Below are 92,117 nucleotides of genomic sequence, written 5' to 3'. Positions count from 1 at the left end.
TTAAACGGTTTGATCGTTTTAGATTAAAGGTGTTATTACACCATCAATATAAAAATGTAGCAGTTCGAGTCGCATAAATTAGGAGTGAGCGTTCGCTCACCCCAACATTTGACTTAGAACCTTTTTTATTTTAAAAGTCCGGAAAACGAGCGATAAAGTCCGGAAAATTGTTGTTTTTAAGGTTTTTCGACAACATTCGACCAAGGATAACTCATTTAAAGGTCCGGAAAGCACAAAATCTTGTCCGGAAATTAATACTTTGGATCCCCAAACTTGAATTGTACGTCTAATCTTGAATCATACTCGGCCTCAACAACTCCACATATGTTTAGCCCTTTACAATAAAGGAAATATTGTAACAAAAAGGGTTGAAAGGGTGTTAGTATGAAAAGTTATGGTTTATTAATCAATGGTCAATGGAAAACAACTAATGAAATGATGGATGTCATAGATAAAACTAATCAAGATGTATATGCTAAAGTTTCTAAAGCAGATGAAGGTAAAGTGACAATGGCTGTTGATGCAGCTGAAGCAGCATTTCAATCAGAACCAACTACACCTTATGAACGATATGAAATTTTAATGAAAGTAGCTGACTTGCTAAAAGACCGCAAAGAAAAGTTTGCACAAAATATTACACATGAAGCGGGAAAGCCTATTAAACAAGCTCGCTCTGAAGTGGAACGTGCTGTACATACGATACAGTTATCCGCTGAAGAAGCCAAACGTTTAACAGGAGAAGGTGTGCCTGTTGAAGCAGCTCCCGGTAGTGAGAATCGTATGGCGTTTACGATTCGTGTTCCTGTTGGCGTTGTTGCTGCTATCAGTCCATTCAATTTTCCGCTCAACTTAGTTTTACACAAAATTGCACCAGCCATTGCAGCGGGGAACACAGTTGTACTAAAACCCGCAAGTGCGACTCCTACAACGGCAATAAAGTTAGCAGAACTATTTGAAGAGGCTGGCTTACCAAAAGGTGTGTTAAATGTTGTAACAGGCAAAGGCTCTGAAATTGGTAAATGGTTAACTAATGATGAGCGCATTCAATTATTCACGTTTACAGGAAGTGCTGAAGTAGGGTTGAATATAAAACAAAACACAGGTATGAAGAAACTGGTGTTGGAACTAGGAAACAACTCGCCTGTCATCATTGATCACGAAACTGATATCAAAGAAGCTGCTGCAAACATTGCGGCTAAAAGTTATGCCTATGCTGGGCAAGTGTGTATATCTGTTCAACGTGTTTATGTTGATCAAAAGATTAGAGAAGAATTTGAAAAAGAACTTATTTCAGCCATCGCAGACTTAAATGTGGGTGACCCATTCGATGATGAGACGGATGTCGGTCCAATGATTTCGATAGAAGAAGCAAAGAGAGCTGAGGAATGGGTAAATGAAGCCAAAGAAAAGGGTGCTAAAATTGTTCATGGGGGCACACGTAAAGACAACTTATTTGAACCAACTGTGGTGACCAATGTGACTCAAGAAATGAAGGTTGTTTGTGAAGAAGTTTTTGCACCGATTCTATCTCTAATTCCTTATGAAAACTTAGATGAATGCTTAAAAGAAGTGAATCAATCCAAATACGGCTTGCAAGGTGGTATTTTTACGAACAACATCAATAAAGCGATGAAAGCCGCTCGTAAAATGGAAGTTGGAGGAATAATGATTAACGACGCTTCCCAGTACCGTGTTGATCTCATGCCCTATGGAGGTATGAAAGATAGTGGTTGGGGAAAAGAAGGACCAAAATATAGTATTCAAGAAATGACTGAGGAACGCTTAATTGTGATGAACCTTAAATAAAATGAATGAATCAGCTGTGTATGAATCACAGCTGATTTTTTTATTGAGAAATAATAGTTGGTTATTGGTTAAAATTTATTTGAATTTGAGCAAACAAATCTAGTAAATGAGCAATACCTCAATGCCAATTTGTAATTTTTTGAAAATTAATTTAAAATGAATGCGATTGATGATAGAGGGAGGACAAAATGGGTATCTTAAATTTCTAATTCAAAAGTCTTCTTAACATTAGTAATAAGAGGAGGCTTTCTAATGAATTGGGTAAAAGAATTTTATAATAAGCAATACATTTGGTCGAAAGAAAATGTCGAGGGTGATTTTAAAGAACTCAGAGAAGACCTTGTAGACAAATTAGAAACATATGCAACACCCTCGACTAAAAGAATTTTAGAGCTTGGTAGCGGGTTAGGACAATTTGCTGTGGCTGCAGCCAAGCGGGGATATGGCGTGACGACCATTGAATTAACTGAAGAAGGTGTTAAACACGCCAAAATGCTTGCGGAAAAACATGGCGTAGAAGATCAAGTCTCAATTGTTCATGGTGACTTTTACGAAGTAGAGTTTGATAAACAGTTTGATATCATCTGCTACTGGGACGGTTTTGGTATCGGTTCAGATGCTGATCAACAAAAATTGTTGAAACGTGTTTCAAAGTGGATGAAAAGCGATGCTTTGGCATTAATTGATATATACACACCATGGTATTGGGCAAAAGTCGCTGGAGAATCCATGAGTATGGGTGGATTAGCAAGACAGTATGACTTTGATTCAATAGAATGTAAAATGGTTGATACATGGTGGATTAAGGGCCGGGAAGAGGACAAAGTGACGCAATACTTAAGATGTTACTCTCCTGCGGATTTGAAGTTGCTGATTGGAGAACTAAATCTGGCACTTGATCATGTTGAACCGGGTGGCGCGATGAATTATGATGAACAGAAATATCACGCCAAAGTTCCTTTACATCAAGCCATGTCATATATGGCAGTTTTAAAGAAAAAATAATAAATAAGAGCTTGGGGTCACCCAAGCTCTTAAAAATAAAGGAGGGAAAGGATGTTATCAACTTTCTTGTGGGGAATCTTCCTCGTAATTGGCATTGTGTTAATTGTGTTGTGGGATAAGAAAAGACAAAAGAGGAAGCATAGATCTTACGTTTATTCTGAAGAAAACCAAAAAGAACTAGAAGTTAAGAAGGCGATTGAGAGAGAACGTTCAAGAAGATCACCACGATAAACTAAGTTAATCTCTTTCTTTTAGCCACCCAAACTAATCGAACGCTTAATGCAACCGCCCCGAATCCAAGTCCCGTAATCAGTCCAACCCAATATCCAAATGGACCTAGCTCTGTAAAGTTTGCTGTGATATATCCAGTCGGTAAACCTAGTACCCAAAATGAGACTAAGGCAATAACGGAAGTCACATTTACATCTTTATATCCTCGAAGTGCACCTTGAATAGGCGTTCCGATTCCATCAGACAGTTGAAAGAAAATCGCATAAATTAAGAAATGTTTCATCAGTTCAATCACTTCTGGCTGACTACTATATAATAAAGCCACTTCTCCTCTGAAGATAAAAATGACTACACCTGCTATGGCCGATGTTATAATACCTGAGCTGATACCAATTTTGGCATATGAGATAGCAGCGTCCGCTCGTTTACCTCCAATTTCAAAACCTACTGCAATAGTTAGAGCCATCGCAATAGCTAAAGGCACCATATAGAATAAGGTTGCAAAGTTGATAGCGGCTTGGTGTGCAGCAATCGTATTCGTATCATAAACACTGATTAATAAAGTGATAGCAGCGAAAATGCTAGTCTCGAAAAAGATGGTAATCCCAATAGGCACACCAATTTTTAATTGCTCTTTCCAAGCATTTAGATTTATAGCTTCCCATTTATTAAAAATCTTATAACCTACAAAAGGTGACCTTTTCTGTATAATAAATATGGTGATTATAGCCGAAATAAAATAAGTAATGGCAGAGGCTACACCTGCTCCAATTCCACCCAGCTCCGGTGCACCCAACTTTCCAAAAATGAATACATAGTTAAACAACACATTTATAGGTAAAGCCAGTAATATAATGAGCATGGACATTTTTGTCTGACCAAGCGCATCAATAAAAGATCTTAATAAATTAAAAATAAATAATGGAACCATGCCAATTCCGAGGCTAAGTAAATAATACTTCGCTATGTGCTGGACTTCAGGTTCAAGTGATAAAGCATTCAATATTGGATTTAAGCTGAAAATACCAACAACAAAGATTAGAAATCCAATCGAAGCAGCCAAGTAAATTCCTTGGCGTATGACATGAGTGATTCGATCAGTTTGATTTGCTCCGAGTAATTGAGAGACAATAGGTGGAACGGCCATCAAAATTCCAATTACACCAGTTAGTATTGGAATCCAAAGTGATGAACCAATCGCAACTCCTGCTAAGTCTTCAGAACCTGATTGACCAGCCATTACCGTATCAAAAAAGTTCATTAAATATAAGCCAACTTGAGTAACCAGTATAGGAATTAATATTTTTATAAATAAAGAGAATCTTTCTTTTAAAGTTTGAGTTTCGTACATAAATTTCTCGCTCTCCTATCCAAAATGAACGACTTTGCTAATATGTCATTATACTCGATTTTAACTGAAAAGAATAGAAAAGAAGACGACAAAAAGAGCTCGAGAAACTCGAGCCCATTTACAATGATTAATTAGTTTTTGATGGCTTTTTAATGAAACTTATTATAAGTATGATTAATGGAATAACTAGCCCAAAAGTCATTCCAAAAGAGAGCCAAGTTTTTGTTGCAAATTCAATAAAGTAAGCACTGTTTGGGTAAGCGATAAGAGAATAAATGAATAATATAATCGACATGGGGATGACAAGTATTCGATAGTTTTTTATACTGAAGCCCTTAGCGAACATAATTAATGAGGCATGAAAACATAATACTAATTTAAAAAATAACGTAATTCCCCAGACCGCTGCAACAATGATTTCTACACGTTGCAAGAAGTCAGCGATACTAATTTTTTTGGCTAGTACATATGTCGGGAACATTTTTAAACCAGTTAAGTGTACCCCAAGAATAAGGATAGTGAACAGCGTAATTAAGATTAATATAGAGCACCCAATTAATATGCCAATGAAAAAGCTTCGTTTAATATTCTTAGGTTCATTAACTGTTGAAAAAAAAGTAGTAAGTATAAATAGTTCAAATATCGGAACACCTATCATTGCTAAAGATCCGCCAGTAATCGTTTTAATCCCTTCTCCAAATATAGGTTGTATATTTGTCAATTCAATTTGTGGTACAGATAGTACCATAAGTAAAAATAGTAACAATAAAATAAAAGGAAATGTTATTTCAGCAACCCGCGAATAGGTTTCAATCCCCAGCTTAACCGCATAAACGATTGGAATAAGAAACATGATATGAATGGCTTCTAGAGGTGTTTCAACCATTATTTTCGTATTTAAAAAGTCTCCAAAATTTCGAAGGACTAATGCAGCGAGAGTAAATGAGAAGAAAAAATATAATAGTATGATAAGTTTTCCAAGTTTTTTACCCATGACTTGTTCAATAATTAACGGAAGACTTTTTCCGGAATAACGTTTACCAATCGTAGTATAAACCCATACCAATAATAAACCGATTATCATCGCTAAAATCGCTGATATCCAACCATCTTGTCTTGATTCATTGACAAGGGCAGATGGAATAATGATGATGGAGCTACCGACAGTGAACATGATGACTAAAAGCGTAAATTGTCTTGAGTTGATTTTTTCTTCTTTAATCATTCTCAATAACTCCCTTTATTTAAACAGGTTAAAAATTCCTGTACTGATAGGTCTGAAGAGATATGTGATGGCATCCAAAGGATTAGGCAATTTTACATCTAATCCATAGAGGGTGGTCAGTGTGATGCCTAATGCAAGCAAACTAAAATAAGAAAAAGTTTGAGAGATCTCCTTGTTCTTTAATAATGGCCATTCAATTGAAATGGATAAAATCACTATAAAAATTATAATGCTCGCAAGGATCATTTGTTCTCCACCTCTGCTTTTGGAGACAATATTATTGAACCTGCATTATGAATTTCAGTTTCTACTGTAACCTCTATTGGAATATCAGGGTAAATGTCCATCCACTTTGATTGAATTACTTTCCAATCTTTAGGATTATTTCTGTGATAAGCATCGCCGAAGCCGAATAAGTCTGCTTTAAAAGACTTTTGATCAATCTCAACAGCGGATTTAATTTCTTCCTCAATCGTCTTATTTACATTTTGTTGTAGCTTTTCAATGATCTTAGGGTCATCGGTTTTTTGAGGTATTTCACATTCTGAATCCATCATGTTCCCAACAACTTTCACATGAATTTTCCCTTGGATTTGACCATTTTTTTCTGTGCTGACATTTTTGCTTTTGTTCTAATGACTTCTATACCCATGACACCTTCATTATTTACACAAGGAGTATTCAGTAATGTGCTCTTAATATTACCTACAGCAAAGTTATATCCTCTGCTTTGTTCTTCATTCATCCAACCAATTAGCTTATCTTCTTTAAACGCACCTAAAGTTCCATATTTAAGAGTAACTTCAGGTTTGATATCTTCATATTTTGAGGTGTATCTACCTTCCTCAACCTTTCCTGTAATAAGAACGCCAGTAGTTATTGGATTTTTACCTTTACTCATAAGATCAGTGATGAACTTATCTAAAGGGATTTCACTTGTCGTACCGTAGTGCTCACTTGATGAGGTTAACGCTTCAAACATTTTATCACCTGGTATGACATTTAAGGTGGTTAAAACTGATAAAACGTCATTAGCTGTGTGATCTTTAGCGACAACCAATAAGAAATCAGAGCGAAAATCATGGTCTCTTAAAAGTACATCTAGTATCTCTGAAATCCCTTCTCTTGCAGTTTCTTCTCCAATAACTAAAACTCGAACATGGGAAAAATAGAGTTTTGATTTAGATTCGGTTGTTAGTTTTCTCCAGGCTTGAAAGATTGTTTCACCTGTCTCATCTATAGTTGTTATTACTGTACGTTTACCTGCCACGTTTTTCGAAAGTTCACTAGGGTTAATAATTTGAGTAGTAAACATATATTCTCCATTTATTTTATCGACTCCAATAGCATTAGATATGGAAAGATCATCTAATTCTCTGCTGTTCCAACAGCCGCTCAATATAGGAATGATGATTAAAAATAGAACGATAAACTTGGTGAGTTGTTTCATTATTTTAGTTCTCCTTTACAACTCTTATGAATTCTCTCTGCCATATTTTTTGCGATAGTTATTTTGCCTTTTAGTATTCGTTTGATTAATTAGTCTAGGTCTGGTTGATAATAGTTTTCTTGGGAATCTGAAAACAGCATCTTTTTGGTCTGTAAAGTTAACAGGGCCAAATGGTGACATATATGGAATTCCAAATGACCTTAAACTACACAAATGTAATAACATCAAAAATAGTCCAATCGAAATTCCAAACAAGCCGAATGTAGCAGCTAAGGTCATAAAACCAAATCGTAATATTCTTACGGAAATCGCCATATCATAAGCTGGAAAAACAAAGCTTGAAATAGCAGTAATTGAAACAACAATAACCATCGTTGGAGATACTAAACCAGCCTCAACAGCAGCTTGTCCAAGTACAAGCGCTCCTACAATGGATACCGCTTGACCAATAGCTCTGGGCATACGGATTCCGGCTTCTCTTAAAATTTCAAATGTAACCTCCATAATTAATGCTTCTACATACGCTGGAAAGGGAATACCTTCCCGTTGAGCAGCTAAATCAATTAGAAGAGTGGTAGGAATCATTTCTTGATGAAACGTTGTCACAGCTATATAAAGAGAAGGAACGAGTAAAGCAGAGAAGAAGGCTAAGTAGCGTAACACTCTTATGATTCCGTAGAACGAACGTTCATAATAATCTTCAGGTGATTGGAAAAAGTGAATAAATAAAGCTGGAACAATCAACACAAATGGTGTTCCATCGATGATTATTGCAACTCGCCCTTCTAATAATGCAGCTGAAACGACATCAGGACGTTCACTGTTAATGATCGTCGGGAAAGGAGAACTGTTACTATCCTCAATCATTTCCTCGATGTAGGCACTTTCGAGTATGCCATCTATATCAATCTGATCAATTCTTTTGCGTACCTCATCAAGAACTTTTTTATTAGAAATAGAATCAATATAAACAATTGCAATATCTGTATTCGTATGTTTTCCTATTGTTTTAGATTCAATTCTTATATCAGGATCCTTGATTTTTCTACGAATTAGAGACGTATTTGTTCTGAGATTCTCAGTGAATGCTTCTTTCGGGCCTCTGATGACGTTTTGAGTGGTAGGCTCGGACACATCTCTTTTCTCCCACCCTCTTGTCGAGGCAATAATGGCTGAATCATAGCTTTCTATTAAGACAGCTGTATCACCAGATAATATTGCGCCTAAGGTGTCTTTAAAATTTGTCACATCTTTAACTTCACCTATTGAAGTAGCTTGTTCTTTTAAATAATTAATGCTTTTTTTAGAAACGGAGTTATTTTCTATATCTTGATCTGTCCTGTTAGAGTTAGACATAGATACTTTCAAAATAAAATCTTGTAATGATATGCGATCAGCTAAGCCATCAATATAGACGAGTGCTGCTTTAGTATCTTTATTTATATTAAATCGTCTAACCACTACGTCGTTACTATCACCAAGGTTTGTTTTGATAGCAGAAAGGTTTTTATCCAAAGCCATTGATACTTTTTCTACTTTAGTAGTCTGTTCAATTGAAGGATGAGATTTTTCCTTTGTTCTTTTACTTCTCTTTGACCTGGATCGATAGTAACTCATTTATATGTCTACTCTCCTTCATTCAAAGCCTAGGTATGATTTATTCCTTTGAAAATTTGGTAATGTTTGTTTATTTAGTATCTGTGAATTAAATGATTTTATGCGATGAGTAGAGGGAATGAGGTGATAGAACTGCAAAATAATCTTTGCCTTTCCTATCCAAATCGTACGACTTTTGCTAATATGTCAATATGATTGAATATCTTGAGAATAATAGAAAGGGAGACGGTGCATGAGTAAAAAAACAATCGTCTTTACCGGTGGAGGGACTGCAGGACATGTTGTTGTAAACCTTGCTCTTATGCCTCAATTTATAAAAGAAGGCTATGAGGTACACTACATCGGTTCATATAACGGTATAGAAAAAGAATTAGTTAGTGACATAGATGGTGTCACTTATCATGGAATTACAACAGGTAAATTAAGGCGTTACTTATCAAAAGATAACCTTAAAGACCCTTTTAAAGTACTAAAAGGAATCTTTCAAGCTAGACAACTCTTGAAAAAACTTAAACCTTCTATTGTATTTTCAAAAGGTGGATTTGTTTCTGTTCCAGTTGTAATGGCATCTAAAATGGTAGGCATCCCTTCGATCATTCATGAGTCAGATTTTACGCCAGGGCTAGCAAATAAAATTGCGACTAAGTTCAGTCGACATGTCCTGACGACTTTTCAGGAGACAATTCAGCATTTACCTTCAGATAAAGCGAAACATATAGGAGCGATCATTCGTGAAGAATTGTTTAAAGGGGATAAAGAGCGTGCCTATCAATTTACTGGATTGCAGAAAGATAAGCCTATAATCTTAGTGATGGGTGGCAGTGCAGGAGCACAGAAAATCAATGATGCTGTACGAAATTCACTACCTGTTTTATTAAAAGACTACCAAGTGATTCACTTATGTGGGAAAGGAAAATTAGAAGAATCAAAAGTACAGGATGGCTATGTTCAATACGAATATGTTTCTGATGAATTAAAAGATTTATTTGCTATTACAGATGTGGTCGTATCTCGTGCGGGGTCAAACGCTATATTTGAATTTTTAGCTTTAAACATACCGATGCTACTCATTCCTTTATCGAAGCAATCTAGTCGAGGCGATCAGATTTTGAATGCGAATTCATTTAAAAAGCAAGGCTATGCTGAAGTGCTAGAAGAAGAGGAACTAACTCGTGAGCAATTAATTTCTAAAATCAATATATTGTATAAGAATCGAGATGTATTGAAAAATCGTATGAATTCATATCAATCAGAAGAAGTAAAGAGTCAGGTCGTTAAGCTCATTAAACAATCAGAGCGAAAGTAAAAAAAAGCTCAAAAGAGTGTGGAATTCTTTTGAGCTTTTTATAATTTATTCTACGATACCGTAGCTTCTTATTCTTGATTTAACATCAATTTCAACCTGAATATCTTTATACATATCACGCCATTGCTCTTCAGTAATTTTTTTTCCGTGTTTTGTAGCAACATAAGTTTTACCGAAACCAAAAAAATCAGCGTTAAGCTCTTTAGATTTTTGAATTAGAGCTTGTAAATTCTCCACCACCTCATTATTAATTTCTTTTTCAATAGCCTCTAACGCTTTTTTATTAGATAAATCAATACGTTCTGACAACTCCACAATGCGTCCTTCGATATCAAGTTTCACCCGAAACTGTAACCCTTCTGGATTACTCAATTCAACATCTGCTCTATTATTGATTTGATCAAGGACGACATATACCACATCAGTAGTAACTTTCTCGTATTCTTCTAGGTAGTTTTGAAGCACTTTTAAAGGTAACTTCATCTCTACTTGTCCAGAATTGAATTTATCTGAGATAAGTCTGACATAGAATGTTTCTTCAAGACTTATTTCTCCAACATGTTTATCATTTTGAAAAACTGCTAATCCGGAAATTTGTGCTTTATCCTGATAATTATTAATAATTGGGACTAGTGGGTCATGTCCGACCTCGAAGAATTTGCGAGTAAACTCATGAAGAGTGTTACTAATTAAACGTTCATCTCTGACTGCTGTATCAATTAAACGTTGAATATAAGTTCCAATATTAGGGGATTGTTCATAATTTGAAGCGGTTAACACTTCTTCAGTTGGTTGAGTTGACATTGCAACGAAAACCATATCAGATATAGAAGCATCGCGTTCTAACGTATCTAGATATGGAAAAATTCCTTCTTTAGATAATTCAGGTCCAAATAATACCGTTCTTAGCTGACCGGAGACAATTTTATATCCAGATTTTTTGTTAGCGTTATTTCTTAGTTCACGAAACGTATGCCCTTCACTCGTGATAATTTGTGATGCATCTGTAATATCAGGGTTAAATTGAAATAACACGGTAGTAGCTCGTAGCGTGTTTTCTTTTTCAGCTTTATCGAATCCATATATGGTAACGATTCCTAATTCCTCTAAAATGTTAGATTCCAAACAACCTGTTAAGAAAAACAGGCAAGAGATAGAAACTAACATAAGTTGTTTAATTTTTTGCATTTTTTTTCTTCCCTTTCATTCGATGTTTTATGGCAAATGGAAGAAGTATAAAAGGAAACGCCCAGCCTAATACTAGACCAATTTGACCAGTATAATCTGTGAATTTATTAATCAACTCTCGGTCGTCAAATATTGCGATAAATCCTAATGAAAATATGACTAGACCAACTAAGCAATGCTTTTGTTTCCATCCATGAGCACGTTTACACGTAAAAGAAAACATCCATGCAAGCAAAATTAAATTAGGTAGAATTACAATAATCCAAAGAGCGACTGCTAAAATATCAAATCGCTCAAACATAGGGAAAGAAATCACTTTGAACATGGTTAATAGTGGCCATACTTTTTGTTCTAATTGTTTGGGACTAAAATAACCAATGGCAACCATAGTAATAAATAAGTACATTACAACTGTAATTAATATCGAAAATTGACTATATTTAGCGACATTTTTCTTGTCATAAATAAAAGGATAGATAACCCATAAAAGTTCAAACCCAAGAAATGTATAGGAAGAAATCAACACTCCTTTTAATACATCTTTCCAAGGTGTAGAAAAAATAGGAAGATAATTCCTCACTTCAATTAATGAAATGGGTTTACTTAATAAACCAACCATCCAAATACTTGATAAAAAGAAAACAATACTTGCACCTACTGCCACTCTTATCCCACCATATACTGCATACCAAACCAAAATTAATAGTAGAAGCCCTATAAACCAAGAAGCCATTTTTGGAAAGATAAATACTTGTACAAATTCAACGTAGTTGATAATTACACTTAAAAATAAAACTAGAAAATATACTACAAAAATCATACTAAAAAATTTCCCTATGATATTTCCAAATGCAGTACAAAGAATCCCAGCCAGATCTTGGTTTTTATAAGTATTTAATATGAATACCATACAAGCAATAACCAAACTTAGGATCAATCCCGTTATAATAATAGAAATCCAACTGTCCTGTTTGGCATCCATAAAAACTAAACGAGGGTACCCAGCTATACCGACTCCGACTTGTACAGTATGAATGGCAATAATTAAATAAGCTGCTTTTATTTGGTTATCTTTTGGTACAGAAAGACTTTTCATAATTACTTGCCTCTATTCTTCTATGTCTTTCTTTTTAGTATTTGGAGGTTCATTAAATCTTTTAGTCTTTTTAGCCATGTTAGAATATGCTCTATAATTACTTTTTAGAAAAGGTATACGTACAATCGAATTATCTAAATCCTTTGGTCTAAATGGGTAAATTGGTGCGAAATAAGGACGTTTAAGTGACTTTTGTTTTAGAACATGAATGATAAGAAAAGAGAAACTAAAGAAAATTCCTAAAAAGCCCCATAAACCCGCCATAATAATCAACGGAAAGCGTAAGATACGAATTGCTGAGCCCATTAAATAACTTGGAACTGTAAAAGATGCTAAGGCACTTAATGCAACGATGATAATTAGAATATTACTTGTAAAACCGGCTTGAACAATTGCTTGTCCGATTACAATACCACCAACGATACCCATTGTCTGACCAACTTTTGTTGGCAGTCTGGCTCCAGCCTCACGAATAAGCTCGATTAAAAACTCTAGGATAAGAGCTTCGAGTAGAGGTGGAAACGGTACTCGAGATCTTGAATGTCCTAATGACACAAGGAGTGCAGTAGGAACAATCTCATAATGAAAGGTTAATGCAGCTACATATAATGGTGTTAATGTAACTGATAAGAACATGGCTACTAAACGCATTAATCGAATAAAGGATCCCATGTTCCACCTTGTATATAAATCCTCGGTTGACTCAAAAAAACTAAAGAAGTTAATTGGTGCAATAACTGCACTTGGACTTTTATCTACTAAAACACTAAGTTTTCCTTCTTTCAGCTCGTAACATAATCGATCTGGCAGTTCTGTGACATACATTTGAGGAAAAATAGAATAAGAATTATCTTCTATATATTGCGTTAACACCGAACTCTCTAATACATCATCAGTTTCTAGGTTTTTTAACCTTTTCCTCATTTCATTAACATTTTCTTCATTGGCTAAATCTTTTAGATAAACTAAACGAACTTCTGTAGGAATCTCATTACCAATAATAAATTTTTCTGAAGTAAGAGATGAGTTATCCATTCGCCAATGAATGATATTCATGTTGCTTCTTAAGGACTCTGTAAAAGCAATCTTTGGTCCGAAAACTAAAGACTCGGTCTCAGCTTTTGAAGGAGTACGTTCAAGGATATTTGGAAAACCGTATGTAATACAATCTGAATCACCCTCAACGTAAATACACACTGATCCCCTTAAAATATCTTTACCAATTTCCTCACATTCAGTTCTGAATTTTGCGTTATTAATCGGAATTTCATTATCCAGTAGTTTAGTGTCCCATTGAATATTTTCAGACTGAATTTTATCTAGTACAAATTTATAAATTTGATCCTTCTCCACCATGTAGTGAATGAAGAATACACCAATGCGCTGGCCATTTTGTTCAATCGTCTTTTTAGAAAAGTCAGGAGTTGAATTAAAAAAGCCATCTTTTAAATCTTTTTCTAGTTGTTCAAGTGTGCATGGAAAATAGCTGCTTTTGGATGTCTTTTTTGCTTTTCTTTTCATAATAATCTCCTCAAAAATATTTAGTCATAGTATGTGATTGTTAATTGAAAATATGTAAATACTAACGTTTAAACAAATTGTTTTAGTGGGTGAAACACTATGGGTTTACAATTAGTCGAAGTATACGTTCCAAAGAACAATTATCATTTTGTCGTTGAAAAACTACGAAGTTTTTCCCGTGAAGGAACGTGGAAGGAAGAAGAGTCTCAAGATGAGCGGATATTAATTAGGATGATTATATCTTCGGACTATGTTGAAGATGTACTGAATTACTTGGAAACAGTTTCTCGATCATCAGAAGGTTTTGAAACGATACTATTTCCTGTTCATACTTATTTTTCACACCAATCGATAGAAAAAGAAGAAGAGAAAGATGAGAAAAAGGAAGAGGAACAGAAAGAGCAGGATGAAGATAAACAGAAATTTTTACGTGCAAGTCGCCAGGAGCTTAAGCATACAATTGAAGAGAAAAGCAAGTTAACGTTAAATTACACATTGCTTGTCATATTCTCAGCTATTGTTGCAACAGCTGGATTTATGAAGGATGATACAGCGGTTGTCATAGGGGCGATGGCGATTGCCCCTTTAATTGGTCCTGCTATATCTATGGGCTTTGCGACAGTATTAGGCGATTTATCCCATTTGGGCAAAGCGGCTTTTACTCTGTTCCTGGGCGTATTTATTATTGTCGGGATTTCAGCATTTTTTGGTTATTTTGTTTTTAATATAACAGAATCCTCTCAGTACAATTCACGTACAGAAGTGACTTTAGCAGATTTTTTTCTTGCGTTGGCAGCAGGAGCAGCAGGAGCAATGTCTATATTGAACAGGTTATCGAGTAACCTTGTTGGGGTAATGGTGGCTGTTGCCCTACTACCACCAGTCATTACATTTGGAATGTCAATTGGTCAGGGCTTATGGGATGACACATTTGGTTCATCACTATTAGTCATGACAAACATAACATGTATTGTTTTAAGTGCCGTTATAATTTTCTTTATTAGCGGAGTCAGACCAGTTAAGTGGAAAGATGAGTCGATGATTAGCGCTTCAAGGCTTGTATCTATATTTTTCATTTCCCTTATTGCTTTAATTATTTTTGTTATCATTTCATTAGGCTTTTATTGATTTTTTAATTTAATTTAATTAATTTTGAAAATAGTGTTGCTTTTTAAAAAATTAGAGTATATAATCTTTTAAGTAATTAGAAAATATAGGTAAAGGAGGTCACGAAAGATGAAAAACTTAAAATTAGTACGACAAGCAAAGCAACAATTAATCATGAATAATTTAAATCTCGTGGCCGTACCGAAAGTTACCTGTAGAGACTTATATTTATAATGTCTTAGTATCTTTAAATTTATTGTTAAACAGGTATAGTATCGCCACGATTATATTAATGATCGTGGCGTTTTTTATGTTATTAAGCACATTTGGCCCCGGTCAAATGTGCTTTTTATATATAAATTCTATGTTCTGTTGAAGTCCGTTGTTGTTATGGTGAATCGCTTCCGGTGGACGCTTTCCGCGGGCACGGCTCGAGCCAGGCTACTACATTGAAATAGCTTCATTGCTGCCTTGCGCCGAGTAATCGCAGGCGCATCAAAGCGGGGTCTCGAGACTCGTGCTGCTCCCGCAGGAGTCGCCACCTTCGCTCATCACCATACAACAACTCAGTGCTATTTCTAAAAAGCACTTAATGTTCATTAACTTTTCAACAGAGCCAAGACTAAAAAAGGAGTTGGAGTATTATGTTTAAGATTTCATTCGAATATTTCAAAAATGGAATCCGCAAAAAAGTAAACATCGAATTTCATTTATTTGATGAGAGGGATCGGCTAGATGACGGTTAGCTTATTCCACAAAGACAACGAGAAGGGGGAATTTAAATGATTAGCGTTTTTAGAAAATTATCATGGTATTTTAAAGAGCAATGGGTGCGATACACCCTGGCCATCACAGCATTAATTATTGTAAATATTTTAGTAGTTATTCCACCGACCATTTTAGGTAAAGTGATTGACGCCATTCAGGCGAATACTTTAACGGCAGAAAAATTTACAAACTATTTAGCCCTGTTCATTGGACTAATTATTGCAAGTTATCTGATCTCTTTCTTTTGGGATTACACCCTTTTTGGAAGAGCGATTCTTTTAGAAAGAAAAATGCGATCAAAACTGATGGATCATTTTATGAAAATGACCCCGTCATTTTTTGGGCGTTACCGTACAGGTGACTTAATGGCTAGAGCGACAAATGACTTAAAAGCCATCATGATGACGGCAGGATTTGGGATTTTAACGCTAGTTGATTCAACGGTATTCATGACTTTCATTGTTGGCATTATGTTCGTGACAATCGATTGGAAGTTGACACTAGCTGCTTTAATTCCTTTACCAGTTATGGCGTTCATCATGCAGAAATATGGCCGTGCAATCCACGAACGGTTCATGAAGGCTCAGTCATCATTCAGTGAATTGAACAACGATACCCTTGAGTCGATTCAAGGTGTAAGGGTTATCCGTGCATTTGTTCAGGAGAAACAAGATGAAAAGCGTTTCGCTAATAAAACGGAGGAAGTTTTTCAGAAAAATATTGATGTTGCTAAATTGGATGCATTATTTGAACCTACGATTAAAGTACTCGTCGGCTTGGCGTATACGATAGGTTTAGGTTATGGATCATACCTCGTCATTCGAGGAGATATTACAATTGGTAAATTGGTTACTTTTAACGTTTATCTAGGGATGTTAATTTGGCCGATGTTTGCGGTTGGTGAACTAATCAATGTCATGCAGCGTGGGAATGCCTCACTTGATCGTATTGATGAAATTTTGTCTCATCAACCCGATGTAAAGAATCCAAAAACACCGAAACAACTTGAATTACCTTCGAAGGTTCAATTTGACCAATTGTCATTCAAATATCCCGTTGTAGATCTATACGATTTAAAAGAAATTAACCTTGAAGTTACAAGAGGTGAAACAATTGGTGTAGTGGGAATGACCGGTGCAGGAAAGACCACTTTGTTTAGGCAGTTATTACGTGAATACGCACCTGCTGACCAGGGTCAATTGTTGATCGATGGAATCCCAATTCAAGATCTTACATTAGAACAAACGAGAAGCTGGATTGGGCATGTTCCACAGGATCATATCCTATTTTCTAAAACAGTAAGAGAGAATATATTATTTGGAAATATAGATGCTCAAGATGAAGAAATCTATAGAATTCTAGAAACAGCATCGTTAAAGGAAGACATCGATAATTTGCCTAATGGACTCGATACGCTTGTTGGAGAAAGTGGTGTGACCTTATCGGGAGGTCAAAAGCAGCGTGTATCATTGGCAAGAGCTTTAATTAAAAATCCTGAAATATTAATTCTGGATGATTCTTTATCTGCAGTAGATGGAAAGACAGAATCCAAGATTATTGAACACTTGAAGCGAGAACGTTCAAATAAAACAACTTTCATTGCCGCGCATCGTTTATCAGCTGTTAAACATGCTGACCAAATCATTGTATTAGAAGATGGTCAGATTGTGGAACACGGTACACATGAAGAATTAATGAGACGACGTGGCTGGTATTACAGTCAATACATGATCCAACAGATGGAAGGAGGGGAATAATATGAAGAAAAAATCAACAGAAAAGCGGTTATTTCAGTACGCTTGGATATTTAAGAAAACGATATTTATTGGTTTATTATGTTTAATGGTATCAGTGGCTTTAGAGTTATCTGGACCATTTATTGCGAAACAATTAATAGACCAGCATATTGTTGGTGTGGCTAATCATTATGTGGTTACAGATGACTCGGAAGGCATTAATTTTGAAGGTCAGAATTATGAGCGAATAGATCGAACTGATCATCCTTCGAATGAAAAAGTTACTCTTTACCAAAATGGTTTGTCCTTTTATTTAATTGAAAGTGAAGTGCCACTTAATGCTTCTTTAGAAAATGAGTCTGGTAATAATCTGACCTTGCAATATCAAGAAGAAACCTATGAGGTCACTGGTGAGAAATTATCGGTAAGCGAGGTCTATGTTTTCTTTGAAGATGAAGTCAGCTCAATTATGTGGTTATTAGGTTTATATATGGGGCTAATCTTAATCGCTTCATTCTTCCTATATTACAAAACGTATTTATTACAATTTGCTTCAAATCGCATCATTCAACGTATGCGACGAGATGTGTTCGGACACATTCAAAGCTTGCCGATTAAATATTTTGTTGATCAGCCTGCAGGTAAAATCGTTGCCAGAGTGACGAATGATACTGAAGCGATTCGTGAGTTGTATGTTAAGGTTTTAGAGGTATTTGCATCAGGAGCAATCTATTTATTAGGTATATTCATTGCCTTATTTATTCTGGATCCGAAATTAGCAGCCATCTGTTTAGTGTTACTTCCAATTATGTTTATTTGGATGAGAACCTATAAAAGAGTCGGTGGTAAATATAATAAGGTCATTCGAGAAACCAACAGTAATATTAATGCAAATATTAATGAATCAATTCAAGGTATGTCGATTATTCAAGCCTATGATCAGACTGATCGGATGACGAATGAGTTTGAAGAATTAAATGAGAAGCACCGTGATTACCAAACGAGAATGAATACATTTACGGCATGGACTTCATTTAACTTAGTAGATGTATTTAGAAATGTAGGTCTTGTGATTTTTATTTTATACTTTGGTGGAGCTGCTTTAGATGGCACGACATTAGCTTCAGCAGGTTTACTTTACGCACTAGTTGATTTACTTACTCGTTTGTTCCAACCTGTTGATGAGATAGTTAGTCAATTGGCTCAGTTGGAGCAATCGCGAGTGTCTGGTAGTCGTGTGTTCGAACTCATGGATGAACTCGGAGAAGAAGTGAATCATGAAGCAACTAAGCGCTATCATGGTGAAGTTATGTTTGATGATGTCTCGTTTGCTTATGAGAATGACGATTATGTATTAAATCATATTAATTTTAAAGTTAATCCTGGTGAGACTGCTGCTTTCGTTGGTCATACCGGGTCTGGAAAGAGTACAATCATGAATCTATTGTTCCGCTTTTATGACCCTTCACATGGACGCATTTTAATTGACGGAGTGAACACTAAAAGTGCTTCAAAACAGCAGGTCAGACAGCATATCGGTATTGTTCTTCAAGATCCATTTATTTTTACAGGAACAATTATTTCGAATATCACGATGAACGACCCTGCAATAAGTTGTGAACAAGCGATTAAAGCTCTTAAAGCAGTAGGAGCGGATAAGTTTATTGAAAAGCTGCCAAATCAATATGATGAGCCGGTTAAGGAAAAAGGAAATGAGTTCTCAACTGGTCAAAGGCAGTTATTATCCTTTGCTCGTGCATTAGCTTTTGACCCGGCAATTCTAATCTTAGATGAAGCAACAGCTAATATTGATACAGAAACTGAAGGCATGATTCAAGAAGCTTTACAAGTATTAAAACAAGGGCGAACTACTCTTGTCATTGCACACCGTTTATCAACAATTCAACAAGCTGATCAAATTTTCGTCTTAAAACATGGTAAAATGATAGAAAAGGGCACCCACGAAAGTCTCTTGAAAGACCGTGGAGAATATTTTAAGATGTATGAAATGCAGCTTGGTCGTAACAAAGTTAATGTCTCTTGAGTTGAGGGTGAAGAAAATGACGGATGAGAAGCGTCCTGATGTAATTGATGAAGATTTGTACGAAGATATAGATGAAGAAGAAATGTATGAGATTTTGCAGGAAAAGAAACAAGAAATAAGAGAAAAAAAACAAACAAGTGAGTATAAGCCAAAACGCCCGTTTCCTAAATGGGTATTTTGGCTTATTGCCTTGTTTATGCTTATAAACATTTGGGCTGCTCTTCCAAACTTATTTTCATTAGCAGCGATTGATTTTGTTAAAACATCTGCTCAACTTATGCTCAATGATGATGTGAAGGAATATAAAAAGTCAGTTGTATTAGTTGATACTGGTGGAGGTAAAGGTACAGGTTTTTCATTTTCTGAAGAAGGTCACATTTTAACCAATTATCATGTCATTGATGACCGTGAAAGACTATGGATTTATTTTGATGGAGAAGGTCCATATTCTGCTGAGGTTGAACATACATATCCTGATATTGATTTAGCTGTTCTTGATGTTGAGGGAGATGGCTTTCCTCATTTAGAATTAGCTGAGAAAACTAGTTTTGAAGAGAATGAACATTTTTATTTTATAGGAAACCCATTACGCTTTAGCGGCATTGCGAATGAAGGGAAAGTTATTGGCTGGACGTCATCATCCTCTATTGAAGGTGACGTATTAATGCTGAAAGCGCCTGTTTATAGTGGGAATAGTGGAAGTCCTGTTATTAATCATGATGGAAAGATTATTGGAGTTGTCTATGCCACACGTCGAACAGATGAAAACGGAAAAGTTGGCTTAGCTATACCAATTGATGCTTTTTATGAACGGAGTAAATAATTATTATTTTTATATTGCAACACCCATAAACGCCATTTCGGAAACGAAAAATATAGTATGTTGGGGGTGATGAGGGGTGTTAAAACGTCCAAAGATAGAAGACGTATCCCTCGAGGATCACGTATTGGCCGTCCAATCAGGGGATGAAGAAACCCGTCATCATCTGTTGTCAGATTATCAACCTTTTATTGCCACTTGTGTCTCAAAGGTTTGTAAAAGGTACATTGATCCGGAAAGAGATGATGAATATAGTATTGGATTACTAGCATTTAATGAAGCTATTGAGGCTTACTCAAAGGACAAGGGCAGTTCGTTTTTGTCATTTGCGAGATTAGTGATTACACGAAAAGTCATAGATTATATTCGAACAGAGAGTAAAGAGATTTCCTTTGTATCCCTGGACCATACAGAGGAAGATGAAGAAGGTAATCAAACATCTCATTGGCAGCTCACTAACGTTGCAAAAGAAAAACATCGGGAAGACGAATTAGCTTGGTATAGACAAGTTGAGATTGAGGAATACAATCAAAAACTTAAAGAATTTAAATTATCTTTTACTGAATTAGCGAACGTCTCACCTAAACACCAAGATGCTAAGAAGTCGTCACAACAAGTGGCGCACCAGATTTTTAAACATAAAGAGATTAAAGACTACGTTTTAACTAAAAAAAGGTTGCCAATTAAAAAGATTGTTCCATTAGTGGATGTGAGCAAAAAGACCATTGAACGTAATCGAAAATATATTCTTGCTATTTTTATATTATTAAATGAAGATTTTATCTATCTAAAAGACTACATAAAGGAGGTGTAATCGTGAGAAAAGGAATTATAGTTGAACATAAAAAAAGACATACACTCATGATGACCTCAGATGGCTCTTTTTACAAAACGCGTATCTATTGGGGAAGAGACATCTTTTGAACCGTTGACGAGCACTGGCATTTCATTTGACGGATTATTCCAATGGATTAATTCATTCACACAACTTAAACCTATAGCTGCTGCACTTATCGCAATTCTTTTATTTATTCCATATTATTCGTGGCTGGGAGAAGATGACGTTCACGCTTATGTGAACATTGACATAAACCCTAGTGTAGAATTATCCGTAAATGATGAGTATGAAGTTATTGGTGTTGAAGGACTAAATGAAGATGGACGTTCATTAGTTCAACAATTATCTAATTGGGAACACCAATCGATTCAAAAGGTTTCAGCAAAAATATTAAATTTAAGCGATCAATTGGGTTACTTAAATGAAAATCACCAGATTTTATTGGGCATAAGTTTCGTTGATCAATTAAGTCATGGCGATGACAACCTAGTTCTTCAAGAAGTATCTAAGCAAATGGAAACTAACTTTAAATCGGTTAGTGTGGCTTCATTTGAAGTTCCTAAAGATGTTAGAGAAAAAGCCAAGAAAGAAAAGGCTTCAATGAATTTAATGTATGCTTCAGAAATACTTGAAAAGCGTGAAGCACAACAAGATAATGTAGAGTCTCAATCAAATGAGGAACAAACTGATGATGAGCAACAAGTTGAAAAACATGAGAACAGTAAAGATAGTTCACAGCCTTCAACCAATAAAACTGAACATCAATCTGTTTCTAAAGAAGAAGATAAAAATATCGAAGTCATTGAAAGATTCCTTCAAAATACTAATAAAGAACAATTGCCACCAGGTCTCAAGAAGAAGTTAGAGAAATTCCAAGAGAAACAGGATTGGAAGGACTTTGATAAAAAAGAATTTAGAAAAAATAAAGATTCAGATGACGAAGAAGACAATCGCTCTCATAACGAAAAAGGTGAGAAAGATGAAGACGATCATAGAAGTAACAAAGGTAAATCAAAAGACGAGGATCACCCTTCTCATAAAGGAGAGGATCATCCTTCAAATAAGGAAAAAAGCGATAAAAAGAAAGAACAACAAAAGGATAATGACAACAATGATGATGAAGGATGGACACCACCTGGCTTAAAAGACAAAGAAAAACATAATGATCGAGATGATGATAATCGCGACCAAAATGGAGTATGGGATTTTTTTGATCAGGATGACCGAGATGATGAAAAGGAAGAAAGAGGTAAGGGTCACAAAAAAGATCGTGACGATGAAGGGTGGACGCCACCTGGATTAGATAAAAAGGACAAGCGTGACGATCGAAAAAACGATCAAGATGATGATCGAGATGATCGCGATTGGGATGATGATCGAGACGACGACCGACACGACAACGACCGTGATGACGAAGACGATGATGACCGAGATGATGATTAATTATTGATTTTAGCTTATTTAATACACAGTATAAAGGTTACGGGTTGATGAGCCCGTGGCCTTTTTTTATGTTTCATAAGAGACATATTGAATTTCCACGTCTTAACGGACAAGCTATTTAATAGTATAATACCAACAAGACAAAGTGGGTGAGGGACTAAAATGAAAGCTATCTGGAAATACGTAGATAAACACAAGTTATTATTCTTCTTTTTATGTCTATTAGTTATTCTTTTTATTGGTTATCAATTATTTTTCAAACATCCCATCGCTCAATATGCTGATATTGAAGTTCAAACGATAAAACAGATTTCGAATTTGACGAGTGGTTATGAAAACGATGAGAAAAAATTACATAAACGTTTGAAGAATGAAGCAAATAAACAAAAATGGATCGTATCTGGAAATGTTAACTTAGGTGAGTTTAGCAAAAATGCTATGTTGTTAAGAGGGATTTTAGCTAATTCAAGGGTTATCATAAACTCAAAGTCCGATCCTTCATCAAAAGAAACTTCAGCTAAAATTAATGTTCAATTGCAGCGCACGAATTTAATAAAAGTTGATTTTTATCAGAATCAAAATTATTCTGCAATTAATATTCCTATATATCCTGAATCAATAGGAATTAAAAATGACCAGCTAGGGAACTGGCTTGAATCTTCTGGTTACACAACAGCTATAACAGAAGTTCCTAGTACGTTTGACACCCAGAAAAACTTTTCCTTTAGTCTCATGGATTATATGGGTTTTTTAAAACGATTATCTGAGTACGATACAACAGTAAAAGAAAACGTTGATTATAACGGGCAAGCCCTTCAAAGGTTTCAATTAAACATGACTGAGGAACAAGTAGAAGATCTAATTGATCAAATCGTTCGGTCAATGAAAGAAAATGGAGATGACTCTAATTTTATTGGCAAACAAATTAATGAGATAAAGCAACTTAATTTTCCTGAAGGCTTAGTTTATGAAGCTTACTATAATGATGAATATGTTTCTTCTCGTACACTAAGTGGACAAGTTGATATGGAAGGACAAAGTCGAGCGTTTGAACTTGATATCGATACGGAAGTTGAAGGAGATAATTATCAGTTGCGCACTGAATTAACAGTGACTGGTGAACAACCATTCCAAGTTCATTACGCCTCTCAAGGTCAGCCTCAAGGAAATAGTTACCTGGTAAACAATAATTTAGATGTAGATCGCAATAAAGAACCTGATATGAGACTCGATTGGAAAACCACTTATCATAAGGACTCTAAAGATATTAATTTTGATTTGTATGCGCCAAGTTATCTTCCAAGATTAGAAGGTAATTTGACGACTAAAACGAATATAAATACTGACCAGGCAGATCAAACGTTAGATTGGGTTATCAATGTAAATCAGATTAAAGCTAATCTGACATTGAATCGTGACGTACAATTTGAAGAGTCAGTAGACATTAATCGAATTCATGCCCAAGATACAAAATTTCTTCATCAGTTGACCGAAGAACAAAATGACCAAGTCATGCAAGACCTAAAACAGTCTTTTAGAAAATATGCAAAAAATCTAATTAATCAATTTAATCCATTTTAATGAAGGGGGCAGGTGCATGATTTTTCATCTATGGCGATATGAATGGAAGCGAATGTTTAAGCATCCTGGCCTTTTCTTATTTGTGCTAATCTTTCCTATTGCATTAGTAGGTGTCTTAGGTTTGTTTATCTATTCATATGCTCAAGAAGAATTAGATTCAGTTAAAATTGTAGTACTAGATGAAGATCAAACGTTTGAAACTAATGCTTTAATCAAGCAACTACAAAAAGACGATACCATTGATGGTGATGTTGAATTTATAAAAGGGGAACGGACCATTGAGTATTACTTAGAAAACCCAGATTCTTATGCAGCGATTGTGCAAGTTCCAGAAGGGTTTACAAAGCAATTAAGAAGTGGTGTTAACGAGACGATTAATGTCTATTTAAATGAAGATATGCCATTGGCTTCTAATTTAGCTTATATCCTTTTTGAGAGCGGCCAAGATTATATTACTGCTGCACAGACTGGGGTTAACACTGTCAATCATTTTTACATACAAGACATTGAAGAGAAAGACGAACGACGTCGATGGAGTCAACAAATGACTATACATTTCACAATGTATGCCTTAGATCGTAACAAACTATTTACGGAAAAGGGTTCGACAGAGCAAGGGCTGCTTGCTTGGAGTACCAATTTATATTTGGCCACAGTATCTATTTTATTGTTACTTACATACATAATGTTGACATTAACCTTTAACCGCAAAGATCAACCCATCATACAAGATCGTTTAAGGCTCATTTCTGTTACAAAAATTGATCAATACTTAGCTAAAATGTTTTTCCATATAAGTTTTCTCATTCTATATGTTGGGTTTATTTCTTGGGGACTGATTGAACTACTTTTTAATACAGTGAGTTTTAATTGGTTGATTTTAGTCCAATGGTTAATTGTGGTTCTACTTTTATCGTTTATTTACTTGTTCTCACATCTTGTTTTAAAACAGATGGTGTTAGGCTATGTCATGTTTTTATTATTAAGTGTGATGTTTTTGATCATAAGCGGTGTAATTATTCCACCGTCTTATCTAACAGATCAAGTTAGTATGTTTAGTTTGATTTATGTTGCATTTAATAAAATTTGGATAGAGCATACGTTGCCAATTAAGATTTGGCTCCAGCTTATAGTTGGGTTTTTGATCCTAATAGGACTGATCTTGCCCTTTAGAAAGGTGGGGTCAAGAGCATGATTGTTTTAAAAGCATTACTTAAACAACGAATCACATTTATATTGTTATTGCTTATTCCTATCTTATTAGGGTTAATTTGGGTGAACTATTTTCAGGATACGGTGGATGATTTAAAGGTTCCAGTCGTGTTAGTAGATCCTTATAACCAGACTATTACAGATGAGTTGTTAAGTGAAATAGAAGTTGACGACACGTTTAACTTAACTCGAACATCGGAAATCCCATTGAAAGCTTTAGAACGTGGTGAGGTAGAGGCAATTTTTGTGCTCCCTGAAAATTTAAAAGAATTAATCATGTGGAGTGATCTTGAAGGACAAATCAAGTGGTACCGGAATGACCGAAGTTTGTTTGATGGCTTATTTAAAGAACAATTAGCATCATCTATTATGACTAGGGCTGTTCGAGCAGAAGCAGCGAACGTGGTGCAAAATTACGATTCAGAAGAGAATTGGGAAGAGATGTTTGAATTTGGTCTGAGATATTTTGAACCAGAGCCTATTTTCCAAATGAATTTTCAACAAATAAGCAGTGATATGTCAGAGAATGATTCTTCAGACCAGTACTATTTAATGCGCTGGCTGACATGGCTGTACTTAATGATTGTTAGCTCTTTTTTCACAAAAATGATGCTCGAATGGAAAGAACAACATATTTCAGGTCGTTTAAAAGTTATTTCAAAAACTAATTCTTTGCGAACGAGTTGGTTATTACTAACCGGTTTAATTATTGGTACTTTGGGACTTATTTTGGTTATCAGTATACAATGGGTATTTTTATCGCAAGTTTACTTATTAAGTTTATTAGTTGATATAGGTATAATACTTGTATCCGTTTTTGGTTACTTGCTTCTTACTTTTATAATTAACAAAAAAGAAACTTTATGGGCACTGACATTAGGCTACGGTATGACGTCATCTGTTGTATTCTTTTTGCTGTTCTTCCAAATACTTAATCATTCCTGGTGGACAAAGCTATTCCTGCCAAGCTGGATTTTATTATGAGGAGAGATATCGTGATTACATTAGAAGGTATTTCATATAAGAAAAAAAGACAATATCTATTGAATCAGATTGATGGCAGGATCAATAAAGGGGATTGTATCACTTTATTTGGTCCAAACGGCGCAGGAAAATCCACATTAATGAAAATTATGGCGGGTTTAAATAAACCATCCAGGGGTAAACGATCTGTTCAATTTCATAAGAAAAATCCAATTGGCTATGTTCCACAACAAATTGCCTTGTTCGATGGATTAACAGTAAAAGACCAAATAAAATATTATCAGAAATTAACTAAACAAACCTCTACTGACTTTGTTGAAGTAATGATCAAAGAATTAGGGCTTAAAGATATTTTAAATAAGCGTATTAATCAACTTAGCGGAGGGATGAAACGAAAGGTAAATTTAGCTGTGGGTGTTATTCATCAGCCTGAAATCTTATTCTTGGATGAAGCATTTGTCGGCGTTGATTTAGCCACTAAATATGATATGTTAAAATGGTTAAACCATTTAAATGCTCAAGGGACTACGATAGTATTTATAACTCATGATTGGTATGTCATCAATCAATTAAAGCCATCGATGTGGATCTTAGATCAAGGTGAGATGTTGGATCAGGTCAACTGGAATGCAGTTCCTTATGCAAATATTAAAAGTGGCTCAAATGCATTAAAGAAAATGTTCGATGTCGATTTAAGTAGGTGAAATAATGATCTCTGATTACAATCAAACGAAGACGTTAAAGACAATTGCTGAAGTTTTAAATCAATCATATGAGCGGGAATCGATGCTCCAGACTGTGCTTGATTCTTTCCTTGATATAACACATTTTGAAGCGGGGTGGATCTTTCTGGGTGATGGTCCAGATATGACACTAGCGGCTGATTCAGGATTACCTGAAGCTTTGTTAGTGGATGATAAAGCTCCAATGTGTGGAAGTGATTCTTGTTACTGTTTATCAAAGTATCGACAGCAGCGATTAAATGAAGCCATTAATATCATGACTTGTAAACGATTAGAGGAAGCTATTCAGGAATCAAAATTTGATACGGGCGGATTTACACACCATGCAACCGTGCCGATTATCAGTGAAAATAAAAGGTATGGTGTCTTTAATGTTTCCGCTCCTCATCGTGATCAATTCGAAGAGAGTGAATTAGAACTCTTGCAATCAATTGCTTTACAAGTGACACACGCATTAAAAAGAATTGATTTGTTTGAACTAGAGGAAAAAAGAAATAACAACCTTCAGACCTTACATAAGCTTTCTACAGCTATGAGATCAATCGATTATTTACCTGACTTAGAAAACTATATTAATCAAGACCTTGTAGGGAAACTTCATATTTCCGGAATAGAAATTAACAGTCAATCAATTCAGTGTTTATATGGAAATCGAACTGAGCATCTATTTGAATATAAAATTAATCAGTTAAATGGTGAGATTTTTATTTATAGTGATCAATTACTCAGCTCTGTTGAAAAAGAAATATATACCTTACTAGGTCAGAATATTGAGTTAACGCTAAAAGACATCTCCATCAAAAGAAGAGAAAGAGAAATTATTCAGTTACAAGAACGTGAAATGCTAGCTCAAGAACTTCATGATACGGTTAACCAGCTACTATACTCCATGACAGCAACGTCTAGCGCACTCAAAGTCATGAATGATAATAAAGAGCTTAATGAACCAATTGATGACTTGAATCAATTAGCCTCACAGGCTTTAAAAGAAATGCGGGAATTAATTGAAAATAAGAAATCACAAGTGTTAGAACAGGGACTACTACGTGCATTAGATGATTATGCGAAGCAATTAAATATCGAATTAAATACCAATGCAAAAGGTTCATCTAATATCCCACCTTACATTGAAGAGAACTTATATAAAATTGGACGAGAAGCACTTCACAATATTTATAAACACGCAAACACTCAAAAAGCTAATGTAGAATTAATTAGAGAGTATGACGAAATCAAATTTTCCATAACAGATCAGGGTGCAGGATTTAATATGGAGACTAATTCCAACAATTATGGAATATCTGGCATGCAAGATCGTGTTTACAATCTAAACGGACATATCCAAATTGAATCCAGCAAGGGAGACGGTGTATCTATCACCATTTCTATTCCAATAAAAAGAAGGTGATTAAATGGGGATTAAAGTATTATTAGTGGACGATCATGAAGTTGTTCGAAAAGGTCTGATTTATTTTCTTAATACTATCGAACATATTGAAGTCGTTGGAGAAGCATCGAATGGTAAAGAAGCACTTGACTTCTTACAACATCAATCTGTTGATGTTTGTGTATTAGACATCCAAATGCCTGGTATGGATGGCGTCGAAACAACAAAAGAAATAAAATCAAAATATCTTGATACACACGTTTTGATTTTAACCAGCTTTTTAAACGATGAATATGTCGTTGCTGCGATACAAAACGGTGCCAGTGGATATTTGCTTAAAGATTCAAATCCAGAAAAATTAGCAAAAGCCATAGAGAATGTATACAACAATGAAGAAATGATTGATGAAAAAGCAGCTGTTCATTTATTTAAGCATATTAAAAAAGACCAATCATTATCTGAAGAAAAAAAACGGTTAGATGAGTTAACTAAACGTGAACTAGAAGTTTTACAAGAAATTATGAAAGGTCAGTCAAACAAAGAAATTGCTCAAGCATTATATGTGACAGAAAAAACTGTCAAAACTCATATATCCAATATTTTATCCAAATTAGAAGTTCACGACCGCACACAAGCGGCTTTGTTTGGTGTGAAACATCTTAATAATAAGTAGAACTTTTTTCCAACAATAATTAAGCATATTCAGACCCTTCTTTTTTCATACTATGAGTAAATCATGAAGAAAGGAGGAGACGAGTATGCGTTTTTCTTTAATGATTACTTTTGGTGCAATGCTAATGATGGTAACTGCTTGTCAGGGCATGGATGAGGGGTTAGACAATAACGATAATGGCATGAATAACATGGATACTCAGCAAACACGTTACAACGATGGTAATAATCGTGGTAATGAGCTTTTCGAAAATAATGATGGCCGTACGAACCGAATTGATATGATTGATGTCAATGAAGATCGTACACAAGAGGATAACGACCGTAATACCATCCGTAACGGAGAGAACAATTATGAAGTTGCCGATCGTGCTGCTGAAAAAGTGGCAAATGAAATAAATGAGGTCGACGATGCATATGTATTAGCAGGAGACAATAATGCTTATGTCGCTGTTTCATTAAAAGGTGACAATACAGACGGTGAAGTCGATGATCGTATTAAGAAACAAGTTGCAGATGTTGTGAAATCAGCAAACGATGATATCGATAATGTCTATGTTTCAGCTAATCCGAAGTTCTTCGATATGATGGACAATTATGCTGGCGATGTTAGAAATGGAGATCCTGTTGAAGGATTCTTTGAAGAATTTAATGATATGATTCAGCGAATTTTTCCTAACTTAGAACGATAATAACTATTCAGAACTCAGATGAAGTCATTTTCAACTTCATCTGAGTTTTTTTAGGAGGGGAATTAATGCTCGATATGGGGATGAAGATGACAAGTTATGAAATTCATTACCTTACTTCTGAAGAAATGGCAGAAATGCAATCACGGGGCTATCGAAATCGATATTTGACTGGATCAGAATCAACAAAGCCAGTCCACGAGATTTTTGAAATCGACAGCACCTGTAGAATTTATTTAAATAAACAAAACTCAAATACTGAAAACTTATTTAGTCTCGCTCATTGTAAAGGGCATTTAGAATTCGTAAATGCTCATATCAAATTAAAGAAATTGACAAAACCAAGAGTAACATTTGATTATGTCATGTCTTTATATGATCAAGTTGAGAAAGAAGAATTAGATCACTTCATTATCACAATAAGAGAACTAGCAGAAATATGCGATTCATCTAAAAATCCTCGCTACATGAATCCTTTAGATTATCTATATTCCCAACGTCAATGGTTTGAATCATGGCAGTTAGATCTAATAAAAGAAATAACATATGAAGCCGAGTATTTTCGCACGATTCAAAAGACGAAATTAATGAATGAAGGCTGGGCTTCGTATTCTCAAAAGGAAACACTAAAAGAAATGAATTTAACAACAAAAGAAAAACTGGAGATTACTCAGATAGAGGCAAGGCTGCATTATAAACCAGAGGAAGGGTTGAATTATTATTCTTTAGGTAAGGCATTGTGGAGTGAAGTTCCAGTTAAGCATCAAGATAACGTTAAGAAGAGATTTTATGATGAGCAATTCATTGAACAATTTTATACTGAAGCGGTCCACTTAGAAGAAGAGGTATCAGTTTTATTAAATCAAAGGGATATTAATTCTTTTCAAAACGTTAAAGCACACTTAGTGAAATATTTTAAACATCATACTCCTAAGGTTTATGTGGACCAAGAGGCAACCAATGAAACAGGTTACTTAACTTTTCGCTATATGAGCCCTTACCAAGTTGATATAGACCATTTAACTAATTTGAAAAATAGATTAGAAAAAATTTTAAGACAACCCATTTATATAAAACCTTTAAATAATAAATAATTTTAAATGAAAAACCAACTCCTGTAATAGAAGTTGGTTTTCATGGTTACGTCATAGCTAAAACTATGCACTAATTTGCGAAGGTTCCATCTTCACCCAATTATCTTTTTTAAATCGATACCATAGTAAGATAGCACGGAATAGATTATCTAAACCAATAGCAATCCATACCCCAGCAATTCCTAAGCCGAGTGTAATTCCTAAAAGATAAACAAAAACGGTTCTAATTCCCCAAATACCAATAGCAGTAATATACATAGGATATTTGGTATTACTTCCTCCATTAAATACACCTGTTAAGATTAAAACCACAGCTAGGATAGGTTGAATGAAGGCATCAATTTGTAACGCTATTTGAATTTCTTGTATGACATCTGGTTTGTCCGTGAAGAAACTTCCTACCCAGCCTCCGAGGAAGAATAGGAAAAAACCAACCATTGTCATTAATCCTATTCCTAAGAGGGTTGCTATCTTGGCATACTGTTTGGCGTCACTATATTGATTAGCGCCTAAACTCTGGCCGACTAAAATAGTTGCTGCTGTCGCAAATCCATTGGCAATCATATAAGAAAATATTTCAATACTTCCAGCAATTTGGTGGGCAGCAAATGTATTGGTGCCTAATATTACGACAAAACCAAAGTATAACACTTGACCTATTCGCATCACTAATCGTTCAGCAGCTACAGGAGATCCAAGAGTTAACAAGTCCCATTGCTGACTTCGATGAAATTTCCAATTCTTTTTAATAAAATTCAATGTTTTTGAACGTTTTAAATATAGAATTAGAGCAAGGGCTCCGATTAACCTTGAGATTACAGTTGCAATAGCTGCACCTGCAAGTCCTAAAGCCGGAATAAATAGGAATCCAAAAATTAAAATGTAGTCTAATGCAATGTTTAAAAGATTAATCCCAATAGTAACTTTCATTGGAGTTTTTGTATCTCCATCTCCTCTAAGAATGCTACTCAAAACAAACATAATGGAAATGAGTACAGAAGGAATAGCCACAATCCGAAAATATAATGTCCCTTGCTCTAATACACTTTCTTCAACTCCCATCAATTGGAGTAAAGGCGAGGCAAAGAAGAGTGTGATAATACCAAATGCCACACCTACAATAGCGGCTAATATTATTGCCTGTTGAGCAATTCGGCTCGCTTTTGTATACTCCTTTGCCCCAACATAATTGGCAACTCGAATATTGACGGCTACCCCTAGAGACATAAATACAGCGATATATACAGCTAGAATAGCATTTGTGACACCCACAGCAGAAACAGCAGTTAAACTAATTTTGGAGACAAATAAAGTATCCACAAAACCTAAAATGGTTTGAAAGAAATTTTCTATCACAGCTGGCATTGCTAATATTAAAGTAATCTTGACTTTTTCTTTAGTGCTAATTGAGTTAACGGTATTAATGTTTTTTGAATTAAAAAACATCTAATCCCCCTTCTATCTTATAAATTGATCAATTGCTTTATTTAAATCCTCTAAAACCTCTTCTTCGTCACCTTTCTTGACAGCCTCAACGACACATCCTTGTAAATGATCTTTTAAAATTAATTTTGCACAATTATCTAAAGCAGAACGAATGGCAGCCATTTGAATTAATAACTCACCACATTCACGCCCATCTTTGGACATATTTTTAACAGAACGAACATGCCCTTCTATTCTTGCTAATCGATCTTCAATTTTCTTTCGATAAATATGATTATCTGACATGATTTTTCCCCCTTAATCTCATTCAATTATATCCCCTATGGGGGGGATGTTTAAAGCCCAATTCAAGGAACTTTTACATAATCTAAAGAATGAGTAATAATATTTAGAAAATTATGTTAAAATTACTTTAAACTTTGGCTTATGAAAAAGGTGATCGTTATGAAGAGAGTTTTATTACTAATGTTAATTGTTTTTGCAGTAAGCACAAACGGTGAGGTTTCTGCAACTAGTTATGAAACATTGGAACCACAAAAAGTGGTTGATCGTGCTGAAATTATTGTGATTGGGCAATACAATTTTGAAAGTAACCCTGAAGAAAGTGATTTTATATATCGAGGATATAAATTTAATGTGGAGCAAGTAATAGATGGAGATGTACATGATAAGTTTATAGCTGGAATTGATATTTACGACGTGAGTTGGGCAAAGGAGTTCCAAAAGGAAGGTGGTAAATTCCTTTTACTATTGGAACAAGCTGAATTTGCTGATTATACAATTCCAGTAGTCGCGCAGAACGGAATGGTTAAAATTTTAGATGGTAAGGTTGTTGAAAATAACAGTAAAAGGCTATTTTATGAAGAATTTTTAGAAGAAAACTCTTCAGTAACAAGTGTAAAAGAAAACTCAAATCTCACTCTGCTATTACCGATGAGTTTAGCAATATTGTCGCTTATTTTTATAATTTGATTCAAAATAAATATTTTATTTAAAGGGGGAGGAAGTGTGTTAAATAGGCAACAAGTGTTAGGTTTATACCTATTATGGGTACTAATATTGTTTATCGAAATATTATATTTTTTTGGTATAAAGGATGGTGCGTATAACACTGTAGACCTTGTGTTTGCAGTAGTAGTAATTACTGTCACCATAGTAGTTGGAGCAGTTGGAATAAATGTATTTAAGAAATAGTGAGATTACTATCCTCAATTGTGAGCGAATTCAAAATGCGCATTGAAAAATAGGTAGTAAGGCGAGGTTTAATATGGATGGAATTTTACCAAGGAAATTTATTTCAGCATCTATTTCTGGGTCTTTGTTCGCAATAGTACTAGCATTGATTGTTCCAGATCCATTCGGAGAGACAATTAACTCAATATCTGAATATATGTTAGCTTTTATTTCAACTGTACCTATTTATTTAATATACAGCGTCCCTGTAGTATTAACCTATGGATTGTTCACCTCAATTATCAGTGATAAATTAGCTAAATTTATATTAAGGAATATACAGACTAAGAAGATAGAAATGTTCCTATCTTTTATTTTTCATAGTGTGTTTGGTCTTATACTACTTCCTTATAGTTTAGGAGCAGCGATAATGTTTTTTATTACAGATCGGTTAATTCAAAAATATCACAAGGGTGATTTATTAGTTCACGCATTCATCAGTTTAGCGATACCTTTGACTCTTTGGTTGTTTTTTGTAGTAATACACTACTTTATATACTAAAGGTATTTTGCTAACATTAATCAATGTAATTAAGATTAACTGGAAAAATAAGTTACAGTTAAAAAACTTAGGTATATTTTAAACATTTATTATCGAAAGGTGTGATGGCTTATGGTACATACAATAAATAACTTTGATATAGTACGTTTCGTATTTAAGGAAAAGTCTAATCTAAGGAGATGTCACTTTGAAATTGAGAGAGGAAACATTTGAGGTTGCTTCAGAGACAGAAAGATTAATAATAAGGCCTTTAAAGAAATCTGACTATGAAAACTGGCTGAATGAATTTAAAAACCGTTATCCATCTAAGCATCGTCACGATCAAGGTAAAGTTGATATGAGTGTTTGTACACGGGAATGGTTTTATAATCTGGTAGAAAAACATCAGGATTTAGCACTTACCGACACTGCTCATGTGTTTGGTGTATTTAGGAAAAGAGACGGGACGCACCTAGGTATGGTTGATTTTTCAACCATCGAGAGGGATGACTTCCAATGGGGAAGGATAGGCTACTCAATCCATAATCAATATTGGAGACAAGGTTACGCAAAAGAAGCTGTAACTGAAGCTCTCAATATTGCTTTTAATTATCTCAAATTCCATCGTATAGAAGCCCATATCAATTTAGATAACCCTGCCTCAATTAATTTAGCAGAAAGTGTAGGGATGGATTACGAATGTACAAGAAAAAATTTTATCTTTGAATTTGGGGAATGGACAGACAATTTAATTTATTATAAAAACGCTTTTTAGTAAACTATTAAACTGGAAAAATACAAAAAAGTGAAAGAGTAATGATTAAGGTAGGCGGTCAAAAAAATTTGATCGTCTATTTAATTTTAATAATTAAATTATTGGAATATTATGTTAACATTAAACAAAGTTGTGTATAGATAATGTTTTCAAGTTAGTAAAAAATTTAAAGTATATATATTCTGACGAATAAAATTTGGAGGTCTTTATGAAGTTTTATGCTAGTTTGTTTATGGTTATTATCTTTTTGATAACTGGATGTACTTACAATGAGACAGTAACTATCAAAGGGAAAATAAATGATGTTAATAAGAAAGAAAATACATTCGTAGTATATGTAGGAGATAACTTAACAGAAAAACAACGTCAAAGAATGGAATATGATGAAGATGACAAATTTATTGAGGCATTCTCAGTTGAAACAACGAATGACACAGTAATAAAAGGTGAAGTAAATTCATTTAATGAGTTAAGAATGGGTCAAAAAGTATCCATTGAGCTTAAAGGGCACTATGATAAAGATTTGGTTACTATTGATACTCTTTTTGAACAACAGGAAAATCTACCAACCTATCAAGCTGATGGGGTAACAATTGTTCCTTATACAAAGAAGGAACTTGTTGATGAAATGACAGTTGATAAAGGATACTACGGGCTTTACATTTACAATGCTAAAGAAGATAAGTCCTACTCAAACCTGAATGATCAATTGCAATTAAAAAGGATGGTCATATCACGAAGCAATGGTGAAGGTGGCGTGAAGAATATGAAAGAATTGTTAGACTTATATAATGATTCAACAACCTTCATCATTACAGATGATAAAGGAATTGTGTACAAAACAGACAAAGAAAAAGAACTTATTGAATTTATAAATAAATTAAATTCTAAAAAAGCAACTAAATAGGTAATAAACAAACATTTATTGTTCAACTAAGAAAGGTGATTTAGATGAACAAATTAATATATACATCTATAAGAAATGAAATTTTAATAGCCATTAATAGTCAATTTAAAGGGGGATCTTTGCTTGAGAAGATCAGTTCGTGATGAAATGTTAAATCGATTAGAATTTTTTAAAGGTGAATGGGAATTAGAAGTGATTCATCCACATTTCAAAACAAATTCGATTAATGGACAAACTGTATTTGATTGGATGGAGAAAGAGAAGTTTATAGTTCAGCGAACTCTCATAAATCAACCTGAATTCCCTAGTAGTACAATCGTTTATGACTATGATGCTAAAACTGATATTTACTTACAACATTATTTTGATTCACGTGGTGTAACTCGACTTTATAATATGAGTTTTGAAAATGATGTTTGGAAAGTGTGGAGGGATACGCCTGATTTTTCACAATTAGATTTTAGCCAGCGTTTTGTTGGGGTAATCAATGAGTCTGGAGATACCATACAAAGTTCATGGGAAACATCAGAAGACAACAAAAACTGGGAACACGATTTTAAAATTATATATAGAAGAGTAAATTAATAAATTTTAATCGAAAAAGAAGAAATCTTCAACAGTATTTAAGAGATATTTGAAAAAAATAAAAAAGTAAATGATTTAGTAAGTTGAGTACTAAGGGAAGAAGGAATAACATGAAAAAAATTTTTATGGTAATTTTTATATTAGTTTTTTTAGCAGCATGCACAGACAGAGAAAAGAAAAACGAAAGTGAAAGTAATCCAGATGAACATACCCAACAGGAAGAACAAAACAGTTCTGAAACACAAAACAATGACACTTCAAATGACGATACCACAGAAGAAGAAACAGTTTCTCAAAAGAATAAAAACTTTACAAATATCCTAAAAGAATTACAACCTAGTGAAATCGATCAGGAAGCAGTAGAAGCATTTACTGCCCAAACACCTGAAGCTGGGAATTATGCAACTTATGATATTGAATTGAACGTAAACGAAGAGGGATGGATTGATGTTGTTGCAACTATACAAGTAGAGAACCAATCAAAAGATGAATGGGATCAGGTTGCATTTTATTTCATACCTCAAGCATTTTTAGAGGAACATAAACCGAGTTACTCAGAAGACAGTGGACAATTAGAAAATTTTCAAGTCACACATAATAACCAAAAGCTGAATCATAAATTTGAAAAAGGTTATTTTACGGTCGACTTGGAAGAAAAAATGACACCAGAATCAAGCAAAACTTTAACCATTTCTTATAGATATCTACCTGCTTTAAATGGGATACGTCTTAAACGAACAGAATCTAGCATCGTGCTCGCGCAATGGTATCCAATGCTTGCTACATATCAACATGTTGAGTGGAATATTAATGCTTATGAACCAGCCGGTGAATCTTATTTTACGAGTTTTGGCCAATATCATATAACAATCACTGCGCCTGATAATTACTATTTAGCTTCTACTGCAGTAAATGAAAATCATGAAACTACAGAAGTAACACGTCAATTAACTGCAGAACAAGTTCCTGATTTTTTAATTGGCCTATTCGACAAGGACGCGTGGGGAGTATTAACAGACAAAGTAAATGAACAAACCCTTCGCTTGTTTTACGAAAAAGAAAATAAGGATATCGCAACCAAAACTTTAAAGTCGGCTAAACAAACCTTAGGTGATTTTCAATCATTAATTGGCCCCTACCCTTATCAAGAATTAGATATTCTTATGAATGGTGGCGGTATGGAGTATCCAGGTGTTATCGAAGTTTCTACCGCTGACCGTCCATTTGCAGAAGGTGAACACACACTTATACATGAAGTTGCGCACCAATGGTTTTATTTTCAAGTGATTAACGACCCTTTTAACGAAGGTTGGCTGGACGAATCATTGACAGAGTTAGCGACGGAAGCTTATTTGATGAAAAAATATAATGACGAGGAAGCGGCAACAGAGTTTTCAAGAAATATTGGAGGTCCGAAAGGCTCAAAAGAGGTTACGGTAAACCAACCACTTGATGAATTTGAGAAAGGAACGGTCTTTAAGTTGGTTTATGGTGATGCGGTCGTTCGTTTATATGACTTCTTTGAAAAAAACGGAGGACCTGATGCGATATTTAAATTTTTAAATGCTTATTATGAAAAGTTCCAACACAAACAAGTGACCACACAAGAGTTCGTACGCTTTTTTCAGACATATTTTGAGGAAGACTATTCAAGATATTTAGACTGGTTTTTGGAGTATGAAAAATAACTTTTAAAACTTCAAATGGGGTGGGTGCATGAAATATGTGGCTATACTAATTAGCTTTTTAATCATTAGTGGATGCACTTCTAATACAGATAGTTATTATTCTGGTGAAGTAAAAAATTCAAATGAAGTTTCAGCTGCTGAAGAGTATTTGCAAAAACATTCTGGTACGGACCTTTTTCAAAAGGGAGGTATTGTTTATACAAATGCCAGTGATATCAGTTGGATTATGGAATCTGAATTTTCTAAGGGTGTATTTTTAGGCCGGATTGAAAAACAAACGAGCTCAGATTCAGGCTTTGAAAATTTAACCTCAAACTTTCTACCAGTAGGTACAAAATTGTATGATGCAGAAGGATTCAGTGGTGATGTGATTATTGCTGAAACTGAGAAGGGCGACATCCCCTATCTTGGTTTAAGAGAGGGATAAAAAGTCAATTCGATTTAAGAAGTTATTGGAGGTTTTTTTATAATGCAAGAACTATTAGAATGGTCGACGACATACATTTTACCTTGGATAGCCTTATATTGGTTCATCAGGTTAGTTAAGGGAATAGAGAAAACTAATTATTACACAAATGAGGAAGATTTAAATGAAAGTCAGATTAAGTAACTACACATCGGGTTGGAAAAGGATGTACGAGCAAGAAGTGCAGTTGTTGAAAAATATCTTTGATGATGAAATTTTATATTTTGAACATTTTGGCAGCACCTCGGTGCCTGGGATGAAGGCTAAACCTGTCATTGATATGATGGTCATTGTGAAAGATATAAGCGTCATTGATACTTATAATGAAAAAATGACATCACTGAATTATGATGTAGCTGGTGAATGGGGTATTAAGGGGAGAAGGTTATTTCGAAAGGGCGGAGAAAATAGAACGCACCATATCCATTTCTATCAATTTGATAACCCTCAAATAAAACGTCACATAGTTTTACGAGATTACCTGCGATCCCATCCAGAAGAAGTAGAAAGATATAGTGAGTTTAAGGATGAACTCGCATCAAAATATGAACTTACTCGCGACTATAGCCCAGCTAAGAAAGAGTTTGTAGCGGAAATGGAAAGAAGAGCTTTAGATTGGGCTGAGAAACAAAGAACAAATTAAATTAAAGAGGAGAGTAGCTTATGACAATGACCTCTATAGATGGGGTAATTAAACGAAGGTTGCTTATAAACTATCAACTTAATCCAGACATTGCTGAAACAATTCTCCCACACCCATTTCGACCTAAAACAATTAAAGGTAAAGCCATCATAGGCGTTTGCTTAATACGCCTTGAAAATATTCGACCAACTCTTCTGTCTTCAATCCCAGTTGGTATGTCGAGTGAAAATGCTGCTCACCGAATTGCTGTAGAGTGGGATGAAAATGGTGAAACAAAAGAAGGGGTTTATATCTTTAGAAGAGATACAAATTCAAAGTTGAATTCATTAGTAGGTGGAAGAATCTTTCCTGGCACCCACCAATTAGCAGATTTTCAAGTCAATGATACGGGTAATACAGTTGAATTTTCGATGGAATCTAAAGATAAAGAGGTCAATATCTCTATAAAAGGAAAAGAACACGACAAACTGCAACCCAATAGTGTATTTCAAAGCATTGCGGAAATATCTAGTTTCTTTAAAAGTGGAGCAAACGGATACTCTCCAGATAAAAAAGGGGAGTGCCATCAAGGATTATGTTTACATACGAATGATTGGACGATGACTCCTTTTAAAGCAGAGGAAGTTAAAACAACTTACTTAGGTGATGTTTTAAATATCTCAGATCATGATCTTGAATTTGACTCTGTCGTGTTAATGAGAAATATTCAGCATAAGTGGGAAAAACTTTCGGGAATACCTTCTTAAACAGGTTGCAAAAAATATATAAATTTAAGGGGAATTTTGATGATACCAATTATTGATTCAGAAAGAATTTTGTTAAGACCTTTCACATTAAAAGATGCCCCCAGGGTTGTAGAGTTAGCCGGTGATAAACGAGTAGCCGAAACTACGTTGACCATTCCACATCCATATTATGAACACAGTGCAATTGATTGGATTAACACTCACCAAGAACGTGCTGAGCAGAATGAATGTCTCATTTTTGCAATTGAAGAAAAAAACAATCACGAACTTATTGGAGCTGTAACTTTACGACTTGATGACGCTCATCGCCGAGGTGAACTAGCCTACTGGTTAGGCGTTCCCTATTGGGGGAGGGGCTATGTCTCAGAATCAATTAAGGTTGTAATTGAATTTGGCTTTAATGAATTAGAATTAAATCGAATCTATGCAACAGTTATGAAGAAAAATCTAGGTTCAATTAAAGTACTGAGGAAAAATGGATTCCGTTATGAAGGTACTTTTCCTCAACATGATTATAAGTGGGGAACCTATGAAGATGTTGATTGTTATGGTTTGTTAAGAGAAGATTATCAAAAGCTAGTTCAGTTTGAACAAGGTGAGGGTCGTATATGATTAATGCAGCTCCAATCATTAAAGGAAAAAATATTATTTTAAGACAGCCCATTGAACAAGATGTTGAAGATTACTTAAGTGTAGCGATTAGTCCTGAGTTAGTTAGGATGTACGGTGGTGACACAACGAAAATATCTTCGAAAACAGAGGACAAAGCACTTAAATTCATTCAATCTATTAAAGATACCAAACTTGGATGGTGTGTTGAATATAATGAAAGATTGATAGGTCATACCAGGCTTAATGTAAATGATACTGATCAAAGAGCTCGTTACGCTGTGGGTCTCTTTGCTCCTTCTGTTTGGGGAAAAGGGTTAGGAACAGAAATTACTCAATTGGTATTACAATATGCATTTGAGGTATTAAATCTGCATCGGGTTGATTTAAGAGTGCTGCAGTATAATGAGAGAGCCATTAAGTGCTATGAAAAATGTGGTTTTATCCAAGAAGGCTTAGAAAGAGAAGGTGCTCTAATAGAAGGTAAATATGAAACAGATGTCATGATGAGTATCTTAGAGCGTGAATACCAGGAGGTAAAAAATGGTTTTGTGAAATTCAATAATTTATTAAATTTATAGATAGAGAATTAGGTGATACTTATGAGAAAGTATTGGATTGTAACACTAACTGTTGTTCTGCTTTTAGGAACTGCTTTTATATATCAATCAGTACAGCTTCATGAAGAAAAAGAATATACAGAATCTATGGCTTTTTCTTTTTTTGAAGCTACTAATTATTTGATTATGACCCAATCAGAACTTAACACAGCACTATCAGATGGGAAAATCACTCAAGCAGAATTTGATAAATTCATATATTTTTACTCTCGATCCAGAGTACTTAAAACGTATGCTTATGACACAATATACCATTACTATAAAGCCGACTATACATATTATAGACAGACGTTTGAGCAAGGGCATATGTTATATGATATAAGCGATAAGATTACTAATGGTGAAGAAGTAGACCTAACTGAACTTGAAAAATATAATGAGAAATTATTATTTTTGAGAGAAAGTCTTTATAAAAAAATAACTAAAATACCAAATAAAGAACAAATGCGGCAAATCTTTAAAGAATACAACAGAGGCTATGAAGAAAAATTTAAAGAAGACTAAAGCTGGACCACACAATTTAAATATGTGGTGTCTTTTTAGTTTGATTTATTGTTACCTAAATTTCCCTTTGTTCACATTCGGATAAAATCCTTTTTTTGTTAAATACTACTTTCTAGTCAATGTAACAATTAAAGGAGGAATTTCTAAAATGAAATGGAAATGGCTTATTTTCAGTATGTTGACGATTCTCGTTGTAAGTTCTTTTTCATTAGGAGTTTTAGCTGAAGATCATTCAGCAACTGAAAAAGATATTGTGGAAACTGCAGTCGAGGCTGGTGACTTTACAACGTTAGCAGCTGCTTTAGAAAAAGCAGGCTTAGTTGAAACATTGAAGGGTGAGGGACCATTTACGGTCTTTGCCCCAACTGATGATGCTTTTGAAGCATTACTTAAAGAATTAGATATTTCAGCAGAAGAATTGTTGGCTCGAGAAGATTTGAAAGACATTCTTCTATATCATGTCGTAGAAGGTAAAATAATGTCAGATAGTTTAGAAGATGGCATGAAAGTTAAAACATTGAATGGTAAGAAAATAAAAATTTCATTGGATCCAACACAGGTGAATGATGCAAATGTTATTTTAGCTGATGTTGAAGCTTCAAATGGTGTTATTCATGTGATTGACAAAGTGTTATTGCCTAAAAAGTAATGATTATTAAGAAGTGCCAAGCTAAGAGCCTGGCGCTTCTTTTTTATCCTTCTTCACTAACGATACTAAATGGGTTACCGTCCAGGTCGAAGAAATCAAACCCTTTCATCGGGCCAAAATCATGGATTTCTGTTGTTTCTACACCGTGCTTAGTAAAGTGATTGTATGCCTCATCTATGTCAGCCACTTCAAAATTGTAATACACATTCTTGTCTTTTCCTTTTACAGTGAATTCTGTGGGTTGGGGTTTCTCGACTTTTATTAAAGTGAGTGGAGTTGTCCCCTTTTCAAATACGAAATCTGCTCCATAATCCTCTCCATTTTCTTGCCATTCATCAATTTTTGTTAAACCTAATACAGCTGAGTACCAATCCTTCGAACGCTTTAAGTCTGTGACAGGAATAAATATTCCACCTACTTTAAACATTTAAAAACACTCTCCTTAATTTTTATTTCGACTAATGAACGTATATAATGAGTGAAAAGTTACATATAAATAAAAATATTTTAGGGAGTTAAAATGCAAATTGATCAAGTGAAGCTAGAAGAATTAACTGTAAAATTATATAACTATTGCTTATCGTTAACATCTTCAAAGTGGGAAGCAGAAGATCTAGTTCAAGAAACATTAATTAAATACATTAAACTTAAGCAAGATGACCCTGATAAAGAGATGAATGAATCCTTTTTATTTACAATGGCTAGAAATCTATTGATCGATGGAAAACGAAAACAAAAAGAAACGTTCACTGACCAAGCAGAATTAATAGCTACGATAGATCAATCATATGAGTGGGATTCTTTATTGGAAATTTTATGTTCTGTTCTTCCTCTTCATCAAGCTATGTTAGTCACTTTGAAAGATGTATTTCAATATACATCTCAAGAAATTGCTGACATGTTTAGGGTAAGTAATGAATCAATTAAAACAAGCCTCCATCGTTCAAGGCAAAAATTAAATACGAATAAAGACTTTATAATTAAGGGTCATAATCAGCCGGATTTGGTTTTATTCAAGAAGTTTACTGAAGCTGTTAAAATGCAATCACCCTTTAAAATTTTTAAGTATTATCGCTTATTAGATACAAAAAATTATAAAATCTTCAAAGATAGATATCAGCGAGTTATTTTTATATCTGATCCCAACGGTAACATTTTACAAATATTATCATAAAATTAATTATTATTTTCCTCATATTTAGTCAGAAATTCTCAAAATGTTACAAAATTTAAATAATTCGTATTGCGAATTGTTGGAAATAGTGATACTTTTTATCTATAAGTTTTTTTTACATAAAAGGTGGGGGAAATTTTGAAAAAACTCTTTAAGAAAAACAAGAAAGAGAAAGTAAAGATTAAGCCTAAGAGAGAAAAAAAGACAAAAGAGAAATATTCATTATGGCGAAATTTAAGTATTGGTAAAAAATATGGACTCGTATCAGTTATTACTATTATTTTATTTTTAGCTGCTACGGGGGCAGTGTTTTGGAGTTTACAACAAGCGGATGAACAAGTTGATGCACAGGATCGTCGCAGTGAACGTGCCATTTTAATTGACGAAATGAACTCAGTTTTCTTACAAAAAGATTTGATCGTGGTAGATTATATAGAATATAAATCAAATAGTTATCGAGAGGATTTCGCAACTTTAGATGAACGTTTTGTAGAATTAGAAAACATGGTCAGACCTCGTTTAGAAGGTGGTCAATTAGAATTAATGAATCAAATTTCTGCCAATAATGCAGAGTTAAATCAATTCTTTAATGACGAAATAATACCGGCAATATCAGCCAGGGATGATTCAGCAGCAGCTTCGGCTCGATCTCAGCTTGCAGCAGTAAGAGAAGATACTCAAGTTTTATTAAATGAATTAAGGGAATCGGTCGTAGCAGAGTATGACTTAGCTTATAACAATACGAAAGAATCCTTTGCACAGGTTGTTTCTGCAATTGGTATTGGAATTTTAGTTGCAACTCTAATTTCTATCATTTTATTATTCTTTATTAGTCGTAACGTCAGAAAGAACATCAATAAAGCGGTCGAAATGGCGGATGTCATTGCTAAGGGTGATTTAACGGTTAATAATCTTGAATATAAAGGTAAAGATGAAATTGGACGTTTATCAGAATCCTTAAATTCAATGAAAGTTAATTTATCTAAAATATTGTCGGATGTTACAGATGCGTCTCAATCTGTTTCTAGTCAGAGCCAACAATTAACTCAATCGTCTAATGAAGTTCGTGAAGGTAGTGAACAAATTGCATCAACAATGCAAGAGTTATCTTCTGGCTCAGAAAACCAGGCTCAAAGTGCTTCGAATATTTCTGAAATGATGGAAGGGTTTTTACATAAAGTTAAAAACTCTTATGAAAATGGTGAGAATGTGGCTCAGGAATCAGATTCAGTTTTATCTTTAACTGAAGAAGGGCGCAGTAAGATGGTTGCTTCAACAGAACAGATGAAACGCATTCATCAGATTGTTGAAAAAGCAGTTACGAAAGTTAAAGGTTTGGATCAACAATCAAAAGAAATTTCTAAATTAGTTGAAGTCATACAAGACATTGCAGAACAAACGAATTTGTTAGCTTTAAATGCTGCCATTGAAGCGGCTCGTGCCGGTGAACATGGTAAAGGGTTTGCTGTCGTTGCAGATGAAGTTAGAAAATTAGCTGAACAAGTTTCAAATTCTGTCGGCGACATTACAAAAATTGTAGGTAATATTCAATCTGAATCAGCTAATGTGACTCAATCCCTAGAAACAGGCTATGATGAGGTTGAACAAGGGACTGAACAAATGAAGAGTACCCAAGAGACATTTGATCAGATTAATGAATCAGTTAACCAAGTCACAGGTAAAGTTCAAGAGATTTCCTCTAGCTTGAAAGATGTAATGGATGACAGTGTTCAAATGAATCAGTCGGTTGAAGAAATTGCGTCAATTTCAGAAGAGTCAGCTGCAGGAATCGAAGAGACAGCCGCAACAGTTGAAGAAGCCAATAGTTCTATGGAAGAAGTCTCCAGAGCCGCAGAAGAATTGAATAATTTAGCAGAAAAATTAAATACGCAGGTTAAACAATTCAAAATATAATATGATAAAATGAAAGGGACTGTTTTATTAAAAACAGTTCCTTTTTATTTGAAAAAATAAATGAGTTAGGATGACAATATTGCATTCATTCAAACATTACTTAGAAATTTTATTCGTAGCAACGCGTCTAGGTTTAACATCATTTGGTGGTCCAGTTGCCCACCTGGCTTATTTTCAAGAAGAATATATTAAGCGTAAGAAGTGGCTGGATGATAAAACATATGCTGACTTAATTGCATTGTGTCAGTTCTTACCTGGACCCGCAAGTTCTCAAGTTGGTATATCTATTGGCATGCTTCGTGGAGGCATAATTGGCGGGATTTTAGCTTGGATTGGTTTTACTTTGCCGTCTGTCATAGCTTTAATTCTTTTTGCCATGTTTATTGTCCAAGCGGACGTCACGGATTCGACATTTATAGCGGCATTAAAAGTAGTTGCAGTAGCTGTTGTTGCCCATGCGATTTTGAATATGGGTAAAAAATTAACACCCGATTTGCCGAGGATTGCATTCGCTATTTCCGCTGCAGCTGTATTATTGTTGTTTCCATTTGCTTCAACACAGATTATTGTCATTATATTAGCCGCATCAGCAGGCTATATAGCATTTAAACATAAAGAACTGGATACTCAAACAAGTTTAACTTTAAATTTATCAAAGACTGTCGGTATTTTCAGCATATCGTTATTTTTTATTTTGTTAGTGGCATTACCTGTTATAAGCCGTACCGTCGATCATGTCTATATTCATCTGTTTGATATTTTTTATCGAGTGGGTTCACTTGTTTTTGGAGGTGGGCATGTCGTTTTACCTTTATTAGAACGTGAACTTGTACCGAGTGGGTTTTTATCTGAAGAAATGTTCTTAGCAGGATATGGTGCTGCACAAGCCATTCCTGGACCTTTATTTACATTCTCAAGTTATTTAGGGCAAGTAGCGGCCGCTCTGCCAGGAGCTGTAATTGCAACCTTAGGCATATTTTTACCATCATTCTTATTATTGGTTGGTATTCTGCCTTTCTGGAAGTCTATTAGTCAATTTAAGGCGGTCCGTGCAGCATTAATTGGTGTGAATGCTGCTGTAGTAGGTATTTTAGTTGCAGCATTTTATGACCCTATATTTACAAGTGCGGTAACAGATGGCGTTGATTTTGCTGTGGCATTAGTTGGTTTTAGTTTACTGCAGTTCTGGCAAAAACCAGCTTGGTTAGTAGTTATCATTACTGTTTTGCTTTATGTGCTTATTCAACTATTTAGTTAAAGGGTGATAATCGTGAGAATTGTTTCACTATGCCCAAGTAATACAGAGATCTTGGCTTATTTAGACATAATGGACCAGGTTGTTGGTGTGGATAATGATTCGGATTGGCCTAAAGACGTTGAACAGCTACCAAAGGTTGGTCGGGATTTAAATATTGAAGTAGAAAAAGTTGTCAAGTTGAAACCAGATTTAGTATTAGCTTCATTAAGTGTTCCAGGGATGGAGAAAAATATTGAAAAGTTAGAAGAAGAAGGGCTACCTTACATTATTTTAAACCCTAACTCATTAGATGAGATTGCAGAAGATATTCTAACTGTAGGAAAACATACTGGTTGTGAGGAAAAAGCGCAACAAGTTTATGGTGTATATTATCAAACATTAAACGATTATCGTAAAATTTCTAATAATATTGCAGACCCAAAAAAAATATATTGGGAATGGTGGCCGAAACCAATCTTTACACCCGGTGGCCAAAATTGGCTCACTTATATTAGTAAATTAGCAGGCGCTGAAAACGTGTTTAGCCATATCGACCAAGCAAGCGTTCAAACCGAATGGGATGAAGTGATCAAACAAAACCCAGATGAAATATGTATGGTATGGGTTGGAGTTCAAGAGAAAAAAATGAACCCAGATTTAATTCGTAAACGTGAAGGGTCTGAGGAAATTAATGCTATTAAGAAGAACAAGATTCATGTTTTAGAAGAATATCTTTATTGCCGTCCTTCACCTAGATTATTAGAAGGTCTTAAAAAGTTAGCTTATATATTACATCCAACACACTATCCAGAAGTATAGTCAAAGAAAGAAGGTAACAGGATGGATCATGCTCAAACAATGACTTCGGCAGACCAATTTGGCAGAAAAGAAGCTATAAAAAAAGGATTAGTGGCAGGTTTACCTATTTTCTTAGGTTACTTGCCAATTGCGGTAGCCTATGGCGTATTAGCTAAAGAGTCAGGCTTATCCACTTTTGAAACAACGATGATGAGTGTGCTGGTGTTTGCTGGTGCTGCTCAATTTATGGCCGCAGGAATGTTTTCAGCAGGAGCCATGTTTGTTGAAATCGTCATAGCAACATTTGTATTAAATTTTAGGCATTTCATAATGAGCATGTCATTCATGAATACGACAAAAGCATTTCCATTAAGGTGGAGATTCCCACTTTCATTGGGTTTAACTGATGAAACTTTTGCTGTTTCATCATTACATAGCAATCAAGCAAAACATCAATATGGAACATACTTCTATTTATCTTTAATTTTATTTGCTTATGTAGGGTGGATATCTGGCAGCCTGGCTGGAGCATTATTAGGGGAAGTAATACCTCAGGCTCTAAGTGAAAGTATGGGGATTGCATTGTATGCCATGTTTATAGGTCTTCTTGTTCCGTCTATAAAGAAAGAGTGGCGATTAGGTGCCATTGCTGTATTTAGTATGGGGTTGAATTTTATATTTATGGAAGTGCTATCTGTTTCTAAAGGCTGGGCAATTGTCATATCAACGATTATCGGTAGTTTTTTAGGGGTATTCCTATTGAAGGAGGAAGATGAATCATGATTATGTTAACCATTATTGGTATGGCTATTGTTACCATGGTTCCTAGGTTCCTTCCAGCATTTTTGATGAAACAATCGACATTTAAACCTTGGGTCAATCGATGGCTTAATGCGATTCCATTTGCTGCATTAGGGGCATTGATTTTCCCAGGTATTATGATTGATGTTTTTCCAAAACAACCGTTAGTAGGTATTGCTGGTGGTGTGGTTGCAGCAGTTATTGCATTAACCAATATAAATGTTATTTTTGCCGTCATCGGTTCTATTCTAACGGTTTACTTATTAACTATGTAAATAGAAAGTAGGGGTACGATGATAAACGTAAGAGCAGCTACTTTAGATGATGCTAAACAGATCGCAGGAATCCATGATCAAACGTGGAAATCTACTTATGAACCATTAATTGCAGAGAAGGATTTAAAACGAGTCATGAATATTGAACACCGAACGATTATGTGGGAGACGACACTGTCCTCAAGTAAGGTCAAACAATATGTGTACGTAGCAGAGGATGAGCGTGGAGAAATTGTTGGCTTCATATCAGGTGGTAAAGAAAGAACGGATAATTTTGATTATGAAGCTGAAATCTATGATATTTATGTTCTAGAGGAGTTTCAAGGACAAAAAATCGGTTATAAACTATTTAAGAAGTTTGTAACTCAGTGTTTATCTGATGGGTATTATTCTCTATTAGTCTGGATTCTAACTAATAATCCATACGGTGATTTTTATGTTAAATATGGTGCTAAAAAGGTTGAAGCTGAAAATGTCACGATTGGTGATGGCACATATGAAGAAACAGCATACGGATGGAATAACATAGAGTTTTTAGCAGAAGAGTTAATGGTTACATCTAAATAAAGTGAAGGAGCACGTTGATTAAATCAACGTGCTTTTTTTTGATTATTTATTTGGTGATTAGGGAAAATTTAATAATGTATCTTTAAAGAAGGAGTGATTAGATGACGAAAATGGCAATTTTTTATTATAGTTCAACTGGTGCCAATTATCAGATGGCACAATGGGCTGAAGCGGCAATGAAAGAAGCAGGGGCTGAAGTGAAATTAATAAAAGTTCCTGAGACAGCTCCAGAAAGTGCAATAGAGCAAAATCCAGCATGGAAAAAACATTATGAAGCAACAAAATATGTTCCAGAAGCAACTCCGGAAGATCTGGATTGGGCTGATGGATTTATGTTCAGTATTCCAACAAGGTTTGGTAACGTACCAGCTCAGGTTAAACAATTTATGGATATGTGCGGAGGACTATGGGCTGAAGGGAAATTAGTTAATAAAGTATGTAGTGCGATGACTTCTGCTCAAAACCCTCATGGTGGACAAGAACAAACACTTGCTAACTTTTATACATCCATGTTCCACTGGGGTGTGATTATTGCTGGACCCGGCTATACAGATGAAGTGATTTTTGGTTCAGGCGGAAACCCTTATGGTACAAGTGCCACAGTAGATGGTGAAGGAAATATTCAAGATGATATACAAAAAGCTGTAGAGCATCAAGCAAAAAGGACTTACGAAATTACTAAAAAAATATCAGATTAATTGAATGTTGAGAAGCTCGTCATAACGGGCTTCTTTTTAATATTTAGACAATTTTTTTATTTTTTATTTAAAAAACCCCCAAAAATGATCACCTTACTTTCGTAGTTTATGAGTGAAAATAACAGAAGAGGTGATCGAATGAAACGCAGAACAGTAATCAACTCTTTATCAGCAGCTACTTTAACAGCATCTATGGTATTAGCTCCTTTAGGTGTTGCTGCAGATGAACATGAGGAACAAGAACAAACAGAAGAAGTTGTTGTTGAAGAAGGTTCAGTAGATACAACTGATGAAACAACTGAAACAGACAGCACTTCTGAAGAAGACAAAAGCATGAATGAAGTGGAAGTAACTGAAGAAACGACTTTAGAGTCAAAATTATTCTCGTATTATACACAAGTTTCTCAACAGTTAACGTTAGCACTTGAAGAAGAAGATACTGAACGTCTTCAAATGCTATTAGATTGGTCTTTACAGCAAATTGAAGAAGCTGAAGCGTTATACGCTGAAGGTAACGAAGAAGAAGCTAATGTGATTGTTGAAGAAGCTCTTACTGTATTAGACGAAGCTGAAGAATCACAGACTGACGAAGAAACAAACGAAGAAGAGTCAACTGACGAAGAATCCACTGAAGAGGAAAACTCTGAAGAAGAGGGAACTGAAGAAGACTCAGAGGAAGATACTGAAGAAACTGACGAAGAAGAAAGTACAGACGAAGATTCTACTGATGAGGAAGAAACAGTAGAAGATGATGAAGGTAACGAAGAAGAGGAAGAAGCTAAAGTTGTTGGTCAGAATGTAATTTCACTTGCTTTGAACATGGAAAAAGTAAAGAACCCAATGGCTAAAAAAGCATTAAAGCGTAACATTGAGCGTTCTTTAGATCGTTTAGAAGCTAAATATGATGATTTATCAGATCTTTATGCACAGCTAAATGAAATCACTGATGAATTCAAAGATGAAACTGAAGAACAACCTAGTGAAGATGAAGAAACTGAAGAGTCTACTGATACTGAAGAAGAAACAACAGAAAATGACTCTACAGAAGAAAATACTGAAGAAACAGATGAGGAAGAAACAACAGAAGAAGGTTCTGATGAAGAAAATACTGTAGAAGAAGATACAACTGTAGAAGTTGATCAAGAAAATGATACAGAAGTTCGCGTTGAAAGAGATCGCGAAGAAAACTTTGAAGTAGAAGCATCGGCAAAAGGTAACACTAAAGCATCATTTGGCAAAGATAAGGCCCAAGAAAAAGCTGGTAAAGCTAAGGGTAAAGATAATAACCCTGGCAAAGGGAAGGGTAATGGAAAAGGCCCTAACAATCGATAATGTTGAACTCTTCGCTTCTTAGCGAAGTTCATATATACACCTCTCTCCCAACAAGAGGCTTTCCCTGACATGAATTCATGTCAGGGGTTTTTTTATTTTAAAATAGAATAATATTGTCACAAGATTATTAGTTAATATTTATATATAAGTAAAGACTATCGCCTAGACATTTACCCTTCCAGCTATTTCTAATAAATTTTTTCGCATATTTTCTGAATATTGTTGCAATTTTTTCTGATTTTTTATTATAATAGAAAAAAGGGAGTAAGGGGGAAAAAAGATGAAAAAACAAGTAACCTCTTATGTGCTCATTAGATATCAATTTCCAAAACGGGTAGCCATTAAAGCGAAGAAAGAAGTCCCGTATGAAATTAAATTAGCGGCACGCCTAGTGCTAGATGAATTAGTGTTCAAGTGGAATAAAGACGCTTTAGAAGAACAAATCAATCAAGCAATTGATCAAAAAGATTATCAAGCATTTGATACATTAAGTAAAAAATATACTAAATATTTAAAGTAGATGAGCGAAAAGCTGCCTCGAAATGGGGTGGCTTTTTTATGTGTTGTCACTGTTAAGCACTACGCATAATCTTGATTAAAGTTTAGTGTTGATTCTGCGAATCGATACAGGCGGACGCTTTCCGAAGTCAAGTGTCGGTGTTGGTCACAAATGCTACTTGAATTACATCTTTGCAATAGTTTGCGCCGAGTAACCGCAGGCGCAGGACGTGGCCGATTTTAGTCGACAAGGAGTCGCCCGCCTTCGCTTTTTGCTGAAAGATACATTTTTAATTACAATTTCTGTACTCTCCATCAAAAAAAGTTCGTAAAACAGTAAAAAGGTCTTTGGTCACTGTTTAGTAATAGTGTTAACATGAATGTAAAGAAAAAATAATGAATGGGGATTTTATGAAAAAAATATTACTTTTGCTAACAGGAATTGTAACATTAGCTGGATGTAATCAAGATACTGTGGAGTCATTAAAGGGAGATTTGGTTGACACGATTAATCATGTTATAGAAGACAAAGAAGCACCTGAACGTGAAGAAGAACCAAAAGACAAACCTGATCAATCTGATGATACCAATGAAAATGATAATACAGATGAAAACAAAGATAATGAAACCAATCCAGACGATGAGAAAGATTCCTCGACTGATGATGAACAATCTAAAGAAGAACCAAAAGATCAAGAAGATCAGTCAATTGTTGTGAGTAATCCTCATGCTATTGATGTTATATTAAATAAAACTTACCGTTTACCAAATAATTTCGTACCACAGGGGTTAGTGGAGCCCAATGTGCCTCATAATGCAAAAGAGGGGGCGGCAAAACGTTTAATGCGTAAAGAAGCTGCTAAAGCTCTAGAGGAGCTATTTGCGGCTGCTAAAGAAGCTGGATATGATTTAGTGGCTCAATCGGGTTATCGTTCAATACAAACGCAAACGTGGCTTTATAACCACTATGTTGAAACCAATGGTCAGGAATGGGCAGACAAATTTTCAGCAGTACCTGGACATAGTGAACACCATACAGGATTAACGATGGATATAACTGCAGCTGTTGTCGGAATGAGTTTAACACAGGAATTTGGAAACACCGCACCAGGGGAATGGGTGGCTAAGAATGCACATAAATATGGCTTTGTAATTCGTTACCCAAAAGGCAAAAGCCATATAACAGGATACAGTTATGAACCTTGGCATTTAAGGTATTTTGGAGTAGAACTTGCTACCAAAATATATCAGTCAGGTTTAACGGTAGAAGAATACTTTGGGCTAGTTGAGTAAGGTGCGGATTTTTCCGCATCTTTTTTTATGACTTAAACATTTTTCAGTCTGTTATTCGTTTTCATAAGTGTTTTTTGATATTATTATAAATGATGATAAACAAGCTTAAGGAGGATATTTTATGGATTATCGTATTGAAAAAGATACACTTGGCGAAATCAAGGTTCCAAGTGATAAATATTGGGGAGCTCAAACTCAAAGAAGCAAACAGAACTTCCCTATTGGTGACGAAAAAATGCCTAACGAGATTGTTGAAGGGTTCGCTATTCTTAAAAAGAGTGCAGCACGTGCTAACGAATCATTAGGATTATTAGACTCAATAAAAGCTGATGCAATTGCTCATGCAGCTGATCAAATATTATCAGGTGAATTACATCAACATTTTCCATTAGTGGTTTGGCAAACAGGTAGTGGAACTCAATCAAACATGAATGTGAACGAAGTCATTGCACATGTTGGTAATAAGTGGCTGGAGGAGAAAGGTGAAAAGACACGACTACATCCAAATGATGATGTAAATAAGTCCCAAAGCTCTAACGACACATTCCCAACAGCGCTACATATTGCGTCTGTTAAAAAAGTTGAAGAACACGTTCTACCTTCTTTAGCTAAAATGAAGCAGACGTTAAAAGAAAAAATGGATGCTTATGCTGATATTGTGAAAATCGGTCGTACTCATTTACAAGATGCAACACCATTAACACTTGGACAAGAGATTAGTGGCTGGCATCGCATGTTAGAAAAAACTGAATCCATGATTCAAGATTCTTTAAAATATGTTCGTGAAATTGCACTTGGTGGTACAGCAGTTGGTACAGGAATCAATGCACATGAAGATTTTGCTGAAACGGTTGCTAAGAAAATTAACGAAGAAACGAAAGGATCATTTATTTCAGCATCAAATAAATTCCATGCATTAACAAGTCATGATGAATTAGTGCATACACATGGTGCATTAAAAGGGTTAGCTGCTGATCTTATGAAGATTGCCAACGATGTTCGTTGGTTAGCAAGTGGTCCTCGTTGTGGAATTGGTGAAATTACTATTCCAGCGAACGAACCAGGAAGCTCAATCATGCCGGGTAAAGTTAATCCAACACAAAGTGAGGCCATTACAATGGTAACAGCACATGTGATGGGTAATGACGCTGCAATTGGTTTTGCAGCAAGTCAAGGTAACTTTGAATTAAACGTATATAAACCAATGATTGCTTATAACTTCCTTCAGTCATGTCAATTACTTGGCGACAGCATGGAGTCATTCACTGATCGTTGCCTTGTTGGACTAGAGCCTGATCATGGAAAAATTGAACAATATTTAAATGATTCATTAATGCTTGTCACTGCTTTAAACCCTCATATTGGGTATGAAAATGCAGCTAAAATTGCTAAGTATGCTCATGAAAAAGGCCTGACTTTACGCGAAGCTGCTGAAGAGACTGGAATCCTTGATGGAGATGAATTTGATAAACTTGTTGTTCCTAAAGAAATGACAAAACCAAATGCCAAAAAATAACCAAAAAAGTAGCAAAAATTACCGTAAATAACTTTTAGCCTCCTGTAGAAAATATGGATACACAGGAGGTGAGATACAATGGCACAGAACAACAGCTCAAACCAATTAGTAGTACCAGGTGTTGCTCAAGCTTTAGACCAAATGAAAACTGAGATTGCACAAGAATTTGGTGTTCAGCTTGGACCAGACACAACTTCACGCGCTAACGGTTCAGTTGGTGGTGAAATCACTAAACGTCTTGTACAAATGGCAGAACAACAATTAGGTGGCACTAAGTAACAAAGCGTCAATTGATAACCTCTAAAAATCAAAGACGAATCAACTGCAGGTAAGAGCAAATCAATAAAAACTCTTGCCTGCACCTTATAAAATAAGAGGGTCTTTTTAGGCCCTCTTTTTTATGTTTAGGACTTAATATATAAAAGACCTCCCCTTTCAGGAAGGCCTCAATTTATATATTATTCTTCTGTACGAATTTCATTGGCAGGGCTGAAAGGTTCATTATTTTTTCTAATTTCATGTGCTTCTTCAATCGATACACGATTGTACGTTGGTCTTACAATTCCACCGGCTAAACCTTCATTCAACATACGATCAACATCAATATCATATTCGCTTCGACTGTCTTCATCTCTTTTACCTGGTTTCGCCAACTCAAAACCTCCCTTCAATTTACTTTTAGTTTGTGCGCTGTTGTTATAGTCAATACTGGTAATAAATCGTTATTCATGCTAAAAATAGAGTGTTATGAATTACGAAAAAGGGTGATCACATGAATACAGTACTTATTATTTTTATCATGATAATTATTGGAGCTCTTATTGGTGGAGTGACGAATTTTTTAGCAATTAAGATGTTATTTAGACCATATGAAGTAGTTTATATAGGGAATTGGCGATTACCATTTACGCCAGGGTTAATTCCAAAGCGAAGAGCAGAATTAGCCGAACAATTAGGCCGTGTGGTAACTGAATACTTGGTGACCAGCGATGCGCTTGAAAATAAAGTTTTAGAAAAGGATTTTCAACAGAAAATTATCGCAATGATCCATAGTCAAATTGATGAACTGATTGATAAAGAATACACGGTATTAGAGTTAATACAAAAAATTCATCCAGAATTTGAAGTTGAAGAGCTAGAACAACATGTAGAGGAAATGGTTTCAGGTAAGTTAAAGAATCTTTACGAGAAAAATAAAAACAAACCCATTAGTGAACTGTTACCTGAAGACCTCTTGGTGGTTATTGAAGAACAATTACCACACTTCACTACGTATGTAATTAATCAAATCGAACAATATTTAACGAGTGAAGAAGGCAAACACAAAATTTCTGAAAGTGCATCAAAATTTTTACAAAGTCAAGGGTTTTTAGGGAATATGGTTTCCTCTTATTTAGGGGAGAATGGCTTAGCGGAGAAAATCACACCCGCGATTACCATGTTTTTAAGCTCTGAGGAAACGCATCAATCGGTTGAAAAATTACTAAAAAAAGAGTGGCTTAAATTTAAAGAGAAAGATGTGGAGTCTGTTAGAGAATTATTCAACCAAAATGATTTGGAAGAAAGCCTTGCAGCATTTATAACTAAAGAGTTAAATGTTAAGACTTATTTAGACCAACCAGTTGGGCAGTTATTAGAGAGTAAATTAGATTTAATTAAAAATGAATGGATTCCAAAGATTGTTCAGCTTGCTTTTCAGAAGCTTTCAACACAAATGTCAGCCCTGCTTGAGCAACTAAATCTTTTTGAACTAGTCAAAAAAGAAGTGGAAACCTTTGATGTATCTCGTATTGAACGCTTGGTTTTAGAAATTACTAAGAAAGAAATGAATATGATTACATATCTAGGCGCACTTCTTGGTGGAATCATTGGTTTTATCCAAGGGTTAATTGTTCTATTTATCGCTTAGACGTAAATCACTATACACCGTGTGAATTCTTTGTTACAGTAGGAAAGTAATGAACTTTTAGGAGGTATATTGTGAGTAACATTTATGATTTAGCTTATGATCTTGAAAAAGGTCTTCGTAATAGCGAAGAATTTAAATCATTACAACAAGCATATGATAAAGTAATGAATGATCCTCAAACGAAAAAAATGTTTGATGATTTCCGTGAAACTCAGCTGAACTTACAGCAAAAACAAATGCAAGGTCAAGAGATTACAGAAGAAGAGGTAAACCAAGCTAAGCAAGTTGTTGAGCTTGTTCAGCAGCAAGAAGATATCTCTAAACTAATGGAAGAAGAACAACGTTTAAATACATTAATTTCTGACATTAGTAAAATTATTACTAAACCATTAGAAGAGCTTTATGGTGAAGACCAAGAGCAATAATATTAAAACCCGAATCCCTTTTGAAGCGGATTCGGGTTTTATTCATTTTGAATATTATCTATGGAATAGGACTAATCGACCGTCCGGTGACACGCAACGATGTGTATCTTTTGAGTGATTGTTTTCTTCAAGTTTTTGCTTTCCGATTTTTTTGGCCTCATCATCATTAGCAGCTTCGAACTGTTCATCTAATAAAGCTTCACCTTTTTGTGAAAAGGCAGTTAAAAAATAGGTCTTCATTTAAATTCCTCCTCAATTCTCTCTATATTAATCATATGGATTTATTCGATTTTTGTAAATAGACAAGGAATTGAAAAAAATTTAAAAACACAATTACCGAACGTGCATTCGCGTTTTGTTTTTGGTAAAATATAAATAGAAAATGTCGATGGAGGCTGAAAATGTCAAAAGAAGTTATTCGTTTTTTACATAGTGCAGATTTACATTTAGATAGCCCATATAAAGGGATGAAAAATTTACCTAATCGTATCTATCAGGACATTAAAGACAGTACATTAAAGGCATTTAGACGTTTAATAGATGTAGCCATTGACCAACAAGTTGACTTTGTCTTAATCGTAGGTGATTTATTTGATCAAGATTCGAATTCCATTAAAGCATTGGTTGAATTGAAACGTGGATTAGAGAAATTAAACAGTCATGACATTCAGGCTTATATTAGCTTTGGTAACCATGACTATATGATGTTAAATAAAGCAGAATTAAATTTTCCGTCCAATACTTATGTTTTCCCAACCGGCAGCATTTCAAATGTCACATTTGATCAAAATGAGCAGCCATTAGTAGAAATTAGCGGTTTTAGTTATTGGGAACAATCAGTAAGCGAAAGAATGGTGGAACAGTATCAGAAGACCACCCATGCGCCATTTCATATTGCAACTTTACACGGAAGTCTACAAAATAATCTCGACCATGACACGTATGCTCCGTTTTTATTAGAGGATTTAAAAGATGTGGAAGCTGATTATTGGGCATTAGGGCATATACATAAACGAGATATTTTAATGACGCAACCATATGCTGTTTATCCAGGGAACATTCAAGGACGACACATGAAAGAAATTGGTCCAAAAGGCTGTTACATCGTTGAAATGACATCCAATCAAACTGATCTTCAGTTCTATCCATTACAAGAAGTGACATTCCAATCCGAAGAAATAGTCCTTGAAGAAATGACTGAAGTTGAAGATATCATTAAAACGATAGAAAAAGTTAAAGAAAACTATAAGCAGCAAAAGGAAAAAGTATTTATCAGGTTAAAAATTTATATTAATGAGTCTGGCTTTGAAATCACGCGAGAACAAGAAGAAGAAATATTAAACCTTATCAATGAAGAAGAAGAGAATGATTCTTCATGGGTTTGGGTGAATGAGTGTAGTATTGTAACTCATCCAAATTATAATAGAGATGAATTAAAGCAAACGAACCCGTTTATTGGTGAAGTATTGCAAATGGTTGACGAACAAGAGGATATTGATGCGTACATTGATGAGCTATTAAATCATCGTATTTTCAAGAAACACATTAATTTTGATGTTAATCAAATCAAAGATGAAATTAAGACAGAAGCTGAGAAAACCATTCTAAATGAACTATTAAGAAATAGGTGATCGAATGAAATTTAAACAATTAGATATTGTATCTTTTGGAAAATGGAATCGTGAAAAAATTCATTTAGAATCAGGGATCAATATTTTTCACGGTGCAAACGAAGCAGGAAAGTCTTCCATTAGGATGTTTATGACATATATTCTCTTTGGTTTAAAACCTGAGGAACGTGAAAGGTATACATCAAAGGTTGATGGTCAATTAGGAGGGAGACTCATCCTTACACATGACAATGATGAATGGGTGATTGAACGGTTTTCGCACCAAAATCGAGGACAACGAGCTGGTTATGTGAATGGACAATCTACTACTGATGAAAAAATTAACCAATTACTCAGAGGCATGGACCGTCATTTATTTGAGTCGATTTTTTCATTTCAAGACCGGGATTTACAAGCAATCAGAAGATATAAATCAGATGATTTAGGAAAAGTATTGTTTAACGTAGGACTCACAGGATCAGATCATATGGTTGAACTTGAGAACAGTTTAATCAGAAAAGCAGATTCTTTATTTAAAAAACAAGGTAAAAAGCCACCTATTAATGAGAAATTAAATGAACTTAAAAACTTAAATTTAGACATAGAAAAAACTGAGAAAATTGAAAAGGAACATCAAAATCTATATCAACAAGTACGAGATATGGAAAATGAATTAAACGACTTAAAATACAATGAACAACAGCAGCGAGAGCATACCAAGTATATAGAGAAACTATTTCAAACAAAATCCTCTGTTGTAAAACACCAAATTTTATCTAATGAATTAGAGGACTTATCTCATATTAAACATTTCCCTAAAAATGGACAACAACGTTTTGAACAGCTTAAAGAAAAAGAAATCTTAGTCAATGAAAAATTGAACATACTAAACGAAGATTTAAAACAAATTTCTTCAACGTTAGATAGCTTAAATAAGAAAAGTCGTCTTGAATTTTGGCAGATCAGTATAGATGAAGCTAAAGCATTAGTAGAAGAAGTTAGTGAGATTAGTAAGAACATCAAACAATTAAATGAACAACGAAAAGAAATTAACTATGAATGCCAACGGCTGTTGAAGGATTTAGGGTTGAATTTTTCTCTTAAAGAGCTAACCGAGCTTTCTTTAAATAATTATACAAATGAAAGATGGAAGCGATTGGCTCAGAAATGGGAAGAGTTAGGTAATCAAAAGAAATCAATTTCAAGAAAACATAAAGCAAAGTCAGAAGAATTAGATCATAAAGACAAATTTTATCAACAGATTAAACAAGACATGTTGAATGAGGATGAATTAAATCAACTTAATGAAACTTATGAAAAGCTTAAGATGCTGGAGCAAAAACATGAATTAGAAAAAGAATTTGAAAATGAATTGATTCACCAACAATCAACGGTTAGTAAAATTAGTAAATTTTTAGGTGCAGCGAAATTCACTCTTCCATTAGCTTTATTAATGATCACTGCCCTGTACACTATATTTTTATTCTCAAGTAGTGGTGTAGATTACGTCATCGTGTCTGTTTTATTACTAGTATCTATTTTCTCATTCAGCATATTAAATCAACAACACAAGAGAGTTAAACAATCGATGAATACCTCTGTGAAATCGAAAGATCATAATCAGGATGTAACAGCTAAACTCCTTCAACTCCGTTCAGATTTAGAAACTCATAACAAAAAAGAGAAGGAGCTAAATGAAGTAAAAAATCAAATTCAAGTTTTACAAACAACTTTAAACGAGTTAGAAACAGATTTAGACATTGTGGAGGAAGAATTTCATTCCATTGAGCAGAAGATTGAACAGGAATTACATCAATATAACTTCCTGGAGCAATTTGAATTATTTCATTGGCCAAATGTATTCAGTTCTCTTCAACAAGCTAAACATAATGCCGAAATGATTATGGATTTAGAAAAGCAGTTAAATGATAGACAATCACGCCAAAACATTCTTAAAGGCCAAGCGAAGCAGATTATTCATTTATATGAATCATCAACAAGTATCCAAACAGAGTTGTTGTGGACGTTTCTTAAAGATTTGATTGATCAAGAAAAAACATGGCAACAACAGATTAAACAAAACACAGACTGGTTAATTGACAAGCAACATGAAATAACCAAAGAACAAGCAGCTTTTGAACCTTATAGTCAGGAGAAGAAGTCATTATTTAATCAAGTTAATGCTTCATCTGAAGAGGAATTTAATAAGTTGTGTGATGATCATCAAATATACTTGTCTAAACAAGAACAACTAAAAGAAGCTTATTCAATCGTTTTCGAAGTTTTCGGTGATGAAACGAATGAATTAATTAATAAACATCATAATTGGGCGGACTTAGAAGAACAACTCGAAATGAATGAAATAAATCTAAGCAAGATAATTGATTTAATGGAAACGAAGCGAAACTTAATATCTGAAAAGCGAGCACAAATCTCTCAGTTAGAGGAAAATGGTCGACTTTCTGACCTTATTCACCAACGTGCTCAGTTGGAGAGTGAGATTGTAGATTTAGCTAAAGAATGGGCGGTGGTGAAAACTGCTCAAGGGTACTTAAAAGATACTAAGAACAGGTATCAAAATGTCTATTTACCTGGTATCATGGAACAAACTAGAAAATATTTTGAGAAATTGACAAATGGTCGATATAATGAAATTATTTTCTCGGAAACAGAAGAAACCATCTCAGTGAAAAGTAGTCATGGGGAATGGTATCATGTCCATCAACTATCAGAAGGCACGGCTGATCAATTATATGTATCGTTAAGATTAGCCTTGAATGATTCAATCAAACGTCTCGTGAGGGTACCTTTTGTATTTGATGACGCCTTTGTTCACTTTGATTTTGAGAGAAGAGAACAAATCTTAAAGCAATTAGAAGAAATTGCAGAGGAACAACAAGTCATTTATTTAACATTTGACCAAGACAGTAAGTTAAACGCCAAAGATATAAATCAATCTATTTACGTTAGTTAGGGGGAGATTTTAATGAGTCAAGGAATTGCTCATGCGTCAGTTGGGGAACAGTTTGAAGGTTTTCTTTTGATCAAATCGTCTGATAAAGGAGTTGCTAGTAACGGTAAACCCTTTCTTACAATTGTGTTCAGGGATAAATCCGGTGAAATTGAAGCGAAGTTATGGGAAGTAACAAAGGATGATGAAGAGGTATTTACCCCAGAAAGCGTCGTTAATGTTCAAGGGGAGATTAGGCAATTTCGAGGAAAGCCACAACTTAATGTTAGGCAGATTCGATTAGCATCGGCTGCTGATGGTATTCACCCCGAAGACTTCATGGAAAAAGCTCCAATTGAAGTAGTTGAAATGCAGGAGTACATGACTAAAATAATTTTTGAAATGAGAAACCCTAACATTCAAAGAATTGTTAGATATTTCCTAAAAAAATATGAACATGAATTATTCACTTACCCTGCTGCGACAAAAAATCACCATGAATATGCCGCAGGATTAGCTCACCATGTTGTTTCCATGTTGAAATTAGGAAAACAATTAGTTGAACTTTATCCAGATGTAGATGCTGACCTGTTATATGCAGGGATCATATTACATGACATCGGAAAGGTAAAAGAACTTTCTAGTCCCATGTCACCGTCTTACACACTTGAGGGGAAATTGTTAGGACACATTACAATCATGGTCGATGAGGTTAAAGAAGCTGCTAACGAACTTGGAATTGAAGGGGAAGAAGTATTATTACTACAACACCTTATCCTGAGTCACCATGGAAAGTCAGAGTGGGGAAGCCCTAAGCCACCACAGATTAGAGAAGCAGAAGTTCTTCACTTAATCGACCTTGTAGATGCCAAAATGAATATGATGAATCGAGCTTTAGATAAAGTGAAACCTGGAGAGTTCACTGATCGTATATATCCATTAGAGAATCGTTCTTTTTATAAACCAAAGATTGAGTAATAAAGGGGAGAGAGGAAATGGAATTAAAGGATTTTTCGCAAGAATTGAAGAACCAAATCGGACAAGTCATTATAGGTAAGGATAATGTAATTGAGTTAATCGCAAATGCTCTAATCAACCAGGGGCATGTTCTTTTAGAAAGTGTTCCTGGTACTGGTAAGACAATGCTTGCTAAAAGTATGGCCAAATCAATTGAAGGGGATTTCAAACGAATTCAGTTTACTCCAGATGTTTTACCTTCAGATGTGACGGGGATTCACTTTTTTAACCCTAAAGACCAGCAATTTGAGTTAAGAGTAGGTCCAGTTGTCACTAACGTGCTTTTAGCTGATGAAATAAACCGAGCCACTCCAAGAACACAGTCCTCACTGTTAGAAGTTATGGAAGAGAAACAAGTTACTATTGATGGGACAACCGTGCCAATTGAACAACCATTTATTGTTATCGCTACACAAAACCCCATTGAATCTCAACAAGGAACTTTTGACTTACCTGAAGCGCAAATGGACCGTTTCTTCATGAAAATTGATATGGGTTACCCATCGTTTGACGAAGAACAATCGATTATGCACGCTTACAAGACCTCGCAACCTTTAGAACAATTACAGTCATCGATCTCTAAAGAACAACTTATTGAATTCCAAAAGCAAGTTAAAGCTATTCAATTATCAGATGAAGTGGAGAAATATCTCCTTTCAATAATCCACGCAACAAGAGAAAGTGAGTCAACTATGGTCGGTGCAAGCCCCAGAGCAACATTAGCATTGATGCGTGCCTCACAAGCTCATGCAGCGATGAAAGGTAGAAATTATGTAATACCTGAAGATATAAAAGAGATGGCGTTAAACGTATTGGCTCACCGATTAGTATTAACATTAGAGGCAGCTACGAAAAGAAATCAGCTTGAAGTTATGGAGGATATTTTAAGAACAGTTGAAGTACCTGTTGAAGTCGGAGTCGAGCGATAATGTTTAGGAAATATGTAAAAAGCTCCAATCTATTTCTTGCACTACTTATCCCGGGTGGAGTTTTTATTATCGTCAGCTTCTTTAGTACATTTGGTCAGTTTCCTATACTCATGTTTTTAGGCGTGTTTCTAATTCTAATTTATTTAATTAGCACCTTTTACGAAAAACATGTCGATGATTATTTAATTCTTGAAGATCCTACAAGGAAACTGAGAAGTTATCCTGGTGATGATGAAATGATTGAGTTTCATATTATTCAAAAGGGTATTTTGCCAATCATTAATGCTAGATTAGAGATTACATATGATCAGGTCTTAGAATCACAGTTTGAAGACAAAAATCATCAAACAGATACAGAAACCATCCAATTACCTTTAACATTATTAAGTTTTGAGGAAAAGAACATTTCTTTACCTGTTCAGTCTGTTAGAAGGGGAATTGGTAAGATTCGAAGTATAAGAATTTATATTCCTAACATCATGGGGTTAGGGCAGATTAACCTTAGCTATAACAAAATATATAAACAAGAAATTATTATTTATCCGAGCCTAAAGCAGGTAGAAGGACTAAATCTGATAGAGCCAAGCAATAGTGGTGATCAACAAGCTCAACACTCGATATTTGAGCAGCCTTTACTTCAATATGGAACACGTGATTATGTCAGTGGTGATCCGTTTAACCGTATCCACTGGAAAGCTACAGCAAGAAAGCAAGAGCTGCAAACGAAAATTGTTGAAAAGGTTAATCAGCTGTCCTGGTGTTTTATGTTAAATATTAAAGTTCACCACGGTGTAAATTTATTTAGTGAAATAGAAAATTATCTTGAATACACAGCTTATATGTGCAGATATGCAACAGAGCATAATATCCCATTTGAAATTTACATCAATGTTAGAGGGTTTAAGGGATTACCATATGTTCATTTACCTTTAGGCGAAGGAAAAAATCACTATATGCGTGCATTAGAGTTACTAGCACGAATTAATCCTTTAGGTTTAACAGCTAACTATACGCACACATTAGAACAGGCTTCACATCAGAATAAAGCGCCGTATATTATTCAAATCGGTTCATTTAATGCTTCACAACAGAGGATTTTTAAGGAGTGGATTAATCAAGGTCACTCAATTTATTATCTTAATGAGGCACAACAGGCCGAAATCCTTCCTTTACTCATGAAGGGAGGCATATCTAATCATGCATAACCATAATCATCCGTTCATTAAATCGCAAAAAATTGTAATAGAGATTTTTACCCTGTGGATTCTTTATTTTGCTTATCTAATACTGTTTAAACAAGAACCACAAATTATTAGCTTTTTATTTTATGTGACCATTTCAATTGCTATTTACTTATTCTTAAAAACAACTTTTCAAGAAAAATTGAAGTTATTTCACTTTATAAGTTTAACACCTTTGTTTTTTCTTATTGCATGGGTCAGTGGCTTAAGTATAATTGCTTCTTTATTTTTTAGTGGTTTCTTAGTTTGGAGAATGATTAGACACGACGATGTTGCTGAGTTAGAAACTGAAACGACTTATATAGGGATTGCAATTGCAGCAACTTTTCTTGGTCATATCATTGGTGTTTATCAACATTCTGAATATGCGGATGGTATTGTGTTAATGTTGGTTATTCAGCTAAGTGTACTGTTTGTTGGTAAGTTAATTTTTCATTTATTTTCACAGGAAGGTAACAGCTTAAAGAAAAGATTATATACTTTTGCATTTCTTATTTTTCTATTATTTGGAGGGGCGACTTTAATCTATAGTGCTTATCCAATTTTACGTAACATTTATTACACCGCTATACATGGTGTAATAGGCTTATTTGTTACGATTTTAAGGCCTCTTTTTAAATATGTAGAAACGATTGAACCTAAAGAAGCTGAAGAAGAAGATGAACAAGAAATTGAACAAGGAACGGGTGAGAGGCCTGAAGATTCTTTAACTGAACGTGCTTCAGAACCTGTTATTACTTCCGAACATTTAATGATCGCGTTTTTTGTTGTAGTAACAATCATATTAATATTAATTATCTATAAGAAGAGACATACATTAATGAAGTCAGTAAAATTATCTGATAGGAATAATGATGATTTTGCATCGACATCAAATCTTACTAGGGAAAAGAAGTTGTGGAAGTTTAGACAAGGCAGCAAAGCCCCTAAAAATGAGGTTAGAAAAGAGTTCTTTAAATTAGAAGAATGGGCTGCCAAGAAAGGAATTGGACGCTACAAAGATGAATCGATTCATGACTATCTTCAAAGGTATAACATCAAGCATTTAGTCGATGATGATGTTATTCAAATTTATCGAAATGTTCGTTACGGTTTTAGCGATATTGATTCACATAACAAGAATTACTATATAACACAAATCAATCAATTGAAACAACATCTCAAGGAATATCTTAAAAAAGAGCGAGAAGAAGAAAATAATGATCAAGATAAGAACTAAATGACTTATTTCAACAGTTTATTAAAAAGAGGTGCTATTCAAATGAATAGCACCTCTTTTATAAATTCTAATTAAATAAGTTTTTGTATTCTTCTACTTTAACATCAATATCAGATTCATCTAGAATTGATTGAACCTGCTTTTTTAATTTTTCCTGATCAACTTGCTTCATTGTTAATTTTTCTTCGATATTTTCTTTTACATCCTCGTAAGGCTCGACTTCAACTTTCTGTTTATCTTCCACTTTAATGACATGCCAGCCAAATTCTGATTTTACAGGTTCGCTAACTTCACCAACTTCAAGTGAGTAAGCCGCATCTTCGAAAGGTTTAACCATATCTCCTGTCGAGAAAAAGCCTAGATCTCCGCCATTTTGAGCTGAGCCGTCTGTTGAATATTCCTTAGCCAATTCGGCAAAGTCTGTACCATTTTTATATTTATCTAATACTTCTTGAGCTGTTTCTTTGTCTTTTACTAGAATGTGCCTAGCTTGTATTTCAGTTTTAGAACGCTCATATTGTTTTTTGATATCTTCTTCAGAAACATCAATGTCTTGTTTCGCTAATTCGTATTGAATTTTACTCAATAGTAAAGCATATCTAAATTCTTGTTCATTTTTAAATCCTTGTCGTTGTAAAACCATGTTAAATTGTTGTCCTAATTGTTCTTTGGTTTTCTGAATTTCTTTATCGATCTCTTCCATCGTAACTTTGTTTTCTTCACCTAATTTATCATTCAATACCTTACGTGTAATCATATTTTTAAGAACTTGTTCACCGTAAAGTTCTTTTAGTTCATTATAATAATCTTCCTTTGTAACATCCCCTGCAGCTGTTTCAGCTATCACTTCAGGATCTTGACTTTCTTCTTCGGTGCAAGCAGCCAATATTGTTAGGCATAATGCAAGTCCAATAAGTAAAAATTTCTTCATCTGTCTACACACTCCTATATTATGTAATCATTCTAATCAATAATATATCATACTTCGATAAGTAAGTAACGATATAATTTTATATAAACGCCTAAACGAAACAGGGTGATTATACATAAAATACTTGTAGTTAAGTAACCAAGGAGGTGAATGGAATGAGTAACAAAGGCTATGGTGGCGGTTTCGCGTTAATCGTTGTATTGTTCATTTTATTAATCATTGTAGGTGCTAGCTGGTACTAAAATTAAATGAAATGGGCATGAAAAAGGGTTGTTCAGTATGTACTGAACAACCCTTTATAAATTTATTATAGATAATTCACTTCGTAGTAAGATGAAAGTAACAAAATTAGCATGGCAACGTTTATTGTTCTAAATACTTTGCTGCTTTTTTCTGAAGATAGTTCAGATTTTTCACAGAAACGTTGTGCTAAAGAATTAAAGGTATATAAAATGAATAACGCAAAAGGTACATAAATAAATAGCAAAGTATCGCCTCCTGTTTTTACGGTGATTTAATTAATATATCATAATTCTCACGAGATTTCTCAATCACACTATTTTTTGGAGCTTTTGTAAAATAAGCTAAAGCGATCCAATCTGGTAATGATACTCCAATATTTAAGGCTAAGCAAAGTATTAGAATTGGGAAATACATTGGAAACCCAACCAGAGCCAACATTAATGGTAGGGTAATGAATAAACTTGGTGCTACCATTGTGAGAATCGAAGTTCTTTTCGATAGACTTGACTTCATTTTAATCTTTAACATTGGAAAATATCTATATTTGAAACTCCAACGAAATTGAAATTCCTTATCAGTAAACAATAAAGGAATGGCATGTGCTAATTTGTGTAAAACTGGTAACAAAATTAGACTACTTAACACAATATATATGCTTGGAGCTTCTATTGTAACACCTTGATATATAATTGAAAAAGGTACATACATGAACATGAATGTTGTAATACCTAATAAAGTCGATAAAATGACTAACCTATTATAACCGAGTTCTTTCGTAACGTTAATAGATTTCCAGCATGTCATAATAGGGCCTCCTTTATAACAGTAATATCTTCGTTGAGTATTTAATTAATAATAGCTCTCAACGAATAATACGCTGATTAAAGGAAATTTTCAACCCTTTTTTAAGATTTTTTTCTAGTTTTTTAGAGAATCCTTAAAGCACCGGTGTGTTGGGGCTAAAAGATTTTTTTATTATATTAATATTCTTTTCTAATACTCTCTAAAGAACGATCTAATATTTCTAAATATTCATCACCGTATAAGTGCTTAACAATTGATTCTAACTCTTGAAATTCTGGGAAACTTCCATAAATACTTTTTAAGGGCAAAGAAGCTTGCATGACACTGTTTTTCTCCGGATCATGCTCTGCCATTGTTTCTTCAAATAAACGAACACCTTCTTCAGTTAATTTCACATAGGTATTTCGTTTATCTTCTTCTTTTTTTGAGAACGTTAATAGTCCTCTTTTTTCTAATTTCTTAGAGAAATTAAAAGCGGTAGATACATGCATAACACCAAATTTAGATATCTCTGATACAGTAGCTCCTCTAAGATGATAAGCTATCCACAGAACATGGTGTTCATTTAGGTTAAGGTCAAATGGTTTAATCCATTCTTGCCAATCTTTCTCAATTGATTTCCAAATTGCTTTTGTCAATTGTGCCATCTTGTGTGAATATAAGATAGCTTCCTGCCATGAATAAGTTTCTTTATTCACCAAACCGACTCCTCAAAATGTAAGTTTATGTACCTATTTTAACATAACTATATATAAAAATAGAGTTGGCAGTAGATTGTACACTGCCAACTCTAAGGTGCGTTATTATAGTGTTTTAGAAAGAATATCTAATTATTGGTCATATTTACTAATTTGTTGAAATACTTCTTCTAATGATTGGTGAAATTTAATGGCTTCATGAATTTTATGTGAGATGTTCTCACCATTAGTATCTAATTTTTTTAACTCTTTTTCAATAGATTCTAAGCTATGAACTTGTCGATCTAGTGCTTCTAACCATCGATTAACATAAGTTTTCATGAATTTCTCATAAAGGTCTTTCTTCGCTTGATATAGATCTTTGCGTGCCCCTTTTATAAATACCTTTTCCACTAAATTGTAATCTAGTAATGTACGGATAGAAGTACTCATTGCTGTTTTACTTTTTCCTAGCACTTCTTTCATATCATCCAAAGTCATAGGTTCGTCATTTAAAAATAATGTGACAAACAATTGAGCTTCAGTTTTATTTAAAGCAAACATTTCTAATGTTTTAGAGAACTCAGAGATCATTAAATTATTAATATTTTCTAGACGTTCTTGCTCATGATTAGTCATCATAGTAGGAATCGAACTGCCTCCTTGTCAAATACTAATACTTACCTTATCTTACTTTTATATAAATTGAAAATTGTATGTATGGTAGTTATTTGGAGTAAATTAAAGAAAATAAGCTAAATAAGCTCCTAAAGTTTGTAAAGTTTAAACTGTACAGACTAAACAAACTGATTTAAAAGTTTATGATGTTTGAAATAGGATGGATAAACTACTATAGTAATACAAGTGATTGATTACAGAGCGATTACAAAGTAGTCAAAAAGTAATAGAAAAAATGGATATAAGGACGAGAGGTGAAATGCGTGCCAGTAATCAAAGTCAATAATCTATCAAAGATTTTTGGTAAGAAAACAAAAGAAGCACAAAAATTACTGGATGAAGGTTTAAAGAAAGAAGAAATACTAGAAAAAACCGGCTGTACGGTAGGGGTTAACCGCGCAAGCTTTGAGGTCGAAGAAGGCGAAGTATTCGTTATTATGGGCCTTTCCGGTAGTGGTAAATCAACATTAGTTCGTTTGTTAAATCGATTAATTGAGCCGACTGAGGGCGATGTTGAAATTGATAATGAAAATTTAGCAAAAATGAACAAAGATGATTTACGTAAAGTACGTAGAGAGAAAATGAGTATGGTATTCCAAAAGTTTGCTCTTTTCCCATTTAAAACGGTCCTAGAAAACACTGAGTTTGGTCTAGAAGTCCAAGGGATAAATAAAGAAGAGCGTTCAAAGAAAGCCAAAGAAGCTTTAGAGTTAGTTGGTCTTGGAAGCTTTATTGAGCAATATCCAAGTCAATTATCTGGAGGCATGCAGCAGCGTGTTGGTTTAGCGCGTGCATTGGCCAATGACCCAGAAGTTTTACTTATGGATGAAGCGTTCTCTGCATTAGATCCATTAATTCGTAAAGATATGCAGGATGAATTATTAGATCTTCAAGAGAAAATGCAGAAAACAATTATCTTCATCACGCACGATTTAGATGAGGCATTAAGAATAGGTGACCGAATTGCACTAATGAAAGATGGTTCTATAGTACAAATTGGATCACCGGAAGAAATTCTTATTAATCCAGCGAATGATTATGTTGAGAAATTTGTTGAGGATGTCGATCGTTCTAAAGTACTTACAGCTGAAAACATTATGAAACGACCAGAAACAGTTGATATTGATAAGCATGGTCCGCGCGTGGCATTAGAAAGAATTCGCGAACAAGGTTTATCTAGCATTTACGTGGTTGACCGTTCACGCAATTTAAAAGGTTATGTTACTGCAGATGATGTTTCTGATGCTAAAAAGCAGGAAAAGAAAGATCTTAAAGAGATATTACGCACTGACATGCCGACTGTCGAAAAAGACACGTCAATTCAAGAAATTTTTGATATTATACATGACGCTTCTGTTCCGGTTGCCGTTGTTGAAGATGGTAAACTACGAGGAATTATTGTACGTGGAGCAGTCATTGCAGCATTGGCGAATGGAAATGAGGTGAACGGAGATGATGCTTAATTTATTTCATTTAACGGTGTTAAGTTTTATTTCTTCATTAAAAGAGGAGACTCTTCCTGTTGCTGAGTTTGTAAATAAATCAGTAAAATGGATTACTGAGAAATTTAGTTGGTTTTTCGATCCGATTAAAAATGACTTCGGAGATAAACTAGAAGATTTTGCTGATATGTTAGCAGAAATTCCACCAAGTATAGTGATTGTACTAGTGGTCTTAATAGCATTTTTCATCACGGGTAAGAAATTCGGTTTAGCAACATTCTCATTAGTTGGTTTGCTATTTATTTATAACCAACAGTTATGGGAAGAATTAATGCTAACTTTCACATTAGTGTTAGTAGCAAGTCTAATCTCTGTTATAGTAGGTATTCCAGTTGGAATTTTAATGTCTAAAAGTAATTTAGCAGAGAATATTATCAAACCAATATTAGACTTTATGCAGACGATGCCAGCCTTTGTTTACTTAATTCCGGCTGTTGCGTTCTTTGGAATCGGTATGGTTCCTGGTGTGTTTGCGTCATTTATATTCGCAACACCTCCTGTGGTTCGTTTTACTAATCTAGGGATTCGACAAGTTTCTAAAGAATTAGTTGAAGCCTCAGATGCATTTGGTACAACAGGTTCACAGAAATTATTTAAAGTTGAATTACCAATGGCTAAAACCACAATTATGGCCGGGGTAAACCAAACCGTGATGCTATCATTATCAATGGTTGTAATTGCCTCAATGATTGGTGCGCCAGGATTAGGCCGTGAAGTACTATCAGCGTTACAACGTGCCAATGCTGGTACAGGGTTTGTAGCTGGTTTAGGTATTGTTATATTAGCGATTATTATTGATCGTATTACTCAAAACCTTAACAAGGAAAGTGCATAGTGTATTACTTCCAAATGTGGAAGTTTACAATAAACAATATTAATTATTTTAGAAAAGGGGAGTCGATTTAACATGTTTAAAACATGGAAATCATTAGGCTTAGTAGCTATGTTAGCTTTAGTCTTAGTTCTTGCTGCTTGCGGCGGTTCTGATGACGAAGGTAATGGAAACGGTGAAGGCGAAGGTGAAGCAACAAAAGTTGGAGAAGGTAAAGAGATCGAATTAGTATATGTAGAGTGGGACTCTGAAATTGCTTCAACAAACGTTGTAGGTAAGGTATTAGAAGATTTAGGATATGAAGTAAAATTAACTCCAATTGATAATGCTGCAATGTGGCAATCAATTGCATCAGGTGATGCTGATGGTATGGTAGCAGCTTGGTTACCAGCGACACACGGTGATCTTTATGCAGAATACAAAGATCAATTAGTAGACTTAGGCCCTAACTTATCAGGTGCAAAAATCGGTTTAGTTGTTCCAAAATACATGGAAGATGCAACTACAATTTCTGATTTATCTAACTATGCTGAAGGAATGGGTCAAGAAATTACAGGTATTGAAGCTGGTGCAGGTGTTGTAAAAGCAGCTGAGAAAGCAGTAGAAACATACCCAGAGCTTGAAGGCTGGTCAGTAGTACCTTCTTCAAGTGGTGCAATGGCGACAGCATTAGGCGAAGCTATTAGCAATGAAGATCCAATCGCTGTGACTGGTTGGACTCCACACTGGAAATTCGCAGAGTATGACCTTAAGTATCTAGAAGATCCTGAAGGTGTATTCGGTGGAGAAGAAGAAATTAAAACAATGGTACGTCAAGACTTAGAAGAAGATATGCCGAACGCGTACAAAGTATTAGATCAGTTCAGCTGGGAAACTGCTGACATGGAAAGCATTATGCTAGAAGTGCAAAATGGTACATCACCTGAAGAAGCTGCAGCAGCTTGGGTTGAAGAAAACCAAGACAAAGTTTCTGAATGGACTAAAGGTGTAGAATAATTTATGTTTCTTATTAAGAAATACAGCTTTATTTTCATCACTATGTTGTCATTAATACTCATTTCAGCATGCGGAAGTGATGAAACAAGTGATAATACTAACGGTTCTGATGGAGAAGATAATAAGCAGAACATTAGTGAAGAAGTTGAATATACAATTACGGGTATTGAACCTGGTGCAGGGATTACAGTAACAACTGAAAAAGCTATTAAAGAGTATGATAGCTTAAATGGTTGGTCACTAGAAACCTCTTCTACTGCTGCTATGGTTACAGCGTTGGAAGAAGCTATTGACAACGAAGAACCAATTATAGTTACTGGCTGGAATCCACACTGGAAATTTGCTAAGTTTCCAGACCTGAAATATCTGGAAGATCCTAAAGGTGTTTATGGTGGTGCAGAGAACATCCAAACACTTGCACGTAAAGGTTTGGAAGAAGATAAGCCTAACGCATACAAGATTATCGATCAATTTAACTGGACCGTAGAAGATATGGAATCCATTATGTATGAATCAAAAGACACTGGTGATTCAATCGATGCTGTTGCTTCGCGTTGGGTTGAAGATAACCAAAATAAAGTTTCGCAATGGACTGATGGTGTTGAAGATGTTGATGGTGTGAAAGTTGAATTTTCATCAACACCTTGGGATTCAGAGCGTGCATCATCTAGCGTGTTAGCTCAAGTTATGGAGCAAAAAGGATTTGATGTAACTGTTACGCCGGTTGATCCTGCTGCAGTATTTGAAGCGGTAGCTAACGGTGATGTTGATGCAACCTTAGCAGCTTGGTTACCCGCAACACATAAAGACTTCTATAATAAAGTAAAAAATGATATCGTTGATCTAGGTCCAAATCTGGAAGGCGCTAAAATTGGCGTAGTAGTACCAGGATATATGGATATAAGTTCAATTGAGGATCTTGAACCAGCTGAATAATTTAAAAAACCTATTGGTGCAATTGTTAACCAATAGGTTTTTTGTTTACATATGTATAATGATACTAATATGAATGTTTATAGTTTTAAATGACCATACTCAATTTGAAAGAAATTATCTCTTTTGATTTTCTTAATTTCATAAAGAACTCGATTGCAATTAGCAATCGAGTTCATCATTACACTTCTTGTTTTGGGTTTTCTTTAACTTTATCTTCTAACTCTTTAATACTCTCTTCAATTTGACGAAGGTGTTCTTGTAAATTTTCCTGGTGAGGTTCAATGGTTTCTTTCCAGCTTTCTACCGATACTTTAATATCTTCAGAAAGATCTCTTAGTAGAGCTGCACCTTCTTTTGATGTTTTTGATAATTGATTTTTTAAGTCTAAACCGTCTTCACGAATTTGTTGAGCAATATCACGAAGGCGGTCACTTTGATCCTTGACTTTAGTACGTAATTCTTCACCAGAATTAGGTGTAGTTAGTAATGATACTGAAGCTCCGACAACGCTTCCAAAAAAAACGCCGAGCATTAGTGATTTCCCGCTTGCCATCATATCGTCTCCTTTCATCCTTACTGTTATTATACCCGTTTTTCTTTATAATGTTTAGTGCGAATTATAGTGGACAAAGGTACATTTAGCAAATATTAAAAATGATTAGTAATATTTGCAGCTATTTCTTGTAATTGCTCAGGAGATTTCTGGTCATTTGTTACCCACTGTGATTTAAATCCATCATTCTCATCATATCGTGGAATGAGATGAAGGTGGATATGGAACACAGTTTGATCCGCAAAGGAACCATTGTTATTAAGGATATTCATACCTTTTGGCTTGTAAGCGGCTTTAATAGCATTCGCTACTTTAGGTACTGCCTTAAATAAGTTTGAAGCAGTTTCTTCATCAAGTTCAAAAACGCCTTGTTTGTGGTTTTTAGGAATAACTAATGTATGCCCCTCAGTAACTTGGCTAATGTCTAAGAAGGCATATACATGCTCGTCCTCATAAATTTTGGCTGAAGGGATTTCACCGTCGATAATTTTGCAAAATATACAGTCTGACATAAACTACGTCCTCCTTGTGCATCTTCTTACTATTTATTTTAACGTAAGCCTGTGTCGAATAACAGAAGAATACGTCATTTCTATTAAATCTATCCATTTTTTTGGTATGATAAACAATAAGTGAGGTTAGATAGAAAAGAGGGATTATATGAGTGAATTATTATCTATTCAGCAATTAGTTGGTGGGTATACCCAGCAGAATGTTCTACACGGAATTGACTTTGAGGTTAAAAAAGGTGAAGTTGTAGGTTTAATCGGTCTAAATGGTGCTGGAAAAAGTACGACGATTAAACATATTATTGGATTAATGAGTCCTAAAAAAGGATCAGTGAAAATAAACGGTAAATCAGTAGCCGACGATTTAGAAGTTTATCGAAGAGAGTTCGCTTACATACCTGAGATGCCAATGTTATATGAAGAGTTAACGTTAGAGGAACACTTGCGATTAACAGCCATGGCATATGGTATTGATGAAGAAACATATAAAGAGCGTACTAATGTTTTATTAAAAGAATTTCGTTTAGAGAATAAACGCAAATGGTTTCCAGTACATTTTTCAAAAGGAATGCGCCAAAAAGTAATGATTATGTGCGCGTTTTTAGTTCGACCATCATTGTATATTGTGGACGAACCATTTGTTGGATTAGATCCACTTGGTATTCAATCATATTTAGATACGATGAATGAAATGAAGGAGCAGGGTGCAGGGGTATTAATGTCGACACATATTTTAGCAACTGCAGAGAAGTATTGTGACCGTTTTGTGATTATTCATCATGGAAAGATTAGAGCAAAAGGCACCTTAAGTGAATTACAGCAAGAATTCAATATGCCTGGTGCCAGTTTGGATGATATCTACGTACAATTGACAAAGGACGATGAGTAATGGATACGAATCAGTTATGGAAAGAACGATTTAGTAGTCATGTCAAAATGGTGAGTCGTTATTTAAGATTAATTTTTAATGATCATTTAGCTTTCGCTCTGATCTTTTTTGTGGCGGCCGGTGCTTATTTCTATCAGCAGTGGCTAGAAACGGTCCCATACACGTTAAGAGTCGATTGGATTATGGCGGGCGTCTTAGGTGTGTTGTTAACGCACAGTCCTGTACGTACATTCTTTAAAGAAGCAGATACTGTGTTTTTATTAAGTGTTGAAAATCGCCTAAACCCGTATATTCGAAATGGTATGGTTTATAGCTTGATCATGCAAGGGTATTGGTTAGCAATATTTCTCTTTGTCTTTACGCCACTTTATTTAAAACTTTATGGTGAAGTGGATGCTAGTTATTTATTAGTCATTTTAGGAGCTTTAATTGCTGTTAAAGTCGGTAACTTACTTGCGGTCTGCTTTTTAGAGAAAACTCGTGATCAACGAATACATTACTTAGATTTAGCTGTCAGGTTTGTTATTAATGTGATGCTCGTGTTTTTCTTAGTTAATGGAGAGATAATGTTATCAATTATTGCGGGTACATTAATTGTTGGAGTAGCATTCCTTAACTATTGGAATATCTATCAGAAATATAGTTTGCCATGGGATGTTTTAATTGAAAAAGAGGATGCCAGGTTGCAGTTTTTTTATCGAATTGCGAATATGTCGACAGATGTTCCAGATTTAAGACGAAAACCTAAGAAGCGTCACGCTCTAGTCAGGCTAGTTACACAGCCAATTAAATTTGATCAATCGAGTACTTATATTTATCTCTATTTAATTACGTTTGTCAGAAACGGAGATTATTTTGGGATGTACTTAAGATTAATGTTGCTGACAGTCTTCTTTACTTTCTGGGTTCCTATTTTTTGGGGCAAGCTCATATTTGCGCTGTTATTTTTATTTGTAACAGGTTTTCAATTTATAACGATTTACAATCACCATAAAACGATTGATTGGGTTCAGCTGTATCCTGTTGAATCAGATATAAGGAAAAAAGCTGTACATCAATTAATCTTTTTGCTTATGTTGGTTAAAGTAATGGTTTTATTCATCATGTTTATCATAGCCACAGATATAGTTGGTGCAGTAATCTATGGGGGAATAGGATTAATTTTTACCCTAGTTTTTGAAAATTTTTATGTAAAATCGAGAATAGAACGCATGAGTTAAAGTTGCATGTATGTCCATAATATGGGCATACATGTTTTTTATAGGACCCTTAAAACGTAACGAGATTTTATAGTGAAAATTATAAGTAGATATTGTTCTGAGAAAAGCGAAAGGCGGCGACTCCTGCTGAAACAGCACGAGCCGAAAATCACGTTAGATGCACCTGCGTCTACTAGTATTGCTTCGCAGTAAGCTTCCTCGGTGCAAAGGTGCAATGAAGCGAATTCATTGATGTACCTTCGTTGAGGCCGTGCCCGCGGAAAGCGCCCGCCTGTAGCTATTCGTAGAATCAACAACAAACTCCTTCAATTGATCAAGTTAATACGTTAAAGCGTTTATCCGCTGTTATTCACAAACTATAGGACTAGTGTTAAAATCATCACGGTAGTTTTGACAGAGAGAGGGAAAACAAGATGGTAACAAGACATAATGGACGAGTCCCTGTATGGCAACAGCTTTTATATATCGTCGTAGGGTCAGCCATTGTAGCATTTTCTTATAATGGATTTTTACTTCCTAATTATATTGCAGCAGGTGGCGTAAGCGGGATCAGTACAATCACTCAAGCTTTATTTGGATTAGAACCTGCGTATGTTATTTGGGGAATTAACATTCCAGTTTTATTATGTGCTTTTTATTTACTAGGTAGAGCTTCAGCTTTTCGTTCGGTGGCTGGCTCACTTATTTTACCGTTCTTTGTATTTATAACGAGGAACATGGAACCGATATCTGGAGAAATTATATTAGCTTCAGTATTTGGAGGTATCGGTGTTGGGGTCGGATTAGGAATTGTATACCTTGGGGATGCTTCAACCGGGGGAACATCACTAATCGCACAGATGATTTATAAATATTCTAATTTATCACTTGGTGCAAGTTTAGCTATTATCGATGGAGTTATCGTTTTAACAGCTATTCTGGTGTTTGATGTTGAATTAGGTTTATTTGCATTAATCGGTTTATTTATGACAAGTAAGTCGATTGACTTTGTACAGACCGGTTTCAGTAGATCAAAAGCAACACTTATTGTATCAGGCATGCATCGTGAAGTTCAGCAGGCTATATATGAAAAAGTTGATCGTGGCGTGACCCGCATTTCAGCTCAAGGGGGCTTTACAGAACAAGATCGGCCAGTTTTAATGTGCGTAGTTAACCAGACTGAGATTGGTAAGTTGAAGCGCACTATTAAGGAAGCTGATCCTGATGCATTCGTAATTGTTATGGATTCATCGGAAGTCTTAGGGACAGGATTTTATCAAACGTCTTAATAAAAAATCTCGCGAGTTGATATCGCGAGATTTTTGTTTATTTAGCTTGATATTTTTTGTAACCATGTAGAAGGGCTTTTGCTGCAGTAGGTAAAGCACGTTCATCAATATCAAATTTAGGGTGATGGTGTGGGTATTCGTGCCCTTCAATTTGTGCTCCAGTAAAGAAGAAGGATCCTGGACGTTCTTCTAAATAATAAGCAAAGTCTTCTCCACCCATAACAGGAGGGATTTCTCTAGCTTCTTTAACACCAGGTATTTCACTTCCCTCATTTAGATAATAACCTGTTTCTTCATCATGATTGACCACAGGTGGATAGCCCTTGAAATAGTCTAACTCATACTCAGCACCATAACTGACAGCTATCCCCTTAAGAACTTTATGCATTTCTTCAATGATTTGATCTTGTACAGGTATATCTAAGAAACGAACAGTTCCTTTTAATGTTGCCGTATCTGGAATGACATTAAACGCTTCACCAGCTTCAACAACACCTATGGTTAAAACAGCTGGTAATAATGGGTCGATTCGTCGACTAACTAATTGTTGTAATTCAACGATTGCCTGCCCGGCCATGACTACTGGATCTTTTGTCTGATGCGGCATAGCGCCATGCCCGCCTTTGCCTTTAAATACAATTTCAAAACGATCAGTACCGGCCATAAAAGGACCACGTGTTGTTTCAATCACATTTAATTCAGTGTTCGCCCATAAATGTGTGCCGAATACAGCATCGACACCTTCTAACGCACCATCTTCAATCATTGGTTTAGCTCCACCTGGAGCATATTCTTCTGCTGGCTGGTGAATGAACACCATAGTACCTTCTAACTCATCTTTATATGAATTTACAGCTTCAGCCACACCTAATAATGTAGCTGTATGCCCATCATGTCCACACGCATGCATGACTCCGTCAACTTTTGATTTATAAGGTACATCGTTTTCTTCATGAATAGGTAAAGCATCGAAATCAGCTCTTAATGCCACAGTCTTACCAGGTTTACCACCATCGATTCGAGCGACTATACCATAACCGCCAATATTACTTTTGTATGGAATCCCTAATTCATCATATCTTTGGCGAATATATTTTGAGGTTTCTTTTTCTTTAAACGAGAGCTCAGGGTGCTGGTGCAAGTAACGACGATCTTCCACCATTTTGTCGTACAGCTCATCAATCTTTTGATAGACTTTTTCCCACATACTGTAATCCCCCCTTATTAACTTATGATTAGTATACCAATCTTTCTAATGATATTAAAATGAAATTGCAAGCTCTCCGTCTGTGGTCTGAGTAAAAAACAACCTCGAGAATGTTACAAGTTATATAAAAGGGTAGTATGATAGAATTAGTTATTCTGATAAATAATTTTTTCATTTGTAAAATTTAAAGGATAATCTTCAAAAATAGAGAATAAATTTGTAGGTGAGTAAAATGTTTTCTAAATTATTTTCAAAGATAGCTAAATTGACCATCGCCTTTATATTTATAGGTTTTGGGGTCGTGCTAATATTACAAAACCTGAATATTATTTCCCTGGAAATGTCGAATACTGTATGGAACTCTTGGCCTATTATTTTAGTTATTATAGGACTAATTTCATTTTCGAACTACTTCATCCCTCATAAATCAGGAAGTTGGAAGTTTGGATCATTCTTAGTTGTATTTGGGGGCCTTTTATGGGCAGGGAATTTTGATTATGTTGAATTTACTTTTATAGATGTATGGAAGTTGTGGCCGTTAATTTTAGTTTATATTGGGGCTAATATTTTAGCCGGGAAGAAGACTGTATCAATCTATGTGGACTCTTCTGAAGGAGAAGTAAACAAAGGGGATTCAATTATTGAAACAGACTCAAAAGATGATGCTGCTGATTGGACAGAACCTGAAGAACCTCTAGCTCCTGATGTTGCTAAAGACTTTAAAGACAAAAAGCATTATGGCCAATTTAAATATCATATTAATAAAAGAAAACATCTTATTTCTGATCTTAATTTTTCGGCAGATAACTGGAAAGTCAAAGATATGGATATTTGGACGGGAATCGGTGATTTAAACTTTGATTTCTCTAAAGGCTATATTCCTAATCAAGAGACGAAGATTCGATTAAGAGGTTATATTGCAGATATACAAATGAAGTTACCTGAAAATGTTGCATATCGAATTTATGCAAATATAAATCTTGGTGAAGTAACGATTTTTGATGAAGAGCGATCAGGATTCGGATCATCAATATCTTATGAATCTGAGAATTATGAAACGGCAACTAAGAAGATAGAATTTCACTTAGATTATAAGATTGGAGATATTAAGATTCACTCAGTTTAGGGGAGATGTTATGTTAAATAAGCTAAAGGGAATTCGGTTTCAATTAATGAGAACCGAATTGTATATCATATATTTTTCACTCTTAATTATTTCGCTAATATCATTTTTTACTTATTCAGTATTAGAACCTGAATGGTTAAGCTTAGAAGCTATTTTCTTTTTATTAACGATGATTGTCGTTGTAATGACGCCAATAGGTCTTTATGTCATATTTAATAAAACAAAAACAATAAAAGATCGTATACATGCCTTCTCAATTTTTATATCTATGCTTCAAGAAGGTAAATATAGTGCCAAGCTTTTTTTAGATGATTCTAATGATGAGCTAGATGCTTTCGCAATAGAGTTAAATGATTTAGCTAAAAAAATGAAGGATCAAGTGAATACGTTGCAACGTTTAGCTGATGAAAAATCAGAATATGCTCAACAAGCTCACATTGCAGCTACCATGGAGGAGCGTCAACGTCTGGCACGCGATTTACACGATGCAGTAAGCCAGCAACTATTTGCTTTAACGATGATGTCTCAAGCCACGGTTAAATTAATTGATAAAAAGCCTGAAAAAGCTAGAGAACAGATTGTTGAAATATCAGAGATGGCTCTTCAAGCACAGAATGAGATGCGTGCATTATTATTACACTTACGTCCCATTTATTTATCTGGTGAACCATTAAATGAAGGAATTAGACGTTTAGTTGAAGAACTAAAAAAGAAGTCAACTTTGCAATTTAATCTGGATATAGACAGTGATATCGAGCTATCTCAATCTAAAGAGGAACATATTTTCCGTATGGTACAAGAAGCGTTGTCTAATATATTACGTCATGCGAGTGCATCAAATGTAAAGGTAGAGCTTAAAAATCGTGACGAGGAACTTTTCATACATATAGATGATGATGGTGTAGGTTTTCAAGCCAATGAGCAGTTAGAGAATAAAACCTCATACGGATTAAAAACGATGAAAGAACGTTGTGAAGAAATAGGAGGTACGTTCCGAATTAAGTCTCAGGAAGGTCAAGGAACGTATATCGATATACGGATACCAAAATAGAGGTGATGGGAATGGAACCGATTAGAGTGTTAGTAGTTGATGATCATGATGTTGTTCGTAAAGGGATCATCACTTATTTATTGACAGAAGATGATATTGATATTGTCGGGGAAGCTTCAAGTGGTAATGAAGGAGCAAAGGTTGCTAAAGATTTATCACCTGACGTTATTTTAATGGATTTAATGATGGAAAACGGTACAGGAATTGATGCCACTGAAAAAATCATGAAAGATTTACCTAATGCAAAAATTATAATTCTAACAAGCTATTATGATGATGAAAAAGTTTTCCCTGCCCTGGAAGCTGGCGCATTTAGTTATATGTTAAAAACATCATCTGCCGAAGAGATTTCTACAGCGATTAAGAAGGCTGCTAAAGGTGAAAATGTTATTGAACCCAAGGTGGCCGGAGCCATGATGAATCGTATTCGTACACCTGATCGCATGCCTCACGAATTATTGACTGAACGTGAACTAGAAGTATTAATTTGCATTGGGAATGGGCTTACTAATAATGAAATTAGTGAGAAGCTGTTTATTGGAATTAAAACGGTTAAGACTCATGTCAGTAATATCCTGAGTAAACTTGATGTTCAAGATCGAACTCAAGCAGCGGTTTATGCTCACCGAAATGGATTAATGAAGGAAACGAATTAATAAGGAAACCCTCGCCAGACGCCTGGCGAGGGTATTTTTATGAGCTCTCGTCGGAATAATTGTTGCGCTCACGGGAATAATTGTTGCACTCACGAGAATAATTGTTGCACTCACGAGAATAATTGTTGCACTCACGAGAATAATTGTTGCACTCGCAGGAATAATTGTTGCGCTCGCAGGAATAATTGTTGCGCTCACGGGAATAATTGTTGCGCTCACGGGAATAATTGTTGCGCTCACGGGAATAATTGTTGCGCTCACGGGAATAATTGTTGCGCTCACGGGAATAATTGTTGCGCTCACGGGAATAATTGTTGCACTCGCAGGAATAATTGTTGCGCTCGCAGAAATAAATGAGCGTTCACGAGAATAAATGAGCGCTCACAAGGATAAATGAGCGTTCACGAGAATAAATGAGCGCTCACGGGAATAAATGAGCGTTCACGGGAATAAATGAGCGCTCACAGTAAATTGCGAGCGCTTCACTTTATGGTTCAAGGACATCCAGTTGTGTAATGTAAGCCGGGCCGTCTGCGTATGCCGGTTTTTCTTCCTGGTTTGAATGTGCTTTCTTGAAGTCTTGTGAGTTTTTCCAATTCATGAAGTCATCCACATGCTTCCATTGAGTTAAGATAACATAAGTGTGGTTGCTTGTTGGGCGCAAAATTCGAAATGCTTCGAAGCCCTCAGCTGATTCAATTTTACCTGAACGTTGCTTAAAGCGACTCTCAAGAATTGGACCACCTTCTGATGTGACTGGAATATTATTTAATACGATATAGCCATACTTTTTAAGTTCACCGATCGCTTCGACGACTTCAAATTCTCGTCCTTCTGTGATGACATGTTGTTCGTCTCCTTCAATCATCGCCATCGCATCACCATCAAGTTCTTCCATTACTAATAAATTTTCATTTTTGTCTCTTAAGGATTTTAAATAGTCAGTTGTACCATGAGTAATCCAAAATTTAGTCATTAAATTTCACCATTCCTTCATAGAGTAGATGTTTTGTTGTGTATATCTTGATGTAATATAATGTAGTAAGTTTTAAAGAAACTATAGAACAAAAACATAAGACCTAATTGAGGTGGCATCATGAAATTCTTAAAGCCATTCACTGAAAAGTGTCCACGATTAAAGTGGATTATATACAGCCTTATAGTATTTATTACCCTAAGTGTGCTTGGTTATATCACCATTTTACTTGGGGGTCGTTTTGTTGTCGATGAAAAGAACTTTGTGTTCTCAGAATCTACAGTTTTATTAACGGAAGATGGAGAGGAAATTATTAAACTATACGATGAAAATCGATCCTATGTCCCCATAAATGAAATTCCAGATCATGTGAAGCAAGCATTTATCGCTATAGAAGATCATCGTTTCTATGGACATGGCGGTGTTGATTTTTGGTCAGTAGCTCGAGCGGTAACCAAAGATATCGTTACCTGGAGTAAAGCAGAAGGGGCAAGTACAATTACTCAGCAGTTAGTTAAAAACGTTGAACTAACGAACGAAAAATCATGGATGCGTAAAACCAAAGAAGTGATGGGTGCCATATACTTAGAACGTGTTAAATCAAAGGATGAAATTTTGGAATACTATTTAAATGAAATTTATTTCGGTCATGGTATTTATGGGATTGAATCGGCAGCCCAGTTCTTTTTCTCAAAATCGGTAGAAGACTTAAATCTATCAGAAGCTGCAACGCTAGCAGCCATGCCTAAAGCGCCTAATCGTTATTCACCACTTAAGAATGAGAAACTCGCTTTAGAGCGTCGCAATCTAGTACTAGAGCGAATGTATGATTTAGATATAATCGGGGCTAAAAAACTAAAACAATCGAAGGGAAAAACAATTGGGTTAAATCCAGGAAAAACTGAAGAAAGACCATGGTTGCACAGTTATATAGATATAGTTCTTGACGAAATTGAGGAAGTTTACCACTTGAGTCGCAGTGAGATATACACGGGTGGTTATGACATTAAAGTGGGATTAGACCGAAACGCACAGGCAACGATCTACCAGGAATTACAGAAAGATGAATATTTTCAAGGGTCAAAAGAAAATGTCGAAGGTGCAGTTGTTGTTTTAGACCAGGAAAATGGTTTAATTAGAGCTGCCTTAGGCGGACGCCAATATCAACGTGGCGATTTGAATCGCATAAATGTCAAACGTCAGCCAGGGTCTGCCATAAAACCATTAGTCGTTTATGGCCCGGCGCTTGAGGAAAGTTATTATAATCCTTATACATTATTAAATGACGAATTAACAGCTTTTAATGACTATAAACCGCGAAATCATAACGATATATATGAAGGGCAAATCACGCTTTATGATGCCTTGAGAAAATCTAAAAACACAACAGCTGTACAAGTTTTAAATGATATTGGCGTAAAAAAAGGAAAAAGCTATCTATCTAATATAGGTTATGACATTAAGAATTCGGGACTGTCTGTAGCATTGGGAGGTTTGAAAGAAGGACTAACCCCTTTACAAATGGCAGCAGCTTTCCGAACGTTTTATGATGAAGGATTTTATATTAAACCTTATTCAGTTATAGAAATAAAAGATCGAGATGGAGAAGTCCTGGAAAATGACCGCCCACAGCCAAAGCGACTGTTTTCAGAACAAACGTCATGGTATATGACCCGGATACTTCAATCTGTTGTTACAAGCGGTACTGCTAGCCTTGCCACATACAATAAAGCCTTAGCAGGAAAAACTGGATCCACTCAGCACCCTCATCAAAAAGGAGCATATAAAGATGCTTGGTTTGTTGGTTTTAACCCTGAATATACGATAGCTACTTGGATTGGTTATGATCAAAGCGATCAGAATCATTATTTGAAGAAGGGCAGCCCGCTGGCCACAAGGCTTACAGATCAAATTTTGAAAAAGCTTGATGAAAAACATAATTTTTCAACTCAATTTGAAAAGCCTAACGATGTAGAAGAATTAGCAAAACCTGTTCGTTTACCAGCTATTAATGATTTAGAAGCGGATTTTTCATTTGGTTTCTTAGATGGTCTTTTTATTGAAGTCACCTGGACAGCCAGTGAAGATGAACGAATTGTTTATCAGGTTTACAAAGAGGTAAATGGTAAGAGAGAATATGTTGGAAAAACAACCGGTAAAGGAAGATATATTGACCATAAAGTGGATTATCTTGATAACCCATCGTATTTTGTAGTGCCCGTCAATCCATTAAATGAACAAAATGGTTCACCTTCTAATCGCGATCGTGCGTTTTGATGTTTAATTTAGGGCAGATTCATGACAATTGATGTTGAATGCTATACACTAGACCTATTTTCTTATATAGTGGTATTGGGTTAAATGGTCGAAGAATGAAAGGTGAAATTTATGATGAAACAGTTGAATGATACAATATTAAGAGCTTATAACGGCGAAAAAACGGATTATACACCACTATGGTATATGAGACAAGCTGGACGCTCTCAACCTGAATATCGAAAATTAAAAGAAAAATACTCACTATTTGAAATTACTCATCAACCAGAACTGTGTGCATACGTCACAGAATTACCAGTACAAAATTACAATACAGACGCAGCAATTCTTTATAAAGATATCATGTCACCATTACCACCTGTAGGGGTAGACGTAGAGATTAAAAAAGGAATTGGGCCGGTCATTGACAATCCAATTCGTTCGATTCAAGACATTGAACGATTGGGTGAATTAGATCCGGAAAAAGACCTTCCATATGTACTTAAAACAATTGAAATTTTAACAAAAGAAAAACTAGATGTTCCATTAATCGGGTTTAGTGGTGCACCGTTTACACTAGCAAGCTATATGATTGAAGGTGGACCATCAAAGCAATACAATAAAACTAAAGCCATGATGTACGGTGATTCAAAGACATGGTTCGCATTAATGGATAAGCTCGGTGATTTAGTTATTGAATATACTAAAGCACAAATTCGAGCTGGAGCAAGTGCCATTCAGATTTTTGATTCGTGGGTAGGAGCAGTTAGCGCGCCGGACTATCGAACGTATATTAAACCTGTTATGAATCGAATTTTTACAGCATTAAGAGAAGAGAATGTGCCTACTATATTATTTGGAATTGGTGCTAATCACTTGTTACTTGAGTTTAATGATCTACCTGTCTCAACAGTAGGATTAGATTGGCGTACATCGATTCTTGAAGCTAGAAAAATGGGTGTGACTAAAACATTACAAGGAAACTTAGATCCAGCTATTTTATTAGCTGATTGGGATATCATTGAAGCTCGAACGAAAGAAATCTTAGATGAAGCCCAGGAACAAGATGGTGGTTATGTATTTAACCTTGGCCATGGTGTTTTCCCAGAAATTCAACCAGACACACTAAAACGTTTAGCAGCATTTATTCATAATTATACGGCAAAATAAAGGAGATGAAGCGTAACAATGGCTAAGAAAAAAGTAGGCTTACTCGTTATGGCATATGGAACGCCATATAAAGAAGAAGACTTAGAACGCTATTACACACATATTAGACGTGGACGTAAACCATCAGCAGAAGCATTAGAAGATCTACGCAGCCGTTATGAAGCAATTGGTGGGATTTCACCTTTAGCTCGTATTACAAGAGAGCAAGGTGAGTCACTTGAGGCAAAACTAAACGAAGAACAAGATGAAGTACAATTCAAACTTTACTTAGGATTAAAACATATAGATCCATTTATTGAAGACGCAATTGAACAAATGGCGAAAGATGGGATTAAAGAAGCGGTAAGTATTGTTCTTGCGCCTCATTATTCAACGTTCAGTATCAAGTCATATAACGGTAGAGCCCAAGAAGAGGCTGCCAAACATGGTATTGAGCTATCATCAGTAGTAGATTGGTATAACGAGCCAGGCTTTATTGATTACTGGGTAGAACAGATTAATAAAGTATACGGTTCAATGACAGAGGAAGAGCGCAAAAACTCTTGTCTTATTGTTTCGGCTCATAGTTTACCAGAGAAAATTATTCAAGATGGGGACCCATACCCTAATCAGCTTAAAGAAACAGCAGATTTAATCGCAGAACAAGCTGGAATTTCCGAATACGAGATTGGATGGCAAAGTGAAGGAAACACACCAGAGCCTTGGTTAGGTCCTGATGTACAAGATTTGACACGTGATTTATTTGAACAAAAAGGTTATCAAGCATTTGTTTATGCACCTGTTGGTTTTGTTTCAGATCACTTAGAAGTTTTATTCGATAATGATGTAGAATGTAAAGATGTTTGTGATGACATTCAAGCGTCATATTACCGCCCGGAAATGCCAAACAGTCATCCGAAATTCATTTCAACTTTAGCTAAAGTGGTATTAGATACGATGAAAGGCTAGGCGTTGTTCATGGAAAAACGTAAGCGAACAGTCATAATCGGCGGGGGCATTACAGGGCTTACAGCCGCTTATTATTTAAAAGAAGAACAACCGAATATGGATATTACACTAATTGAATTAAATGACCGGTTAGGTGGAAAAATTGATTCCTTAAAGAAAGACGGATTTACGATCGAACGTGGACCTGATTCATTTTTAGAACGTAAATCAGATGCGAAAGAATTAGTTGAAGACTTAGGTTTAGAAGACGAATTGGTCAGGAATGCCACTGGACAGGCGTTTATTCTGTCACATGATCGACTTCACCCAATCCCAAAGGGGTCGAAAATGGGGATTCCTTTAGCGTGGAAACCATTTATGAAGTCTACATTATTTACTTGGAACGGTAAATTAGCGGCTCTAAAAGATGTTATCAAAGGTCAAAGTAAGGTATCAGACGACCAGTCTGTTGGTCAATTTTTTCGCCGTCGATTGGGTAACCAGGTCGTTGACCGCTTAATTCATCCACTCATCTCTGGAATTTATGCGGGTAATATCGATCAATTAAGTTTACAAGCCACATTCCCGAACTTTTTAGATGTAGAACAGAAGCATGGTGGTCTAATCAAAGGATTAAGAAAATTGTCCAAGACAGACGAGAATGCTTCAGCTAAAAATCAAGGAATGTTTTTAACGCTTAAACAGGGCTTACAATACTTAGTTAATCAGTTAGAAGAAGAACTTAAAGAGCAAGAGATATTATTAAATTCCCGTGTTACACACATTGATAAGAAGAATGATCAATATATTGTTCATATTGATCATCATGAAGATCCAATTGAAGCCGATTATCTAGTCATGACAACACCTCATGCTGTGACGGAAAAGATTTTTTCTCAATATGATTTCATGCATGATTTTTCTCAAATCAAAAGTACCTCTGTTGCCAATGTAGCTTTAGCATTTGAACAGGATGCAATTGATAATTTACCGAACGGTACAGGTTTCGTCGTATCTAGAAAAGAAAATTATAGAATTACAGCATGTACATGGACACATAAAAAATGGCCACATACAACTCCAGAAGGTCATGTGCTAATTAGAGTTTATGTAGGTAAACCTGGAGATGAAGAAGTCATTGAAAAATCGGATGAGGAAATAGAAAGCCTAGTTTTAAAAGATTTACAGACGATTATGGAAATTAATAAGCCACCATTGTTTAAAGTAGTTTCTCGCTGGGAAAATTCGATGCCGCAATATACAGTTGGGCATATGAATCGATTAAAAGTACTAGAGGATAAAATGAATCAACATTTGCCAAACGTTTTCTTAGCTGGTGCTTCTTATCGTGGGGTTGGTTTGCCGGATTGCATGAAACAAGCCAAATCTGTAGTACAACAGATTAAATCTAAAGAGCATAACTAATTAAAAAAGCACCTAGATTTATTAAAATCTAAGTGCTTTTTCTGTATAGTCTTAGCTTTAAATACAGATGATTATAGCAAGCTTAAATAACTGTAGAACATTTCTCACACTTGTTTGTGTAGCAATCCGCCTGTTCAACCATCACTTTTTTACAAGATGAACAACGCTTTTTTGGTAAATTTTTAAAGAACTGAATTGGTGATAATAACATGAGATTCCTCCTCGTGTCCTTTTAATAATACTATACTGTATTAATACAGTTTTGTTAACTGTTTTATCTGTTTTATAACAAAATAGGAGGTTAGACCTATATGGAAGTTAAAGTCATTGGATTTTGGGGAGCTTATCCTGAGAAGGGTGAGGCCACCTCATGTTTCTTATTAAAGAAAAATAACTATCATTTAATCGTTGATCTTGGTAGTGGAGCACTGTCTCGATTACAAAATTATATTGAAATTAAAGATATCGATGCTGTTGTGTTGTCTCATTTTCATAATGATCATGTAGCAGATGTCGGTTCGTTTCAATATGCATGTTTAGTTCAGGAACAGCTGAATCAGCTTTCAGTGAAAATTCCAATCTATGCTGCCACTGATAGTCCTACGGCATTTAAACAGTTAAATCACCAAGCCACAGTTGCAAGAGCTTATGATGCTATCAATCCTCAACAGATAGGTCCTTTTAACATCACTTTTATGAAAACTAAACATCCGAAACCTTGTTATGCTATGCGAATTGAGTGTGGGGATGATGTTATTGTATATACAGCAGATACCTCTTATTTTAAAGAGCTTGTCACATTTTCAGAGAATGCCGATTTATTAATTGCAGAATGTAGTTTTTATAAAGGGATGAATGGTACGAAAGCAGGCCATATGACAAGTGAAGAAGTTGGTCGCTTAGCATCTAAAGCTAATGTTAACGAAGTGTGGTTATCACATTTGCCGCATTTTGGTGAACACCAGCAATTGTTTGAAGAGGCGTCAGAGTTATATCAAGGGCGAATGAAATTAGCTTATGAAGGTTTAACATGGCACTCGTAAACATTTGCGAATACGCTTTCAATTCTATAGAATGAAGTAGGAGTAGAAATAAGGAGGAAGTCGCATGCTTTATTTTATTGATAATGAAAATATAACAGATCCCTATATTAATCTAGCGATCGAAGAATATGTTTTAAATCATTTAAATATTAGTGATGACCAGCAGTATCTTTTATTTTATGTAAATGGTCCATCAATTATTGTGGGTCGTAACCAAAACACTGTTGAAGAGATTAACACGGATTTCGTTGATGCCAATAATATTAAAGTGGTTCGTAGACTATCAGGTGGTGGGGCCGTCTATCATGACTTAGGTAACCTGAACTTCAGCTTTTTAGCTAAAGATGAGGGTGATAGCTTTAGCAACTTTGCAAAGTTTACACAACCTGTTGTTGACGCACTGCAAAAGCTTGGTGTTGATGCCGAGCTTACTGGACGTAACGATTTAACAGCAGATGGACGTAAAATTTCCGGTAATGCTCAGTTCACTAAAAAAGGCCGTATGTTCAGTCACGGGACATTAATGTATGATTCGGAAGTTGAAAATGTTGTACAATCCTTAAGAGTAAAGTCTGAAAAGATTCGCTCAAAAGGTATTAAGTCTATTCGTAGTCGTGTAGCTAATATATCTGAATTTCTTGAAGAGAAAATTACGATGGACGAGTTTAAAAAGACATTGTTAAGATATATTTTTGATGTAGAAGATGTTAACGAAGTTCCGCGATATGAGCTGAAAGAAGAAGATTGGAAGAAAATTAATGAGATATCAGAGAATCGTTATCAACAATGGGATTGGAACTATGGTCGTTCTCCGAAATTTAACATTCAGCATTCAAAACGTATTGAGGGTGTTGGGTCATACGATGTACGTTTAGATGTGAAAAAAGGTGTTATTGAAAATGTAACTATCTTTGGTGATTTCTTTGGAATTGGTGAGGTTTCAGAGCTTGAAGATGTGTTAAAAGGTATTAAGTATGAGCGTGCAGCTATTCAAGAAGCTATTAAAGATGTAGATATTCAGCACTACTTAGGAAAAATAGAAGAAGAAGACTTTTTATCGTTGGTTTATTAATAATGTGAATGCCGCAGCTATATGCTGTGGCATTTTTCTTTTTAATTGGACACTAATTTAGAAAATTGGATAGTAAATCCATTTAATTGGACACTAAATCAGAGTATCAGCCACTAATTTTTCAGTATTGGCCACTAAAAATAAAATCCAATGACTTGCTGATAGAGTGTTATTAATTTATAATGAATTCAGAATATAATGAATGATTATTCATTCATACTTTCTTCGAGGGGGCTTACATATGAATCTTAGTGATCAGTTGTCACTAACGGCGATAGATAACTTGTCGAAAACGGCCTACGTGTTTAATGGGGAAGAAACGAACTATCAAACATTAGAAGGGCAAGTTACGAAGTTCGCATCAAGTTTGAAGGATTTAGGTTATAAAAAAGGAGATCATATCGCGTTAATCGTAGGGAACACACCACACTTTATTATTGGAATGTATGGAGCGATGCGTTTAGGATTAACGGTTATTCCAATAAATCCAATCTATACCGCAGATGAAATCGCTTACATAATTAACAATGGTGATGTAAAAGGTGTGATCACTCTTGATGTGTTAATGGAAAAATTCGAGAAGATGGAAAAACTTATTCCTAATGTTGAGCATTATATCGTGGGCGAGACATCGCCAGCTTATGATGTTAATCAATCAAGCTTAAGTGAAAAAGCTTTTTCATTTGCAAAACTTGTACAAGCGGGAAGTTTAGAGCTTGACCGTCCAACATTATACGACCATGATACAGCAGTTATCTTATATACTTCAGGAACAACAGGTAAACCAAAAGGTGCGATGTTAACGCATAAAAACTTGTATTCTAACGCCAGTGATGTAGCGGAATACTTGCAAATTGGTGCGAATGACCGTGTTATTGCGGCTTTACCAATGTTCCATGTTTTCTGTTTAACTGTAGCACTCAATGCACCGTTAGTGAACGGAGCGACTGTATTAATCGTGCCTAAGTTTTCTCCAGACGCAGTATTCGAGATTACTAAAGACTTTAATGCAACAGTCTTTGCTGGTGTTCCAACTATGTACAACTATCTCTTACAATATCCTAATAAAGAAATGAAAGACTTTTCATCAATTCGACTTTGTATTTCTGGTGGCGCTTCTATGCCTGTTGCGTTATTAGAAAAATTCGAAGAGCAATTCAATGTACGAGTATCAGAGGGTTATGGCCTATCAGAGGCTTCACCAGTAACTTGCTTTAATCCACTTAATCGCTCAAGGAAAGCCGGTTCTATTGGTACTAGTATTCTTAATGTCGAAAACAAAGTTGTTGATGAATTGGGTAACGAAGTATCTCCAAATGAAGTGGGTGAGTTAATCGTAAAAGGCCCTAACGTGATGAAAGGTTATTATAAAATGCCTGAAGAAACAACGGCCTCTATTAAAGATGACTGGCTATATACAGGGGATATGGCTCGTAAGGATGAAGACGGCTATTTCTACATTGTAGACCGTAAAAAAGATTTAGTACTAGTAGGTGGATAT

94 protein-coding genes (1 of these 94 running past the window's edge) are annotated in these 92,117 nt (G+C 35.0%); 72 read left to right on the top strand and 22 right to left on the bottom strand.

Annotation, left to right across the window (positions count from 1 at the left end):
- Positions 1-384 precede the first annotated feature (384 nt).
- The 3 genes from E3U55_RS07585 to E3U55_RS07575 all read left to right on the top strand — a co-directional run bounded on the left by E3U55_RS07585 (position 385) and on the right by E3U55_RS07575 (position 3,042).
- Positions 385-1,806, top strand: coding sequence for an aldehyde dehydrogenase family protein (locus E3U55_RS07585; RefSeq protein ID WP_134339833.1), 1,422 nt, complete (start codon positions 385-387; stop codon positions 1,804-1,806).
- A 252-nt stretch (positions 1,807-2,058) separates the two neighbouring features.
- Positions 2,059-2,811 (top strand): SAM-dependent methyltransferase, encoded by a 753-nt coding sequence (locus E3U55_RS07580; protein WP_134339832.1) that lies wholly within the window; start codon positions 2,059-2,061, stop codon positions 2,809-2,811.
- Positions 2,812-2,862: 51 nt separating this feature from the next.
- Positions 2,863-3,042: a hypothetical protein gene (locus E3U55_RS07575; protein ID WP_134339831.1), complete on the top strand. Its 180-nt coding sequence runs from the start codon at positions 2,863-2,865 to the stop codon at positions 3,040-3,042.
- A gap of 1 nt (position 3,043) precedes the next feature.
- Here E3U55_RS07575 and E3U55_RS07570 read toward each other — a convergent pair whose 3' ends face one another.
- The 5 genes from E3U55_RS07570 to E3U55_RS07550 all read right to left on the bottom strand — a co-directional run bounded on the left by E3U55_RS07570 (position 3,044) and on the right by E3U55_RS07550 (position 8,685).
- Positions 3,044-4,393 carry an MATE family efflux transporter gene (locus E3U55_RS07570; protein WP_134339830.1) on the bottom strand — a complete coding sequence of 450 codons (1,350 nt, stop codon included), beginning with the start codon at positions 4,391-4,393 and terminating at the stop codon, positions 3,044-3,046.
- Between the two features lie 127 nt (positions 4,394-4,520).
- Positions 4,521-5,618 carry a GerAB/ArcD/ProY family transporter gene (locus E3U55_RS07565; protein WP_134339829.1) on the bottom strand — a complete coding sequence of 366 codons (1,098 nt, stop codon included), beginning with the start codon at positions 5,616-5,618 and terminating at the stop codon, positions 4,521-4,523.
- A gap of 242 nt (positions 5,619-5,860) precedes the next feature.
- Entirely contained in the window at positions 5,861-6,193 is a 333-nt protein-coding gene (locus E3U55_RS17815; RefSeq protein ID WP_267195384.1) for a Ger(x)C family spore germination C-terminal domain-containing protein, read from the bottom strand.
- Positions 6,190-7,068: a Ger(x)C family spore germination protein gene (locus E3U55_RS07555; RefSeq protein ID WP_134339827.1), complete on the bottom strand. Its 879-nt coding sequence runs from the start codon at positions 7,066-7,068 to the stop codon at positions 6,190-6,192. The genes E3U55_RS17815 and E3U55_RS07555 overlap by 4 nt, the downstream gene beginning before the upstream one ends.
- 24 nt (positions 7,069-7,092) lie before the next feature.
- A complete protein-coding gene (locus E3U55_RS07550) occupies positions 7,093-8,685 on the bottom strand; it encodes a spore germination protein (RefSeq protein ID WP_134339826.1) in 1,593 nt (530 codons plus the stop codon).
- Positions 8,686-8,917: 232 nt separating this feature from the next.
- Here E3U55_RS07550 and E3U55_RS07545 point away from each other — a divergent pair, with 232 nt between their 5' ends.
- Positions 8,918-9,991, top strand: a complete 1,074-nt coding sequence (locus E3U55_RS07545; RefSeq protein ID WP_134339825.1) for an undecaprenyldiphospho-muramoylpentapeptide beta-N-acetylglucosaminyltransferase — start codon at positions 8,918-8,920, stop codon at positions 9,989-9,991.
- A 45-nt stretch (positions 9,992-10,036) separates the two neighbouring features.
- On the opposite strand, the gene E3U55_RS07540 is transcribed toward E3U55_RS07545, so the two are convergent.
- Genes E3U55_RS07540 through E3U55_RS07530 form a run of 3 tightly spaced genes read right to left on the bottom strand, consistent with a single transcriptional unit; the run spans position 10,037 to position 13,796 of the window.
- Positions 10,037-11,179, bottom strand: coding sequence for a Ger(x)C family spore germination protein (locus E3U55_RS07540; protein ID WP_134339824.1), 1,143 nt, complete (start codon positions 11,177-11,179; stop codon positions 10,037-10,039).
- Entirely contained in the window at positions 11,166-12,275 is a 1,110-nt protein-coding gene (locus E3U55_RS07535) for a GerAB/ArcD/ProY family transporter (RefSeq protein ID WP_134339823.1), read from the bottom strand. Before E3U55_RS07535 ends, E3U55_RS07540 begins: the two co-directional genes overlap by 14 nt.
- Before the next feature lie 12 nt (positions 12,276-12,287).
- Positions 12,288-13,796, bottom strand: coding sequence for a spore germination protein (locus E3U55_RS07530; RefSeq protein WP_134339822.1), 1,509 nt, complete (start codon positions 13,794-13,796; stop codon positions 12,288-12,290).
- A gap of 99 nt (positions 13,797-13,895) precedes the next feature.
- Here E3U55_RS07530 and E3U55_RS07525 point away from each other — a divergent pair, with 99 nt between their 5' ends.
- The 15 genes from E3U55_RS07525 (at position 13,896) to E3U55_RS07460 (ending at position 30,914) form a co-directional block, all read left to right on the top strand.
- Entirely contained in the window at positions 13,896-14,924 is a 1,029-nt protein-coding gene (locus E3U55_RS07525; RefSeq protein ID WP_134339821.1) for a TIGR00341 family protein, read from the top strand.
- A gap of 761 nt (positions 14,925-15,685) precedes the next feature.
- Positions 15,686-17,428, top strand: coding sequence for an ABC transporter ATP-binding protein (locus E3U55_RS07520; RefSeq protein ID WP_134339820.1), 1,743 nt, complete (start codon positions 15,686-15,688; stop codon positions 17,426-17,428).
- Between the two features lies 1 nt (position 17,429).
- Positions 17,430-19,451 (top strand): ABC transporter ATP-binding protein, encoded by a 2,022-nt coding sequence (locus E3U55_RS07515; protein ID WP_134339819.1) that lies wholly within the window; start codon positions 17,430-17,432, stop codon positions 19,449-19,451.
- Between the two features lie 16 nt (positions 19,452-19,467).
- On the top strand, positions 19,468-20,274 hold the full coding sequence (locus E3U55_RS07510) for a S1 family peptidase (protein WP_134339818.1): 807 nt from the start codon (positions 19,468-19,470) through the stop codon (positions 20,272-20,274).
- 76 nt (positions 20,275-20,350) lie between these two features.
- Positions 20,351-21,085 carry an RNA polymerase sigma-I factor gene (gene sigI, locus E3U55_RS07505; RefSeq protein ID WP_134339817.1) on the top strand — a complete coding sequence of 245 codons (735 nt, stop codon included), beginning with the start codon at positions 20,351-20,353 and terminating at the stop codon, positions 21,083-21,085.
- Between the two features lie 2 nt (positions 21,086-21,087).
- On the top strand, positions 21,088-21,195 hold the full coding sequence (locus E3U55_RS18030; protein WP_456071344.1) for an anti-sigma factor domain-containing protein: 108 nt from the start codon (positions 21,088-21,090) through the stop codon (positions 21,193-21,195).
- Positions 21,146-22,552, top strand: a complete 1,407-nt coding sequence (locus tag E3U55_RS07500; protein ID WP_134339816.1) for an anti-sigma-I factor RsgI family protein — start codon at positions 21,146-21,148, stop codon at positions 22,550-22,552. Before E3U55_RS18030 ends, E3U55_RS07500 begins: the two co-directional genes overlap by 50 nt.
- A gap of 162 nt (positions 22,553-22,714) precedes the next feature.
- On the top strand, positions 22,715-24,133 hold the full coding sequence (locus E3U55_RS07495; RefSeq protein WP_134339815.1) for a hypothetical protein: 1,419 nt from the start codon (positions 22,715-22,717) through the stop codon (positions 24,131-24,133).
- 16 nt (positions 24,134-24,149) lie between these two features.
- Entirely contained in the window at positions 24,150-25,328 is a 1,179-nt protein-coding gene (locus E3U55_RS07490; protein ID WP_134339814.1) for an ABC transporter permease, read from the top strand.
- Positions 25,325-26,329: an ABC transporter permease gene (locus E3U55_RS07485; RefSeq protein ID WP_134339813.1), complete on the top strand. Its 1,005-nt coding sequence runs from the start codon at positions 25,325-25,327 to the stop codon at positions 26,327-26,329. Before E3U55_RS07490 ends, E3U55_RS07485 begins: the two co-directional genes overlap by 4 nt.
- Positions 26,330-26,340: 11 nt before the next feature.
- The gene (locus E3U55_RS07480) at positions 26,341-27,033 is read left to right on the top strand and encodes an ATP-binding cassette domain-containing protein (protein WP_194840842.1); all 693 of its coding nucleotides are present in this window, start codon (positions 26,341-26,343) and stop codon (positions 27,031-27,033) included.
- 4 nt (positions 27,034-27,037) lie between these two features.
- On the top strand, positions 27,038-28,480 hold the full coding sequence (locus tag E3U55_RS07475; protein ID WP_134339811.1) for a GAF domain-containing sensor histidine kinase: 1,443 nt from the start codon (positions 27,038-27,040) through the stop codon (positions 28,478-28,480).
- Positions 28,481-28,484: 4 nt separating this feature from the next.
- The gene (locus tag E3U55_RS07470) at positions 28,485-29,132 is read left to right on the top strand and encodes a response regulator transcription factor (protein WP_134339810.1); all 648 of its coding nucleotides are present in this window, start codon (positions 28,485-28,487) and stop codon (positions 29,130-29,132) included.
- 85 nt (positions 29,133-29,217) lie between these two features.
- Complete coding sequence (locus E3U55_RS07465) at positions 29,218-29,823, top strand: YhcN/YlaJ family sporulation lipoprotein (protein ID WP_134339809.1); 606 nt, start codon at positions 29,218-29,220, stop codon at positions 29,821-29,823.
- 65 nt (positions 29,824-29,888) lie between these two features.
- Positions 29,889-30,914, top strand: coding sequence for a SpoVR family protein (locus tag E3U55_RS07460; RefSeq protein ID WP_134339808.1), 1,026 nt, complete (start codon positions 29,889-29,891; stop codon positions 30,912-30,914).
- 63 nt (positions 30,915-30,977) lie between these two features.
- On the opposite strand, the gene E3U55_RS07455 is transcribed toward E3U55_RS07460, so the two are convergent.
- Positions 30,978-32,360, bottom strand: a complete 1,383-nt coding sequence (locus E3U55_RS07455) for an MATE family efflux transporter (protein WP_134339807.1) — start codon at positions 32,358-32,360, stop codon at positions 30,978-30,980.
- 12 nt (positions 32,361-32,372) lie between these two features.
- Positions 32,373-32,645 carry a metal-sensing transcriptional repressor gene (locus E3U55_RS07450; protein ID WP_194840841.1) on the bottom strand — a complete coding sequence of 91 codons (273 nt, stop codon included), beginning with the start codon at positions 32,643-32,645 and terminating at the stop codon, positions 32,373-32,375.
- 159 nt (positions 32,646-32,804) lie between these two features.
- Here E3U55_RS07450 and E3U55_RS07445 point away from each other — a divergent pair, with 159 nt between their 5' ends.
- From E3U55_RS07445 to E3U55_RS07385, 14 genes are all read left to right on the top strand, one after another.
- Positions 32,805-33,332, top strand: coding sequence for a hypothetical protein (locus E3U55_RS07445; protein ID WP_134339805.1), 528 nt, complete (start codon positions 32,805-32,807; stop codon positions 33,330-33,332).
- A gap of 295 nt (positions 33,333-33,627) precedes the next feature.
- Positions 33,628-34,095 carry a hypothetical protein gene (locus E3U55_RS07440; RefSeq protein WP_134339804.1) on the top strand — a complete coding sequence of 156 codons (468 nt, stop codon included), beginning with the start codon at positions 33,628-33,630 and terminating at the stop codon, positions 34,093-34,095.
- Between the two features lie 193 nt (positions 34,096-34,288).
- Positions 34,289-34,849 (top strand): GNAT family N-acetyltransferase, encoded by a 561-nt coding sequence (locus E3U55_RS07435; RefSeq protein WP_407644102.1) that lies wholly within the window; start codon positions 34,289-34,291, stop codon positions 34,847-34,849.
- A gap of 208 nt (positions 34,850-35,057) precedes the next feature.
- Positions 35,058-35,756 carry a hypothetical protein gene (locus tag E3U55_RS07430; RefSeq protein ID WP_134339802.1) on the top strand — a complete coding sequence of 233 codons (699 nt, stop codon included), beginning with the start codon at positions 35,058-35,060 and terminating at the stop codon, positions 35,754-35,756.
- Between the two features lie 123 nt (positions 35,757-35,879).
- Entirely contained in the window at positions 35,880-36,341 is a 462-nt protein-coding gene (locus E3U55_RS07425) for a hypothetical protein (RefSeq protein ID WP_134339801.1), read from the top strand.
- A 110-nt stretch (positions 36,342-36,451) separates the two neighbouring features.
- Entirely contained in the window at positions 36,452-38,029 is a 1,578-nt protein-coding gene (locus tag E3U55_RS07420) for a M1 family metallopeptidase (protein WP_134339800.1), read from the top strand.
- 28 nt (positions 38,030-38,057) lie between these two features.
- Complete coding sequence (locus tag E3U55_RS07415; RefSeq protein WP_134339799.1) at positions 38,058-38,456, top strand: hypothetical protein; 399 nt, start codon at positions 38,058-38,060, stop codon at positions 38,454-38,456.
- Between the two features lie 42 nt (positions 38,457-38,498).
- Positions 38,499-38,639, top strand: a complete 141-nt coding sequence (locus E3U55_RS17315) for a hypothetical protein (protein WP_153801916.1) — start codon at positions 38,499-38,501, stop codon at positions 38,637-38,639.
- The gene (locus E3U55_RS07410) at positions 38,620-39,138 is read left to right on the top strand and encodes a GrpB family protein (RefSeq protein ID WP_134339798.1); all 519 of its coding nucleotides are present in this window, start codon (positions 38,620-38,622) and stop codon (positions 39,136-39,138) included. The genes E3U55_RS17315 and E3U55_RS07410 overlap by 20 nt, the downstream gene beginning before the upstream one ends.
- Before the next feature lie 20 nt (positions 39,139-39,158).
- The gene (locus E3U55_RS07405; protein ID WP_134339797.1) at positions 39,159-39,884 is read left to right on the top strand and encodes a DUF2071 domain-containing protein; all 726 of its coding nucleotides are present in this window, start codon (positions 39,159-39,161) and stop codon (positions 39,882-39,884) included.
- Positions 39,885-39,923: 39 nt separating this feature from the next.
- Positions 39,924-40,496, top strand: a complete 573-nt coding sequence (locus tag E3U55_RS07400) for a GNAT family N-acetyltransferase (RefSeq protein WP_228547497.1) — start codon at positions 39,924-39,926, stop codon at positions 40,494-40,496.
- Complete coding sequence (locus tag E3U55_RS07395; RefSeq protein ID WP_134339796.1) at positions 40,493-41,074, top strand: GNAT family N-acetyltransferase; 582 nt, start codon at positions 40,493-40,495, stop codon at positions 41,072-41,074. The genes E3U55_RS07400 and E3U55_RS07395 overlap by 4 nt, the downstream gene beginning before the upstream one ends.
- 21 nt (positions 41,075-41,095) lie before the next feature.
- Positions 41,096-41,617 carry a hypothetical protein gene (locus E3U55_RS07390; protein ID WP_134339795.1) on the top strand — a complete coding sequence of 174 codons (522 nt, stop codon included), beginning with the start codon at positions 41,096-41,098 and terminating at the stop codon, positions 41,615-41,617.
- Between the two features lie 148 nt (positions 41,618-41,765).
- Positions 41,766-42,266, top strand: coding sequence for a fasciclin domain-containing protein (locus E3U55_RS07385; RefSeq protein WP_134339794.1), 501 nt, complete (start codon positions 41,766-41,768; stop codon positions 42,264-42,266).
- 43 nt (positions 42,267-42,309) lie between these two features.
- On the opposite strand, the gene E3U55_RS07380 is transcribed toward E3U55_RS07385, so the two are convergent.
- On the bottom strand, positions 42,310-42,693 hold the full coding sequence (locus E3U55_RS07380; RefSeq protein WP_134339793.1) for a VOC family protein: 384 nt from the start codon (positions 42,691-42,693) through the stop codon (positions 42,310-42,312).
- A gap of 93 nt (positions 42,694-42,786) precedes the next feature.
- Between E3U55_RS07380 and E3U55_RS07375 the strand changes: the two genes are divergently transcribed.
- From E3U55_RS07375 to E3U55_RS07315, 13 genes are all read left to right on the top strand, one after another.
- Positions 42,787-43,440, top strand: coding sequence for an RNA polymerase sigma factor (locus tag E3U55_RS07375; RefSeq protein ID WP_134339792.1), 654 nt, complete (start codon positions 42,787-42,789; stop codon positions 43,438-43,440).
- Between the two features lie 138 nt (positions 43,441-43,578).
- Complete coding sequence (locus E3U55_RS07370; RefSeq protein ID WP_134339791.1) at positions 43,579-45,354, top strand: methyl-accepting chemotaxis protein; 1,776 nt, start codon at positions 43,579-43,581, stop codon at positions 45,352-45,354.
- 79 nt (positions 45,355-45,433) lie between these two features.
- Positions 45,434-46,612 carry a chromate efflux transporter gene (gene chrA, locus E3U55_RS07365; RefSeq protein ID WP_228547496.1) on the top strand — a complete coding sequence of 393 codons (1,179 nt, stop codon included), beginning with the start codon at positions 45,434-45,436 and terminating at the stop codon, positions 46,610-46,612.
- Positions 46,613-46,624: 12 nt separating this feature from the next.
- Positions 46,625-47,410 carry a cobalamin-binding protein gene (locus E3U55_RS07360; RefSeq protein ID WP_134339789.1) on the top strand — a complete coding sequence of 262 codons (786 nt, stop codon included), beginning with the start codon at positions 46,625-46,627 and terminating at the stop codon, positions 47,408-47,410.
- A 21-nt stretch (positions 47,411-47,431) separates the two neighbouring features.
- Positions 47,432-48,172 (top strand): AzlC family ABC transporter permease, encoded by a 741-nt coding sequence (locus E3U55_RS07355; RefSeq protein WP_134339788.1) that lies wholly within the window; start codon positions 47,432-47,434, stop codon positions 48,170-48,172.
- Complete coding sequence (locus tag E3U55_RS07350; RefSeq protein ID WP_134339787.1) at positions 48,169-48,465, top strand: AzlD domain-containing protein; 297 nt, start codon at positions 48,169-48,171, stop codon at positions 48,463-48,465. The genes E3U55_RS07355 and E3U55_RS07350 overlap by 4 nt, the downstream gene beginning before the upstream one ends.
- A gap of 18 nt (positions 48,466-48,483) precedes the next feature.
- Positions 48,484-49,032 carry a GNAT family N-acetyltransferase gene (locus tag E3U55_RS07345; protein WP_134339786.1) on the top strand — a complete coding sequence of 183 codons (549 nt, stop codon included), beginning with the start codon at positions 48,484-48,486 and terminating at the stop codon, positions 49,030-49,032.
- A 101-nt stretch (positions 49,033-49,133) separates the two neighbouring features.
- Complete coding sequence (gene wrbA, locus E3U55_RS07340) at positions 49,134-49,730, top strand: NAD(P)H:quinone oxidoreductase (RefSeq protein WP_134339785.1); 597 nt, start codon at positions 49,134-49,136, stop codon at positions 49,728-49,730.
- A gap of 138 nt (positions 49,731-49,868) precedes the next feature.
- Complete coding sequence (locus E3U55_RS07335; protein WP_134339784.1) at positions 49,869-51,062, top strand: hypothetical protein; 1,194 nt, start codon at positions 49,869-49,871, stop codon at positions 51,060-51,062.
- A gap of 280 nt (positions 51,063-51,342) precedes the next feature.
- Positions 51,343-51,582: an IDEAL domain-containing protein gene (locus tag E3U55_RS07330; RefSeq protein ID WP_134339783.1), complete on the top strand. Its 240-nt coding sequence runs from the start codon at positions 51,343-51,345 to the stop codon at positions 51,580-51,582.
- 389 nt (positions 51,583-51,971) lie between these two features.
- A complete protein-coding gene (locus tag E3U55_RS07325; RefSeq protein WP_194840840.1) occupies positions 51,972-52,853 on the top strand; it encodes a D-alanyl-D-alanine carboxypeptidase family protein in 882 nt (293 codons plus the stop codon).
- Between the two features lie 121 nt (positions 52,854-52,974).
- Positions 52,975-54,369 (top strand): class II fumarate hydratase, encoded by a 1,395-nt coding sequence (gene fumC / locus E3U55_RS07320; RefSeq protein WP_134339781.1) that lies wholly within the window; start codon positions 52,975-52,977, stop codon positions 54,367-54,369.
- 78 nt (positions 54,370-54,447) lie between these two features.
- Positions 54,448-54,648 carry an alpha/beta-type small acid-soluble spore protein gene (locus E3U55_RS07315; RefSeq protein ID WP_134339780.1) on the top strand — a complete coding sequence of 67 codons (201 nt, stop codon included), beginning with the start codon at positions 54,448-54,450 and terminating at the stop codon, positions 54,646-54,648.
- Positions 54,649-54,827: 179 nt separating this feature from the next.
- On the opposite strand, the gene E3U55_RS07310 is transcribed toward E3U55_RS07315, so the two are convergent.
- Complete coding sequence (locus E3U55_RS07310; protein ID WP_134339779.1) at positions 54,828-55,022, bottom strand: hypothetical protein; 195 nt, start codon at positions 55,020-55,022, stop codon at positions 54,828-54,830.
- Positions 55,023-55,141: 119 nt separating this feature from the next.
- Between E3U55_RS07310 and E3U55_RS07305 the strand changes: the two genes are divergently transcribed.
- Both E3U55_RS07305 and E3U55_RS07300 read left to right on the top strand, forming a co-directional pair.
- Entirely contained in the window at positions 55,142-56,278 is a 1,137-nt protein-coding gene (locus E3U55_RS07305; protein ID WP_134339778.1) for a DUF445 domain-containing protein, read from the top strand.
- 71 nt (positions 56,279-56,349) lie between these two features.
- Positions 56,350-56,703: a YlbF family regulator gene (locus E3U55_RS07300; protein ID WP_134339777.1), complete on the top strand. Its 354-nt coding sequence runs from the start codon at positions 56,350-56,352 to the stop codon at positions 56,701-56,703.
- 54 nt (positions 56,704-56,757) lie between these two features.
- On the opposite strand, the gene E3U55_RS07295 is transcribed toward E3U55_RS07300, so the two are convergent.
- Complete coding sequence (locus E3U55_RS07295) at positions 56,758-56,943, bottom strand: YhzD family protein (RefSeq protein WP_134339776.1); 186 nt, start codon at positions 56,941-56,943, stop codon at positions 56,758-56,760.
- A gap of 161 nt (positions 56,944-57,104) precedes the next feature.
- On the opposite strand from E3U55_RS07295, the gene E3U55_RS07290 reads away from it, so the two are divergent.
- From E3U55_RS07290 to E3U55_RS07265, 6 genes are read left to right on the top strand one after another with little or no spacing between them, the layout of a single operon-like run.
- Entirely contained in the window at positions 57,105-58,334 is a 1,230-nt protein-coding gene (locus E3U55_RS07290) for a metallophosphoesterase family protein (RefSeq protein WP_134339775.1), read from the top strand.
- A gap of 4 nt (positions 58,335-58,338) precedes the next feature.
- Positions 58,339-61,287, top strand: coding sequence for an AAA family ATPase (locus tag E3U55_RS07285; RefSeq protein WP_134339774.1), 2,949 nt, complete (start codon positions 58,339-58,341; stop codon positions 61,285-61,287).
- 12 nt (positions 61,288-61,299) lie between these two features.
- Positions 61,300-62,241, top strand: a complete 942-nt coding sequence (yhaM, locus tag E3U55_RS07280; protein WP_134339773.1) for a 3'-5' exoribonuclease YhaM — start codon at positions 61,300-61,302, stop codon at positions 62,239-62,241.
- Positions 62,242-62,258: 17 nt separating this feature from the next.
- The gene (locus E3U55_RS07275; RefSeq protein WP_134339772.1) at positions 62,259-63,209 is read left to right on the top strand and encodes an AAA family ATPase; all 951 of its coding nucleotides are present in this window, start codon (positions 62,259-62,261) and stop codon (positions 63,207-63,209) included.
- Positions 63,209-64,414, top strand: a complete 1,206-nt coding sequence (locus tag E3U55_RS07270; RefSeq protein ID WP_134339771.1) for a DUF58 domain-containing protein — start codon at positions 63,209-63,211, stop codon at positions 64,412-64,414. Before E3U55_RS07275 ends, E3U55_RS07270 begins: the two co-directional genes overlap by 1 nt.
- Complete coding sequence (locus E3U55_RS07265; RefSeq protein ID WP_134339770.1) at positions 64,407-65,669, top strand: hypothetical protein; 1,263 nt, start codon at positions 64,407-64,409, stop codon at positions 65,667-65,669. Before E3U55_RS07270 ends, E3U55_RS07265 begins: the two co-directional genes overlap by 8 nt.
- A gap of 67 nt (positions 65,670-65,736) precedes the next feature.
- Here the strand turns inward: E3U55_RS07265 and E3U55_RS07260 are convergent, their stop codons facing one another.
- Positions 65,737-66,600 carry a peptidylprolyl isomerase gene (locus E3U55_RS07260; RefSeq protein ID WP_134339769.1) on the bottom strand — a complete coding sequence of 288 codons (864 nt, stop codon included), beginning with the start codon at positions 66,598-66,600 and terminating at the stop codon, positions 65,737-65,739.
- 155 nt (positions 66,601-66,755) lie between these two features.
- Here E3U55_RS07260 and E3U55_RS07255 point away from each other — a divergent pair, with 155 nt between their 5' ends.
- Positions 66,756-66,842 carry a YjcZ family sporulation protein gene (locus E3U55_RS07255; protein WP_134339837.1) on the top strand — a complete coding sequence of 29 codons (87 nt, stop codon included), beginning with the start codon at positions 66,756-66,758 and terminating at the stop codon, positions 66,840-66,842.
- Between the two features lie 262 nt (positions 66,843-67,104).
- Here E3U55_RS07255 and E3U55_RS07245 read toward each other — a convergent pair whose 3' ends face one another.
- The 3 genes from E3U55_RS07245 to E3U55_RS07235 form a co-directional block, all read right to left on the bottom strand.
- Complete coding sequence (locus E3U55_RS07245; protein ID WP_134339767.1) at positions 67,105-67,647, bottom strand: DUF3267 domain-containing protein; 543 nt, start codon at positions 67,645-67,647, stop codon at positions 67,105-67,107.
- Between the two features lie 176 nt (positions 67,648-67,823).
- Positions 67,824-68,345: an HTH-type transcriptional regulator Hpr gene (locus E3U55_RS07240; protein WP_134339766.1), complete on the bottom strand. Its 522-nt coding sequence runs from the start codon at positions 68,343-68,345 to the stop codon at positions 67,824-67,826.
- A gap of 132 nt (positions 68,346-68,477) precedes the next feature.
- The gene (locus E3U55_RS07235) at positions 68,478-68,966 is read right to left on the bottom strand and encodes a GbsR/MarR family transcriptional regulator (protein ID WP_228547495.1); all 489 of its coding nucleotides are present in this window, start codon (positions 68,964-68,966) and stop codon (positions 68,478-68,480) included.
- A gap of 299 nt (positions 68,967-69,265) precedes the next feature.
- On the opposite strand from E3U55_RS07235, the gene E3U55_RS07230 reads away from it, so the two are divergent.
- The 4 genes from E3U55_RS07230 to E3U55_RS07215 all read left to right on the top strand — a co-directional run bounded on the left by E3U55_RS07230 (position 69,266) and on the right by E3U55_RS07215 (position 73,268).
- Positions 69,266-70,465 carry a quaternary amine ABC transporter ATP-binding protein gene (locus tag E3U55_RS07230; RefSeq protein WP_134339765.1) on the top strand — a complete coding sequence of 400 codons (1,200 nt, stop codon included), beginning with the start codon at positions 69,266-69,268 and terminating at the stop codon, positions 70,463-70,465.
- A complete protein-coding gene (locus tag E3U55_RS07225; protein WP_134339835.1) occupies positions 70,458-71,339 on the top strand; it encodes an ABC transporter permease in 882 nt (293 codons plus the stop codon). The genes E3U55_RS07230 and E3U55_RS07225 overlap by 8 nt, the downstream gene beginning before the upstream one ends.
- A 72-nt stretch (positions 71,340-71,411) precedes the next feature.
- Entirely contained in the window at positions 71,412-72,332 is a 921-nt protein-coding gene (locus E3U55_RS07220) for a glycine betaine ABC transporter substrate-binding protein (protein ID WP_134339764.1), read from the top strand.
- Between the two features lie 3 nt (positions 72,333-72,335).
- A complete protein-coding gene (locus E3U55_RS07215) occupies positions 72,336-73,268 on the top strand; it encodes a glycine betaine ABC transporter substrate-binding protein (RefSeq protein ID WP_134339763.1) in 933 nt (310 codons plus the stop codon).
- A 178-nt stretch (positions 73,269-73,446) separates the two neighbouring features.
- On the opposite strand, the gene E3U55_RS07210 is transcribed toward E3U55_RS07215, so the two are convergent.
- Positions 73,447-73,821, bottom strand: a complete 375-nt coding sequence (locus tag E3U55_RS07210; protein ID WP_134339762.1) for a YtxH domain-containing protein — start codon at positions 73,819-73,821, stop codon at positions 73,447-73,449.
- Positions 73,822-73,916: 95 nt separating this feature from the next.
- Positions 73,917-74,333 (bottom strand): HIT family protein, encoded by a 417-nt coding sequence (locus tag E3U55_RS07205; protein WP_134339761.1) that lies wholly within the window; start codon positions 74,331-74,333, stop codon positions 73,917-73,919.
- Positions 74,334-74,481: 148 nt separating this feature from the next.
- Between E3U55_RS07205 and E3U55_RS07200 the strand changes: the two genes are divergently transcribed.
- The 3 genes from E3U55_RS07200 to E3U55_RS07190 all read left to right on the top strand — a co-directional run bounded on the left by E3U55_RS07200 (position 74,482) and on the right by E3U55_RS07190 (position 77,707).
- Positions 74,482-75,219: an ABC transporter ATP-binding protein gene (locus E3U55_RS07200; RefSeq protein WP_134339760.1), complete on the top strand. Its 738-nt coding sequence runs from the start codon at positions 74,482-74,484 to the stop codon at positions 75,217-75,219.
- Positions 75,219-76,439: an ABC transporter permease gene (locus E3U55_RS07195; protein WP_134339759.1), complete on the top strand. Its 1,221-nt coding sequence runs from the start codon at positions 75,219-75,221 to the stop codon at positions 76,437-76,439. The genes E3U55_RS07200 and E3U55_RS07195 overlap by 1 nt, the downstream gene beginning before the upstream one ends.
- A 413-nt stretch (positions 76,440-76,852) precedes the next feature.
- Positions 76,853-77,707: a YitT family protein gene (locus E3U55_RS07190; RefSeq protein ID WP_134339758.1), complete on the top strand. Its 855-nt coding sequence runs from the start codon at positions 76,853-76,855 to the stop codon at positions 77,705-77,707.
- 37 nt (positions 77,708-77,744) lie between these two features.
- On the opposite strand, the gene E3U55_RS07185 is transcribed toward E3U55_RS07190, so the two are convergent.
- The gene (locus E3U55_RS07185; protein ID WP_134339757.1) at positions 77,745-78,914 is read right to left on the bottom strand and encodes a M20 metallopeptidase family protein; all 1,170 of its coding nucleotides are present in this window, start codon (positions 78,912-78,914) and stop codon (positions 77,745-77,747) included.
- A 232-nt stretch (positions 78,915-79,146) separates the two neighbouring features.
- Here E3U55_RS07185 and liaF point away from each other — a divergent pair, with 232 nt between their 5' ends.
- The 3 genes from liaF to E3U55_RS07170 are packed head-to-tail and all read left to right on the top strand — an operon-like array spanning position 79,147 to position 81,747.
- Positions 79,147-80,040 (top strand): cell wall-active antibiotics response protein LiaF, encoded by an 894-nt coding sequence (gene liaF, locus E3U55_RS07180; protein WP_134339756.1) that lies wholly within the window; start codon positions 79,147-79,149, stop codon positions 80,038-80,040.
- Positions 80,041-80,050: 10 nt separating this feature from the next.
- Positions 80,051-81,091 carry a sensor histidine kinase gene (locus tag E3U55_RS07175; protein ID WP_134339755.1) on the top strand — a complete coding sequence of 347 codons (1,041 nt, stop codon included), beginning with the start codon at positions 80,051-80,053 and terminating at the stop codon, positions 81,089-81,091.
- An 11-nt stretch (positions 81,092-81,102) separates the two neighbouring features.
- Positions 81,103-81,747, top strand: a complete 645-nt coding sequence (locus E3U55_RS07170) for a response regulator (protein ID WP_134339754.1) — start codon at positions 81,103-81,105, stop codon at positions 81,745-81,747.
- 487 nt (positions 81,748-82,234) lie between these two features.
- On the opposite strand, the gene E3U55_RS07165 is transcribed toward E3U55_RS07170, so the two are convergent.
- Entirely contained in the window at positions 82,235-82,723 is a 489-nt protein-coding gene (locus E3U55_RS07165; RefSeq protein ID WP_134339753.1) for an antibiotic biosynthesis monooxygenase family protein, read from the bottom strand.
- A 120-nt stretch (positions 82,724-82,843) separates the two neighbouring features.
- Here E3U55_RS07165 and E3U55_RS07160 point away from each other — a divergent pair, with 120 nt between their 5' ends.
- The 4 genes from E3U55_RS07160 to hemY all read left to right on the top strand — a co-directional run bounded on the left by E3U55_RS07160 (position 82,844) and on the right by hemY (position 88,501).
- Complete coding sequence (locus E3U55_RS07160) at positions 82,844-85,000, top strand: transglycosylase domain-containing protein (RefSeq protein ID WP_134339752.1); 2,157 nt, start codon at positions 82,844-82,846, stop codon at positions 84,998-85,000.
- 111 nt (positions 85,001-85,111) lie between these two features.
- Positions 85,112-86,149, top strand: coding sequence for a uroporphyrinogen decarboxylase (gene hemE, locus E3U55_RS07155; protein WP_134339751.1), 1,038 nt, complete (start codon positions 85,112-85,114; stop codon positions 86,147-86,149).
- 18 nt (positions 86,150-86,167) lie between these two features.
- Positions 86,168-87,097 carry a ferrochelatase gene (gene hemH, locus E3U55_RS07150; protein WP_134339750.1) on the top strand — a complete coding sequence of 310 codons (930 nt, stop codon included), beginning with the start codon at positions 86,168-86,170 and terminating at the stop codon, positions 87,095-87,097.
- A 9-nt stretch (positions 87,098-87,106) separates the two neighbouring features.
- Positions 87,107-88,501, top strand: coding sequence for a protoporphyrinogen oxidase (gene hemY / locus E3U55_RS07145; protein WP_134339749.1), 1,395 nt, complete (start codon positions 87,107-87,109; stop codon positions 88,499-88,501).
- A gap of 82 nt (positions 88,502-88,583) precedes the next feature.
- Here hemY and yhfH read toward each other — a convergent pair whose 3' ends face one another.
- On the bottom strand, positions 88,584-88,712 hold the full coding sequence (yhfH, locus tag E3U55_RS07140; RefSeq protein WP_134339748.1) for a protein YhfH: 129 nt from the start codon (positions 88,710-88,712) through the stop codon (positions 88,584-88,586).
- 100 nt (positions 88,713-88,812) lie between these two features.
- Here yhfH and E3U55_RS07135 point away from each other — a divergent pair, with 100 nt between their 5' ends.
- The 3 genes from E3U55_RS07135 to E3U55_RS07125 form a co-directional block, all read left to right on the top strand.
- Positions 88,813-89,544: an MBL fold metallo-hydrolase gene (locus E3U55_RS07135; RefSeq protein ID WP_134339747.1), complete on the top strand. Its 732-nt coding sequence runs from the start codon at positions 88,813-88,815 to the stop codon at positions 89,542-89,544.
- Between the two features lie 64 nt (positions 89,545-89,608).
- Entirely contained in the window at positions 89,609-90,616 is a 1,008-nt protein-coding gene (locus tag E3U55_RS07130) for a lipoate--protein ligase (protein WP_134339746.1), read from the top strand.
- A gap of 241 nt (positions 90,617-90,857) precedes the next feature.
- Positions 90,858-92,117, top strand: the 5' portion of a protein-coding gene (locus E3U55_RS07125; protein WP_134339745.1) for a fatty acid--CoA ligase family protein. It continues 285 nt past the right edge of the window; the window shows 1,260 of its 1,545 coding nt (coding positions 1-1,260); its start codon is at positions 90,858-90,860; its stop codon lies beyond the right edge, outside the window.

The sequence above is a fragment of the Filobacillus milosensis genome (genome assembly GCF_004402015.1).
In the GTDB taxonomy this organism is placed as follows: domain Bacteria; phylum Bacillota; class Bacilli; order Bacillales; family Alkalibacillaceae; genus Filobacillus; species Filobacillus milosensis.
This window is presented reverse-complemented; position numbering and strand designations above follow the sequence as displayed.

Coding starts and splice junctions, on each gene's coding strand:
- E3U55_RS07535 (WP_134339823.1), bottom strand. CDS start 12,275: ATGAAAAGTCTTTCTGTACCAAAAGATAACCAAATAAAAGCAGCTTAT.
- E3U55_RS07410 (WP_134339798.1), top strand. CDS start 38,620: ATGAAAGTCAGATTAAGTAACTACACATCGGGTTGGAAAAGGATGTAC.
- E3U55_RS07135 (WP_134339747.1), top strand. CDS start 88,813: ATGGAAGTTAAAGTCATTGGATTTTGGGGAGCTTATCCTGAGAAGGGT.
- E3U55_RS07575 (WP_134339831.1), top strand. CDS start 2,863: ATGTTATCAACTTTCTTGTGGGGAATCTTCCTCGTAATTGGCATTGTG.
- E3U55_RS07195 (WP_134339759.1), top strand. CDS start 75,219: ATGGATACGAATCAGTTATGGAAAGAACGATTTAGTAGTCATGTCAAA.
- E3U55_RS07330 (WP_134339783.1), top strand. CDS start 51,343: ATGAAAAAACAAGTAACCTCTTATGTGCTCATTAGATATCAATTTCCA.
- E3U55_RS07465 (WP_134339809.1), top strand. CDS start 29,218: ATGCGTTTTTCTTTAATGATTACTTTTGGTGCAATGCTAATGATGGTA.
- E3U55_RS07445 (WP_134339805.1), top strand. CDS start 32,805: ATGAAGAGAGTTTTATTACTAATGTTAATTGTTTTTGCAGTAAGCACA.
- E3U55_RS07555 (WP_134339827.1), bottom strand. CDS start 7,068: ATGAAACAACTCACCAAGTTTATCGTTCTATTTTTAATCATCATTCCT.
- E3U55_RS07455 (WP_134339807.1), bottom strand. CDS start 32,360: ATGTTTTTTAATTCAAAAAACATTAATACCGTTAACTCAATTAGCACT.
- E3U55_RS07420 (WP_134339800.1), top strand. CDS start 36,452: ATGAAAAAAATTTTTATGGTAATTTTTATATTAGTTTTTTTAGCAGCA.
- E3U55_RS07165 (WP_134339753.1), bottom strand. CDS start 82,723: ATGACTAAATTTTGGATTACTCATGGTACAACTGACTATTTAAAATCC.
- yhfH (WP_134339748.1), bottom strand. CDS start 88,712: ATGTTATTATCACCAATTCAGTTCTTTAAAAATTTACCAAAAAAGCGT.
- E3U55_RS07345 (WP_134339786.1), top strand. CDS start 48,484: ATGATAAACGTAAGAGCAGCTACTTTAGATGATGCTAAACAGATCGCA.
- E3U55_RS07355 (WP_134339788.1), top strand. CDS start 47,432: ATGGATCATGCTCAAACAATGACTTCGGCAGACCAATTTGGCAGAAAA.
- E3U55_RS07510 (WP_134339818.1), top strand. CDS start 19,468: ATGACGGATGAGAAGCGTCCTGATGTAATTGATGAAGATTTGTACGAA.
- E3U55_RS07470 (WP_134339810.1), top strand. CDS start 28,485: ATGGGGATTAAAGTATTATTAGTGGACGATCATGAAGTTGTTCGAAAA.
- E3U55_RS07325 (WP_194840840.1), top strand. CDS start 51,972: ATGAAAAAAATATTACTTTTGCTAACAGGAATTGTAACATTAGCTGGA.
- E3U55_RS07415 (WP_134339799.1), top strand. CDS start 38,058: ATGAAATATGTGGCTATACTAATTAGCTTTTTAATCATTAGTGGATGC.
- E3U55_RS07170 (WP_134339754.1), top strand. CDS start 81,103: ATGGAACCGATTAGAGTGTTAGTAGTTGATGATCATGATGTTGTTCGT.
- E3U55_RS07220 (WP_134339764.1), top strand. CDS start 71,412: ATGTTTAAAACATGGAAATCATTAGGCTTAGTAGCTATGTTAGCTTTA.
- E3U55_RS07160 (WP_134339752.1), top strand. CDS start 82,844: ATGAAATTCTTAAAGCCATTCACTGAAAAGTGTCCACGATTAAAGTGG.
- E3U55_RS07450 (WP_194840841.1), bottom strand. CDS start 32,645: ATGTCAGATAATCATATTTATCGAAAGAAAATTGAAGATCGATTAGCA.
- E3U55_RS07275 (WP_134339772.1), top strand. CDS start 62,259: ATGGAATTAAAGGATTTTTCGCAAGAATTGAAGAACCAAATCGGACAA.
- E3U55_RS07500 (WP_134339816.1), top strand. CDS start 21,146: ATGGCTCTTTTTACAAAACGCGTATCTATTGGGGAAGAGACATCTTTT.
- E3U55_RS07545 (WP_134339825.1), top strand. CDS start 8,918: ATGAGTAAAAAAACAATCGTCTTTACCGGTGGAGGGACTGCAGGACAT.
- E3U55_RS07405 (WP_134339797.1), top strand. CDS start 39,159: ATGACAATGACCTCTATAGATGGGGTAATTAAACGAAGGTTGCTTATA.
- E3U55_RS07395 (WP_134339796.1), top strand. CDS start 40,493: ATGATTAATGCAGCTCCAATCATTAAAGGAAAAAATATTATTTTAAGA.
- E3U55_RS07580 (WP_134339832.1), top strand. CDS start 2,059: ATGAATTGGGTAAAAGAATTTTATAATAAGCAATACATTTGGTCGAAA.
- E3U55_RS07235 (WP_228547495.1), bottom strand. CDS start 68,966: ATGATGACTAATCATGAGCAAGAACGTCTAGAAAATATTAATAATTTA.
- E3U55_RS07270 (WP_134339771.1), top strand. CDS start 63,209: ATGTTTAGGAAATATGTAAAAAGCTCCAATCTATTTCTTGCACTACTT.
- hemE (WP_134339751.1), top strand. CDS start 85,112: ATGATGAAACAGTTGAATGATACAATATTAAGAGCTTATAACGGCGAA.
- E3U55_RS07215 (WP_134339763.1), top strand. CDS start 72,336: ATGTTTCTTATTAAGAAATACAGCTTTATTTTCATCACTATGTTGTCA.
- E3U55_RS07380 (WP_134339793.1), bottom strand. CDS start 42,693: ATGTTTAAAGTAGGTGGAATATTTATTCCTGTCACAGACTTAAAGCGT.
- E3U55_RS07130 (WP_134339746.1), top strand. CDS start 89,609: ATGCTTTATTTTATTGATAATGAAAATATAACAGATCCCTATATTAAT.
- E3U55_RS07260 (WP_134339769.1), bottom strand. CDS start 66,600: ATGAAGAAATTTTTACTTATTGGACTTGCATTATGCCTAACAATATTG.
- yhaM (WP_134339773.1), top strand. CDS start 61,300: ATGAGTCAAGGAATTGCTCATGCGTCAGTTGGGGAACAGTTTGAAGGT.
- E3U55_RS07440 (WP_134339804.1), top strand. CDS start 33,628: ATGGATGGAATTTTACCAAGGAAATTTATTTCAGCATCTATTTCTGGG.
- E3U55_RS07385 (WP_134339794.1), top strand. CDS start 41,766: ATGAAATGGAAATGGCTTATTTTCAGTATGTTGACGATTCTCGTTGTA.
- E3U55_RS07585 (WP_134339833.1), top strand. CDS start 385: ATGAAAAGTTATGGTTTATTAATCAATGGTCAATGGAAAACAACTAAT.
- E3U55_RS07225 (WP_134339835.1), top strand. CDS start 70,458: ATGCTTAATTTATTTCATTTAACGGTGTTAAGTTTTATTTCTTCATTA.
- E3U55_RS07295 (WP_134339776.1), bottom strand. CDS start 56,943: ATGAAGACCTATTTTTTAACTGCCTTTTCACAAAAAGGTGAAGCTTTA.
- E3U55_RS07515 (WP_134339819.1), top strand. CDS start 17,430: ATGAAGAAAAAATCAACAGAAAAGCGGTTATTTCAGTACGCTTGGATA.
- E3U55_RS07430 (WP_134339802.1), top strand. CDS start 35,058: ATGAAGTTTTATGCTAGTTTGTTTATGGTTATTATCTTTTTGATAACT.
- E3U55_RS07315 (WP_134339780.1), top strand. CDS start 54,448: ATGGCACAGAACAACAGCTCAAACCAATTAGTAGTACCAGGTGTTGCT.
- E3U55_RS07245 (WP_134339767.1), bottom strand. CDS start 67,647: ATGACATGCTGGAAATCTATTAACGTTACGAAAGAACTCGGTTATAAT.
- wrbA (WP_134339785.1), top strand. CDS start 49,134: ATGACGAAAATGGCAATTTTTTATTATAGTTCAACTGGTGCCAATTAT.
- E3U55_RS07540 (WP_134339824.1), bottom strand. CDS start 11,179: ATGCAAAAAATTAAACAACTTATGTTAGTTTCTATCTCTTGCCTGTTT.
- E3U55_RS07390 (WP_134339795.1), top strand. CDS start 41,096: ATGAGAAAGTATTGGATTGTAACACTAACTGTTGTTCTGCTTTTAGGA.
- E3U55_RS07495 (WP_134339815.1), top strand. CDS start 22,715: ATGAAAGCTATCTGGAAATACGTAGATAAACACAAGTTATTATTCTTC.
- E3U55_RS07350 (WP_134339787.1), top strand. CDS start 48,169: ATGATTATGTTAACCATTATTGGTATGGCTATTGTTACCATGGTTCCT.
- E3U55_RS07550 (WP_134339826.1), bottom strand. CDS start 8,685: ATGAGTTACTATCGATCCAGGTCAAAGAGAAGTAAAAGAACAAAGGAA.
- E3U55_RS07175 (WP_134339755.1), top strand. CDS start 80,051: ATGTTAAATAAGCTAAAGGGAATTCGGTTTCAATTAATGAGAACCGAA.
- hemH (WP_134339750.1), top strand. CDS start 86,168: ATGGCTAAGAAAAAAGTAGGCTTACTCGTTATGGCATATGGAACGCCA.
- E3U55_RS07460 (WP_134339808.1), top strand. CDS start 29,889: ATGCTCGATATGGGGATGAAGATGACAAGTTATGAAATTCATTACCTT.
- E3U55_RS07525 (WP_134339821.1), top strand. CDS start 13,896: ATGGGTTTACAATTAGTCGAAGTATACGTTCCAAAGAACAATTATCAT.
- E3U55_RS07375 (WP_134339792.1), top strand. CDS start 42,787: ATGCAAATTGATCAAGTGAAGCTAGAAGAATTAACTGTAAAATTATAT.
- E3U55_RS07290 (WP_134339775.1), top strand. CDS start 57,105: ATGTCAAAAGAAGTTATTCGTTTTTTACATAGTGCAGATTTACATTTA.
- E3U55_RS07305 (WP_134339778.1), top strand. CDS start 55,142: ATGAATACAGTACTTATTATTTTTATCATGATAATTATTGGAGCTCTT.
- E3U55_RS07265 (WP_134339770.1), top strand. CDS start 64,407: ATGCATAACCATAATCATCCGTTCATTAAATCGCAAAAAATTGTAATA.
- E3U55_RS07490 (WP_134339814.1), top strand. CDS start 24,150: ATGATTTTTCATCTATGGCGATATGAATGGAAGCGAATGTTTAAGCAT.
- fumC (WP_134339781.1), top strand. CDS start 52,975: ATGGATTATCGTATTGAAAAAGATACACTTGGCGAAATCAAGGTTCCA.
- E3U55_RS07400 (WP_228547497.1), top strand. CDS start 39,924: ATGATACCAATTATTGATTCAGAAAGAATTTTGTTAAGACCTTTCACA.
- liaF (WP_134339756.1), top strand. CDS start 79,147: ATGTTTTCTAAATTATTTTCAAAGATAGCTAAATTGACCATCGCCTTT.
- E3U55_RS07485 (WP_134339813.1), top strand. CDS start 25,325: ATGATTGTTTTAAAAGCATTACTTAAACAACGAATCACATTTATATTG.
- E3U55_RS07185 (WP_134339757.1), bottom strand. CDS start 78,914: ATGTGGGAAAAAGTCTATCAAAAGATTGATGAGCTGTACGACAAAATG.
- E3U55_RS07520 (WP_134339820.1), top strand. CDS start 15,686: ATGATTAGCGTTTTTAGAAAATTATCATGGTATTTTAAAGAGCAATGG.
- E3U55_RS07285 (WP_134339774.1), top strand. CDS start 58,339: ATGAAATTTAAACAATTAGATATTGTATCTTTTGGAAAATGGAATCGT.
- E3U55_RS07565 (WP_134339829.1), bottom strand. CDS start 5,618: ATGATTAAAGAAGAAAAAATCAACTCAAGACAATTTACGCTTTTAGTC.
- E3U55_RS07205 (WP_134339761.1), bottom strand. CDS start 74,333: ATGTCAGACTGTATATTTTGCAAAATTATCGACGGTGAAATCCCTTCA.
- E3U55_RS07210 (WP_134339762.1), bottom strand. CDS start 73,821: ATGGCAAGCGGGAAATCACTAATGCTCGGCGTTTTTTTTGGAAGCGTT.
- E3U55_RS07570 (WP_134339830.1), bottom strand. CDS start 4,393: ATGTACGAAACTCAAACTTTAAAAGAAAGATTCTCTTTATTTATAAAA.
- E3U55_RS07335 (WP_134339784.1), top strand. CDS start 49,869: ATGAAACGCAGAACAGTAATCAACTCTTTATCAGCAGCTACTTTAACA.
- hemY (WP_134339749.1), top strand. CDS start 87,107: ATGGAAAAACGTAAGCGAACAGTCATAATCGGCGGGGGCATTACAGGG.
- E3U55_RS07255 (WP_134339837.1), top strand. CDS start 66,756: ATGAGTAACAAAGGCTATGGTGGCGGTTTCGCGTTAATCGTTGTATTG.
- E3U55_RS07475 (WP_134339811.1), top strand. CDS start 27,038: ATGATCTCTGATTACAATCAAACGAAGACGTTAAAGACAATTGCTGAA.
- E3U55_RS07190 (WP_134339758.1), top strand. CDS start 76,853: ATGGTAACAAGACATAATGGACGAGTCCCTGTATGGCAACAGCTTTTA.
- E3U55_RS07530 (WP_134339822.1), bottom strand. CDS start 13,796: ATGAAAAGAAAAGCAAAAAAGACATCCAAAAGCAGCTATTTTCCATGC.
- E3U55_RS17315 (WP_153801916.1), top strand. CDS start 38,499: ATGCAAGAACTATTAGAATGGTCGACGACATACATTTTACCTTGGATA.
- E3U55_RS07200 (WP_134339760.1), top strand. CDS start 74,482: ATGAGTGAATTATTATCTATTCAGCAATTAGTTGGTGGGTATACCCAG.